Source organism: Aurantimonas litoralis, from assembly GCF_026153195.1.
In the GTDB taxonomy this organism is placed as follows: domain Bacteria; phylum Pseudomonadota; class Alphaproteobacteria; order Rhizobiales; family Rhizobiaceae; genus Aurantimonas; species Aurantimonas coralicida.
The window spans coordinates 391430-505648 of sequence record NZ_JAPFBM010000001.1; the positions used below are offsets into that span (position 1 = coordinate 391430).

A 114219-nucleotide genomic window follows, 5' to 3' on the forward strand; every position below is an offset into this window, starting at 1 on the left:
CGAACAACGAGGAGATCACCCTGACCGAGCACGACTGCATCGTCGACGTGATTGCCGCGCACGATCCCGACAAGGCGGTGGAGACCATGCGCGGCCATCTCAACCGCTCGCTCGACTTCTACAGTTTCGGCGACGGCGAGGCGCCGCCGCGCTGATCGCCCGGGCCCGGCGCCCGCGGTTCAGCCGCGCGGACCGCCGCCGTCCCTGATCCAGCCGAAGAAATCCTCCGAGCCCATCTGGCCACCCTTCAGGGCGATCTGCAGCCCGTCATGGGCGCCCTTGCCATAGGCGGTGGACAGCGACGCGCCCGGAATCGTCGGGGCGCAGGCGACCAGCGCGTCGAGACCCAGTTGCCGCATGCCGTGACCCGACGTGTCGCCACCCGAGATGACGGCGCGGCGGATCCCGGTCTCGCTGAGCGTCCGGTCGAGAATCCGGCCCAGGGCCTCGCCGATGCGCCGGTTGGCGATCTCGATGGTCAGGCCGCTCTGCGAAACCGTCGACCGGAAGGCCGCGACCGCCTTGTCCTGGTTGCCGAGCGCCGAATGGACCAGCGGGCTGGCGCCATTTGCGGCCGCCGCGCAGGCCGCCGCGACGAGCCGGTCTTCCTCCGCTGCCAGTTCCGCCGGCGAACCGCAGACGCGCGTTGCGTCGAAGGGCAGCAGCGCGAAGCCGTTGGCGCCGGCCCAGGTGAGCTGCGCGCCGGTCATCGGCGAGACCGATCCCGAGATCACGGCGATCCGGTCGACGCGCCCGGCACTGCCGGCCGGTTCGGCCGGAGCGATCAGGCCGATCTCCAGCCAGTGGCGCAGCAGCGCGAATTCGATGCCCTGGCTGCCGACCACGAAGCCGAGCCGGTCGCGGTTTTCCCACAAGAGCCGCCCTGCCGCCGTCTCGCTCGCCGGCTCCATCGAATCGATCGACAGGAGCCGCGCGCCGTCGCGCAGGACCGCCTCCAGCCGCGGCTGCGGGCCGGACCACAGCGCCTCCAGGTCGATCAGCGCCGAGGGCAGCGACGTCTGTTCGGCCAGATGCTTCAGGAGATCGGCCTCGTGCATCGGCGTGACCGGATGGTCCGACATCACCGGGTGCCGGTCGAGCCGGTAGACGCCGTCGAAGGTGCCGGCGAAGAGATGGCCGAAGGCCTGATAGCGGCGCAACTGCGGCGCGGCGGTCAGGATCGGCACCGCGTCGGCCGGACGAATGGCCAGGCCGAGATCGATCGCCTTGCCGATATTGCCGGTCTGCGGCGAGGAATCGAAAGTCGAGCAGACCTTGTAGTGTAAAAGGGGCGCGCCGAGATCGTGCAGGAACTGCAGCGGCGTCGGCATGTGCTCCGCCATCCACTCCGGGCCGTGGCTGCGCGCGGTGGACGCGATGCCGATCGCCCGGCAGGCGCTGAAGCGGGCGAGCAGTTCTGCGTCCGGCACGTCGCTGAACAGAACGGTCGGCACGCCCGCAAAGGCCAACGCTTCCATCACGGCGGCCGATCCGGTGAAGTCGTCGCCGTACCACGTCACCCAGGGCGTGACGGGCTCTGTCTCTTGCATGAAGCTACCTCGAAGGCCCGTGGCGGGCGTTGACATTTCGGTCCTATTATTATCTCATCATACCAGTTTAGGAAAGGTCCCGTCGGACCTCGGAGGAGTGTAGGCAATGACCACTGTGGCGCTGTTCGGCGCAGGCGGCAAAATGGGTGTCCGTCTTTCCCGCAATCTGGCGAAATCGGATTTTGACGTCCGCCATATCGAGGTCGACCCGAAGGGCCAGGAGCGCCTCAAGGATGCGATCGGCGTCGATTGCGTCGATCAGGAGACCGGACTGGACGGCGCCGACGTGGTGATCCTCGCCGTGCCGGACACGGTGATCGGCAAGGTCGCGTCGCTGGTGGTCCCGAAGGTCGCACCGGGCACGATCGTCGTCGTTCTCGACGCCGCGGCTCCCTTCGCCGGCCATCTGCCGGAGCGGGCCGACATCACCTATTTCGTCACCCATCCCTGCCATCCGCCGATCTTCCACAACGAAGAGACCGAGGCCGGCCGCAAGGACCATTTCGGCGGCGTCGCGGCGCAGCAGGGCGTCGTCAACGCGCTGATGCAGGGCCCGCAGGAGCATTACGAGATCGGCGACAAGGTCGCCCGCGCCATCTACGCGCCGGTGGCCCGCACCTACCAGGTGACCGTCGAGCAGATGGCCTATCTGGAGCCGGGCCTGTCGGAGACGGTCTGCGCCTCGCTGCTGGTGGTCATGCGCGAAGCCATGGACGAAGTGGTCAAGAAGGGCGTGCCGCATGATTGCGCCCGCGACTTCCTGCTCGGCCACATGAACATCCTCGGCGCGGTGATCTTCGACGAGGTCGACGGCGTGTTCTCCGACGCCTGCAACAAGGCCATCGAATTCGGTAAGCCGATGCTGATGCGCGACGACTGGAAGCGCGTCTTCGACCGCGACGAGATCGCCGCAAGCATCCAGCGCATCACCTGAAGCACGACGCTTCATCGACATGACAGGAAACGGGCGCGTCGCAGGACGCGCCCGTTTCGTTTGCGAACGACGCCGCCCGCGCTTCGTCTGCCGTCTAGCCCGGCGGCATCTCGGCAAAGCTCTTCAGGCCCGGACCGACCCGGTCCCATTGCTGGGCGCGGGCCGCATAGGTCACCATGCTCGGATGGAAGCAACTCGGGTCGTCGAGACTGCCGACATGGATCGCGATCATTTCGGGCATCGCCTCGAACGTGACGAAAACAGGCGAGCCGCAGATCGGGCAGAAGGCGTTGTGCTTGACGTTGCCGCTGTCACCGGCGACCGGCCAGGACTTCAACTCACCCTGGACGATCAGGTCCTCGCGCCGGTCAAGAACCACGTAGGACGCATGGCCGGTGCCGCTGCGCTGCTGGCATTGGCGGCACTGGCAATGAAGCGCGGCGATCGGTACGCCGGCCTTTTCGTAGCGGATCGCGCCACAGGCGCATCCGCCGGTATAGGCTTCAGACATCTTCCGTATCCTCGAAAAGCGCAGCGCTCCGCGCCGCGTCAGGCGGCCCTCGCCCTGCCGGACAGATCGAAGCCCCGGCCGGTTTCCAGATAGGATTTCAGGCTGGACAGGACGAGCGGCCAACCCTTGCTGACCCCGGCGGCCATGCCGCTGCCGACCTGCAGGTCGTCATGGCTGACGCTCAGCCGGACGCCGTGATCGTTCGGCTCGATCTGGAATGTCACCCGGCTGTAGCTGTCCGGGTCGGATGCCTGGGACGCGCCGGTCCAGGTCATGACCAGTCGGTGCGGCGGCGCGCTCTCGACCACCTTGCCGACGATCTCCACCGGCCGCTCGTCATTGTCGCGGACATGCCGCCAGGTCGAACCCGGGGTCCAGTCCGAGACATTCTCGTGCCCCCAGTAAAGCCGCGCGACGTCCGGCCGGGTGATCGCCTCGAAGACCTTTTCCGGCGTCGAAGCAATGTAGGTAATGTAGACAAAACTGGTCCTGTCCTGCGTCATTTCCGTTCTCCTTCGAGTTCGTTCTTCAGGTCGTGCAACAGGGTGAGCCGGTGCGTTTCGAACTTGCGCACCCAGCGCTCGTAGATGTCGTGCAGCGGCACCGGATTGATGAAGTGCCGTTTCTCCCGCCCGCGTTTGACGGTGCTCACGAGATTGGCCGCCTCCAGGATTCCCAGATGCTGCGTGGCCGACTGGCGAGCCATGTCGAGATTCAGGCAGAGCTGCCCGAGGGTCTGGCCATTCTCTTCGCAAAGGCGGTCCAGCAGCTTTCGGCGGGTCGGATCGCCGAGCGCCTTGAAGACCTTGTCATCGTCCATTGATCTCATTTCCATGCTGACGGCCCATGATATGCAGGTTTCTGCCTGCATGTAAAGACAGGCAGGTTGATACCTGCATATCGCGGCGCCGCGCCTTGTCGGGTGTGTCACGGAAAGGCAACGCTCGCAGCCATTCTGCGACCGGCAAGTCGCACGAGGCGGGGCGGCAACAGGTCCTGCCCGGTAGGCGTGAAGGGATTGGTGAACCGTCTTTGCCGAAATCGCCGTGCTTGTGGTACCGCTGCGCCAGATAGATCGAGGGCGCTTCACATTCGGCCCGGATCGGCAGACTGCGAGCAGCATGACCCCTCTCTGGCAATCCCTCTTCGCCAATCTGGCGCTTGTTTCGATTCTCGTGCTCGCATGGGATTTCGTCACCGAATGGACGACCCGGCTGTCGCCGAAGGTCCAGTCCCTCTTGCTCGGGCTGATTCTCGGCATCGGCGCCGTCGTCTCCATGGCCTCGGCGCAGCCGCTGATCGCCGGCTTCATCCTCGATCTGCGCGCGCCGCTGGTCGCTGCGGCTGGCTTCTTCGGCGGGCTGCCGGCGGTCATCATCGCCGGCGTCGCTGCCCTGTTCTACCGCGTGTACCTGGGCGGCGCGGGCGCCATGGCCGGCGTCGCGGACATCGTCATCACCATCGTCGTCGGACTGGCCGCCTATTGGCGGACACGCACGCGTCCGCGCACGATCAGCGTCATCCTCGTCTTCGGCCTGGCCGTCGCCTTCGGGCGGCTGGTGGCGTTCCTGGCGATCCCGGCGGATCTGCGGCTGTCGCTTCTCGCCCGCACCGGCGTACCCTTGCTGGTGCTGACCTTCATCAGCGCCGTGCTCATCGCGGTCGTCCTGCAATGGCAGGCGCGCCGGCGCGAACTGTCGGCGACCAACGCCATCTACCGCGCCATGGTGCGGGAGCTTCCGGACTGCCTCAATGTGAAGGACGTCGACGGGCGGTTCATCGCCGCAAACCCGGCCACCGCCACGATGATGCGGGTTCGCGGCGCCGCCGACCTGATCGGCAAGACCGATTTCGATTTCTACCCGCCCGAACTGGCGACGCGTTTCCGGGCCGACGAGGTCGCCATGCTGGAGAGCGGCAAGGCGATCCGGACCGACCAGATGACCGTGTTCCCGGACGATTCCGAGGGCTGGCTCAACACGCTGAAGGCGCCGTTCCGCGATCATACGGGCCGGATCGTCGGCATCATCACCTATAATCGCGACGTCACCGAGCAGAAGCGCAATGCCGCGGTGAAGAACGAGTTCATCGCCACGATCAGCCACGAACTGCGCACGCCGCTGACCTCGATCCGCGGCTCGCTCGGCCTGATCACCGCAGGTGTCACCGGCGAATTGCCGCCCAAGGCCGCCCACATGGTCGAGATCGCCCACAACAACAGCGAACGGCTGGTGCTGCTGATCAACGACATTCTCGATCTGGAGAAGCTGGAATCCGGCAAGATGCCGTTCGACCTGCAGCGCACCCGGTTGCGCCCCCTCCTGGAGCAGGCGATTGCCGCGAGTTCCAGCTACATGCCCGAGCGCCGCGTCACCATCCGGCTCGTCGACGAGGCGCCCGACATCGAGGCGAAGACCGACACCAACCGCCTGCACCAGGTCTTCGCCAATTTCCTCTCCAACGCGGTCAAGTTCTCGCCGGTCGACGGGACCGTCACCGTGACGATCGCGCGGCTCGGCGAGGACTGGGTGCGCATGTCGGTCTCCGACCAGGGCCAGGGCATCCCCGAATCCTTCCGCAAGCGCATTTTCGGCAAGTTCGAACAGGCCGACGCCACCGACAATCGACAGAAGGGCGGCACGGGGCTCGGCCTCAGCATCGCCAAGACGATCGTCGAGAAGCTGGGCGGCAAGATCGGCTTCGATACCGGCGATACCGGCACGACCTTCCATGTCGACCTGCCCGAACTGGTCGCCCGGCAGAACGATCCGGCCGGTGTTATCGATCATCGCCCCCGCGTTCTCGTCTGCGAGGACGAACGGGATATCGCCGAGATCGTGGCCGCTCATCTCGACGCGCAGGGGTTTGCCAGCGACATCGCGCCGGGCATCGCGACGGCGCGGACGCTTCTGTCTAACTTCGAATATGTTGCGGTCACGCTCGATATCCGGCTGGCCGGTGACAGCGGCATCGAGCTCTTCCACGAGATCCGCCGGTCGCCGCGCAATCCCGATCTGCCGGTTCTGGTCATCTCGGCCGTGGCCGACGAGACCCGCGAAGCGCTGAACGGATCGGCCGTCGGCATCATCGACTGGCTGGCCAAGCCGATCGACACGGCCAAGCTGCGAGCCGCGCTGGACCGCGTGGCAATCCGCTCGCCCGAGAGCCGGCCGCGCATCCTGCATGTCGAGGACAATCAGGACGTCACCGAAGTGCTTGCCGGCGGGCTGGGCGGCGATGTCTGCGTCACCTCCGCCCGCACGCTGGAGGCGGCGCGCGAACTGGTGGCGCGGCAGCCGTTCGAGCTGGTCATCCTCGACATCAACCTGCCGGACGGCTCCGGCCTCGACCTGTTGCCGGACCTGTCGTCGGATGTCGCGGTGATCATCTTCTCGGCCGACGAGGTCGATCCGAACCTGCCCCGCCGGGTCAATGCGACCCTGACCAAGACCCGCTCCTCGGAGCTCGACGTGGCGCGGCTGGTGCGCAGCTACCTGCCAAGCGGGCCGCAATCCGGCGGCGCCTGATCGCCGCGCGGCTGCGGGGCCGTACGCCCCGCCGGCTGCGTTCTAGGCCCTGAGCCTTCCCGGCTCCGGGGCTTCGCTCTCGCCGCTCGCCAAGGACAGGATCGACGCCACGATGCGGGTTTCGGTCACCCGCGACTTCACCAGGATCTCGTCGACCCGGTCGTCGTCGATGATCACGTCGGCGGCCGACAGGACGAGGGTCGGCACGCGCCCGCCGTCGGTGCGGCTGAGCTCGTCGAGAAATGCCAGTCCGTGGCCGTCGGGCAGCGTCAGGTCGAGCACCGCGAAGTCGAAATGTCGGTCCTTCAGCGCCTGCCGCGCCTCGGCGAGGCTGCCGGCGCTGACGAGTTCCACCTTGCCGCGCAGCATCGCCGACAGGATCTCGACGAAGTCGCCGTCGTCCTCCAGATGCAGGCCGACCGGCAGGCCGCGCGGCCCGTCATACGCGGCTTCCGCCTCCGACCGTCCGGGCGGCAGAGCCGCCGGCTCGGCCGCCTGGCACGGCATGTCGATCCAGAACCGCGCGCCCGCCCCCGGGACATTGGCGAAGTCGATCGTCCCGCCCATCGTCTCGATGATCTGGCGCGTGATGTGCAGGCCGAGCCCGGTGCCGCCCTTCTCGCGGGTGGCCGAGGAATCGGCCTGGGTGAAGCGGTCGAAGATGCGCGACTGGAACTCGGCGGGGATGCCGGTGCCGTGGTCCGTGACCGAGATCCGGATCGCGCCGTCGACCGGCGCGATCGCCACGTCGACAACGCCCCCTTGCGGCGAGAATTTCGCGGCGTTGGACAGGAGATTGGCCAGGACCTGCTGGAAGCGGGCCGGATCGACCGGGATCCACGCCTCCCCCTCGCCGGTCGCGGTGAACGCGACGGAGACGCCGAAGCGCTCGAAATAGGGCTGGTTGGCTTCGATCGCCTGGGTGACCGCCGCGTTCGGATCGACGAGGACGGTCTCGAAGGCCATCATCCCGGCGGTGATCTTCTCCAGGTCGAGAATGTCGTTGATCAGCGCGACCAGCCGCTCGCAATTGGCGACCGCGATGGTCAGGAGACGCGTCGCCGCCGGCGGAACGTCCTTGGCCATCACGCCCTGGATCAGGCCGAGCGAACCGCGGATCGAGGTCAGCGGCGTGCGCAGCTCGTGGCTGACCGTGGCGACGAACTCGTTCTTCAGACGGTCCATCTCCTTGCGGTCGTTGATGTCCTGGACGTGGGAGACGAGATAGGCCTGGCCGTCGTGGTCGTGCACCAGCGACACGCTGAACAGGCACCAGAGCGCGCGGCCGTCGCGATGCAGGAAGCGCTTCTCGACCTGGTAGGTCGGCAGCGTCTGGGCGATCATCTGCGCCATCTGCTCGTGGTCGATCCCGACGTCGTCGGGATGGGTCACGGCGGCCAGATCGCGCTCCAGAAGCTCGTCCTCGCTGTAGCCCAAGAAGGCGCAGAGCGCCTGGTTGACCCTGATCCAGCCGCCGTTCAGGTCGAGCATGGCCATGCCCACCGGCGCGTCGCGCAGGGCGAGACGCACCCGCTCCTCGCTGGAGCGCAGGGCCGCCTCGGCGGTTTTCAGCTCGGTGATCTCCGACTGCGTGCCGATCACCCGCATCGGCTTGCCGGCCTTGTCGCGCTCGATGACGATGGAATCCGAACGCAGCCAGATCCAGACATTGTCCTTGCGGCGGATCCGGTATTCCGCTTCTGACCGGAAGGTCCCGGTGTCGTAATAGGCGTCTTCGACCGCCTTGAGGGCCGGCAGATCCTCGGGATGGATGCGGGCCAGCCATTCGGCCCGCGGCTCGATGTCGTCGTTGGGCGAGAAGCCCAGCATCTGTTTCCAGGTGTCGGAGACGAAGGACTGCCCGCGGCGGAAGTCGATGTCGAAGACGCCGATGCCGGCTCCTTCGAGCGCATGGTTCCAGCGGCGCTCGTTCGCCTCCAGCGCTTCGACCGCCAGGCGCTGCGCGGTCACGTCCCGGATGATCAGCGTGTGGCGCAGATCGCCGGATTCGGTCGACCAGTCGTTGCGCTGCACGTCGAGATACAGGCGCTTGCCGGCCTTGCTGCGGGTCCTGATGACCACCGGCGAATCCGATGCGGGCTCGCCCTCGCCAACCGCCGTGGCGAGCGTGACGGCGGTGATGGCGTCGTAGCTGAGGATGGTCTCCACGTGCCGGTCGCGGATCTCGTCGGCGGTGTGACCGAAGATGGCCTCCACGGCGCGGTTGACCGAGAGGATATGGCCGGCGCTGTCGAGGACGATGAAGCCGACCACGGCGGTGTCGACGATCGCGCGGTTCTCGCGTTCGCGCGCGGCGATGGCGTGGGTCTTCATCTCGACGGTGTTGCGGATCGATTCCTCGCGGCGGGCGTGGGAGTACAAGAGCGCGCCGAACAGCACCGTCAGAAGCATGCCGCCGACCAGGATCAGCGTCGCCTCGTTGCTGGCGACGCTCGCCTCGAAATCGGGCGTGCTCTGCCAGGAGACCGTCCATTGCTGCCCCATGACCGGCAGCACCTTCTTCACCCGGTAGGCCGGCTCGTGCCCCCCGGACCCGGCGGCCTTGCTGGAATAGATCAGCTGTTCGGGATCGGCCGTGCCGCCGTCATAGACGCTGAGATCGACACCGACGCCCTGGCTTGCGGTGAGATTGTCCATGAACAGCGGGGCGATGAAGGGCGCATAGACCCAGCCGAGAAAGGCGCGGCGCCGTTCGGTGATGCTGCGCAGCGGTCGGCCATTGGCATAGAGCGGGCGCAGCAGCAGGAAGCCGGCGCTCTTTGTGGTGTCCTGCACCAGGAAGATCCGGCGGGTGATCACCGCTTCGCCGGTGTCGCGGGCACGCACCGCGGCCTCGTAGCGATTGGTTTCGAAGGCGATGTTGAGCCCGAGGGCCTTCAGGTTGCGATCGCGCGGTTCGATATATTTGATGACGAACCTTGCCGGTGCCGGCGTGTCGGGATGCACCTGCATCGGCCCCACCCCGTCACGGAACGCCTGGTCGAGGAAGCTCTGCAGGCCGCCCAGGCCGACCGGCTGGATGAAGCCGATGCCGTTGATGCCGGGCAGGTTCTCCTCGATGTTCAGGGCCTCGACGAAGGTCTCCCACTCCTGCGCGGTGGTCGATGCGGAGGCCAGGAACAGGCCCGAACCGCCGTCGAGGCTCTGCTTGTAGGAGGAGATGCGGTGCAACAGCGCCTGAAGGCTGTCCTCGGCCAGCACCCCGAAGGACGCCTGGTTCTTCTGTTCGGAAATCTCCGTCGTCATCTTCCAGGCGTAGAGGGTCAGGGCAAGCGGGACGATCAGCGCCAGCAGCGACGGCGCGGTGAAACGCGTGACCGGCTGCCCCGACCAGCGCAGGCTCCAGTTCCGCCAGGGCGCGACCAGCGCGAGCGGCAGGACGATCAGCACGCCGGCGACATCGCCGAACCACCAAGTGAACCAGTTGCGGGCCAGTGCCTCCGGGGCAACGAGGCCGGCGACATAAAGCGAGCCAACGCCGATCGAGGCGGCGACGAGGCACGGCAGCGGCCCGGCGCACAGCGCGAAGAGGACCAGATCGCGGCGGCTCGACAGATTGACCGGCACGCCGAAGACGCGGCGCACGAGGCCGGCCGCGACCAGCGCCTGGATGGTCGAACCGACCGCGATCGCGACCGCGACGGCGATGCCGGTCGCCGCGATCCCGTCCGGCGCGGCCGCATGACCGGCGCTCAGATTGACGATCAGCGAGCCGAGCAGCACGCCGGGCCAGAGGCCGGCTCCGTAGAGCAGCAGCGCCGCCACGGCGATACCCGAGGCGGGCCACAGAACCGTCGCGTAGCCCGGCGGCACGGCGAGGAGCAGCCCCAGCCAGCCCGCCAGGCCATAGAGAATGATCACGATCGCCAGACGGATCGGATAGAGCTGGGTAAGACGGTGCAGGCCGGTCATGACAGTATCCCCGCGCACCGGACGGCAAGTGTCGACCGGGCAATGCTAGGCGAGCATTCCGTCTTTCCTTTGAGAATAGCTTAAGCTGACGCGACGAGATTGCGCCCTGCGACAAGTCGGCAGTCCCCTACCCCGTCCGTCGGCATGATCGGCCGTGTTCCGGCAGACCGGTCAGCGGTCCAGGTAGCTGCGGGCCTCGCCGGCCAGCGCCATCGGATCGAACGGCTTGGGGATCACGCCGAGGGCGCCGAGACCCAGAAAGCGCTCGACATCGGCCGATTGCGTGCGGGCGGTCATGAAGACCACCGGCACCTCTGCGGTGCGCGCGTCTTCGCGCAGGCGTCGCAATGTCTCGGGTCCGTCCATGCCCGGCATCATCACGTCGAGCAGCACGAGATCGGGCACCCATTCGCTGGCCACCGCCAGGGCTTCGGCGCCCGAGCTCGCGCCGCGGACCTCGAAACTCGGCTCCAGTTCGAGACACATCACGGCGATTTCCCGGATGTCAGCCTCGTCGTCGACATGGAGAATGCGATGGGTCGTCATGGATATCTTCCTGTCCTGACAGTCTCCGGTACGGCGCATGCCCGGCCCCTCGCAAGGGCTGCGGGCGGCGCCCTGCCCGCAATGGCACGAAAGCGCCGCGATGTCGAAAAGCGGGTTGGCGGTGCAACGCTCTTATTCGTAACCATCTGGATTCAAAGCGCTATCAATCCATCCTTAACGCCGATCCCGGACTATCCGGCGCAACACCCACCCTTGGGCAATGTCCAAGGTGCAGGCAAATGGACGGATAGCATATGGACCGCGACATCGGCCTCGCCGTCGTAGACGACGACCCGCTCTTCCTCGACTATGTCTCCAGTCTTCTTGCCCTGCAGGGCGGGATGCGGGTCACCTGTCTGGAATCGGAAACCGCGCTGTTCGACACCCTCGGCACCGAGCCGTTCGACTGCATCCTCATGGATTACGACCTCGGTCAGAACAACGGCCTGTCCGTTGCCGAACGCGTCAATGCCATGCTGTCGGACCCGCCTCCCATCGTCATGCTGACGGGCGGCGGCAGCGAACGAACCGCGGTCAAGGCCTTCCGCAGCGGCTTCAGCGACTATGTCTCGAAGCGGGACCTGAAGGTCACCGAGCTGGTCGGCGCCGTGCGCGGCGCGGTGGACCGGCACGAGGCCGCACAAGGCGCCCGGGCCCGGACCGAAGCGCTGCAGGAACGGCTGGAATTCAACGCCACCACCGGCCTCTACGACCAGCGTTTCATGCAGGCGCGGCTGGCCGACTTCACCGCACCCGGCGCCGCCCGGCGCTTCGCGGTCATCGTCATCGACATCCGTGAACTCGCCACCGTGCGCGCCGAGCTCGGCTACATGGCCGGCCAGCGGCTGTCGAACGCCTTCGCCGCCGAACTGCGCAGCCAACTGTCCGCCGGCGATATTGCCGGCCATCTCGGCGAGGACGGCTTCGTCATCATCGTCGACCGGCCGGCGGCCTTGGCGGATGTGGACACCATGGTCCAGCGCCTGCGCCAGGCGCTGACCCGGGGCTTCACCCTCGACCGGGCGCAGGTCCACCTCGCGCCGCAGATCGGCGTCGCGCTCCACCCGGACGCCGGGACCAGGGGCGACGGCCTGATCGCCGCAGCGCGTCCTGCGCCCACCGGCGAAACCGCGACGGTGACGGCCTTTTCGGCCACAACGCCCCCCGGCGACGCAGAGACTGCCCCGGCCGCACGCGCTGAAGCCCAGTCGGGCCAGACGCCGATCACCCAGGCGACGGAGCGCCGCAAGGAGCGACGCCAGCGCGTGCTGCGACAGGCCAAGATCCTGATCAACGGCCGCAGCACCATCATCGACTGCAATGTCCGCGACCTGACCGCATCGGGCGCGCGGCTGAGGGTCGACAGCTATTTCGCCGTGCCGGCGGAATTCGACCTCGCCATCGTGGGAACCGGAATCACCCGACGGGTGACCACGCGCTGGCAGATCGGCCGCGACATCGGCGTCGAATTCGTGGCGGGCGCCGCATGAACGCACAGCCCGACACCGCCGCCATCGAGGCCCGGCTGATGCGCCTGCGCGAGCAATTCGCCGCGCGCGCCGCCACGCATGTCGCGATGCTCGACGCGCTGGCCGGACGGCTGGCCGACGAAGGCGCGCCCACCGATCGCGAGGAAGTGCGACGCATCGCCCATTCGTTGGCCGGTGCCGGCGGGACCTTCGGCTTTGCCGTCATCTCGAAGAGCGCCGCCGAGCTGGAAGACTTCATCGCCGCCGACCCCGATGACGCGGCACTTGCCGCGCGCATTCGCGGTACCGTCGCGGCCATCCGCGACAATCTTGCCGCAGACGGGCTCGCAGCCGGCGAACCGGCAGAAGGAGACGGCGCATGACCGCCCAGGCAGCCCCCCTCGCCGTTTCCGACCTCGACACCGCCATGCGCCGGCAGGAAGAAGGCCCGGCGCGCCAGATCGTCTGCGCCTTTGCCGATGACGGCCGTATCTCCGGCCTGCTGCTGGCCCTGTCCGGCCTTGGCTATGAAGCCGTGGATGGTCGCTCCGGCGTGCCCGACGGCTGCCTCGCCGCCGTCGTGTGCGGCGCTTACGATCCCGATCTGGCGCTGAGCCGTGTTCTGAAGAACCAGGTGCGGGTGGTGCTGGCCGACGCGGCGCCGTCCTTCGCCCGGCGGCTCGCCGTCGCCCGGGCCGGCATCGAGGCGATCATCGCCACACCCGTCGACACGGTCGAGCTCGGCGCCTGGCTGTCGGATTTCGAGACCAGCGGCGACCGCCAGCAACGCCTGTCGATCCTCATCGTCGACGACGACGAACTGATTGCGGAAAGCTATGCGCTGGCGCTGGAAGCGGCCGGCATGGATGCACGGGTGGTGACCGATCCCGCCGACGCGCTGCGGCACATCGCCGAGGTCACGCCCGATCTGGTGCTTCTCGACATGCACATGCCGGGCGCCAGCGGCCTCGAACTGGCGCAGATCATCCGCCAGTCGCGCCAGACCCTGCCCCTGCCGATCGTCTTCCTGTCGGCCGAGCGCGATATCGCCGCGCAGACGCAGGCCCGCCAGATCGGCGGCGACGATTTCATCCGCAAGCCGGTTGACCTCGCCCATCTCGCGGCCACCGTGCGGATGCGGGCCGAACGGGCGCTGGCGCTGCGCCAGATCATGGAGCGCGACAGCCTGACCGGCCTGTTGAACCACGCCCGGTTCAAGGAGCGGGTGACGCTGGAACTGGAGCGCTCGCGGCGCACCGGCGCGCCGCTGACCGTGGCGCTGATCGACATCGACCATTTCAAGCAGGTCAACGACACCCATGGCCACCAGACCGGCGACCGGGTAATCCAGGCCCTGTCGCAATGTCTCGTCGGCGGTTTGCGGCGCACCGACGTGGTGGCCCGCTATGGCGGCGAGGAATTCGGCCTGCTGCTGCTCGACACGCCGGTCGCGGCGGCGCAAGCCGTGCTCGACCGGATCCGCCTGCGGTTCTCGCAGATCGGCCATGCCGGCGACGACACCTTGTTCCGGGCGACCTTCAGCGGCGGCATCGCGGGCACCCGCGAGGGAACCGACAGCACGGCGATGATCGCCGCGGCGGACGCCGCGCTCTACGGCGCCAAGCGCGCCGGGCGCAACCGCATCACCGGCGCCTGACCGCGGCACTGCCGGCAAGGTTCGGCGGCGCCGACTTCCCACGGCAGGCTCCGGGGCCTGCCGCGCCGCTCCATTTGCAGCCGAAACAACCCTGACGCGCTTTCGTCATTCCCGAAGGTCATCCAGACTGATTGTTCGCCGGACTTCATGGGGGAACCGGCGCGATCCGTCTGGGAGGACATCATGAAACTGCTCGTCAATGCCGCGGCCGGGCTGATCGCCGGCCTTTTCGCCGTCACGGGACCGGCACACGCCTTTCCCGACCGGCCGATCTCGATCATCGTGCCCTGGGCGGCCGGCGGCGGCACCGACGCCGTGGTGCGCACCTTCGCCGCTGGCTTCCAGGAAGAGCTCGGCGTGCCGGTCAACGTCATCAACCGCACCGGTGGCGGCGGCATCACCGGCCACTCGGCCATCATCAATGCCGAGGCCGATGGCTACACGCTCGGCGCCGCCAGCCCGGAAATCGGCCTCTACCGCACCCTCGGGACGGCCGACATCTCGCTCGACGATCTCGACCTGTTCTCTCGCCTGGCGATCATCCCGGCCGGCGTCACCGTGGCGGCGGATTCACCCTTCGAGACGCTGGAGCAACTGATCGCGGCGGTCCGCAACGAGCCGGCCGGCACCTACTCGTCCTCGGGAACAGGCGTCGGCGGGTCCTGGCATGTGGCCGCGGGCGGGCTTCTCGCTGCTGCCGACATCGACCCGCAGAAGCTGAAATGGGTACCGAGCCAGGGCGGCGCACCGGCCCTGATGGAGGTCATGTCCGGCGGCATCACGATGTTCACCGGCTCGCCGGTCGAGGCGTTGAGCCTCCTCGAGGCTGGCCGCGTGCGCACCCTCGCGGTCATGCTGGACGAGCGTTCCGAGACCTTCCCTGATGCGCCGACCGTCAAGGAGGCGATCGGCAAGGACTGGTCCTATGCCAACTGGTTCGCGCTGGTCGCGCCCAAGGGGATCGACGCCGAGGCCCGCGACATCCTCTATCAGGCCGCCGCCCGCGCCAATGCCCGTCCCGAGGTCCAGTCGTCGCTGAAGGAACGGGGCATCACGCCGGTCTGGGATGGGCCCGGCGAGTTCGACGCCTTCGCGGCGGATTTCACCGCCAAGGCGAAATCGGTCCTCGAAGGCCTGGGGCTGGCCAAGAACTGACGCGCTGAGGCGTCACCGATCCCGGCTTGGCGACTGGCCGGGATCGCCCGGACGGCAGCCATGGGGGCGTCGGGCTGACCGGGACTGGCGGGAGGACGCCGACCAACAGCTTTGGACTGGCCGCCGATATTTGTCGGGCGGAACGAAAACACGGATGCGTCTTTTTCAGCGGCGCTCCGTAACTTCGTGTCCCGCCGCCTGACGACAGTCCTTCATGCCCTTCGATCACCTGCGCGAACTCGGCCGTATCCCGAACCCCGGGACGATGACGCCTCGCGCCATCCTCGCCTGGGGTGGCGCCGCGATGGTCGTCGGCTGGGCTCTGGCGATCCTCGTCGCCCTGTCGATGATGTGAGCCGGTCGGCGGCGGTCAGACCGCGCAGGCGGTCAGGAACAGCATGCCCGAATAGCCACTGCGGATCTCCGCCTCGACGATGCCGATCCGCTCGGTCCTTATGTCCGTCGCCAGCGGCGCGAAGACGTCGAGAATGTCTTCCTCCGAGACGTTGAGAACCGGAAACGGCCGGCCGGCCACGGCATAGCCCGACGAGCCGACGAGGAACGCCGCGATCAGGCTGCCGCCCGGCTTCACGCAGCGGGCGAAGCGGTTGCAGGCCAGATCGAACTCGCTGCGCTTCTCGGTGATGGATTCGGCGCAGAAGAACATGGTGGCCGCGTCCCATGTGCGTTCCGGCAGATCATAGACCGATCCGCGCCGGACCTCGGCGGTCGCACGCAGCATCGGCAGCGGATCGTCGGGCAAGGACAGTTCCGGCTCATAGGCGGCCTGCGCCACCTGCCAGAAATGCTGCCATTGCGGGCGCAGGGTCGTCGCCGCCAGTTCGGCCCGCAGCCAGCCGACATTGCTTTCGGCATATTCCCAGGCCGTGATCCGCTTTGCCCGCGGCGCCGCGCACATCAGCGGAAAGAGGTTCGGCCCGGTGCCGACATCGACGATGTCGAGCTTGTCGCCCAGGGGCTCGGCGCGCTTGAAGGCGGCGCAGGCGGACCGGATGACCGCCTCGTCATCGGCGTGCGGCTCGCCGTAATAATGGTTGAAATAATATTCCGGGTCGAAGTCCGACCAGCTGTAGCTGGCGTTCCCGGCCGGCCCGTCCCTGTCTGGCGTCACGCTGTTCTCCCCCGGCTCGTCGATCCTGCCATGGCAGGCGCCGGCGCTCTCGCACCGCAGGCACCGCCTTTGCCGACCAGCCCTTAGCCGAGGCTGCCGTTCGATTGAAGCAGATTGCTCGCCTCGTCGAACTGCAGCGCCACGCTGGAGGAATTGTACGAGCCGATGAAGGCGATGAGTTCTTCGGCCGGCAGCGGCCGGGAGAAGAAGTAGCCCTGCAGGTGATCGCTGCCCCAGAAGCGCATGGTGACGCTGTCCGTCACGGTTTCCACGCCCTCGGCGACCACTTCCATGCCCAGCGCATGGCCGAGGCGGATGACCGCCTGCACCACGGTCTGGGCCGACCCCGCCTGGGAGATCGCGCTGACGAAGCTGCGGTCGATCTTCAGCTTGTCGAAGCGGTATTCGACCAGATAGCTCAAGCTGGAAAAGCCGGTGCCGAAATCGTCCAGCGCGATCTGGAACCCCAGGTCCCGGATCGCCTGCAGCGTCGCCATGATGCGGGGCGAGGGTTCGAGCAGCAGCCCTTCGGTGATTTCCAGCGTGACCATCGTCGGGGAGACGCCGGTCTCGGCGATCAGCTCCTGCAGCCGGATTTCCAGATCGCTCTGGTAGAACTGGGCCGGCGAGAGGTTGATCGTGACTTCGATATCCGGCCAGAGCGCGGCCGAGGTCATGGCGCGTTTCAGCACCCAGTCGCCGAGCTTCGACATCAGGCCGATCTCTTCGGCGATCGGAATGAAGACGCTGGGGCTGATCATGCCCTTGACCGGATGCTTCCAGCGCAACAGCGCCTCGACGGCGACGATCCGGTTGGAGCGGGCCGAGATGATCGGCTGGTAGTGAAGATCGAACTGTTCGCCGTTCAGCGCATCGAGAAGATCCATCTCAATCTCGCGCTTCTGGCGCAGGCTCGCCGCCATCTGGGTCGTGAACCAGGCGGCGTGGCCGCGGCCGAGACGCTTGGCCTCGTAGAGCGCGATGTCGGCATGGCGCATCAGGTCCTCGATGGAGGTCCCGTGCTCCGGGAACTGGGCCAGGCCCAGCGACGCAGTGACGGTGATCTCGTGACCCTCGATCAGCAAGGGCTGCTGGAACGCCTCGACGACCAGCGAGGCCAGCGGCTTGGCGAAGCTGACACCCTTGCGCGACCGGAAGATCGCAAATTCGTCGCCGCCGAAGCGGGCGAGGAAATCGTGCGGCCCCAGATGCTGGCGCAGTCGCTCGCCGAACGCCTTGATCAGCCCGTCGCCGATATGATGGCCGAGCGTATCGTTGATGTCCTTGAAGCGGTCGACGTCGAGATAGCCGATGGTCATGCTGCCGCCCCGGCTCCGCTCCTGGAGCCCGTCGAGAGCCTGATTGGCGGCGAAGACGAAGGCCGGCCGGTTGGGCAGCTTGGACAGGGAATCGTGGGCGGCCTCGTAGCGGGCGGCAGCTTCGCGGGCCGACAGCTCGTTCGAGGCACGGATCAGCCGGCGCAGCATGACGGCGCACAAAAGGCTGAGGCCGATCACGGCAACGGCGACCAGCGGCAGCACGATCGTCAGGAGCGGCTGGCCCGGTCGCTTCGTGGTCCAGTTCAGATAGCCGGTGGAGCGATTGTCATCGGTGACGAAGGCCTCCGAGATGGTCGCGGCGCCGGTGCTCTCAGCCGCCGTGAAGGTGATGTCCGGGATCAGCAGGAACTGGCTGAGCTGCTGCAGGAAGTCGGCGTCGATCCAGTCCACGCTCAGGAGGACGTAAGGCGGCTGGCGCAACAGCGTCATGTCGACATTCGGGACGATCGTGATGGCGGTCACGATGGCCGGCTTCTCGTCGACGGTCAGGATCGCGCCTTGCCAGGACGCGACGCCCAGCACCTTCTTGAGCACCTCGTAATGCTTCTGGCGTTCGGAGAAGAAATCGTCGCGCTCGGCCAGCCCGGCATTGCCGCCGGTGCGCGTCGCCGTCAGCACCTGCAGCACTTCCTGCCGCCGGGCCTCGAAGGCATCGGGCTCCTGCCGCCCCTGGTCGCGATAGGCGTAGACCGGCTTGTTCTGGGAATCGACGATGTAGACCTCGTCGTGCCCGTAGGTCTCGGTCAGGAAGATGCCGAAATTGCTGTCGATGAAACCGAGATCGGGCGTATCGACGATCAATCGGACGGCATCGTCCCACCAGGCGACGCTCTTCTGCTGGTCGAGGGTCCGGGCAACGCTCTGGTTCAGCGCATTCTCGATCCTGGCCCTTTCGGCCTGAACCTCGGTGCGGTTCGCCTTGATGCCCGTATACACGATGACACAGATCAACAGGGCGCTGGCCACGGCCACGGTGCCGCCGACGACCTGCGCGAGGCGACGCAGATTGGGCCGGGGGCGAGCCTCACTTTTCTTCGGGATGTCACGCATCTCAATCTCGCTTTCCCCTTTGGCTTAGGGGCGAAGCGCTAAGAATAGTTGAAGGAATGGTGGGTTAGGCTGATTCCCATCCGGCACAGTCCTCGCCCGAGGAGCAGCAGCCGCCACCAAAGGATGGACCCGCCCATGCCGCTCGACATGGCCGCCGCGGCGTTCGGAAGCTGGGTCCCTTCACTGGTGGCCGACAGCCTCCGGCGCAGTGGCGAAACGCAACAGCCGAGCGAGGCCGTTATCGCAGCGCATCGGGGATTCCTCGCGGCCAACGAGCCCCGGGTCGCGAATCTGGAGATTCTCGCCGCCTATCTTGCGCCGGGGGCCTCGCTGCGGGAGGCGCCCGTTGCCGCCGATCAGCACGGCGTTGTGCCCTCCCTGCCGGACGCTCTCGCCGACCTCCTCGCCCTCACCCGCTCCGGCCTGGCCTCGGCCGACGAGGCGGTGCAGCTCTTCGCGATGCTGCGCCCCTTCACCATGGGCAATGGCCGCGTCGCCCGCGCCCTGTGGCTGTGGCGCACGATCCGCGAGCCCGGCATGAGTGCCGAGGCGCTCGCGGCCCTGTCGTTTCCGCAAACGCCGGCGTCAGCCGACGGAGACAGTGCCCCGGCGCTGACGGCTTACGTAGGCCATCCGCAGGGTCAGTGCGTGTAGGCCACCCAGACATTGGGTTCCGAATAGGTGCCACGCTGGCGTTCGACGTCGATGGCGACCGGCACCAGCCCGCCGGCCAGCGTATAGTCGCCCGAGGTCTCGAACCGCCGCCCCGCCCAGGTCTCCCAGAAGGCGATATGCTCGCTGACGACCATGGAGCGTTCGCAGGGGTGAACCACCCGGCCGCCTTGCGCGAGATGGCTGCGGAGCCAGGGATCGAAGCAACGGCCCCGCTCGTCCTGCCAGCCGATATAATCGGCCATGGACGCATGGGGATGCACGGTCTTGGCGGAGGGGCGCACCGGCGCAATCATCCGCTCGAAGCCATTGGCCTCGGCGATCCGGTGCAGTTCGCCGATCATCCGGAAGGCATAGCCCTTGCCGCGCTCGGCGACCGGCACCGAGATGGCCAGCGCGCCCAGCACATTGGCCTGGCTGCGGCGGCCGGTCCCGCCGGTCTCGACCAGCCAGTCCCAGCCTTCCGCCGGGAGTTCGGACAGATCTCCCGCGAACGCCACCGGCACGCAATTGGCCAGCGCGACCGGACGGCCCGTCGCCTCGTCGACGAGACAGAGCTGCAGGTCGGCATGGTCTTCCAGCAGCCTGTCGTAATGTTCGCGATGGGCCCGTGTATGGTTCAGGAAGCCCAGCGGGCCCCAGACGGCATCCTCGACCTCGACCGCCTGCCGGCGCAGCGCATCGCTGTCCGCCCGTGTCCGTACAACGAGTTCACTCAATGCCATGCCGTTTTCCGCCCGTTAACCATTCGCTCAAGTTCTAATCAAATCTTAATGATTCAGGCCAGCTTGAAATACCACGGGATCGCTCCAGCCGACTGTGCCGACGAAAGCTGATGCGAGGCCGTCCAGACCGTACGCATCGGCGGTGATGGCGAGGATGACTGCGGGATGTGAAGGGCGGTGCCACGGAGCCTTTGGAGGCCTACATCCCGCAGACGCCACCGCGGCCTTCACGGAACCCAGTTGCAAACGATTTGCACTTGCAAAAGTCGGAATTGGCAGGCAGCGTGCACCGACCGACAGAGATTGGAGACCCCATGCCGTTCGTTCGAACGACGATCCTCGCCGCCTTCGCCGCAGCGCTCCTGGCGACGGGCGCCACCGCGCAGGAGCGGCTCAAGGTCGTGACGACCTTCACGATCCTGTCCGACATCGCGCAGAACGTGGCCGGCGAACATGCGGATGTGGTGTCCATCACCAAGCCCGGCGCCGAAATCCACGGCTACCAGCCGACGCCGCAGGACATCGTGCGGGCCAGCGGCGCCGACCTGATCCTGTGGAACGGTCTCAATCTGGAGCGCTGGTTCGAGCAGTTCGTCGCCAATCTCGGCGACATGCCCTCGGCCACCCTGAGCGACGGCATCGCGCCGATCTCCATCGCCGAGGGCGATTACGAGGGCCTGGCCAATCCGCATGCCTGGATGGGGCTGGAAAACGCGATGGTCTATGTCGACAACATCAGCGACGCCCTCGCCGCAAACGACCCGGACCATGCCGACGCCTACCGGGCGAATGCCGAGCGCTACAAACAGCAGATCACGGAGACGATCGCGCCGCTGCGCGACCGGATCGCCGCCATCCCGGAAGACCGGCGCTGGCTGGTCACCTGCGAGGGCGCGTTCAGCTATCTCGCCCGCGACTTCGGCATGAAGGAGCTGTATCTGTGGCCGATCAACGCCGACCAGACCGGCACGCCGCAGCAGGTGCGCAAGGTGATCGACGCGGTGCGCGAGAACGACATTCCCGCCGTGTTCTGCGAGAGCACCGTCAGTTCCGCGCCGGCCGAACAGGTGGCGCGCGAGACCGGCTCGACCTTCGGCGGCGTCCTCTACGTGGACTCGCTGTCCGGGCCGGACGGGCCGGTGCCGACCTATCTCGACCTCCTGCGGACCGACGCCGAGACGATTGCCGACGGCCTGGCAGTGGACAGCCAGTAACCGCCTCTCCATCTACGGTGGCGAGCCGCGGCGACCTTCGCACGACGGCTTCCCCATCCGAGCAGCCAAGGGATCTGACAGGCACCCCATGACCATCACGCGCGAGACGTCTGACGTAGCGGACGACCGGCCAGCCGGCAGCACTGCGACCGGCGACGGAATCTCGGCGCACAACGTGACCGTGACCTATCGCAACGGCCATACCGCGCTGCACGACGCGACCTTCCAGATCCCGCGCGGCACGATCACCGCCCTGGTCGGCGTCAACGGCGCCGGCAAGTCCACCCTGTTCAAGGCGATCATGGGCTTCGTGCCGGCGGCGCGCGGCGAGATCACCCTGCTCGGCCGTTCGGTGAAGCAGGCGCTGCGCGAGAACCTTGTCGCCTATGTGCCCCAGTCGGAAGAGGTGGACTGGGCGTTCCCCGTCCTCGTCGAGGACGTCGTGATGATGGGCCGCTACGGCCATATGGGCTTCCTGCGCCGCCCCGCCGCGGCCGATCGCGCCGCCGTCGACCAGGCACTCTCCCGCGTCGGCATGCAGGATCTGCGGCACCGCCAGATCGGCGAGCTCTCCGGCGGCCAGCGCAAGCGGGTCTTCCTCGCGCGGGCCCTGGCGCAGGACGGCCAGGTGATCCTCCTCGACGAGCCCTTCACCGGCGTCGACGTGAAGACCGAGGAGCAGATCGTCGCCCTCTTGCGCGAGCTAAAGGCCGAAGGCCGGGTGATGCTGGTCTCCACCCACAATCTCGGCTCGGTGCCGGAATTCTGCGACCGGGTCGTGCTGGTCAAGGGCACGGTGCTGGCCTACGGGCCGACCGCGGCGATCTTCACCCGGCGCAATCTGGAGCGCGCCTTCGGCGGGGTGCTGCGCCACGTGACGCTGGCCGGTGCTGCCCTGCACGACGACGACGACCCGCGCGAATTGTCGATCATCACCGATGACGAGCGCGCCTTCGTCCATTACGGCGAGCCGCGCGCCACAGCCGCGCCGCCCAAGACGTCCGACAAGGCCCCGCAGGACGGGGAGCGGCGATGATCACCACGCTGCTCGAGCCGTTCCAGTACAGCTACATGACCAACGCCATGTGGGTCTCGGCCCTCGTCGGCGGCGTCTGCGCCTTCCTGTCGGCCTATCTGATGCTGAAGGGCTGGTCGCTGATCGGCGACGCGCTCAGCCATTCGGTCGTGCCGGGCGTTGCCGGCGCCTTCATGCTCGGCCTGCCCTTTTCCCTCGGCGCCTTCATCGCCGGCGGGCTGGCGGCCGGCGCCATGCTGTTCCTGTCGGGGCGCTCGGGCCTGAAGATCGATGTCATCATCGGCATCATCTTCACCTCCTTCTTCGGGCTCGGCCTGTTCATGGTGTCGATCAGCCCGGTCTCGGTGTCGATCCAGACCATCGTCATGGGCAACATCCTCGCCATCACGCCTGAGGACACGCTGCAGCTGGCGATCATCGGCCTCGTCTGCCTCGTCGTGCTGCTCGCCAAGTGGAAGGACCTGATGGTCACCTTCTTCGACGAGAACCATGCGCGCTCGATCGGCCTGCGGCCGGACCTCCTGAAGGTGATGTTCTTCATGCTTCTGTCGGCGGCGATCGTCGCCGCGATGGTCACCGTCGGCGCCTTCCTCGTCATCGCCATGGTGGTGACGCCCGGCGCCACCGCCTATCTCCTGTCGGACCGGTTTCCGCGGCTGATCGGTCTGTCCGTCGCCATCGGCGCCGTCACCAGCTTCGTCGGCGCCTATCTCAGCTACTTCCTCGACGGGGCGACCGGCGGGGTGATCGTCACCCTGCAGACGGTGATCTTCCTCGTCGCCTTCGTCTTCGCGCCCAAGCACGGGCTGATCGCCGCCCGGCGCAAGGCCGCCGCCGCGCTCGCCACGCCGCGGCCGGATGCCATCCGGGAGGAAGCGGCATGAGCCTCGAGCAGCTTCTCCTGCCGTTCCAGTTCCCGTTCATGCAGAACGCCTTCTGGATCGTCCTGATGGTCGGGCCGCCGACCGCCCTCCTCTCCTGCTTCCTGGTGCTCAAGGGCTGGGCGCTGATGGGCGATGCGGTCAGCCACGCCACGCTGCCGGGCGTCGTCCTCGCCTGGGTGCTCAACATCCCGCTGATCGTCGGCGCCTTCGTCGCCGGCATGACCTGCGCGCTGCTCACCGGCTATCTGTCGCACAACAGCCGGGTGAAGCAGGACACGGTGATGGGCGTGGTCTTCTCCGGCATGTTCGGGGTCGGCATCATCCTCTACACCTCGATCCACACCAACGAGCATCTCGACCACGTCCTGTTCGGCAACATGCTGGGGATCGGCGCCAAGGACCTCGTGACCTCCGGCACCATCGCGCTGGTCGTCTCGGCGCTGCTGCTGCTGAAATGGAAGGATCTGCTCCTCCATGCCTTCGACCCGGCGCAGGCGCAGGCATCGGGGCTCAACACCAGCCTTCTGCACTACGGATTGCTCGCCAGCCTGTCTCTGACCATCGTCGCGACGCTCACCTCGGTCGGCCTGATCCTCGCCGTGGCGCTCTTGGTGACGCCGGGCGCCATCGCCTTCCTCCTGGTGCGCAGCTTCGGCCGGATGCTGATCGTCTCGGTCGCGGTCTGCGTATCGGCAATGCTCATCGGCACCTATCTCAGCTTCTTCCTCGACAGCGCCCCGGCGGCGACGATCGTGCTGGTGCTGACGGCAATCTTCATCGCGGCCTTCGTCAACCGCCTGCGCACCACCCGCCGGCACTCGCGCCGCGCCCGCGAGGACGCGCCTGCCATGCTGGCACCCACCGCAGCGGAGTGACGCGGGTCGGCCTCTAGGCATCACCGGCCCGGCAATGGCGGACCGGTGACCTCTGCCATCTGTGATCAGGCCCGTCCGCGCCGCCAGAACCGGCTCAGCGCCAGATCGAGCGCCAGCATCACGATCAGCGACAGGCCGACCAGCGGAAACAGCACCCCGCCGATCGCGAGGATCGCCAGCAGGCCCGCAAAGACCCGGCGGGACGCCATGGCCGATCCTGCGATCGCTGACGGAGGAAGGAGGAGCGGCCTGGACGCGCTCCGCGCGGGGACCGCGAGACGGCGCCGTGGCGCGGCCTCGCGATCCTTCGTCAGGCGCAGTCCGCAGGCTGCGTTCGGAGAGGGTGCGGCCTAGTGCTGGTGCGGTTCGGCGCCGTCGCTCATGGCGTCGTGTCCGCCCGCATCGGCCGGCATGTCGCCGGCACCGTGCGACATCGCCGCGCCGCCATGCTGGCTGTGGTCCATGGCGGCCGGTGCCCGGGCGCCGATGCCCTCCACCGCCAGTTCCATCTCGACCGGACCGGCCTTTTCGAACCGCAGGGTCAGCGGCACGCGGCTGCCTTCGGTAAGCGGCTCCGTCAGGTTCATGAGCATGAGGTGATAGGCGCCGGGCTCCAACGCGACCGTGGTGCCGGCAGGCACCGCGACGCCATCCTCGAGCCGGCGCATCTTCATGATGTCGCCATCCATCTCCATGGTGTGGATCTGGACCTCGCCGGCGATCGGCGTCGCGCCGCCGAGCAGCCGGTCATCCGCCGTTCCGTGGTTCTCGATGACCATGTAGCCGCCGCCGACGGCGGCGTTGGGCGGCGTGGCACGGCTCCACGGATGGGCGATGGTGATGTCGCCGACCTTGTAGTCATGGGCGGAAGCGGCCGACAGCAGGCCGAGCGTGAGGGCTGCTGCGGCAGCCAGCGTGATGCGAAGGGACATGGAAGTCTCCATTTGAACAGGACAGGCAGGGCCGCGACGGATGTCGGGCCGTTTGTTCAGACGGAGAGAAGCGGTGGGCCGCGTTGCAAGGCGAGCCCCGGCGGCGGCGCGCGCGGGCCGAGGGCGGTGGCTGACGGCGTCCAGGCCACGACCGCGTCGGTGGCGCTGGCGGCGATCGCGTAGGAGGCGAGATCGGCCATCGCCGGCAGGGCCGGGCTCTGGCCGGATCCGGCCGCGGACGGGCAATCGACGCAGCAATCGTGTTCGGATGGGTCACCCGCCGGAACCGACCGCGTCTCGAAGCCGTCGCCGACGCAGATGACGGTCACGCCGGCCGCGGCGGACGCGTCCATCCTGGCGCAGGCAAAACCCGATGCCGCCGCCTGACCCAACAGAAGCTGGGTCAGGATCAGCATGGCCGCGAGGGCCGCGGATCGGTCCGCAAGGAAGCGCCGGAGCGTCGTCATGCCCGGCAGATATCACGCGATCCGCGGCAGGGGTAGCTGCCGGACCCGGCTTTCGTCGATGCAGACCGGGTGCGGATGCCGGTGCTCAATCGTCGAATTCCTCGTGGCTGTCCTTGGTGCCGAGCTTCCAGTAGCCGCTGGATTTCAGCCATTGCTTGGGATGGCCCCAGACGTCGGTCACATGGGCGCGGACGGCCTTGGCGACGCGGCTTTCCGCCGCGATCCAGACGAAGCCCTCGCCCTCCGGCAGCGACAAATCGGCCAGCGCCGCGAGAACCGGCGCGGGATCGGAGGCGGCGGCAAGGGGCCGGTGCACCCAGAGCGGCCGATGTGCGGCCCGGGTCGCAAGCGCCTGCTCTTCCGCCGGCCCTTCGACCGCGACCAGCGTGGTGACCGGCGTGCCGGGCGCGAACTCTTCCAGCCGCCGGCCGATCGCCGGCAGCGCGGTCTCGTCACCGACCATCAGCCACCAGTCGAAATCATGCGGCACGATGGACGATCCGCGCGGCCCCCCGATCTGCAGGCGATCCCCCTCCTTCGCCGAGCGCGCCCAGAGCGTGGCCGGGCCGCCGTCATGCAGCGCGAAATCGAGGACCAGCGACTGCGTCTGCGCATCGTAGCGGCGCGGGGTGTAGTCGCGCATCGCCGGCTCGCCGTCGGGCTGCGGAATGAACAGCTTCACATGGTCGTCGGCGGACGGGCTGTGAAACCCCTCCAGCTCCTCACCGGTCAGGGTCATGCGGAGCATGCCCGGCGTCGGATATTCGACCCGGCTGACCTCAAGGTCCCGTCGCCGCAATTCATGGCGAACGCGAATGATCTCGTGCTTCATGCGGCACTGCTTCCCTGTCTGTCATTGCGGCGGCGGGCCTCGTCGCCCCAGCCCGCCCGGCCGGCACGGCGCCATGGCCACCGCCCGATCTTCCGGGCCGCCATAGCCCGGACTAAACATGATTTCAATTCTCAGGTTATGTGGAAGTGTTGCGGAAACTTGCCGGCCCGCGCCCGGCTCCCGAGGCGCCACTAATCTTGACAATGATTTTCATATTATCCACTCAGCCCTGTCGGCCCGCCGTCCGGCAGACTCGCAAAGGATCAGACATGTCCGCATTCCAGCCCGTTTCGGCCCGCTCTGGGGCGCCATCGTCTCGCCGCCCCCGCCTCTTGTCGTACCTGGTGGCGGCCTGGTGCGCCCTGGCGCTGTCCATGGCGCCGGCGCTCGCCCAGGAGCCGGCATCCGGCGAGATGACGGTCTCGACCTATCGCGGCGACGTCGTCATTCCGGCCGAGCCGAAGACGGTCGTCGTCTTCGACATGGCGTCTATCGATACGCTCGACGCGCTGGACGTTCCCATGGCCGGCCTGCCGGCCGCGCCGTTCCCGGACTATCTCGCCGATTATGCCGGCGACGCCACGCCGAAGGTCGGCTCGATCTTCGAGCCCGATTTCGAGGCGGTCGCCGCCCTCGCCCCCGACCTGATCATCGCCGGCGGGCGCTCCAGCGAACAGACCGAGGCGCTGGCACGGATCGCGCCGACCATCGACATGACCGTCGATGCCGGCAATCTCCTCGCCAGTGCCTTCGAGCGGATCACCACGCTCGGCGCCATCTTCGGCAAGGCCGACCTGGCGGAGCAGCGGATCGCGGATCTGCAGGGCCGGATCGCGGCGCTGAAGGAGACGTCGGCCGGCGTCGGCACCGGCCTCATCGTCATGACCACCGGCAACCGCATCAGCGCCTTCGGCGCCGGCTCGCGTTTCGGGCTGTTGCACGCCGAGTTCGGCGTCACGCCGGCGGACCCGGGCCTCGAGGCCGCCAATCACGGCGAAGCGGTCTCCTTCGAATATATCGCCGATACCGATCCGGACTGGCTGTTCGTGATCGACCGCGACGCCGCCATCGGCCAGGGCGCCGCGGCGGCGCTTCTGCAGAACGAACTGGTCGAGAACACCAAGGCGTGGCGTTCTGACCATGTCGTCTATCTGAACCCGGCCACCTGGTATCTCACCGCCCCGGGCCTGACCGCGCTCGAGACCAATGTCGAGCAACTGACGGCGCGCTTCGACAAGGGCTCCTGACGCGAAGGGGCCCCGCCCCGACGCACGCTCCTTTTGCGCCCTGCCCCGTCCCGCGTCGGCAGCAACCACGACCGCCATGTCCCATTCCCGCATCATCGCTGGCCTGATCGCCACGATCGTCCTCCTGGCTCTCGCCAGCGTCTTTGTCGGCGCCGGCGCATTGTCGGCAGGCACGCTCGTGGCCGGAGGACTGGACGCGGATGGCCTGCGGCTGCTGCTGGTCAGCCGGATTCCCCGCACGCTCGCGGCGCTGCTCGCCGGGGCCGGCCTCGCCGTCGCCGGCCTGATCATGCAGATGCTGTCGTCGAACCGCTTCGTCGAACCGTCGACCGTCGGCACGACGGAATCGGCGAGCCTCGGCCTCCTCGCGGTGACGATCCTCGCCCCCGGCCTCCCGGTCTTCGGCAAGATGCTGATCGCCGCCGGATTCGCGCTGGCCGGCACGGCGCTGTTCATGGCGATCATCGCCCGGCTGCGGCTGCGCTCCGGCATGCTGGTGCCGCTGGTCGGGCTGATCCTGTCGGGCATCATCGGGGCCGGGGCGAGTTTCCTCGCCTATCGCGTCGATCTGCTGCAGTCGCTCGGCGCCTGGGTGAGCGGCGATTTCTCGATGGTGCTGCGCGGCCGCTACGAACTCCTCTGGATCGCCTTCGGCCTGACGATCCTGGCGGTCTTCGCCGCCGACCGCTTCACCCTCGCCGGCCTCGGCCGCGACGTGGCTACCAATCTCGGCCTCTCCTACGAGCGCGTCCTGGCGCTCGGCCTCGTCGTCGTCTCGCTCGTCGCCGCCGTCACCATCGTGTCGGTGGGCAGCATCCCCTTTGTCGGCCTCGTCGTGCCGAACCTCGTCTCCATGCTCGTCGGCGACAATGGCCGGCGCACGGTGCCCTATGTCGCCCTGTCGGGCGCGGCGCTGGTGCTGGCCTGCGATCTCGTCGGGCGGCTGGTGCGGGCGCCCTATGAAATCCCGGCCGGCACGATCATGGGTGTTCTCGGCGCCTGCGTGTTCCTGGCGATCATCTTCCGCCGGAGGCCGAGCCTTGGTTGACCTCGGCGCCACCCACGGCCGCACAGGGACCGCCGGCGCGACGACGCCGCCCCGGCGGAGCGACCGGCCCGAACATGTCACGCTCCTCGTTCTGGCGGCGCTGGCGATCCTCGCCTGCGTCCTCTTCCTGACGCTCGGGGCGCGCGGCAACTGGTCGTTCGTGCTGCCGTTCCGCGGCGCCAAGCTGGCGGCGATGCTGCTGGTCGCCCACGCCATCGCGACGTCCACCGTGGTGTTCCAGACGATCGCCGGCAACCGCATCCTGACGCCGTCGATCATGGGCTTCGACGCCCTCTACCGGCTGATCCAGACGCTGCTCGTGTTCCTGACCGGTGCCGCCACCACGGCGGCGATCGCTCCCGCCGCGCTATTCACCGGCGAACTCCTGGTCATGGTGCTGTTCGCCTGCGGCCTCTACGGCACGCTGATCGGCGCCGGCACGCGCGACATCCACCGGCTGCTCCTGGTCGGCGTCGTGCTGGGCATCCTGTTCCATTCCGCCGCCGGTCTCATGCAGCGGCTGATCGACCCGAACGACTTCGTCGTCCTACAGGACCGGCTCTTCGCCAGCTTCAACACCATCGAGACCGATCTTCTGGGCATCGCCGCCGTGCTGATCGGCGGCGCCAGCCTTGCCCTGTGGCGCATGACCGCGACGCTCGACGTCCTGTCGCTCGGCCGCGACCGCGCCATCTCGCTGGGCATCGCCCATCGCCGCGCCGTCATGCTGGTGCTGGCCACGGTCGCGGTGCTGGTGTCGGTCTCCACGGCGCTGGTCGGCCCGGTCACCTTCTTCGGCCTGCTCGTCGCCAGCCTGGCGGTCAGCCTCGTCGGCGCACGCAGTCACCGCCTGACCATGACCGCGGCCTCGCTGATTGCTGTCATCTGCCTCGTCGGCGGCCAGACGCTGCTCGAACACGTCCTGCATTTCGACACGGCGCTGGGGATCGTCGTCGAGTTCGCCGGCGGCCTCGTCTTCCTCGCCCTCATCCTGAAGAAAGGCATCGCATGATCGAGGCCGAGCACCTGACCAAGCGCTACGATCGCGCCCTGGTGGTCGACGGCGTCAGCCTGTCGCTGCCGGCGGGCGGTGTGACGGCGATCATCGGACCGAACGGCGCCGGCAAGTCGACGCTCCTGTCGATGATCGCGCGGCTCCTGCCGATGGATGGCGGCCGCGTTCTCGTGGACGGCCTCGACGTCACCCGTACCAAGGGCGACGAACTCGCCAAGCGGCTGGCCATCCTGCGGCAGGAGAACGGGCTGTCGGTGCGGCTGACCGTGCGCGATCTCGTCGGTTTCGGCCGCTTTCCCCATTCGAAGGGCCGGATGAGAGCGGCCGACCACGCCAAGGTGGCCGAGGCGATTACCTATCTCGATTTGTCGGATCTGGCCGAGCGCTATCTCGACGAACTCAGCGGCGGCCAGCGCCAGCGGGCCTTCGTCGCCATGGTGCTGGCGCAGGACACCGGCACCATCCTCCTCGACGAGCCGCTGAACAATCTCGACATCCGCCATGCGGTGGCGATGATGCGGCTGATCCGCCGCGCCGCGGACGAACTGGGCAAGACGATCGTCGTCGTCCTGCACGACATCAATTTCGCCAGTGCCTATGCCGACCGCATCGTTGCCATGTGCGACGGAAAGATCGCCCATGAAGGCCCCGTCGCGGCGGTGATCACCGAGGCGGTGGTCGAGGCGGTGTTCGGCCTGCCGGTGATGATCCGCGAGATCGAGGGCCAGCGCACCTGCCTGTTCCGACGCTGAAATGACGACGGCCGAAACGACGACGGCCCGTCATCCCGAGGGATGGCAGGCCGCGCGTTCGGCGACGGGACAGGCTTGTCCCGGCGTGCTCGCTGACCGACGCTCAGGCGCCCTTCTGCCAGGCGAATTTCTGGAACGGCTTGTCGACCGGGGTCTGCGCCAGATGGTTGGTGTAGTTCGACATCACCTTCTGCGAATAGCCGAGCACCACTTCGAGAATGTTGCGCTTGGTGAAGCCGGCATCGAGGAACGCCTGCACCTTCGCGTCATCGACATTGCCGCGATCGCGCACCACGCTGAAGGTGAAGTCGCGCAGCGCCTCGAGCCGGGCGTTGGGCAGCGGGGTCTCGTTGCGCAGCGCCTCGGTGATGGCGTCGTCGACGCCCATCGCCTTGGCGATGCCGGTATGGGCCGGGACGCAGTAATGGCAGTTGTTCTCGACGTTGACCGTCTGCCAGACAACGGTGATCTCGTCCTTGTCGAAGCTGGAGTTCAGGAACAGTTCGTGGACCTGCTGATAGGCGTCCAGCAGACCCGGCGCCTCGGCCATCACCGCATGCAGGCCCGGGATCATCCCGAAGGCCTTCTGGGACTTGGCGAGCAGCGGCTTGCTGTCGTCCGGCGCGGTGGTTTCGTCGTGCAGGGTGAAGTCGGCCATGATCGCTTCCTGATGTCGATGCCGGACGGCTGTCCGGAATGTCTGCGGGTCCGAGGGGGCGGTCCGCGTTCCGGCCGCCGTACGATGAGCCGGAAGCTAATCATCTTGAGCGATCGCTCAAGTGGCGAATTGAGCAATCACTCAAACTTGAAGAGGGCGCGGTCTAGCGGTACAGACAGGCTGCCTTGCGCGACCTACATTGGACGACATGAAACGCAGCCGCCCCAATGCCCGGCCCTACGACCGCGACGCCGCCCTCGATGCCGCCCTCAGGCTGTTCTGGGCGAAGGGTTATCACGCGACGTCGCTGAAGGATCTGGAAGCCGCGCTGACGATGAAGCCTGGCAGCATCTATGCCGCCTTCCGGAACAAGGAGGCGTTGTTCCTGGCGGCGCTGGAGCGCTATTTCCTGCGCAACCGCGCCGGCCTCGCCGCGCGGCTGGCGACGGCGCCGACGCCGATCGCCGGCCTGACCGACTATCTGCGCGCGCTGGGGCGCGGCGAACTCGGCGAGGACCCGGTCCATGCCTGCATGCTGGTCAAGACGCTGCTCGACGCGACGCCCAACGATCCGGTGATCGCCAATACGGCGCGGCACTATCTCGACCTGATGCGGGCCGAGATCGCCGCCGCCTTCGAACGCGCCAGGACGGCTGGCGAGATCCCGGACGATGCCGATGCCGAGCGGCTGGCGACGCGCTTCCAGTCCGACGTCACCGCCCTGCGCATCGAGGCGCATCGCGGCACCGACCGGGCGGCGCTGGCGCAGCTGGCCGACGGCATGGCGGCGGATATCGCCCGCCAATGCCAGCCGGCCTGACCGGCAGGCGCCGCGACACCCCTTTCAAACCCGACCCGCAACGACAGATTGGCAATCGACATGACAGACGGTCTGCAGGCGATCTATTTCGCCGACCCCATGTGCTCCTGGTGCTGGGGCTTCGCACCGACCATCGAGACGATCCGTAAGACCTATGGCGACGCCTTGCCGGTCCGGGTGGTGATGGGCGGCCTGAGGCCGGGCACGGAAGAGCCGATGACGGCGCAGTCCAAGGCGGAAATCCGCAATCACTGGCAGCATGTGCATGAGCGCTCGGGCCAGGCCTTCGACTTCGATTTCTTCGAGCGGGACGGCTTCGTCTACGACACCGATCCGGCCGCACGGGCCGTGGTAGCGGTCCGGGCCGAGAACCCCGAGCTGGAACTGCCGTTCCTCGAGCGCGTCCAGCGCGCCTTCTACGCCGAGAACCGCGACGTCACGCAGGCGGAGACCCTGGCCGATCTCGCCGAGGAGATGGGTCTGGAGCGCGAGCCGTTTCTGATGCGGCTCGAGTCCGAGGCGGTGCGCGATGCAACGCGCCTCGATTATGCCACCTCGCGCAATGCCGGGGTGCAGGGCTTCCCGACGCTGGTCGTCGGACCGAATGCCGAGGGCACCTACACGATGCTGACCCACGGCTATCGCGGGGCGGACGAGCTGATGCCCCTGGTCGCGAAGGTGCTGGAAGCGCACGGCGCCAGCTAACTCTTCTTTTGCAGGAAACCCGGCGGCCATACAGAGCCGCCGGGTGTGCATCGGTGTTCCGCGCTATTTCGCGGCGGGCGCGATCTTGTCCTGCGTCTTCGTGTCGAAGTCGGACGCGTCATGGCGCTCGTGGAGCTGGCTCGACGGCTCGCCCATCACGCGGTTGACCATGCGGCCGCGCTTGACCGCCGGGCGGGCATAGACCGCCTCGGTCCAGCGCTGCACGTTCTTGTAGTCCTGCACCTGCAGGAACTCGCCCGCATCGTAGAGCAGACCCTTAGCGAGCGCCCCGTACCAGGGCCAGATCGCCATGTCGGCGATGGTATATTCGGGCCCGGCGACGAACTCGTTGTCGGCCAGCCGGCGATCGAGCACGTCGAGCTGGCGCTTCACCTCCATGGCGTAGCGATTGATCGGGTATTCGTACTTGACCGGCGCATAGGCGTAGAAATGGCCGAAGCCGCCGCCCAGGAACGGCGCCGAGCCCATCTGCCACTGCAGCCAGGACAGGCACTCGGCCCGCGCGGCCGGGCTGGTCGGCAGGAAGGCGCCGAACTTCTCGGCCAGATAGATGAGGATCGCGCCGGATTCGAACACGCGGATCGGCTCCGGTCCGCTGCGGTCGTTGAGCGCCGGGATCTTGGAGTTCGGGTTGATCTCGACGAAGCCGCTGGAGAACTGGTCGCCCTCGCCGATCTGGATCAGCCAGGCGTCGTATTCGGCGCCGCTGTGGCCGGCGGCCAGAAGCTCCTCCAGCATCACCGTCACCTTCACGCCGTTCGGCGTCGCCAGGGAATAGAGCTGCAGCGGATGCTTGCCGACCGGCAGCTCCTTGACATGGGTCGGGCCGGCGATAGGGCGGTTGATGCTGGCGAACTTGCCGCCGCTTTCCTTGTCCCAGGTCCAGACGGCGGGCGGCGTATAGTCGGCATTGTCGGTCATCGACATCTCCATTTTCGAATTTTTGCGGGTGAAGGGCGACCGGGTCCGGTGGCTGGCGGCGGTCGGTCGCGCCGACCTGCCGTTTTCAGGAAGACCGCGACGGATCCCGGGAACGGGTCCTTGCGCCTTGCAGCTCACTATAGGTGCGCGGCCGCGCGTCTCAAGCGAACGATGCGGCGCGAACGGCAACGGAGCGTCACCGTCGGGCAGACGGCGGCACCGCTCGCCCGCGGGTACGAACGCCGCCGCGATGGCGTCCGGCTAACGCAGAAAGGGCCGGGAAGTCTCCTCCCCGGCCCCTGTCCATGATGGGATCTTTCGGTGCGGCGAGCCCTTCGCCCGCCGCCCCGTTGATCAGAACTCGATGCGGGCCGAGACGCCGAAGGAGCGGCCGGGGCTGCGCAGCGGCACGACGGTGGAGAATTCCTGGCCGTAGGTGGCGCGGTCGGAATAGGTCTCGTTGAAGATGTTGTCGACCTTGGCGCGCAGCGTGACATTGCTGAGCTGGGGCGGGACGTATTCGACGAAGGCGTTGACGACGGCGTAGCTTTCCAGCGGCTGCACGCCAGCCGGGTCGGCACCGTTCTTGGCCGGAGCCTCTTCCTCGAGCGCGAACTCGGCATCGGCGCCGAAGGTCAGGCCGTATTCGTCGACCCGCTGGACCAGGGCGAGGGTGAAGATCTCGCCCATCGGCACGGTGAAGTAGTTACCGACATAGGAGTCGACACCGCTGCCGTCCATTTCGGTGGTCACGCTGGTGAAGCCACCGCGCACATTGCCGGTGCCCCAGTCATAGCCAGCCGTCAGGTCGAAACCGGTGCTGGTGAAGTCGTGGGTCAGCGACGGGCCGCCGCGATAATCGGGCGTGCGGCCATTCTCGATGTCGGTGCGGAACAGCTGACCGTCGAGCATGAAGCCGGCATAGCGGAATTCGAAGCCCGCGAAGCCGTTGTCGCCGCGCACCGGATCGATGTCGGTGTAGATCCAGGCCGGGTTCTGGATGAAGGTCTCGGCCAGGACGATGCCGCCGAAGACGCTGGAGACGCCGGCCTTCAGGGCGAAATGGTCGGTCAGGGCATATTTCGCCGAAGCGTTGCCGCTGGCGCCGGTGTTGCGCTGGTCCCCGCCGTTGGTGCCGGTGAAGACCTGGTGGTCGATACGGCCACCGAAGGAGAGCGACAGCTTGTCCGTCGGGTCGAGACGGGCCTGCGCGAAGGCGCCGATATTGTCGGCCTTCTCACCGGTCGAATAGGTCGCGTCGTAGAAATCCGCGGTCTCGCGATAGACGTCCACACCGGCGTTCACCGACCCCATCTCGAGATGGAATTCATTGGCGAAGGTGGCGTTGAAGCTCTCGGCCTTGGCCTCGTAGCGGGCCTTGTTGCCGCTGGGCACGCCGCCGAGCAGGATGTCTTCCTCGGTTTCCAGATCGGTCGTGCTGTAGGCGAGCGTCACCTTCGGGTCGAACCAGCCGGTCGCCTGCGTGTTCTCGTAGGAGAAGACGACGTTCTGGCGGTCGAGATCGTAGATGCGCGTATCGGGAACCGGACGGCCGCCGATGATCGAGCCGATATTGGCGCGATAGGGGCGCACGCCGTCGTCGGTCACGCGTTCGTAGCTGAACTCGAAGCGATCGCCCGACAGGCCCTCATAGGCCACCTTGCCGAGACCGCTGACGAGGCCGGCGCCGGTGCCGGTCACGGTGCGGCCGTCGCCATCCTCGTAATCGTCGCCGTCGACGCGGTTCAGGAAGCCGAGCACCTCGAAGCCGTTGGAGCGGGCATAGCCGGCGCCGAGCGTGCTGAAGGTGTCGCCATTGGTCTGGAAGCCGCCTTCGACATAGCCGCCCCAGTTGCGTCCGTCGCGCAGCAGGTCGTCGACATCGACGGTCTCGTAGGCGATCGCGCCGGCCAGTGCGCCCGGACCGGCGTCCGCTGCGGCCACGCCGGCATCGACGCGGGCCGCCTTCAGCAGCCGCGGATCGATGACGTTGGTGGCGTTGTGGTGGAACAGCTTGTTGTTCTGGCGCGCCCCGTCGATCGACACGGCGAGGTTGGTCTCCTCGATGCCGTGGACATAAACCTTCTGGTTGGTCGCGATCGTGCCGCCGACCGACACAGCGGGCTCGCGGCGGAAGAGGTCCTGCACCGTCTGCGGGCGGAAGGTCTCGATCTCGGTGTAGTCGACGACGGCGACGGTGTTGCCGTCCGCGATGGACTCCTCGCTGCCGCCGGAACCTGCCACGACAACTTCGCCGAGCATGACCGTTCCGGTCTCACCGGTGGCGGCGGTGGCCTGCGTATAATCGCGAGCCGGCGATTGCGCGAAAGCCGTGCCGGCCGCGAAGACACAGATGACGGGACTGACCGTCAGGAGAAGCATGCGGCGCAGCGAGGTCGTCGCCCGGTCGTCGGTCATCGATCATTTTCCTTTACTCGAACCATGGAAACACGCGCTCGGCACCGTGGCGGACAAGTTGCGTGTGAGAAGATGCGTTACGAAACATGACTCGTAGAATCAACTTTGTATATCGCCGTTGCGACCGCGACACGCCGACTGTGGCAAAACTGCACGGACTCTGGAATCGTTTTAGGAAAGGCCTTTGAGCCGTCAGATGACGGGTCGCCGGGCGTCCCGCGACAACGTCACGGCGTATTCCCGCCCTGCAATCGCCACACTGCCTTCCCGGCAAGGTTGCGACCCAAAGTTCCCGCTCCGCTTCCTCCGCAGCCTGCCTCTACCAAACATGATTCTTTTGATCATGTTTATTGTCACGGGGCGGGAAGCCGGTTAGGCAACGCCACGCAATCGGGCGGCACGCGGGTGCGGCCCGGACGCTTGCCCGGAGAGGATCAATGGCTCAGCGCGACAGAATGGTCGGTGACGGAACGGATTCGGACCCCCGTCCGCAATCCGGGCCCGCGCCTTTGATCGTCGCGCGTGCACCGGATGATGCCTCCCGTCCGATCGGCGCCGAATCGGCATGGCGGCGCCCCGCGGCCTATGGTCCGAGGCTCGCCCCGACCCTCGAGCCGAGCTGGACCGTGGCCGAACGCGCCGCGTTCCGCGCCTTCGCCAATTGCTATCTGCGCGAGATCGATGCCGGCCGCTTCGTCGCGCGCGACGGACCGGCGCCCTCCTCTATCGAATGGCAACTGACCGGTCAGCGCCGGCGCCTGCGTGCCGCCCTCGCCTATCGCTCGCTCTGCGGGGCGCATGAATTCGGCCTCGTGCAGGCCGCCGATCTCGGGGACGGACGCTTCCGCTCGATCAGCTGGCTGACCGGCATCCAGCTGATGATCGCCGAGGCGAGCGAGCGCAATGGCGGCGCTCTGGCGGGCAGCGCCAACAGCGCCGCGCTTCTCTCCCGGGTGATCCAGAGCATCCGCGCAACCGACGCCAATCTGACGCGCGCCCGGACCACCGTCCCCGGCCACGATTTTCTCGCGACGGAGCAGTCGCTGGTCTATGGCCACTGGCTGCATCCGACGCCGAAGAGCATGGAGGGCATCACGCCCTGGCAGCGGCAGATCTACGCCCCCGAAGCCGGCGGCCGCTTCCAGCTCGTCGCCTTCGCCGTCGACCGCCACCATGTGCGCGAGGACCATGCCTATGGTCCCAGGCCGACCGAGATCGCCGCCAGGCTGGCCGGCGACGACCTAGCCAGATGCGGACTGGGCGATAGGGAGGCCGTCCTCCTCATGCACCCGCTGCAGGCGGAATATCTGCAGCTCTCCCCCCATGTCGCGGCGGCGCGCCGGGACGGCATCCTGCGGCCGCTGGGGCCCGTGGGGCCCGACTTCTTCGCCACCTCCTCGATGCGGACGGTCTGCTCGGCCGATGCCGGCTATCAGCTCAAATTCTCACTGCCGGTGCAGATCACCAATTCGGTGCGGCGCAACGGCCTTGAGGAGATGAAGGCGGGCGTCGCCATGGCGCGCTGGCTGAAACGGCAGGGCGCCGATGCCGAAGCCGGCAGCCTGTCGTTCCTCCCCGACCCGGCCTGGGTGACGGTGGAGCTGCCCGGCCAGACCGACACCGGTTTCGAGACCATCTACCGCGAGACCGTCGCGCCGGATGCGGAACCGCCGGTGATGGTCGCGGCGCTGACGGCCGCGCCGGTCCGGCCGCGCCCGTCGATGCTGAAAGGCCTGATCGCGCGGCTCGCCGCACGCGACGGCGCGACGCCGCAGGCCACCGCGGCCCGCTGGTTCGACACCTATCTGAAAGCCAGCGTGGAGCCGGTCGTCGGCTTCTTCGACCGCACAGGCATCGCGCTGGAGGCGCATCAGCAGAACTGCCTCTTGCGCCTCGCCGACGGCTGGCCGGTTGGCCTCGTCTATCGCGACAATCAGGGCTTCTACCTGTCGGAGGCCGAACGGCCGGCGATCTCCGCCGGCTTCCCGGAGGCGATGGGGATCGACGGGCTGTTCTTCCGCGAGGAGGAGATCGTCGGGCGCCTCACCTACTACCTTCTGGCCAATCAGGTCTTCTCGGTCATCGCCCGGCTCGGCGAGGACGGGCTTCTGCCGGAAGACGCCGCCCTCGGACAGTTGCGCCTGACCCTGCAGACACTGGCTGGCCGCACATCGCGCGGCGGCCGCCGCTTCTGCGACACCGCGCTTGCGGCGCCCGATCTGGTGCTCAAGGCCAATCTCGGCCTGCGGCTGGCCGATACCGACGAACTCGCGAGCCCCACCGGCGCCGGTGTCTACACGCGCTGGCCCAATCCCCTCATTGCGCCGGGCTCGACCCGGCCGCAACGGCTGGCCTCATGACACTCGTGCTCGATCTTCCCGGCCCTGACGGCGCCGCGCCCCGCGTCCTGGCGCAGCTCGTGTCGGCAGCCCTCTACGAGGGTTTGCTGACGGTCGAAGCCGAGGGCGCCCCGGCTCGCGACGGCCGCAGGACCGTACGCCTCGGCGCCGCCGGTCTCGTCATCGACGCGGAGCTCTATACCGGCGCCTTCGGCCGGCCGCGCGTCGTGCCGGGCACCGTGCGGCTGAACGGCCTGCCGGCGCCCGCCGATGCCGCGGCATCGATCATCGCCGCGCTCGTGCCCGAGCCGGCGCGCCGCACGCGCCTCCAGGACGAGTTCGCCCGCACGGCCAGCGGCCTCGCCCACGCCATTCGTGTCGCCCCCGCCAATCGCCGCGACCTGGACTTCGCCCGGCTCGATTCGGCGATCTACGAAGGCCATCCCTACCACCCTGCCTTCCGGGGCCGGCTGGGCTTCAACGACGCCGACGACATGCGGTTCGGGCCGGAAGCCAAGGCCGGATTCCAGCTTCGCTGGCTGCTGGTCCGCGACGACCGGCTGCATCGCAGCGGACCGGATCTGCGCGGGCCGGACGGCTGGGCCCAGTTGGCCGGGCCGGTGGTGGCCGCGATGGCGCTGGACCGCGTCGGCGCGGAGGCGGCGCCGCAATGGCAGCTTCTGCCGGTCCATCCCTGGCAATGGCGCGCGAAAACCGCCGCCATCGTTGCCCCGGCGATCGCGCTCGGCGAGGTTCACGACCTCGGCGTGGCCGGCGAGAGCTACCGCGCCACCCAGTCGCTGCGCACACTGGTCAATCTCGACCGTCCCGACGCGCCGCACCTCAAGCTGCCGCTGGCGGTGGTGAACACCTCCGTCGCGCGCACGCTCGACCCGCACTGGGCGCTGGCCGGTCCCGCCATCTCCGACTGGCTGGCGACGCTGGTGGCGAACGACCGCTGGCTGAGCGATGGCGACTGCCTGGCCGTATTAAAGGAAACTCGGGCGGTCGTCTTCGACCGGAACGGCACCGAAGCCGAACACACCGGCGCGATCTGGCGCGACAACCCCGCCGCCAGGCTGGCGCCGGGCGAAGAGGCGGTCCCGCTCAACGCCCTCTTCGCCATCGAGGCCGATGGCGACCCGTTCGTGGCGCCCTGGATTCGCCGCTACAGCTGCGCCGGCTTCGTCACGCAGCTCATCGAGGTGGTCGTACGACCGCTGGTTCACCTGCTTCTGGCCTACGGCCTGGCATCCGAGGCGCATGGACAGAACCTGGTGCTGATCCATCGCGACGGATGGCCGGTGCGGATCGCCCTGCGCGACTTCTCCGACAATCTGGAATGGGTGCCGGACTTCCTGCGCGGCGCACCACCGCTGCCCGATTTCACGGCGATCGACCCGCTGTTCGCCGACCGCACGCCCAACCGCTTTTACTGGATGCAGGACGTGGAGGAGCTGCGCTGGCTGTTCACCGACGCCGTGCTGATCTTCTCGCTCGCCGACTTCGCCTTCCTGGTGGAGCGACGCTACGGCCACACCCAGAAGGCCTTCTTCGACCAGATCCTGTGCCTCGTCACCAACCACGCCAAGGCCCTGAAGCTGGAGCAACGGGCCGACCGGCTCGGGCTGCACGCGCCGACCGTGGTCACCGACCGGCTGCTTTCCGCCAAGCTCGGACACGCCGCCGAAAGCCCGCTCGTCGTTCCCAATTCCCTTGCCCGCAAGCCCTGGGAGGCCCTGGCATGATCCGTTTCGATGATCGCGACTACGATTTCGCCGCGCTGCTGGCCCTCGCCGCCCAGATGCAGCAGGGCGGCCGGCTGGGCAGCACGCTGCACGGCACCCATGCCGTCTGCCTGACCGATCCGGCCGAACTGATGGCGGCATTCCTGCTGATCCGGCAGGAGGGCGGCAGCGTCATGCCGCTGCACCCGGCGACGCCGGCAACGGCGGCCCGGCGCATCGCGCTCAGCGCCTGTTGCGACACGCTGACCTTCGGCCGTGCGCCGGTCGAGGCGCTGGAGCCCGACGCCCGCCAGGTCGAATTCGGTCATCGCCTGATCCAGACCAGTTCCGGCACGACGGGCGAGGCGAAGATCATCGCCCGGACCTTCGAGGACATCGAGGCCGAGATCGAATCCTATGTCGGCTTCTTCGAGGGCGCCCATGACAAGGTGCCGGTGGTGGCCTGCCCGATCAGCCATTCCTACGGCCTGATCTGCGGCCTTTTGGCCGGTGTCGCCCGCGGCGTGACCCCGCTGGTGCTGTCGCCGGACAATCCGAAATACGTCCTCTCCCGCATGGCCGAGATGGAGCGCCCCCTCCTCTACGCGGCGCCGGCCTTCCTCAACGTGGCGGCCCGCTTCCTGAAGCCGGGCGAGACCATGCATGCGGCGATGACCTCCGGCACGCTGCTGCCGGCGCCGTGGTTCGAGGCGATCCGCGCGAAAACCGGCACGCTGTTCCAGCAATATGGCTGCTCGGAAGCCGGCGTCGTCGCCGTCAGCGAGGATCTCGTCGCAGCGAACGAGATGGGCCGGCCGCTGCCCCATCACCGGGTGCAGGCCGGCACCGCCGCGGAACCGGCGGAGATCATCGTCGACACGCCGTGGGGCACGGTCGGCACCCGCGATCTCGGCCATCTGCGCGACGATGGCGTTCTCGTCTTCGACGCGCGTCTCGACGACACGATCATCGTCTCCGGCCTCAACGTCTATCCGCGCGAGGTCGAGGACGTGGTCATGGCCATGCCGGGCATCGACGACGCCGTGGTGTTCGGCCTGGACGACGCCTTTGCCGGCGGGCGCGTCGCGCTCGTCTACACCGGCGCCGACGACGTCACCGAGGCGGCCATTGCGCAATGGTGCGGCACGCAGCTCGCCGGTCACCAGCGCCCGCGCGAGATGCGCCGCGCCGCCGCGATCCCGCGCGGCGGCACCGGCAAGATCAGCCGCCGCGAGATCCGCAGCCTCTACACCGAAGACCGACTCTAGAGATCATCATGGACCAGCCCGCAGCACCCTCCCTTCTCGACACCGTCCGCATGGTCCTCGCCGAGGAGATCCGGCATCCCGGCATGGAACGCTTCGCCCTCGCCGCCCGGCTGCGCGAGGATCTGGGGATCGATTCCGTCATCCTGATGGAGCTTCTGGTCCGGCTGGAAACCGGCCACGGCTTCGAGGTGCCGAAGACCGCGCTGGACAGCGCCCGGCTGATCACCATCGGCGATCTCCTCGCCCAGTTCGGCCCCGACCAGGCCGGCACGGATCTCGCCCCGCGGCCGCGGCCGGCGATCGATCCGGCGGCCGGGCGCGCCGAGGCCCGGGCGGCGGCCGGCGTGCATGGCGAAATGCCCATGGACATCAAGGTCCATTGCTATGTGAGCTGTCTCTGCGACGGCTTGAAGCGCCGCGACGGGATCGACCACCGCCCCTTCTACGCGGCCATCCCGGATTCGCCCTTCGCCCTCGATGACCGGATGCGGATCCGCTACCACGCGGCCGGCATGACCCATGGCGATTTCCGCGACTGGTTCGCATCGCTCTACGGCGCCACGATCACGCCGGTCGCGGATGCCGACACGCTGCTCACCGCCGCGGCGTACCCGGTCAATGGCATCGACACGATGGTGATGGTCGACCTCCACCGCCTGCCGGAGCGCGAGAACCCGTTCGACCGCGATCCCTTCCCCCATTACGCGCTGCTGGCGCCCCATGACGAGCCGGGCAAGCTGCTCATGCGGGATGTCGATTTCCGCTGGGAAGGGCCGATCGCGGCGGACCGGCTCGCCGCCGCCATGGCCAGCCCGCATGTCTCGGGCGGCTTCCTGATCGACCATCGCGATAGCCGTCCACCGGAGCCGGCGGCGCTGGCCGCCTTCTTCCGGTCGGTGATCCGGCTCGACGTGAACCCCTTCGCGACCGGGCTCAGACGCGTGCTCGCCGCCCATGCCGGCGCCCGCGCGACGCGGCCGCTGGCGGATCTGCCGGAGGCCGTCGCCGAGCTGCCGATCCTGGTGATCCGCAAATATGCCTATGAGCATGTCATCGCCTATTTCTGGCGCACGCTCGGGCGGGATACGGCGAGCTTCGATTTCTGGGCCGACGAGATCGAGCGTCTGGTGCAGGGCTATCGCAGCGCGCATTTCGAATGCGCCAAGCTGGCGGCCGGCCAGGCGCCCGTCGACACGACCCAGCTGGAACGGCTGATCACCGGCCTGGAAGCGCTGGAAGGGGCGATCAAGGCGGAGATCCTGCGCTGCACGAGCGAGCTCGAACAGGCGGCCTGAGTTCCTCCCGCGGGGCCCCCGCCGCGACAAGCCATTGACAGAACGGGCCGGCTCCGGCCGTCTGTCTCCGACGTCAGACCGCCAGCCTCACCGCTCCGGTCCGGCGTCGGGGACGGCATGGGGAGGTCGGCGCGATGACGAGAGATTGCCAGGCACGGCCGCCCGGGCCGGCGCGCCGGCCCGCATAGGCGCGGGCATGTTCGACCTTCCGAGCCTCACGCTCACCTATCTTCTGTGCGAATGGGCCGTCCGCCTGGTGATGATTGTGGTCATTCCGCTGCGCCGGCCGCCGGAGTCGGCGCGCAGCTGGCTCTTGCTGGTGCTGTTCCTGCCGATCCCGGCCCTGATCCTCTACCGCCTGATCGGCCGGGCCAGTTTTCCGGCCTGGCGGACCGCGCGCTTTGCCGCGACGGCGCCGGAACGCGCCCAGGTGGCGCGCGACCTGCCCGTTCCCGCCCACGCCCCGGACCGGCTGTCGCGGCTGGCCGAGGCGCTCGGCGGCTTTCCGGCCTGCGAGGGCAACCGGGTCGACCTCTTCACCGATTACGACGCGACGATCGACGCCATGGTGGCGGCCATCGACGGCGCCCGCACGCAGGTCCACCTCCTCACCTATATCTTCGCCGACGACCGGGCCGGCACCAAGATCGCCGATGCGCTGGGCCGGGCCGTCGCCCGCGGCGTGGCCGTCCGGGTGCTGATCGACGCGCTCGGGTCGCGGCCCTGGGCTGCACGCAGCCTGCCGATGCTGACAGCGCGCGGCGTCGACGCCCGGCTGGCGCTGCCGGTTCGCTTCGCGGCCCTGCGGCGCACCCGCAGCGACCTTCGCAATCACCGCAAGCTCTGCCTGATCGACGGCGAGATCGCCTTTGTCGGCTCCCAGAACATCGTCGACCGCGACTTCAAGCCGGGCATCCGCAACGACGAACTGGTCGGCCGGGTAGAAGGCCCCGCCACCGCCGCGCTGGAGGCGGTCTTCTCCGGCGACTGGTATCTGGAGACCGAGACGCGGCTCGCGCCCCTGCCTGTCGCGTCCGCCGCCGGCGATGCCGTTCTCCAGGCGATGCCGAGCGGACCGGATTTCGGCGTTCCGGGCTATGAAAGGCTGCTGATCGAACTCGTTCACGGCGCCGAACGCCGGGTCGCGATCGTGTCGCCCTACCTCATTCCCGACGAAGCGCTGCTGACCGCCCTGAAGAACGGCGTCACCCGCGGCGTGGAGATCAACCTGATCGTCTCGCAGGTCGTCGACCAGCGGCTCGTCAGCCTCGCCCAGCGATCCTATTACGACGAGCTTCTGGCGGCCGGCGTTCGCCTCTACCGCTATCGCGACCATCTGCTGCACGCCAAGAACGTCTCGATCGACGGGCGGGTGGGCGTCATCGGCTCCAGCAACACCGACGTGCGGTCCTTCATGCTGAATGCCGAGATCAGCCTGATCCTGCATGGCGAGGAGGCCAGCAATCGCCTCGACGCCGCCCAACGCCACTACATCGCGCATAGCGACCCGCTGACGCTGGACGACTGGCGGGCGCGCCCGCGCGGCACACGGCTTCTGGAAAACCTCGCCCGGCTGGTCAGCCCGCTCCTGTAGCGCCGTTGGCCGAGGCGGCGCTCCGGCCCGTGCGGCGCCCGCCGCTATGCGGTGGCCGCGACATCCTCTTCGGCGACGGCGTCGCCCCAGGGCGAGACGATCTCGGTCGCGCCCCAGTTGGTCGCCTCCTGCCGCGCCACGCCGGAGGGACAGGCGAAGGCATAGGGAAAGACCGTCCGCGGTACGGTCTCGACCCGGTGGGTTCGCCGCAGGGCCGCAAGGTCGGCGCCCGGGATCGCCTCGTCGGCGATCACCATGTCGCCGCCCGACACGTCGATGCGCGGCGCGTGGAAGGCGGCGTCGAGGTCGCGTCCCGCCAGCATGTGGTGGGCAAGCTGGAACACGGCCGGCAGGATCTTGCGTCCGCCCGAGGCGCCGAGGGCAAACCGCGTGTCTCCGCTTTCGCCGAGGATCGGGCAGACATTCATCAGGCAGCGCTTGCCGCCGGCGATCGCGTTCGGCCCGCCCTGTTCGGGATCGAACCACATGATGCCGTTGTTCAGAAGCAGTCCGGTCGAGGGCGAAACCACCCGCGACCCGAAGACCGACAGCAGCGTCTGGGTCATCGCGACCATGTTGCCGTGCCGGTCGACGATGGAAAAATGCGTCGTCGAGCCGGGCGCGGCCGGGCTGTCGTGGTCGCCCATCCGGGCCAGGCGATCCGCATAGGCCCCGGACAGCGCATCCGCCGTCGCCGCCAGTTCGTCGCCGGGCCCGGCGAAGGATCCCGCCGCCGCGTAGCGCGCAAAGGCATCGGCCAGCGTCGGCCCCGCCGTCAGTTCCGGCGTCACGTGCAGCCGGCCACCTGGCGCTGCGAAGGACAACGGCGTCTGGATCTCGGCACGATAGGCCGCCAGATCCGCATAGGTCAGCGATCCGCCCTTGTCGGCGACGTCGCGGGCGAGTTCGCGGGCGACGTCGCCCTCGTGCATCTCGCGCGGCCCGTTGCGGGCGATCGCATCCAGCGTGTCGGCCATCCGGCCCATGGCCAGGCGGATATCGGTCAGCGCCGTCCAGCCGCCGACCGGCGGCCAGACCCCGTCCTCCAGGAACAGCGAAGCCGCGTCCGGATCGCGCGCCAGCGACCGCGCCGCCGAGGCGATCATCAGCCCGGCGTACCAATCGATCTTCAGCCCCTCGCGGGCCATCGCCGCCGCCGGCTGGACGAGGTCGTGCCAGGACATGCGCCCCCAGCGGGCATGGGCGATGCCGATGCCGTCGACGACGCCGGGCACCGCCACCGCCGTCGCGCCCTCGATATTGCGGTCGCCGACCACCCGCTTCCAGGGAAAGAGGTCACCCGCACGGCCTTCCCCGGCCAGCGGAAACGCCGCCGGGTCGAGCCCGGCGGGCGCGCGCATGCCGTAATAGACCGCATAGGGTTTCGCCTCGTCGGCGCGCCAGACCATCATCGCGCCGCCGCCGGCCGGGCCGCTCATCCACGGCTCCAACACGCCCATGCCGAAGGAGACGGCGGTCGCCGCGTCGAGGGCGTCGCCGCCGGCCGCCAGGACTTGTGCGCCGAGTTCCGCGACCCGGCGATGCTGGGCCGCCACGATACCGGTCTGCGACATGCGGGCCGGCTTGGTGACGATCTGGGAGCGGGAGAAATTGGTCATGGACGTCCCCGGATACGTGTGAGTGGATGCATGGGCAGGACGGGTCGGGCGCGGTGTTGCGACCGCGACCGTTCGGCATAGGCGGCCGGCCGGTCAGCCGACGCCGTTGGCGGCATCGAGCAAGGGCGGGATGATCTCGGCCTCCAGCCGTTCGCGGGTCCAGGCGGTGCCGCTGACCGAGCAATGGATCGCCCCGCCGGTCTGCGGATCGCGGCCGACGGCCACGGCGACGCCGAGCTCGTTCATCTGCACCTCGTTCTCGGCAATGGAATAGCCGGTTTCCGCCGCCGCCTCGACGAGGGCGCCGACGGCACCACGGTCCATCACCGTTGCAGGCGTGAACCGCCGCATCGGCCATTCCTCGACGCAGCGGCGGCGTGTCTCGGCGCCAAGGCGCGACAGCATCACCCGGCCGCTCGACGTGTTCAGGGCCGGCACCCGGCGCCCGACGATGGAGGCGCCGAAGCTCGTGCGGGCGCTGGGCAGGCGGACGATGTAGACGATGTCGGGCCCGTCGATGCGCGAGAAATTGATGGTTTCGCCCAGCGACTGGTGCAGGTCGATCAGCTTGGGCATCGCCGTATGGACCAGCTCCTGCGACCAGAAATAGGCGTTGGCGAGCTCGGTCATCCGGATCGACGGACTATAGCGCCGGGTGGTCGGGTCCTTGTCGAGATAGCCCAGACGGGTGAAGGTGGTGACCAGACGCTGAACGCTGCTGCGGTCGAGACCGGTCGCCTCGGACAATTCGGTCAGGCCCATGCGCGAGCGCTCGGGTGCGAAGGCCTCCAGAAGGGTCATCGCCTTGCCGAGCGAGGCAACGAAGTGGCCGTCCTTCTGAACTTCCCGGTCTGCCGCCATGCTGCGCTGCACACTATTTGATCAATTCGCAGTGTTGACTGAATCGTAGCCGTGTTCCTACGATACCACAATCCGCAAACGGTTATCGGCATGCGATAACGGGCGGAGATGTCCCGGCCCCCGAGCCCTACCCTTCGGAGACGCATTGATGTCCTTCTTCTCTGCCGCTTCCACCTTCCGACCAACCCGGGCGATCCGATCCGCCCTGCTCGCCTCCGTCGTCGCCATGACGGGCCTCGCCGGCGGCCCCGCCGCCGCCCAGGAAATTCGCGCCGTGATGCATTCGGGCATCCGCGTCCTCGATCCCGTGATCACCACCGCGCACATCACGCGCAACCACGGCTACATGATCTACGACACGCTTCTGGGCATGGACGAGAGCCTGAAGCCGCAGCCGCAGATGGCCAGCTGGGAGATTTCCGACGACAAGCTCACCTACACCTTCACCCTGCGCGACGGCCTGAAATGGCATGACGGGGAACCGGTGACGGCGGCCGACGTCGTCGCCTCGCTGAAGCGCTGGGGCGAGCGCGACGGCGGCGCCCAGATGATGTTCAAATATGTCGAGAGCCTCGAGGCCAAGGACGACAAGACCGCCGTCCTGACCCTGTCCGAGCCGTTCTCCTACGTTCTCGAACTGATCGCCAAGCCGTCGGGCCTGCCGTCCTTCATCATGCCGGAACGCGTCGCTAAGACGCCCTCCGGCGAGGCGATCACCGACTATACCGGTTCGGGCCCGTTCACCTTCGTCGAAGCCGAGTTCGAACCCGGCGTGCGCGCCGTCTACGACAAGAACCCCGACTATGTGCCCCGTGACGAGGCGCCGAGCTGGACCGCCGGCGGCAAGGTGGTGAATGTCGATCGCGTGACCTGGGTGGTCATGCCGGACGCCCAGACCGCGGTGAACGCCATCAATGGCGGCGAGATCGACTATATCGAGCAGACGCCGACCGATCTCCTGCCGCTGCTGCAGGGCAATCCCGAGCTGACGGTGATGACCCTCGCCGATTACGGCTACCAGACCATGGGCCGGCTCAACTGGCTCTACCCGCCCTTCGACAATGTCGAGATCCGGCGTGCCGCCATGGCGGCGCTCGGCCAGGAGCCGATCCTTGCCGCGCTGGTCGGCAATCCGGAATACCAGGACACCTGCGGCTCGATGTATGGCTGCAACACGCCCTTCGCGACCGAAGCCGGCGACGAGCTGATCATGAAGGGCCCGCAGCCCGAGGTCGCCAAGAAGATGCTCGACGAGGCCGGCTATGACGGCACGCCGGTCGTCCTGATGCAGCCGACCGATGTCGGCTCCGTCGGCCCGCAGCCGGTGGTCGCCGCCCAGCTCCTGCGCCAGGCCGGCTTCACCGTCGACATGCAGCCGATGGACTGGCAGACCCTCGTGACCCGTCGCGCCAGCCAGGCCGCGCCCGCGGACGGCGGCTGGAACATGTTCTTCACCAACTGGATCATCCCGGAGGTGTGGAGCCCGCTCAACAACCCGATGCTGAACGGCGGCGGCAAGGAAGCGGCCTGGTTCGGCTGGCCGGACGATCCGAAGCTGGAGGAACTGCGCGTCGCCTTCGCCAAGGCCGGCGACGAGGCCGAACGCAAGAAGATCGCCGAGGACATCCAGGCCCACGCCTATGACGTCGTCAACTACATCCCGGTCGGCGAGTACCGGATCCCGACGACGATCTCCAACAAGCTGACCGAAATCATGAAGATGCCGGTTCCGGTGTTCTGGAACGTCCAGAAGACCGACTGACGCCATGCCCGTGACGCCGCGTCGCTGACGGCGCGGCGTCACCCGTTCCCTTCTGCAGCGTCCTGCGCCGCGAGGCTCGACCCATGCTCGCCTACATCTTCCGCCGCGTCCTGGCCTCCGTGCCGGTGCTGATCGTCGTGGCGCTGTTCGTCTTCCTCTTGTTGCGGCTGACGCCGGGCGACCCGGCCGCGATCATCGCCGGCGACATGGCGACCCCCGAACAGCTCGCCCAGATCCGCCAGAGCCTCGGCCTCAACGAGCCGCTGGTGACCCAGTTCATCACCTGGAGCGGCCAGCTGCTGAGCGGCGATTTCGGCCGGTCGCTGATCTCGCGCACGCCGGTCCTGACCCTGATCGGCCAGCGGCTGGAGCCGACCCTCAGCCTCGCCCTCGTGACCATGGCGATCACGCTTCTCCTGTCGATCCCGATGGGTGTCCTCGCCGCCTGGCGCCACGGCACGCTCACCGACAACGTCATCATGGCGATCTCGGTGCTGGGCTTCTCGATCCCGGTCTTCGTCACCGGCTACATCTTCATCCAGATCTTCGCCATCGACCTCAAGCTGCTGCCGGTCCAGGGCTTCAAGAGCATCTTCGACGGCGTCGGGCCGTTCCTGGCGCGCATCATCCTGCCGGCCTTCACCCTGGCGACGATCTACATCGCGCTGATCGCCCGCATGACCCGCGCCGCGATGCTGGACGTCCTCGACGAGGACTATGTGCGCACCGCGCGGGCCAAGGGCCTGTCGGAGCGGATCGTCCTGTTCCGCCATGCGCTGCGCAACGCCGCCGTGCCGATCCTCACCGTCGTCGGCACCGGTTTCGCGCTGATGATCTCCGGCGTCGTCGTCACCGAGAGCGTCTTCAACATTCCCGGCCTGGGCCGGCTCACCGTCGATGCCATCCTGGCCCGCGACTACCCGGTGATCCAGGCGCTGATCCTCCTGACCAGCGGCATCTACGTGGTGATCAACCTCCTGATCGACATCTCCTACGCGTTCATGGACCCGAGGATCCGATACTGATGGCGAGGAGAGACACCCTGCCCCCGATTGCCGAGCCGGTCATCAAGCGCCGCTTCCTGCCGCGGATCGAACTGGCGGATCTGCGCTTCGCGCCGACCCTCGCCGCGATCTGCCTGGCGGTCATCGTCATCGGCGCGCTTTTGGCGCCGGTCATCGCGCCCTTCGACCCGATCGCCATGAACCCGATGGAGCGGCTGGCGGGCGCCAGCGCCACCCATCCCTTCGGCACCGACGCCTATGGCCGCGACGTCTTCTCGCGCACGCTCTACGGCGCCCGCGTCTCGCTGATCGTCGGCATCGGCGCGGCCCTCGTGGCGGTGCTGATCGGCCTGCCGCTCGGCCTGATCTCGGGCTTCTTCCGCTGGCTCGACGCCATCCTGATGCGGATCATGGACGGCCTGATGGCGATCCCCAGCGTGCTCCTCGCCATCGCCATCGTGTCGCTGGCCGGCTCCAGCCTCTGGACCGTGCTCATAGCCATCACCATTCCGGAAATCCCGCGGGTCGTACGGCTGGTGCGCTCGGTCGTCCTATCGGCGCGCGAGGAGCCCTATGTCGAGGCCGCCATCGCGGTCGGCTCCAGCCTGCCGAAAATCATGTGGCGGCACCTGACGCCCAACACCATCGCGCCGCTGATTGTGCAGGGCACCTATGTCTGCGCCTCGGCGATCCTGACCGAGGCGATCCTGTCGTTTCTGGGCGCCGGCATCGGCACCGAGACGCCGTCCTGGGGCAACATCATGTCGGAGGGCCGGCTTTACTTCCAGCTCAAGCCGTCGCTGATCTTCTGGCCGGGCCTGTTCCTGTCGCTGGCCATCCTGTCGATCAACATTCTCGGCGACACCGCCCGCGACGTCATGGACCCGCGCCTCGGCAAGAAGAGGGAGGCCTGATGAGCGACCACGCCCACCCCGCCGCCGCGAGCACCGGCGACGTCCTCGTCGTCGAGGATCTCGTCGTCACCACACGCGGCCGCGCCCCCGCCCCGATCCTCGACGGCATCTCGCTGCGCGTCGGCGCCGGCGAGACCGTCTGTCTCGTCGGCGAAAGCGGCTCCGGCAAGTCGGTGACGTCGCTGGCCACGATGGGGCTGTTGCCGAAGGGGGCGCTCACCGCCCGCTCGGGCCGCATCCTCGTCGAGGGCGAGGATGTCCTGACCGCCAGCCCGGCGCGGCTGCGCCAGCTGCGCGCCACCCGCATGTCGATGATCTTCCAGGAGCCGATGACGGCGCTCAACCCGGTGATGACCGTCGAGAGCCAGCTCGAGGAAGTGCTGAGCGCCCATGCCAGCATGAGCACCGCCGACCGCCGCACCCGCATCCGCGACATTCTCTCGCTCGTTCATCTGCCGGATGTGGAGCGCATGTGCCGCTCCTATCCGCACCAGCTCTCGGGCGGCCAGCGTCAGCGGGTGATGATCGCCATGGCGCTGGTTCTCGAACCCAGGCTGCTGATCGCCGACGAGCCGACCACCGCCCTCGACGTGACCACCCAGAAGCAGATCCTGAAGCTGATCCGCGAGATCCAGGAACGCCTCGGCACTTCGGTGCTGTTCATCACACATGACATGGGCGTGGTCGCCGACATCGCCGACCGGGTCTACGTCATGCGGGCCGGCGAGATCGTCGAATCCGGGCCGATCGAGGCGATCCTCACCGCCCCGACCAAGCCCTATACCCGCAACCTCCTAACCGCCGTGCCGGCGCTGCGGCCGCGCGACGCCCGACCCGCGGCCTCCCGCGAGATCGTGCTGGAGACCAGCGAACTCGGCATGACCTACAGCCAGGGCTCGCTGTTCCGCAAACGCGAGGGCACTGTCGCGGCGAAGGACGTCAACCTGATCCTCGGGCGTGGCCGCACCCTCGGCATCGTCGGCGAGAGCGGCTCGGGCAAGTCCACCGTGGCGCGCTGCGTCATGCGGCTGATCGAACCCACTTCCGGCAGCATCCGCCTGCGCGGCTCCGACATTTCGGGCCTGTCGCGACGGGCGCTGCGGCCGTGGCGCAAGCGCATCCAGATGATCTTCCAAGACCCCAACCGCTCGCTCAATCCGCGGCTGACGGTGGGCGACAGTATCACCGAGGGCCCGATCAACTACGGCACCCCGCCCCGCGAGGCGCGCGAGCAGGCCAAGACGCTGCTGGAACTCGTCGGCCTGCCCAAGGACGCCATCGACCGCCATCCGCACCAGTTTTCCGGCGGCCAGCGCCAGCGCATCGCCATCGCCCGGGCGCTCGCCATGGAGCCGGACGTCCTCGTCGCCGACGAGGCGGTGTCGGCCCTCGACGTCTCGGTACAGGCGCAGGTCCTCGACCTTCTCGACGACATCCAGGCGCGGCTCGGTGTCGCCCTCCTGTTCATCACCCACGACCTGCGCGTCGCCGCGCAGATTTGCGACGAGGTGGTGGTGATGCAGCGCGGCCTGGTGGTGGAATACGGCCCGACCGCCGAGGTGCTGGGCAATCCGCGCGAGGCCTATACGCGCGAACTGATCGACGCGGCCCCCGGCCGCTACTGGGACTTTCCGAATTTCCGCCCGCTGCCCGGCGCCGCAGGCTTCAGGGACACGACCGTACCGGCATGACAGACGACAGCACAAGAACGCCCGCTCCGCGCATCGCGGTCGGCGGGTTCATGCACGAGACCAATACGTTCGCGCCGACCAGAGCGGACTACGCCGCCTTCGAGCATGGTGGTGGCTGGCCGGCGCTGGCGGAGGGCCCGGCGATGATCGCGGCGACGCGCGACGTCAACATGGGCATCTGCGGCTTCGTCACCGAAGCCGAGCGACGCGGCTGGCACCTCGTGCCGACGCTGTGGTGCGCAGCGGTGCCCTCCGCCCATGTCACCGAAGACGCCTATGAGGCGATCGCCGCCCGCATCGTCGCGGCGATCGAGGCCGCACTGCCGCTCGACGCGGTCTATCTTGATCTCCACGGTGCCATGGTCTGCACCCATCTCGACGATGGCGAAGGCGAGCTTCTGGCGCGGGTGCGCCGGGTCATCGGCCCCGACGTGCCGCTGGTCGCCAGCCTCGACCTCCACGGCAACGTCACGCCCCAGATGGTGGCCGAGGCCGATCTCCTCGTCGCCTACCGCACCTATCCCCATGTCGACATGGCCGAGACCGGACGCCGCACCGCCGAACAGCTGGTCCCACTGCTGGCCGGCCAGCGCCACGCCAGAGCCTTCCGGCAGATTCCCTTCCTGATCCCCATCGCCTGGCAATCGACCACCATGGAGCCGAATGCCACGCTTTATGGCGGCCTGCCGGAGATGGAGACCGGCGGCGTTGCCAGCGTCTCCTATCTCTGCGGCTTTCCGGCCGCCGACTTTGCCGATTGCGGCCCGTCCGTTCTCGCCTATGGCGCCGATCAGGCGGCGGCCGATGTCGCCGCGGACGCCCTGGCAGACAGGGTCCTCGCGGCCCGTTCCGCCTATGCCGGCAAGGCGTTTGCGCCGCTGGACGGGGTGCGCGAGGCGATGCGGATCGCGACAGGCGCCACGCGCCCGGTCGTCATTGCCGACACCCAGGACAATCCCGGCGCCGGCGGCGATTCCAACACCACAGGCATGCTGAAGGCGCTGATCGAAGCCGACGCGCAGCGCGCCGCGATCGGCGTGATCTTCGATCCGAAGGCGGCGGCTGCGGCCCATGCGGCGGGTGTCGGAGCGACGACCGAAATCACCCTCAGCGGCGCCGATGGCGTTGCCGGCGACACGCCCTTTACCGGCACCTTCGAGGTCACGGCCCTCTCTGACGGCGACCTGATCGCCTCCGGCGCGTTCTATGGCGGCGCGCGCATGCGGCTCGGCCCGTCCGCCTGCCTGAAAATCGGCGGCGTGCGCGTCGTCGTCGCCTCGGCCAAGGCGCAGATGGCCGACCGCGAGATGTATCGCTTCGTCGGCATCGAGCCGGAGGGTGAAGCGATCCTCGTCAACAAGAGCTCGGTGCATTTCCGCGCCGATTTCGCGCCCATCGCCGAGACCATCCTGACCTGCACGGCACCGGGCCCCATGCCCCTGTCGCCGGCCGACCTGCCCTTCCGCCGGCTGCGGCCCGGCATCGACCTGTCGCCCACCGGCCCGGTGTTCGATCCCGCCGAATCCCATCCGTCGTAATGCCTGCGGCCGCCTTGCCCCGGCCGCGAAACGAGGAAACCCGACCATGACCATCATTCCCGAGATCAAGAGTTTCGCTGAAGACCTGACGGCGATCCGCCACGATTTGCACGCCCATCCGGAGATCGGCTTCGAGGAGAGGCGCACCGCCGCCATCGTCGCTGCGGCGCTGAAGAGCTACGGCGTCGACGAGATCCACGAGGGAATCGGCGGTACCGGCGTCGTCGGCCTGCTGAGGGGCGCCGGCGGCGACGGCCGGACCATCGGCCTGCGCGCCGACATGGACGCCCTGCCGATGGAGGAGTTCACCAACCTTCCCTACCGCTCGACCAATCCCGGCCGCTTCCATGGCTGCGGTCATGACGGCCACACCACCATGCTGCTCGGCGCGGCGCGCTATCTGGCGGCAAATCGCGGCTTCAAGGGCACCGCGATGTTCGTCTTCCAGCCCGCCGAGGAAGGGCTGGGCGGCGCCCGCGCGATGATCGCCGACCGCCTGTTCGAGCGCTTCCCCTGCGACGAGATCTACGGCCTGCACAACATGCCCGATCTGGAACTGGGCGAGGTCGCGGTCTTCCCGGGCAAGGCGATGGCCGGCGCCAAGTTCTTCGACATCCAGATCAAGGCGCGCGGCAGCCATGCGGCCATGCCGCACAATTCCAAGGACCCGATCGTCATCGCCATGGCGCTCGGCCAGAGCCTGCAGTCGATCGTCAGCCGCAACGTCAACCCGCTGAAGCCGGCGGTGCTGTCGATCACCAAGTTCACGGCGGGTTCGGCCTACAACGTCATTCCCGAAGAGGCCGATCTCGGCGGCACGATCCGCTACTTCCACGACGATGTCGGCGAGCTCGTCGCCACCCGCATCCGCGAGATCGCCGCCGGTTTCGCGGCGAGCTACGACTGCGAGATCGCGGTCGACATCCGCGACGTCTTCTCGGTGCTGGAAAACCACGAGGCCGAGACCGAGGCGCTGCGCGAAGTCGCCGTCGAGATCGTCGGCGAAGACAAGGTCTTCACCGATCCCCGCCCGACCATGGGCAGCGAGGATTTCGCCGACATGCTGCACGCGGTCCCCGGCTCCTATTGCTGGGTCGGCCATGGCGGCACCATGCCACTGCACAATCCCGGCTTCATCCTCGACGACGGCATCCTGCCGATCGGCTCCAGCCTTCTGGCGCGCATCGTCGAGAAGCGGCTGGCGGCCTGACCGGCCGGTTCGAGACCTCAGGAAAGCGAGAGTGACGATGGACGTGACCAAGATCCCGCTGGATGCGGAACAGATGCTGAGCGGCCTGAGACGCTGGGTCGAATGCGAGAGCCCGACCTATGACAAGCCGTCGGTCGACCGGATGATGGCGCTGGCCGCCGAAGACATGCAGGCCATGGGCTTCGAGGTGGAGACCATTCCCGGCCCCGAGGGGCTTGGCAATTGCGTGCGCGGCGCGTTTCCGCACCCCAGGGCCGGCGAGCCCGGCATCCTGATCATCGGCCATCTCGACACGGTGCATCCGCTCGGCACGCTGGAGAAGTTGCCGTTCCGGCGCGAGGGCGACATCTGCTGGGGCCCCGGCATCTGCGACATGAAGGGCGGCAACTACATCGCCATCAGCGCCGTCAAGGCGCTGGCCGACATGGGCGTCGAGACGCCGCTGCCGGTGCATGTCCTGCTGACCTCCGACGAGGAGATCGGCACGCCGGGCACCCGTGCCCTGATCGAGGCCGAGGCCGCCAAGCACCGCTACATCCTGGTGCCGGAGCCCGCATGGGCCCGCAACACGGTGGTCACCGGCCGCTACGCCATCGCCCGCTACCACCTGACCGCCATGGGACGCCCGAGCCATGCCGGCGCGGCGCTGAAGGCCGGCCAGTCGGCAGTGAAAATGATGGCCCGGCAGCTCATCGCCATCGAGGACATGACCGACGAGGACTGCACCTTCTCGGTCTCGGTCATGCATGGCGGCCAGTGGGTCAATTGCGTGCCGACCATCGCGCGGGCCGAGTGCCTGTCCATGGCCAAGCGCCAGGAAGACCTCGACCGGGGCACTGAGAACATCCTCGCCTTCGACAGGCGCGAGGCCGACGGCACCGGCTTCTTCGTCGAGAAGAGCGTCGTGCGCCCGGTCTGGGAAGCCAGCGAAGGCACGATGGAGCTCTACGAACGCGTCCGGCGGATCGGCAACGAACTGGGCTTCGACCTTGCCCATGCCAGCGAGGGCGGCGGCTCGGACGGCAATTTCACCGGCGCCATGGGCCTGCCGACGCTGGACGGCCTCGGCGTGGTCGGCGCCGACGTCCATACGCTGAACGAGCATATCGAGGTGTCGAGCCTGGTGTCGCGCGGCCGGCTTCTGGGCGGCCTTCTGGCCGAACTCGGCGCCTGATGCGGCGGCCCGAAGGAGGCCTGCGCCGGTGACATCCGACGGGGCACATCAACAGGCGGACGGCGAGACGCTCTCGCCGTTCGACCGGCCGGGCCATCTGCGCGCGCCGGACGCGATCTCCGGGATCTGCGCCATGGACGCGACGGCGTTGATGGCGGAAATGCGTGCCGGCCGCCTGTCCTCGGTGGAGATCGTCGCCGCCTTCCTCGACCGGATCGACGCGCTCAACCCGACCTACAACGCCATCATCTCCCGGCGCCCGCGGGAGGTGGTGCTCGCCGAGGCCGCGGCCGCCGACAAGGCGCTGGCCAGCGGCGCGGACACCGGTCCGCTGCACGGCCTGCCCATCGCCATCAAGGATCTGTCGCCGACAAAGGGGCTGACCACCACCTTCGGCTCGCCGATCTATCGCGACCACCTGCCCGATTGCGACGGCCTCTCGACGGCGCGCATCCGGGCGGCCGGGGCGATCATCGTCGGCAAGACCAACACGCCGGAATTCGGCCTCGGCTCCCACACCTTCAACGAAGTGTTCGGCGCGACCGGCAACGCCTTTGCGCCGGAGCGCAGCGCCGGCGGCTCCAGCGGCGGTGCGGCCGTCGCCATCGCGACGCGCATGCTGCCGCTGGCCGACGGTTCGGACATGGGCGGCTCGCTGCGCAATCCCGCCGCCTTCAACAATGTCTACGGCCTGCGCCCCTCCTTCGGCCGGGTGCCGAGCCTGCCTGCCGGCAATGTCTTCGAGGCGGCGCTGGCCACCGACGGACCGATGGCGCGCACCGCCGACGATCTCGCTTTGCTGCTCGGCGTGCAGGCGGGCGCCGATCCGCGCCAGCCGCTGTCGGCCGGGCTGCCAGGCCTCGATGCTTCGACGCGCGACGAGGACGGGCCCCTCCGGATCGGCTGGCTCGGCGATTTCGACGGCCATCTCGCCATGGAACCCGGCATCCTCGACACCAATCGCGCGGCGCTTGAGCGCATTCCGGGCGCCGCGGTCGAGGCGGCGGCTTTGGGCTTCGACGCCGAGCGGCTATGGCAGAGCTTCGTGATCCAGCGCCATGTCGCGGTCGCGGCCCGCTACGGCCCGCTCCATGCCGATCCGGCGACGCGCGCCCTGTTGAAACCGGAAATGGCCTGGGAGATCGAGAACGGCCTGCGTCTGTCGGCGCTGGCCGTCGAGGCCGCCCGCGAGCTGCGGACCGCCTGGCATCTGCGGCTCGTCGAGCTCTTCGCCCGCTTCGACCTTTTGGCCCTTCCGGCCGCGCAGGTCTGGCCGTTCCCGATCGGCGAGCGCTGGCCGCAGGCCATCGATGGCCGGGCGATGGACAGCTATCACCGCTGGATGGAATGCGTGGCGCCCGCCACCCTCTCCGGCTGCCCCGTCCTCGCGCTGCCGGCCGGCTTTCGCGGCGGCCTGTCGACAGGAGTCCAGATCATCGCGCCGCTGGGCCGCGAAGCCGATCTCCTGGCCTTGGCACGACGGGTCGAGCGCACGGGCTGAGCCCCGCAATGCTGCCACTTCCCGCTTCCTTCGCCGTCGCCGGCGGGCGGTTCATTCCGCGTCGCGCTGGGCGATCCAGTCGTGGTCGGGATGGTTCTCGAACCGCCACTGGCGGCGGGGGCCCGCCATGACGTTGAGATAGTACATCTTGTAGCCATGCGGCGCGCCGCAGGGATGGTGCCCCTTCGGCACGAGGACGACGTCGCCGTCATGGACGGTCATGGTCTCGTCGAGGCTGCCATCGTCGGTGAAGACCCGCTGGAAGCCGAAGCCCTGCGGCGGATCGAGCCGGTGGTAATAGGTCTCCTCCAGATAGGTCATGCGCGGAAAATCGTCCTCGTCATGCCGGTGCGGCGGATAGGACGACCAGTTGCCCGCCGGCGTGTAGACCTCGGTCACCAGCAGACTGTCGGCGACGTCGCGTTCTTCCATGGCGATGGCGTGCACCTTGCGGGTGTTGGCCCCCTTGCCCTTGACGATGGTCGGGATGTCCTGCGGGCCGATCACCCGCGCGGCGTGGCCACCCTTGCCCGGCGCGCGGCAGACCGCCAGCGTCAGCGGCGTCGTCGCCGTGACCTGCCAGCGCGAGCCGTTCGGCACATAGACCGCGTGGGGCGGGACAAGCTCGAAGACCGACATGCGCGCGCCGAGTTCGCCGAACTCCTCGTCGCCGGCGCTAACCTCGCCCTTGCCCTCCAGGAGAACGAGGATGGCTTCCTCGTCGCCGGTCTCCGCCGATGCCATCTCGCCGGCCTCCAGCCTGTGCAGCGCGAAGCCGACATAGGACCAGCCGGCATCGGCCGGGGTGATGTCGTGAACCAGGCCATGCCGGCCGTTCGGGCGACGAAGAAGGTCGGGCATCGTGATCCTCCGCAATGCTGTTGATTGTCCGCAAGGCGCGCCCTGCGAACCGGGTCCGCCTGGTCAGTCCGCGACGAGGCCGGTTTCGGCGGCCAGCGTCTTCAGGGTCTTCAGGCCGAGGCTCTGATACTCGACCGGATCGCGGACCTCGGGGTCCTGCTCGGCCTCGATGACGATCCAGCCGTCGTAGCCATGCTTCGCCAGAACCCCAAGACAGGGGCCGAATTCGACGCCACCTTCCGCGTCGCCCGGCACGGTGAAGACACCGCGGCGCACGCCCTCCAGAAACGACAGGCCTTCGCGGCGCACATCCGCCATCACCGCCGGCCGCACGTTCTTGGCGTGGAAATGCGCCACGCGATCGACATGCCGGGCGAGATAGGGCGCCGGATCGACCCCGTTGCCGCCGAAATAGAAATGCCCGGCATCGAACAGAAGCTTGGTCGCCGGTCCGGTATGGGCCATGAACAGGTCGAGTTCGGCCGGCGTTTCGACGACCGTGCCCATGTGGTGATGATAGACCAGCGGCACGCCCTCGGCGGCGCAATGGGCCGCAACCTTCTCCACCCGGGCGCCGAACTCTTCCCATTGATCCGCATTCAGTACCGGCGAGGCCGCCAGCCCGACAGCGTCGTTGCCATGGATCGCGTTGGAGGTCTCGCAGGCGATGCAGACGGTGCAGCCCATCGCCTTCAGCCGGTCGAGATGCGGCTGGATCAGCGCGATCTCCTGCTCGGCCGAATGGACGAGGAGATTGAGCGAATACCAGGCCGAGACGAAGGCAAGGCCGTGCGGCTGCAGGACCGCCCGCAATTCGGCCGGGTCCCAGGGAAACTTGTGGCCGTTCTCGATGCCGTCGAAGCCGATCGCGGCGGCCTCACCGAGGCATCGGTCGAGCGGGATATGGGCACCGAGGCTCTGGTCGTCGTCGTTCGACCAGGCGATGGGGTTCGTGCCGAAGCGGATCATGGGCAGTTTTCCGGTCAGGAGATCGAGGGCGGACGGGGCGGCGACCGGTCAGCCGCCGGCGCGCATCCGCAATTGCGCTTCATAGGCCTTGCGGGCGGCTTCCACCGCCGGACGGGCCGAGACCTCCGGCACCGCGACGTCCCACCAATGGCCGCCCGGCCCGGTGCTGGGATAGGGATCGGTGTCGATCACCAGTACCACCGGACCGTCCGCCTCGCCCGCCGCCGCCAGTGCGACTTCCAACTCGGCGATGGAGGTGACATGGGATGCGGTGGCGCCCATCGAGGCGGCGTGGGCGGCGAAGTCGATCCGCGACGGGTTCACGTGATGGGCGTGTTCGAGGAGATTGTTGAACTCGGCCCCGCCGGTGCTCATCTGCAGCCGGTTGATACAACCATAGCCACGATTGTCGGTGACGACGACGGTGAACTTGATCCCCAGCATCGCTGCCGTGGCGAGCTCGGAATTGGCCATCATGTAGCTGCCGTCGCCGATCATGCAGACCACGTCGCGATCGGGCTCGGCCATCTTGATGCCCATCGCGCCGGCAATCTCGTAGCCCATGCAGGAGAAGCCGTATTCCATGTGGTAGGCCCCCGGCCGCGGCGCCTTCCACAGGGTATGGAGTTCGCCCGGCATGGTGCCGGCGGCGCACATGACGACGGTATCGACGCCGCTGGCCCGCTGCACCGCGCCGATCACCTGCTGGTCGGTCGGCAGGGCATTGCTGTCGTTCGGCGCCGCGGTCAGCGGATCGACGGCAGCGAACCAGTCGCGTTTCAGGGCCGCATCGGGCGCGGCGAATGCATGGTCGCCCAACGCTGCGCCGAGCGCTTCCAGCCCGACCAGCGCGTCGCAGCACAGCGGTTCGGCGCCGTGCTTCATGGCGTCATAGGCCGCAACGTTCAGGCTGACGAGCCGGCGCCCCGGATTGCGGAAGAGGTTCCACGAGCCGGTGGTGAAGTCCTGGAAGCGCGTGCCGACGCCGAGGACGAGATCGGCCTCGGCGCAGATCGCGTTGGCCGACGCCGCCCCGGTCACGCCGACCGGGCCGAAATTGAGATCGTGATCCCAGGCGAGCGCTGACTTGCCGGCCTGGCTCTCGACCACCGGAATCCGGTGATGGCGCGCAAAGGCTTCCAGCGCGTCGCAGGCACCGGCGTAATGCACGCCGCCGCCGGCGACGATCACCGGCTTTTCGGCGCGGCGCAAGAGCTCCGCGACACGCTCCAGCTCGACCGGGTCGGGATGCGGCCGGCGGGTCCGCCAGACCCGCGGCTCGAAGAAGGTGGCCGGATAGTCGTAGGCCTCGGCCTGCACGTCCTGGCAGAAGGCGAGGCACACTGGCCCGCATTCGGCCGGGTCGGTCATCACCCGGAAGGCGCGCGGCAAGGCGGTCAGAAGCTGTTCGGGCCGCATGATGCGGTCGAAATAGCGGGTCACCGGACGGAAGCAGTCATTCACCGTCACGGTGCCGTCGCCGAAATCCTCGACCTGCTGCAGCACCGGATCGGGACCGCGATTGGCGAAGACGTCGCCGGGCAGGAGCAGCAGCGGCAGCCGGTTCACATGGGCGAGCGCGGCGGCGGTCACCATGTTGGTCGCGCCGGGCCCGATGGAGGACGTCACCGCCATGGTCCGCCGGCGCTGCAGCTGCTTGGCATAGGCGATGGCCGCATGGCACATCGTCTGCTCGTTATGGCCGCGCAGCGTCCGGATCTGGTCCTTTTCGGCATGCAGCGCCTCGCCGAGCCCGGCGACGTTGCCATGGCCGAAGATCGCCCAGACCCCGGCGATGAACGGCTCGCCGTCCTCGGTCATCTGGGCGGTGAGATATTTCACCAGAGCCTGCGCCGCTGTCAGACGGATCGTCGTCATGCCGCTTTCTCCCCTGCCCGGCGTGCGTCGTCCCACAGGGCGCACAGCCTGCTGTATCGTTCCGCCATCTGGCGCACCGCCGCCTCGGGCGTGATGTCGCCGGTCATGTAGGCTTTCGCCGCGTCGGCGAAGATCGTCCGGCCGACGGCAAAGCCCTTCACCAGATCGAAGCGGGCGGCGACGGAGAAGCTCTCGATGAGCGCCGCCTCGGAGGCTTCGAGCCCCAGGACGACGATGCCGCGCACATTGGGATCGTTGTCCCGGATCGCCGCGCAGGCCTTCTGCCAGCCGGTCTCGCTGGTCATCGGCTCCAGCTTCCACCAGTCGGGATAGACGCCGAGGTCGTAGAACCGCCGGATCACCGTCGCCGCGGTGTCGTCGTCCACCGGCCCGACCTTGGAGGGAATGATCTCGAGCAGGAACTCCAGCCGGTTGCGCCGGCAGGTGTTGTAGAGGCGCAGGATGGTCTCCTCCTGGGCGCGCCACAGATGGGGGGCGTCGTTGGGATGGCAGAAGCACAGGCATTTCACCACGTGCTCGCTCGGCCATTCCGATAGGCCGCCGAAATCCGAGCCGATCTCCGGCTCCAGCGACAAGGGCCGCGATCCCGGCCATTCGACCGGCCGGCCGATCCACAGGCCGCGACCGGCGGCTCGGTAGAGCGCCTGCCGCCCCAGCCGGCCGTCGCACAGAATGCCGTGGCCCGGCGCACCGTCCTGGACCCGCAGCGCCGCGTCGAGACAGAGCTGCTTGAAGGCGCCGATCCGGTCGGGTGTCGCCCCTTCCAGTTCCTCGAACTGCATGCGGTGGTCGAAGGCGAAGACGCGCATGGTGGACCAGTCGGTCTTGCGGGTCGTCGACCAGTGGATCTGCTCCAGCTCCGCGTCCTTGCGCAGCGCTTCCTTCTCCTTCAGGACGCCGCGCTTCAGGAAGAACTGCAGTTCCTGCCAGCTCGGATAGGCCGGGGTGCAGCCATGGCGCGACACGGCGAAGGCGCCGCAGGCATTGGCGTAGGTCAGCGCCGTCGGCCAGGACTCGCCGTTGAGCCAGCCTTTCAGGAGGCCGGAGATGAAGCCGTCGCCGGCGCCCAGCACGTTGAACACCTCGATCGGGAATCCGGGCCCGGCCTGGCCCTCGTCGAGACTGTTGCGGATCGGGCCCTCGAAGGCGACCGCGCCGGCCGCGCCACGCTTGCAGACCAGCGTCGCGCCGGTGACGACGCGAACCGCCCGCAGCGCCGCGATGGTGTCGGTGGTGCCGCCGGCAATGTGAAACTCTTCCTCCGTGCCGACGATCAGGTCAAAGAGATGCAGGGTGGATTGCAGCTTCGCCGTGACCGCCGCGGAGGCGATGAAGCGTTCTTCGCCGGCGCCGTGGCCGGCAAGGCCCCACAGATTGGGGCGGTAGTCGATGTCGAGCGCGGTGCGGGCACCATTGGCGCGGGCAAGCTCCAGCGCCTTCAGCACCGCCGCCTCGGTGCGCGGATTGCTGAGATGGGTGCCGGTGACGACGACGGCCCGCGCCCTGGCGATGAGCGCCTCGTCGATGTCGTCCTCGCACAGCGCCATGTCGGCGCAGTTCTCGCGATAGAAGATCAGCGGAAACTGCTCGTCGTCGCGAATGCCAAGAATGACCAGCGCCGTCAGCCGGTCGGGGTCGGTGACGACGCCCGTCGTGTCGACGCCCTCGCGCTGCAGTTCCTCGCGCAGGAACCGGCCCATATGCTCGTCGCCGACGCGGGTGATCAGCGCCGAGCGCAAGCCCAGGCGTGCCGTGCCGGTGGCCATGTTGGTGGGCGAGCCACCAACATATTTCTCGAAGCTTCGCATGTCCTCGAGGCGGCCGCCGACCTGTGCGCCATAGAGGTCGACGGAAGACCGGCCGATGGTGATGAGATCGAGATCCTTCGCCGCCATCACACGGTTCCTCCGAGCGAGCCCTGCAGGGTCGCCAGTTCCTGGCCGCCGGCCATCAGGTCCTGCAGTTCGTTGGCGGTGATCTCGCCGCGCGGCGCGGTGCCCAGCGTGCGGCCGCGATTGAGGACGGTGAAGCGGTCGCCCACCGCCATGGCGTGGCGCACATTGTGGGTGATGAAGACGACGCCGATGCCCTGGTCGCGGACCTTCTCGATGGTCGCCAGGACGTTGGATGTCTGGCGCACGCCGAGCGCCGAGGTCGGCTCGTCGAGGATCAGCACCTTGGCGCCGAAATACACCGCGCGGGAGATCGCCACCGTCTGGCGCTCGCCGCCCGACAGGGTGCCGACCGCCTGATCGGGACCGCGCAGTGCGATGCCCATCTTGCGCATCTCCTCGATGGTCACCGCGTTGGCCGTCTCGATGTCCATGCGCTTGAACAGCCAGCTTCCCTTGGTGGGCTCGCGGCCCATGAAGAAGTTGCGGGTCACCGACATCAGCGGGATCATGGCGAGATCCTGGAAGACCGTCGCAATGCCGGCCTCCATGGCGTCGCGCGGGCTGTCGAAGGACATCGGCTGGCCTTCGAAGTAGATCTCGCCCTTGGTCGGCTTGTGGACACCGGACATGGTCTTGATGAAGGTCGACTTGCCGGCGCCGTTGTCACCGAGAAGGCAGTGGCACTCGCCGGGCAGGACGTCGAAGCTGACGCCGGCCAGGGCGATGATGTTGCCGAAATGCTTCTCGATGTTTTCCATGTGAACGATGGGCTTGGTCATGTCAGCGCTCCCCGGTCACTTGCTTGCGGATGTAGTTGTTGAAGAGCACCGCCACGAGCAGCATGCCGCCCAGGAAGATCTGGAACCAGTCCTGGTCGAAGCTCGTGTAGGTCAGGCCGATGGTGACCATGCCGAAGATGATGGCGCCGAAGAAGGCGCCGATCGCCGAGCCGTAGCCGCCGGTCAGGAGACAGCCGCCGATGACCGCCGCGATGATCGCCTCGAACTCCTTCATGAAGCCGCGGCGGGCGTCGGTGGAGCCCGCGTCCATCACCGTGATGATGGCGACAAGCGCCCCGCAGCAGGCAGCGAACATGAACAGCGAGATCTTCACCTTGCGCACCGGAACGCCGGAATTGGAGGCCGCGACCTTGTCGCCGCCGGCGGCAAAGATCCAGTTGCCCTGCGGCGTGCGGGTGAGGACATAGGTCGCCAGCAGCGCCAGGCCGACGAACCAGAGGATCTCGACCGGAATGCCCGGCACCTTGGGCGTGCCGTTGTTGAAGGTGTCGATGATCCCGGTCTCGGCCATCCAGGCGAACAGGCCGGTGAAGGCGTCGCCGGAAAAGATCGGCATCAGCCAGTCGCTTTCCACCGAGTCGCGGACGCCGCGCAGCTGCGTCGAGCCGCCGGTGGCGATCTTCAGGCCGACCAGCGAGGCGCCGCGCAGGATGAACAGGAAGGCCAGGGTCACGATGAAGGAGGGCAGCCCGGTCTTCAGGACGATGGTGCCGTTGACCGAGCCGATCGCGGCCGCGACCATGAAGGTGATCGGGATCGCCAGGATCAGCGGCAGGCCGAGCGTCACCGTGCAGGCCGCGAAGATCAGGCCGGCGAAGGCGACCATGGAGCCGATCGACAGGTCGAACTCGCCGCCGATCATCAGCATCGCCGCGCCGATGGCCAGGATGCCGAGCTGGGCGGCCGGGGTCATGAAATTCATGATCCCCGACAGGGTGAACATGGAGCTGTCGGCGGTGACCATGAAGAACACCGTGACCACGACCAGACCGGCGATGGCGCCGAGCTCCGGCCGCTTCATCAGCCGGGCCCCGAAACTCTCCCGCTTGAGGCGCTCGTCGGCGACCACCTGGGGTGTGTCAGACATCGTTTCTCCTCCTTCTGGACAAGGCTTCGCCGTGGCCGCGGGGCCGGCATGCCGGGTCGAAGATGCTTCGGGTCGTCGTTCCGCCGGATGCGGGCTGCCGTGCGGACGGACCGCCGGGCGTGGCGCGGCGTGCGTGCAGCCACCTTGGACGGCGGATCGGCCGGCAAGGTCGGGAAGCGGTCCGAAGACCCCTTCCCTCACCGGGGCTGCGGACGCACCGCAGTCCCGGCGTCGTGATCGGGCCCTGAGGCCTAGCGGATGCCCTGCGCCGACAGCTCGACGACCTGGCCGGCCTTGTCCTGCGTGACGAGGTTCGGACCCGACGGCACGTTGCCGCCCGGCACCAGACCGTATTTCGCGTTGAGCGCCAGGAAGGTCACCGGCAGGTAGCCCTGCAGGAACTGCTGCTGGTCGATGGCGAAGGTGGCCTTGCCCTCAGCGACAGCCTCGAGGAAGGTCGCCGACAGATCGAAGGTCGCGATCTTGACGTCGCCGCTCCGGCCCACGGCCTCGACGGCCTTCAGGGCCGGCTCGCCGACGAGCGAGGCGCCCAGCCCGAGCACGGTGTCGATATCCGGGTTCGACGTCAGCGCCGCCTGGATCTTCGACTGGACTTCGGCCGGATCGTTCTGGGTCGGCACGACCTCGACCTGACCGCCGAAGCCCTCGGCAAAGCCCTCGCAGCGCTGGTCGAGGGAGACGTTGCCGACTTCCTGGTTGACGCAGATCGCGACCTTGCCGCCATCCTTGGCGAGCTGCTCGCCGGCCGCCTTGCCGGCGGTGAACTCGTCCTGCCCGACATGCAGCAGCGCGCCGAGCCCCTTGGAGGCGTCGGAGCCCGAATTCATGGAGATGACCGGGATGCCGGCCTGCACGGCCCGCTCGATCGAGGGTCCGAGCGCGTCGGCGTCGGGGATCGACACCACGAGCCCGTCCGGCTCCTGATTGACCGCGGCGTCGATGAGCTGGCTCATCTGCACCATGTCGAAGGTCTCGGGCGCCCGGTAGTCGACCTCGGCGCCGCTATCCTTGGCGGCCTGGTCGACGCCGTTCTTGACCACGGACCAGAACGGGTCGTTGGCCTGGCCGTGCGAGACCACGATGATCTGCTGGGCGAAGGCCGGGCCGGTGAAGGCGATGGCCGCGGCGGCGATGGTCGATTTCAGGAACGTGTTCATGGATCCTCCCGTTGAGCACATGCGGGTTCTCCCGCATTTGGAACCGGCCGAAGCCGGGTTCAGGTCGTTCCAGATCGCCCTCACTCCCGAGCATTTTGGAACAATTATTCCATAAACGCCCTCTCGACGCCTCGTGTCAACCCTTTTCCTTACGTAATCCGCCAATGGCCACGGCCAGCGCCGTGACGAGCGCCAGCCCGGCATTGGGCGCACGGAAACCGCCGACCTCCACCTCCCGTGCGATCAGCAGGTTTTCCGCGACGTCGGCGAGCGGACAGGTCGTGGTGTCGCTCATCGCCAGAACCGGAATACCGCGCTCCGAGACGCGCGTGGCGAGCGTCAGGGTCTCCTGTGAAAACGGCGCGAAGGTCACCGCGAACAGCGCGTCGTCCGCTCCGATGGCATGGTCGCTCTCGATCTGCCCGGTGGTGTGGTGCAGCATCGAGGCCACGCCCATCTTGTCGAGGAGATAGGCGAGATAGACCACCACCGCGAAGGCCCGCCGCAGACCCACCAGATGGATCGTGCGGGCCCCGGCCAACCGCTCCGCCACCGCCTGCAATTGCTGGGCATCCAGCTCTTTCGACATGTCCATCAGGGATTTGATGCCGGCCTCGGCGAAATCGGCCGCCAGGCGCCCGGCGCCCGATGCGCCCTCCGCCCGCAGCCGGGTCAGGCGCTCGGTGTAGTCCGGTCGCATCTGGGCGTATTCGGCCCGAAACAGCGCCTGCATCTCCGAATAGCCGGACAGGCCGAGGGTCTGGCAGAAGCGCATGAAGGCCGAGGGCGGGACCTCGGCCAGCTGCGCCATGTCGGCAACCGTGGAGACGGCGACGCGATCGAGATTGGCGCGCAGGCAGATGGCGCATTGCTTCAGCCGCTTGGGCAGCGTGCCGTCGATCCTGTCGAGGCTGGCGAGCAATTCGGCGACACTGGCCGGCGCCCGGGGTACCCCCTCGGCAGAACTGTTCATCTCGCTCTCCTGACTTGACTCCCGCCCGCTGCGAGCGCATCCCTTTATGGAATTTATATTCCAATCGGCGGGAGGAGTCGATGGTGGTGGGTCTTGGTCTCATCGGGACCGGCTTCATGGGGAAGGCCCATGCGCTGGCCTATGGGGCGGCACGCGCGGTGTTCGGCGACGTGCCGGTGGTCCGCATGGCATGCCTGTGCGACGCCGAGCCCGCACGTGCAAGGGCGTTCGCCGATCAGTTCGGCTTCGCGGCCGCGACGTCGGACTGGCGGGCCGTCATTGCCGACCCGGCGGTCGATCTCGTCTCGATCACCACGCCCAACGCCCTGCATCGCGACATGGCCCTCGCGGCGATCGCGGCGGGCAAGGCCGTCCATTGCGAAAAGCCGCTGGCGCTGACGCTGGCCGACGCACAGGCCATGGCGAAGGCGGCCGAGGCTGCCGGGGTCGCCACGCTCGTCGGCTACAATTACGTCCACAACCCCGCCTTCACCCATGCCTGCCGGCTGATCGCCGAGGGCGTCATCGGCAAGCCGGTCCATTTCCGCGGCTGGGTGGACGAGGATTACCAGGCCGACGGCGATCTCGCCTGGACATGGCGCGCCCGGCGGGCCGATGCCGGCCTCGGCGCACTGGGCGATCTCGGCTGCCACCTCGTCTCCATGGCGGTCGCGCTGATGGGGCCGATCGCGAGCCTGATCGCCGACACCCAGATCGTCCATGCGACGCGGCCCATGCCCGACGGCTCCGGCGACGCCGCCGTCGAGAACGAGGACACGGCCTCGGCCATCGTCCGCTTCGCCAGCGGGGCGCAGGGGACATTGTGCACCTCGCGCGCCGCCTGGGGCCGCAAGAACCGCCTCGACTGGGAGGTGCACGGCACGCGCGGCACGCTCCTCTTCAGCCAGGAGCGGCTGAACGAATTGCAGCTCTACGTGAACGAGGGCCCGGCCGCTCGCCAGGGCTTCCGCACCATCCTCACCGGTCCCGCCCACGCGCCCTACGGCGCCTTCTGCCCGGCGCCCGGACACCAGCTCGGCTTTGGCGACCTCAAGACCATCGAGGCGGCCAGCATGCTGCGCGCGCTTGCCGGCGGACCGCCGGCCCGGCCGAACTTCACCGACGCCCTCGCCTACGAGGCCGTCATCCACGCCATCGACGACGCCAGCCGGACCGGTCAGCGCGTCACGCTCCAGACCTCCTGAGGACATTGCCATGAAAGTCGCACTCTTCGGCGCCGGCCGCATCGGCAAGGTGCATGCCGCCTCGATCCGCATGGACCGGCGCAGCGAACTCGTCGCCGTCACCGACGTGATGAGCGATGCCGCCGACGCGCTGGCGGCCGAGCACGGCATCGCCGCGCGGCAGGCCGACGACATCCTCGCCGACGCCAGCATCGACGCCATCCTCGTCGCCTCCTCCACCAACACGCATGCCGACCTGATCGAGAGGGGCATCGCTGCGGGGAAAGCGGTGTTCTGCGAAAAGCCGATCGACCTCGACCTGCAACGCGCGCTCCGGGTCAAGAAGGCCGTCGCCGCAGCGGGCCGGCCGGTGATGATGGGCTTCAACCGGCGGTTCGATCCGAACTTCTCGGCCCTGCGCGACGCCTTCGTCGCCGGCGAGATCGGCAAGGGCGAGCTGCTGGCGGTCACCTCCTACGATCCGGCGCCGCCGCCCGTCTCCTACATCAAGGTCTCCGGCGGCCTCTTCCGGGATATGATGATCCACGATTTCGACATGTGCGCCTGGCTGTTCGGCATGCCCGAGACGGTGACGGCGACGGGCTCCTGCCTCGTCGACAAGGAGATCGGCGCGGCCGGCGACATCGACACGGCGGCCGTGGTGCTCGGCTATGCGGACGGGCGCATCGCGACGATCCGCAATTCGCGCCGGGCCGTCTATGGCTACGACCAGCGGGTGGAAATGCTCGGCTCGGACGGCATGCTCGAGGCGCAGAACGTCGCCGAGAACACCGTCGCAAAATCCACCACGGCCGGCGTGGTCTCGGCCAAGCCGGTCTATTTCTTCCTCGAACGCTACATGCGCGCCTATGCGATCGAATGGTCGCGCTTCGTCGACAGCGTCGTCGGCGGCGGGCTGCTGGCGGCCACCGTCGACGACGGCGTCAATGCCCTCGCCCTGGCCGAAGCCGCCAACATCTCCTTTGCCGAAAACCGCCGCGTCGCCATCACCGCGGCGATGACCGGCCATTGACCGCGACGCGGCAGGACAGGATCGCGACATGACCCGTGGACCGTTTCAACTGGCCGCCTGCGCCGAGATGATCTGGCGGGACCGGCCGATGGAATGGCGGCTGCAGCGCCTCACCGAACGCGGCCTCGCCGTCGGCCTTTGGAACTGGCCGGACCATGATCTGGCCATGCTGGAGCGATCCGGCGCGTCCTTCTCGATCATGAACGGCTATCTGCGCGGCCGCCTTGCCGACGACGAGGGCGCGGCCGAACTCCTCGCCACCGCCCGCGAGACCGCCCATGTCGGCAAGCGGCTCGGCGTCGCGCGACTCAACCTACACGGCACGGGGCTCGGCGATGGCGGCCTGCCGGTGGTGCCCAGCGAGACGATGACCGGGGCCATGTGGCTGAAAGCCCGCGACACGCTGGCGAGGATCGCCGACCTCGCCGACGAGATGGACGTCGTTTTCACGCTGGAAAATCTCAACCTGCCGGTCGACCACCCCGGCGTTCCCTTCGCCCGGGCGCAGGACACGCTGGCGCTGGTCGCGGCCATCGACCGGCCGGGCCTGCGGCTGAACCTCGACCTCTATCATGCCCAGATCGGCGAGGGGAATCTGATCGAACTCTGCCGCAGCGCCCTGCCCTATATCGGTGAAATCCAGGTGGCCGACGTGCCCGGCCGCATGGAGCCCGGCACCGGCGAGATCGCCTATGACCGCATCGCCCACGCTCTCGCTGCCATGGGCTATCGCGGCCCGGTGACGATGGAGGCCTTTGCCAGCGGCGACCCCGACGCCGCCCTCGACGCCTTCGAGGGCGCCTTCACCCTCTGATCAGGCGAAGCGCCGGGCGCCGGCGACGCACGCGACCACCAGGACCGAGGCCCCGATCATCGTCCAGGCCACCGGCTCGCCCAGGAGCAGGCCGGCCAGCGCAAGGCCGAAGAACGGCTGCAGCAGCTGCAATTGCCCGACGCCGGCGACCCCGCCCAGCGCCAGGCCGCGATACCAGAAGACGAAGCCGACCAGCATCGAGAAGACCGACACATAGGCAAGGCCCGCCCAGGCCGGCGCGGCGACATCCGCGAAACTCGCGGGCCAAGAGACAGCAGCGATCGCCGCCATCACCGGAAGGGCGAAGACGAGAGCCCAGGAGATCACCTGCCAGCCGCCGAGGCGGCGGGACAGCGCGGCGCCCTCGGCATAGCCGAGCCCGCACAGGACGATCGCCGCGATCATCAGGAGATCTCCCGCCAGCGAGGCCGCACCGTCCTGTGCGAGGGCAAAGCCCGCCACCACCGCAGCCCCGGCCACCGAGAACAGCCAGAAGGCCGGGCGCGGCCGCTCGCCGCCGCGCAGCACCGCGAAGATCGCGGTCATCAGCGGCAGCAGGCCGATGAAGACGATCGAATGGGCCGCCGTCACATGCTGGAGCGCCAACGCCGTCAGCAGCGGAAAGCCGACCACCACGCCCGCCGCGACGATGACCAGCGGCGCGACATCGCCGATGGCCGGCCGTTTCTGGCGGAGCAGGAGCAGCAACAGCGTGGCGAGGATCGCGGCGATGACCGCCCGGATCGAAGTCAGGAACAAGGGCGTGAAACCGCCGACGGCAACGCGCGTCGCCGGCAGCGAGCCGCTGAAGATGATGACGCCGAGGAGACCGCTGCCCCAGCCCGCTGTCGTTCGTTCCATGGAAATGCTCCGCCCCGTCGCATCCCTCCTTCTAGGTCCATCGGGTCTGGCGCCGGTAGCGACAATCCCCTACAATTTTGCCGAACTGTATGGGTTACGGAGGCCGCACACTTGGGCGTTTCCAGACACGCGACCCGGCCGGGAACGACCCGCACCGCGGCGCTGATGGACGAGATCCGGCGGCGTCTGGCGGCCCGCAGCCTGGTGGCCGGCGAGAAGCTGCCATCGGTGCGCGCCTTTGCCCGCACCATGGGCGTTTCGCCCTCGACCGTCGTCGAAGCCTATGACCGGCTGGCCGCCGAGGGGCTGATCCGGTCGCGACCGGGCTCCGGCTTCTATGCGGCGGCCGGCACGGCGCCGCCGCTGGTCCTGGCCGAAATCGCGCCGCGGGCCGAACGCGACATCGACCCGCTATGGGTGTCGCGCCAGTCGCTGGACGCCCATCCCGACACGTTGCGCCCCGGCTGCGGCTGGCTGCCGGCGGACTGGATGCCGAACGAAGCGGTACGCCGCGCCCTGCGCAGGCTCGCCCGGGCCGACGCCGCCGTCTTGTCGGACTATGGCGGCACCCGCGGTTCGCTGCCGCTGCGCCAGCATCTGGCCCGGCAGTTCGCTGCGGAGGGCATTGCGGCCGGGGCCGAGCAGATCCTGCTCACCGGATCGGGCACCCAGGCCCTCGACCTTCTGTGCCGGTTCTTCCTGCAGCCGGGCGATACCGTGCTTCTCGACGATCCCTGCTACTTCAATTTCCAGGCGCTGCTGCGCGCCCATCGCGTGCAAATCGTCAGCGTGCCGCAGACGCCGAGCGGGCCGGACCCGGTGGCCTTCGCGGCCGTGGTCGCGGTCCATCGCCCAAGGCTCTATGTCACCAATTCGGCGATCCACAACCCGACCGGCGCGACGCTCTCGCCGCAGACCGCCCACCGGATCCTGACCCTTGCGGCGGCTGAAGACATGATCATCGTCGAGGACGACATCTTCGCCGATTTCGAACCCGAGCCCTCGCCGCGTCTCGCCGCGCTGGACGGGCTCGACCGGGTGGTCCGGATCGGCAGCTTCTCCAAGACCCTCTCGGCCTCGGTGCGATGCGGCTATATCGCGGCGCGGCCCGACTGGATCGACGGGCTGGTGGACCTGCAGGTCGCCACGCATTTCGGCAGCGCCAGTCCGGTCGCTGCCGGGATCGTCCATGCTGCCCTCGGCGATGGCAGCTATCGCAAGCATATGAGCGCTCTGCGGACGCGCCTTGCCCGGCGGCAGAAGCAGACCATCGCGGCGCTCGGCGCCCTCGGTATCACACCCTGGACTCTCCCCCGCGGCGGCTTTGCGCTGTGGTGCCGGTTGCCGGACGGGGCGGACGCCACCGAACTCGCGCGGCACGCCCTGCGGGACGGCGTGCTGCTGGCCCCCGGCAATGTCTTCAGCGTCGCCCGAACCGCCCCCGACATGATGCGCATCAACGTCGCCCAGATGGAAGACAAGGTGATCGCGGTGCTCAAGGCCTCGCTCGCAAGCCGGCGGTGAGAAGGATGCCGTAGGAGCTCCCGGCCTCGCGGTGATGCGGCTGCCGGCCTCTCGTCCGTGGCCCCTGTGCATCTTCCCGTCTGGCGCTGTCCGGACGCCCAGAATCGTCTACGGTCGAGCCATAAGACGCCAACGACGGACGCTTTCCGATGATCTTTGAAGAACGCGACGACCATATCCGGCCGGGCAAGCCCGGCGCCTTCGCCGCCTGCTGCCTCGTCGAGCGCCGGAACACGCGGATCCTCGTCCCCACGGACGTCTCGCCGCTGCAATGAGCGACTTTTCCGTTTCCACCGCCGATGGCGCCGTCCTCAAGGCCAGCCGCGAGGGCGCCGGCGCGCCGCTCGTCCTGGTCAGCGGGCTCGGCGGGACAGCCGGGTTCTGGGCGCCGGTCGTGGCGGGCCTGCGCGACCGGTTCGAGGTGCTCACCTTCGACCAGCGCGGCATCGGCGCCTCGACGCGGGGCACGGCCGGAACGGACATCGCGCAACTGGCCGATGACGTTCAGGCGGTGCTCGACGCCGCCGGGATCGAGGCGGCGACCATCGTCGGCCACTCGACCGGCGGCTGCATCGCGCAGGATCTGGCCGCACGGGCACCGGAGCGGGTGAGCGGCCTGGCCCTCAGCGCCACATGGCTGCGGCCCAGCCGCTACATGACGGCGCTGTTCCGGACCCGCCTCGACCTGTTGCGCAAAGATCCCGTCGCCTACACCGCCACGGCGACGCTGATTTCCTATGCGCCGGAATGGCTGGAGGCCAACTGGTCGACCTATGAGCGGGCGGTGGCGAAGGCCCCCACAAGTGAGACGGCCCGGCAGGTCGTCGCCGAGCGGATCGAGGCGTTGCTCGCCTTCGACGGCCGCGCGGCGGTGTCGCGACTGACGATGCCCGCGATGATCATCGGCGCCGCCGACGACATGATCGTGCCCGCCTTCCTGCAGCGCGAACTGGCAAGGGCGCTGCCCACAGCGCCCCTGACCCTTCTGCCCGAAGGCGGCCACTTCTTCCCGGCCTCCCGGACCGACGCCTTCGTCGCCGCCGTCGCGGACTGGGCCGCCGGCCTTCGATGACCCGGCGCTGCTCCGCATCCCACCCGGCTATCGCACGCGGCATCGTTTTCTTGCGTACAGAATGGCAGAACGTGAGGACAATGGCCCCGCCGCGTGACGGTGCAGGGCATCCGGCTCGCACGACCAGACACACGAAGGCAGGAATGTCATGCTGATCAAAGACCACAATGACGGCGTCCTCGAGAAATGGCGCGACGGCGTCATGACCCAGATGCGGGTGTCCGCCGTGACCGGCGCCCACCAGATCTGCGTCTTCGAGCAATGGTGCGAAAAGGGCCTCGGCGCGCCGACGCATCATCATGCGGTCGAGGAGATCCTCGAGGTCATGGGCGGCACCGCGGAAATCCATGTCGGCGGCGAGACCGTGGTCGTGACGGCCAACCAGTCGGTGCTGATTCCGGCCGGGGCCCAGCATGGCTTCCGCAATGTCGGCGACGACATCCTGCATGTGCGCGCCACCATCGCCTCGCCGATCTTCGAGGGGCGCTACGAGGACGAGAGCGAGCAGACGCGCCGCTGGGTTCCCGAATTCTGAACGCCTGCGGCGCCGTTGGGCGCCGCCATTCCCTGCCCTGTGCGATGCGCGCGCCGCATCGCGACGATGATCGGACGTCACCATGAGCATTGAAAAAGTCGCCATCGCCGGTGCCGGCATCATCGGCGCATCCTGGGCGATCGTCTATGCGCGCAGCGGCCTGCAGGTCGCGATCTACGACCACAGCGCCGAGGGCCGGGCGGCCCTGCCCGGCCGGCTGGCCGAGGCGATCGCCATTTCCGACGCACTGCTGCGGCCCGGCGAGACGGTTGCCCAGGTGAGCGCCCGCATATCGATCCACGACAATCTCGCCGACGCGGTGGCCGATGCCGATTTCGTCCACGAATGCATCGTCGAGAAGCTCGACGCCAAGGTGGCGATCTTCGCCGAGCTCGACCGCCTGGCCGGCACCGACGCGATCCTCGCCACCACCACGTCGAGCTTCCCGGTGTCGAAATTCGCCTCGGATCTTGCCTGCCGCGACCGCTGCATCGTCGTCCACCCGGCGACCCCGCCGCATCTCCTGCCGGTGACCGAAATCTGCCCGGCGCCTTTCACCAGGACGGACGTGACCGACGCGACCTTCCGCTTCATGGAGGCCTGCGGCCAGACGCCGGTGCACATCAAGCGCGAGATCCCGAGCTTCGTTCTCAACCGCATGCAGGCGGCGCTGGTCGTCGAGATGTTCCGCTGCCTCAACGAGGATCTGATCTCGGCCGAGGATATCGACAAGATCATCAGCCAGGGCTTTGGCCTGCGCTGGGCGTTTCTCGGCCCCTTCGAGGGCGTCGACCTGAACGCCAAGGGCGGCATTCGCCAGTATCTGGAGAATTTCGGCTTCCTGTTCAACGAGATGGCCAGCGAGCTGGGCTTTGCCGACGTGGTGACGGACAAATCCATCGACGCGCTCGAAGCCTATGCCCGCAACAAGATCCCGCTGGACAAGCTGCAGGAGAAGGTCGCCTGGCGCGACCGGTCGATCATCGCGCTGCGCGGGCTGAAGGATGCCCGCGGCACGGTCGACAGGAGTTGAGGATGGCAGCCGTCCCGACCTCGGGCATGCGGCGCATCGGCCTTATCGGCTACGGCGCCGCCGGCCGTTCCTGTGCGGCGCTGCTCGCCGCCGACGCGGATTGCCGGGTCATGGTCCTGACCCGCAGGCCACCGGTGGACGCCCTCGCGGAGCGCGTGGCCTTCGCGGCCGATCTCGACGCGCTGATCGCCTGGAAGCCCGACGCGATCATCGAAGCCGCCTCGGCGGAGGCCTTCGCCGAGATGGTCCCGCACTGCCTCGACAGCGGCATCGACGTCGTCCCCGCCTCGGTCGGCGCCCTGCAGTCGCCGGAGATGGCCGCACGCATCCATGCGATCTGCGTGCGCAGCGGGGCCCGGCTGATCGTCCCCGCCGGCGCCGTTGGCGGACTCGACTACATCGCCGCCGCCGCTCTGACCGGCGACATCGCCGTGACCTACACCTCCCGCAAGCCGCCCGCCGCCTGGGCCGGCGAACTCACGGCGCTGGGCCTCGCCGACACTGCCCGCACCGAGCCGGTGACGCTGTTCGAGGGCAGTGCGCCGGAAGCGGCGAAGCTCTATCCCAAAAACCTCAATGCAGGGCTGACGATCGCGCTGGCCGCCGGCTTCGAGCGCACGCGGGTTCGGGTCGTCGCCGACCCCGGGGTCACCCGCAACACCCACGAGATCGCGATCACCGGCGCGGCCGGCGACGCCGTCCTGCGGTTCGAGAACCGCGCCTCGCCGGACAATCCCAAGACCTCCGCGATCACCGCCCTCAGCCTCGTCGCCACAACCCTCCGCCGCTAAGCGCCCGTCGGCACCTGACGACCAGTGGCATCCCGGCCCGGTCGCCGGCTGCTATGCAATCAGGAGATGCGCCTTATTTGACGTTACGTAAGATGAGAGTAGACTGACGCTGACAGGATATTCAGCGAGTTTGCCATGAAAACGGTGTTCCAGTCGCAGCTCGAAGACAGGGAAGCCCTTGAGGGGGTTCTCAGTCTGCACAACCCCACCGGATCGCAGGAGATGCCGGCGGCGTCTCCCGGCTTCGAAGAGGCGGCGATGCGGCTGAAGGCGGGCAAGACGAATCTCGAAGCACCGATCGCGGCCGAGGCGATCGTCATGCTCCACGGCTACCCGTCCCTGCTCATCCAGAATGGCGATTACCTTGAACCGGAAAGCCAGACCTGGCGGACGCGCCTCTCTCCCTATCGCGACAAGATCCGCCACGTCATCGCCAACACCGGACGCGTCGACCTGGTCAACCATCCGGACTACAAATGGGTCGGCACCGCATGGCGGGTTGATACCGACGTCTTCATCACCAATCGACACGTCGCCAGCATCTTTGCGCAGGCCCGCAACGGGGGCTTCGAGATCAAACGCGGGATCGAGGCGAAGGTCGATCTCGCCGAAGAGCATCTCTCCACCGCGCAGATGGAGCTGTTCGTCAACGCGATCCTACACATCGAAGATGTGGGCGACAGCGCGATCGACATGGCGGTGCTGCGCGTCGACGCCGCGGCGATCGCCGGAATGGGCGACCCGCTGCAACTGTCTGCGGGCGGCGCCGACGAGGGTTTCATCGGAGTCGTCGGCTATCCCGCACGCGACCCACGCAATCCTGGAGACGCGATGGCGCGCATCTTTGGGGACATTTACAACGTCAAGCGTCTGGCCCCCGGTCGGATCATGGATTTCGGGCAGTCGGCGAATGTCTTCACCCACAATTGCACGACGCTCGGCGGAAACTCCGGCTCGGTCGTCTTCGACATCGAGAGCGGCCTTGCCATCGGCCTGCACTTTGCCGGAAGCGCCCTGACCGCCAATTACGCGGCCAAGGCCGACGCCATTCATCGCGTGCTGCGCAAGACCAGCGTGGCAGTGCCGGCCTTCCAGACGAGGGCCGATCCCACCGGTCGACGCGGTGTCTCCGAAGCCGAGGCCGAAACCGGGACCTTCGAGGGCCGCGACGGCTACCGTCCGGACTTCCTGGGAACCGGGCCGCTGGCCGTGCCGCTGCCGCAGCTCAACCCGTTGCAGCAGCAGAAGGTCGCCAAGACCGAAAGCGGCGAAACTGTCCTTGCCTATCGACACTTCTCGGTCGTGATGAACCGCAAGCGTCGGTTGGCCTTCTTCGCCGCCGCCAATATCGATGGCGATACGCTCCGCCGGCCCCGCCGCGTCTCGAAGTTCCACCTCGACCCGCGGCTTGCCGAGACCGATCAGGCCGGCGAGGAACTCTACGCGTCGAACCCCTTCGACCGGGGGCATCTGATCCGGCGGCTCGACCCGACCTGGGGCGACAAGGCTGAAGCCGAGGAAGCCAATCGCGACTCGATGTTCTTTCCCAACATCGCGCCCCAGCACAAGAATCTGAACCAGAAGATCTGGCTGGCGCTGGAGGAGCACATTCTCGACGAGACGGACGCGCGCGACGCCAAGGTCTCGGTCTTCGTCGGCTGCGTCTTCGGCGGCTGCGATCCGGTGCACAAGCCGTCCGGCATCAAGGTGCCCATGGCGTTCTGGAAGCTCGTCGTGTCCCGCGGCAGGGTGCGGCGCGGACGCGGCAGCGAGACATGTCTGCAGGCGCAGGCCTTCATGCTGTTTCAGGATCATCTCGTCAGCGAGAGCGACCTGGAAATCGTCTTCGGATCCGGCTTCGAAACCCATCAGGTGACGGTCTGCGCGCTCGAACGGATCACCGGCCTCGACTTCCATGTCCTGCGCGATGCCGACACCTTCGCCATGCCGCCGCAGGAGCGAACGCGCCGCCTCGACGAAGCCGTCTCGGCCACCTCACCGCTCGCCATCGTGGCCGACGAGATGAAGCCGCTCGGGTCGCTGCAGGACATCGTGGCCGGTTGAACACCATGGGCGCCGGCATCCCCGGATCGGGCACGATCGATATTTCGGGCACCGCGCGCATCCTCGACGTGCGGGTGGATGTGGGCGACCGTCGCGACTTCCTCTACAGCCCGCCGCTCATCCCGCTGCGGCCGAGCGTGCAGCCGGGCGACCACGGCTGGTGGCGACCGACGCGGGTGCGCGACCAGGGAATGGACCCTTCCTGCACGGGACATGCGCTGGCCTCGATCGTCGACCATCTGCGGGCGCGTGACCTCGACACCGATGGCGCACAGGGCGACGCCTCCCTCGACCACCCCTGGGCGAGCGCCCGGATGCTCTATAGCGTGGCGCGCTATCACGACGATTTCGACGGCGAGAATTACCGGGGATCGTCCGTCCGCGGCGTTCTGAAAGGGTTCTTCTACAACGGCGTGTGCTCGATCGATGTCGAGCGCGGGGTCGAAAGCGTCGACGGAAGCTACGACTGGCACATGACGCGCGCGATCCTCGAGAGTGCGCGCAAGATGCAGCTCGGGTCGTATTTCCGGGTGCGCCCCCGGCTGTCCGACCTCCATGTCGCACTCAACGATGTCGGTCTCGTCCTTGCCTCCGCCGATATCCATGATGGCTGGGCCGCACCGGGCGGAGAGATCCCCTACCGCGCGCGCCAGGGCATCGCGAAGAAGGGGCGGCACGCCTTCGTCCTCGTCGGCTACGACCAGAACGGCTTCATCCTGCAGAATTCCTGGGGCTCGAGCTGGGGCGACAATGGCCTCGCCCACTGGAGCTACGAGGACTGGGCCGAGAACATCGTCGATCTGTGGGTCCTGCGGCTCGGTGCGCCGCTGTCGCCAGCCGGTGGCTCGCACGATCGGCCGAGCGTCGCCCGTAACGCGCTTGCGCTGATGGGGCGAACCGGGTTCGAGCGCGCGCCGACCTCGGCCGATGCCGCGCCTTCGCGGCTCGAACTCATCGGCCATGTGGTGCCGCTGGCCAAGGGACGACTGGACCGTTTCGGCAGCTACCACACCGACAGGCAGACGCTGCTCGAGACGGTCCGCATCATCCGCGACGGCAAGCGCCGCTACCGGCATGTGCTGATCCACGCCATGGAACTGCAGGCCGGTGAGATCGCCGCGGCGACCCTGATCCGCGACATGTCCGCGTCGCTGAAGGAGCGCGGCTGCTACCCGATCTTCATCCTGCTCGAAAACGTCCTGTCGGCGGAAATCTATGCGTCCTGCGCGCGGATCGTCCAAAGGCTCAACGAGCGGGCCGGTCTGGCGACGACGCCGGAAAAGGACCACGAGATCGAAGGCCAGGCCTCGCTCGTCCCCTACCGCCTGATCGAGGAGATCCAGGAGAGCACCGCGCAGTCGATCCGCGGCTTCGATGCCGAAGATGGCGGTTGGCGCCTTGGCGAAACGGGTGAACTTCTGCGCCACATGTTCGCGTTCCAGCGCGAGCGGCACGAAGCCGGCGACATCTCCTATCACCTCTCCGGCCACGGCTTCGGCGCGCTCTTCATTGCCGCGATCCTCGGACACCGCGACATCTTCGAAACCGCCCCGGTCATCTCCAGTGCCAATTTCCTCGCTCCGATGCTGACGATCGAACAGTTTCGCAAGGCGATCCTGCCGACCATCTCGCATCCGAAGGACCTGCCTGTCCGGCGTCATTCCCGGCGCCCGGAACTGGTGGTGGAGACGGCGCGGATCTTCACCCTTAACGACGACATGATGACCGCCGATCGCTGCCTCGACGGCTACGGCGCGTCTTGGCCACAGCTCTGGTCGCGGGCCAGCCGGATTGCCGCCGAACGCAGCCACCCGGACACCGCCCGACAAACACGGGCATCAGAGCCGTTTCTCGTCTTCCGTTCCGCCGCCACGCAGCTTGCGACCCGCGAGAGAGACCTGCGGATCGAGGATGTTCCCGTCTCGCCCGGTGCGGAGGAATCGCGGCCGCTCCGCCACCTGCTTCTCGACCGGCGCCTCGACTATTTCCGAACGATCGTCCCCTCCGATGGATGATCCGCCGTTCCACTGTGCAGATCCGGCCTCCTGCGGACGGGCGCCCCGCAGGCGTCGGGCACGTCCGGCATGGATGCGCGGCTGCCGTCGCTCCCCGCAGGACGGATCAGCCGGCGCCGGCCGGCACGCTTTTCGGTGAGGAAACGCAGAAGGGGAGAATGGTGATGACGCAGATCCGGACGCTTCTCGGCAAATGGCGCGAACGCGGCGCACCCGCCGATGACGAAATGGCGGAGTTTTCCATCGTCGCGCAATCGGGTGCGGTGGACGGCCTCGACGCCGCGCTGCAAGCGGCCTTCGGCGATGTCGCCTTCACGCTGCGGCCGGCCTTCTCCGGCGTCGTCGGCGAAGAGACTGGGCACCGGTTCTTCATCCTGACCTTTCCCGATCTCTCCGTCCGCGGCAACGAGGCGATCGCCTTCGAAACGGCGCGCGCCCTGACGGAGCTGCCGGAGGTCGCGTCGGCTCGCCCCGTACTGATCGACTCGCTCGTCGGCGAAGCGATGGTGGCGCGCGAGATCGCCACGGAATCGATCTTCAGCTTCTGTTCCACCGACGATCAAGGCCCCGCGGAACATGGCTGGGCTCCCTACAGCCTCGGCGTGCTCGCGGCGTGGAAGAAGACGCGCGGCGACGGCGTCACGGTGGCGTCGATCGACACCGGCTACAGCGCCCATAACGAACTTGCGGATGTGATCACCACCACCAAGCCGCATCTTAACCTGGTGGAAGGGGGCGCCGATGCGCGCGACCGCTTCTCGACCAGCGGCCTGATGTCCAATCCCGGCCACGGCACCCTCGTCGCCAGCGTCGTGTCTAGTCGCGGCACGATCAATCCCGACGCGACCACGAACGGCCCGAACAGCGTCACCGGGGCCGCACCCGACGCCAAGATCCTGCCCATCCGGGCGATCCGCTCGGTCATCGACATCCGACAGTCTCGTATTCCGGCGGCGATCGAGCACGCGATCGCCACCGATTGCGACGTCATCATCATGGCGCTCGGCAGCCCGTTCCCGATCGAATCCGTCGAGGTGGCGCTGCGGGCCGCGGTGCGCCGCGGCATGGTGGTCGTCTGCGCCGCCGGCAATTGCGTCGGCGCGGTCATCTTCCCGGCCCGCTTCGCGCCGCAGGGTCTGACCACGGCGGTCGCGGCGGTCGATTACCAGTACATGCCGTGGGAGAAGACCTCGTCCGGCGATACCGTCACGGTCAGCGCCTTCGGCGAAGCGGTGTGGGGCGCTCGGAAGAGCCGGGCCGACGGCGCGAACAACCTCGTTGAACCGGCGCAGGGCACGACCCTCGCAAGTTCGCTGACGGCCGGCGTCGCGGCGCTCTGGATCGCCGCCAATGGCGGCCGGGCCGCGCTCAAGGCCAAGGCGGACGCCGCCGGTGTCACGGTCCAGAAGCTCTTCAACGATGCGCTCGTCGCCACTGCCTACCGGCCGGCCGGCTGGGCCCGCGGCATGGGGGCTGGCCTCGTCAATGCCGGCGCCATGGTCAGCCATGCCATTCCGGCGGGGCTGGAGCTGGTCGCCGATGTGCCGCTGGCGGTCGACCACGTGACGCCGCTGCGGCGGTTCCTCTCGCCGACGATCGGCGAGACGGAATCGATCGCTGGCTTGGAAGCCGCCACCATGCCCGAGGAACTGGCAGCGGAAGTGCTGTGGCGCTTCCATCATGCCAATGCGCGCCGGCGCTTCACCGCGACGGCGCCGCACCAGGAATCGCTCGCGCTGGAGGCGGTCCCGCCGCCGTCGCGGGAAACCCCGGCGCTTCTGGCCCGGCTGGCGGAGAAGCCGTCCCTGCGCGCATTGCTGAGATAGCGGCGGACGCAAATCCCCGGCGCCGGATCGGCGATCGCCGCGACCCGTTCATCTCGGGTCGCGGTCTGGCACGGGCTTTGCAGGGGAAAGCGGAGCGCCGGGCCGTTCCGCGGCGCGGCCCGACCGGCGGGATCTGTTGCACTCACCCTGCAACGGCCTCACCGTTGCGTCTCGTCCCCTCCTCAACCCGCTTTGCAGGTGTTTCCTTGTCCTCAACCCTCAGCTTCGAACGCGTCGGCCACGGCCCGCTGTCGATCACCATCCGCCAGGCCGTCATCGCCGGCTGGACCGGCCGCGACCGCGCGGCGGTCGATCACCACATCGCCGAACTCGCGGCGATCGGCGTCCCGCCCCCGTCCGAAGTCCCGCTGTTCTACCGGATCGGCGCGCAGCTCCTCACCAGCGAGACGGTGATCCAGGTGGTCGATGCCACCTCGTCGGGCGAGGTCGAACCGCTGCTGATCGACGACGGCGAAGCCCTGTATCTGGGTCTCGGCTCCGATCACACAGACCGCGAACTGGAAAGCCATTCGGTCGCCCTGTCCAAGCAGGTCTGCGCCAAGCCCGTGGCGACCACGCTCTGGGACTATGGCGACGTTCGCGACCATCTCGACGACATCCTCCTGCGGTCCTTCGTGCGCGACGATCCGGCGGCGGAGTGGACGGCGTATCAGGATGGCGGCGTGGCGAAGATCCGGCCACTGGACCAGTTGATCGCGGCGTGTCCCTTCGCGGCTGGCGACGGGCGGCTGGAACCGGGCACGGCGATGATGTGCGGCACGCTGGGCGTCCTGTCGGGCGGGGTGCGTCCGGCCCGGTTCTTCCGGATGGAGATGCACGATCCGGTCCTCGTTCGCACGCTCGTCCATGAATACGAGACCGCCAGTCTGCCCGCAGTGAAATAGGCGCGGGGCTGGCCGCTCCGTATGGGGCGCCAGCCCTCCGTCCGCCGCCGCGTGCCGCAGCCTCCACAGCGCGCAGCCAAGCCTGTCGCCCAAGGGCCGCTTGGGTGCCTCCTGCGTTGCCGGGGCCCCGTATGGCGGCGATGATTCTGTCTCGCCCGGCAGACCACGCGCGGCATCGCCCGCATCCCGCTGCGTCAGGCTCCGCAGCCAAGGCACGCCTCCAGACGGCGGCGCTATGGCCTTCACGACCGCTTCTCAATTGGGCAGCCTGCAAGAATTTGCGCCAGTGATTGGCGTATATTTCAGCGATGACAGGGGTTTACACTGAATTCAATTAACAATTGAATGCTGCTGATCGAAAGACGTTGCGGCGAGGGTGAACCCAGTTGACGCAGGCAGGGGCCGAAAGGCCAGACAGTCGGAAGGCAGGCGCGCCGCTTCGCATCGGGATGCTGACGCCGTCTTCCAACACCGTTCTCGAACCCTATACGGCCGAGATCCTGCGCCCCTTCGGCGCCGAGGCGAGCGTGCATTTCGGCCGTTTCAGGGTCACCGAGATCTCCATGTCGCAGGGCTCGCAGGCCCAGTTCGATCTCGCCCCGGTCCTCGATGCGGCGCGCCTCCTGGCCGACGCCCGCGTCGACGTCATCGCCTGGAACGGCACCTCCTCGGCCTGGCTCGGACTGGAGCGCGACGTCGAGCTGTGCCGCGAGATCGAAGCGGCGACGGGCATCGCCGCCACGACGACCATGCTGGCCTATGACCGGCTGTTCCGGGCGGCGGGCGTCGCGCGCATCGCGCTGGTAACGCCGTATCTCGGCGAGGTCCAGGAGCGGATCGTCGCCAATTACGCGCGCCAGGGCATCGCGGTGGTGGCCGAACGGCACCTGGAAGACCGCGGCAATTTCTCGTTCTGCGAATACACGCCCGAGGCCATCGCCGACTGCGTGCGCGGCGTGGCGGCGGCCAGGCCGCAGATGATCGCCATCGTCTGCACGAATTTCCGCGGCGCGCCGGTCGTCGCCGCGCTCGAGCGCGAATGCGGCATCCCGGTCATCGACTCGGTCGCCATCACCGCCTTTGCGACGGCCCGTCTCGTCGGGCTCGACACCGCGCGGATCACCGGCTGGGGCCGGCTGTTCCCGGAGTTTTCCCAGATGACAGACCTGCGGCCAACGCAGGCTTTCGCGACAGGCGTCCCGTCCGCTTCGGGCCCTGACACATCCCCTGCCGGACAGCCGGCATCAACGGAGAGTGCAACATGAAGATCAAAGCCCTGCTTCTTGCCGCCGCCTGCACGGCAGCCCTTGCGGCGCCCGCCCTGTCGCAGACCATCAGCCTGAAGGTGATGGGCCAGCCCTCGTCCACCGGCCTCATCCAGAAGAACTACGAAGCCCCCTTCTTCGAGAACATGGCGGAGAAGACCGGCCTCGACGTCAGCGCCACCTACACGCCGGTCGACGTCACCGGCGTCAAGGACACCGAGCAGCTGCGGCTGCTCAAGAGCGGCCTGTTCGACATCATCTCCCTGCGCATGTCCCAGGTCTCGCGCGACGAGCCGACCATTCTCGGCCTCGACCTCGTCGGCCAGAACCCGGACTATGCCACCGCCAAGAAGGCCGTCGACGCCTTCAGCCCGGTCGTCGACAAGCAGCTGCAGGAGAAGTTCAACACCAAGCTCCTCGGCGTCTGGCCGTTCGGACCGCAGGTGCTGTTCTGCCAGCCCGACATCGCCAAGCTGTCCGACCTCAGCGGCAACAAGGTCCGCGTCTACGACCAGAGCCTGGCCAATTTCGTGTCCTCGGTCGGCGGAACGCCGGTGCCGCTCGGCTTCTCGGAAGTGCAGCAGTCGCTCGCCCGCGGCGTGATCGACTGCGCGATCACCGGCCCGAGCTCGGCCAACACCGCCGGCTGGCCCGAGGAAACCAGCAACATGCTACCGATCGCCTTCCAGATCGCGGTGCAGGGCTACGGCATCAACCTCGACACCTGGAACAAGTTCTCCCCGGAAGACCAGGAGAAGCTGCAGGCGGCCTTCGACGGTCTCGTCTCGGAAATCTGGGCCTATTCGGAAGAGATCTTCGAGGACGCCGTGAACTGCAATGTCGGTGAAGAGCCCTGCGAGACGGTGAAGTCCTACGATCTCAAGCTGATCCCGGTCTCCGAGGAAGACAAGGCGACGATGCAGAGCGCACTGCGCGACATCTCGTTCCCCGGCTGGAAGGAGATCTGCGACAAGGTCAACCCGACCTGCTCGGAAGACTGGCAGAAGACCGTGGGCAAGGCGCTCGGCTTCTAGTCTCCCCTCGCCAACAGACCGGGCGGCCCTTCGGCCGCCCGGTACCCTGCGGCGATCTCCACGCGCTGCGCTCACGAACGGGGACGGCTCCATGCATCACTTCGCCAGATTCGCCAGCTGGGTCTTCGGCCTGTCGCTTGTCGCGCTGTCCTTCTTCGTGGCGGCCGAGACCGTCGCCCGAAAACTGTTCAACTTCTCCTTCGAAGGCGCCGACGAACTGGGCGGCTATGTCCTTGCCATCGGATCGTCGCTGGCCTTCACCGTGGCCCTGGTCGACCGGGCGCATGTGCGCATCGATTTCCTGCATCGCCGGCTGCCGGCAACGATCCGCTCCATCCTCGACTGGCTGTCGATCGTCTCGCTCGCCCTGTTCGGCCTCTTCCTCGTCTATGTCGGCCGCTTCGTCATCGCCGACACCATCGCCTATGGCAGCGTCGCGCCGACGCCCTGGGCGACGCCGATGATCTATCCGCAGGCCGGCTGGTTCGCCGGCTACGTGCTCTTCGCCTTCGTCGCCGTCGGCCTCGCCCTCTACGCCACCTACCTCCTCCTGCGGGGCCGTCTCGACGCTCTGTCGGAGGCCTTCGATCCGAAGGGGGTGGAGGACGAGATCAAGGAGGAGATGGACAATGTCCATGCGCGCTGACCGCCTGCCCCGTCCTTCCCTGACCGTTCCGGATTCCCGCCCATGACCGTCTCCGCCGTCCTCATCGGGTTCGTCGCCATGCTGGCGCTGCTCTTGGCCAGCGTGCCCGTGGCCGTCATCATGGTCGTCACAGGCGTCGTCGGCGGCACGCTGCTGTTCGGCTGGCCGCTGGTGCAGTCCATGGGGCCGGTCGCCTGGGGCGTGCAGAACGAGAACGTCCTGACCGCCATCCCGCTGTTCATCCTGCTCGGCGAACTGCTCCTGCGCGGCGGCCTCGCCGACCGGATGTACACCGCCCTCGCCGTCTGGTTCGTCCGGCTGCCCGGAGGGCTGCTGCACACCAATATCGGCTCCTGCGCCCTGTTCGCCGCCACCTCAGGCTCGTCCGTCGCCACCGCCGCGACCATCGGCACGGTGTCGCTGCCCAATCTCGACAAGCGCGGCTACAAGCCCAGCCGGTCACTGGGCTCGCTGGCCGCCGGCGGCACGCTGGGCATCCTCATCCCGCCCAGCGTCAACCTGCTGGTCTACGGCTCGCTCGCCGAAACCTCGATCGGCCAGCTGTTCATCGCCGGCATCGTGCCCGGCGTTCTCCTGACCCTCAGCTTCATGATCTTCATCGCCGTCCAGAGCCTGATCGAGGAACACGGCTCCACCGTCGAGCGGGAGCCGCTGCTGCCCCTGCGCGAACGCCTCGCCCTCGCCCGCCATCTGATCCCGCCGCTGATCATCTTCCTGGTCGTCATGGGCTCGATCTATGCCGGCATCGCCACGCCGACGGAATCGGCGGCGCTGGCCGTCGTCGTGGCCATCGGCTTCATCTGGCGCGAGGGCCAGCTGAACTGGCAGGTGATCGACATCTGCTTCCGCCAGTCGGCCAAGACCACCGGCATGATCCTCCTGATCATCACCGCGGCCTTCATGCTCAACGTCACGCTGGCGCTTGGCGGCGCGGCCCAGGCGATGACCCAGTGGGTCGCCTCCTTCGGGCTGTCGGCGACCGGGCTCCTGCTCATCCTGATCGTCTTCTACCTCTTCCTCGGCATGTTCATGGACGTCCTGTCGATGCAGGTCCTCACCATCCCGATCGCCCTGCCGGTGGTCACAGCCGTCGGCGTCGACCCGATCTGGTTCGGCATCTTCGTCGTTCTGATGTGCGAGCTCGGCATGATTACTCCGCCGGTGGGCATGAACCTTTATGTCGTGCAGGGCGTGCGCAAGGACGGCGGTCCCTTCACGGACGTGGTCTATGGCGCGTTCCCCTACGCGCTGATCATGATCGCCTTCACCATCCTTCTCATCTTCGCGCCGGACATCGTGCTCTGGCTGCCGCGCAACATGGCGGGCTGAGCGCAATGACCATCTCCGCATCCACGGCCTGGCGCCTCGACGCGTCGGCGCTGGTCGAAGCGTACCGGCAAGGCGCGAGCGATCCGGTGACGATCGTCGATCTCTGCCTTGCCCGGATCGCCCGCATCGATCCGGCGCTGAACGCTTTCGTCTGCCTGTCGCCGACGGCGCGGGAGGAGGCCGCCGCCTCGGCCGCGCGCTGGCGGAGCGGCGCGCCCATCGGCCCCCTCGACGGCGTGCCGGTCGCCGTCAAGGACAATCTCGTGGTGAAGGGCATGCCCGCCACCTTCGGCAGCCGGCTCTATGCCGGCACCATCGCGCCGCGGGACGAACTGCCGATCCGGCGTCTTCGCGAGGCCGGTGCGATCGTCATCGGCAAGACGAACACGCCGGAATTCGCCGTCGAGGGCTACACCTCCAACGACCTTTTCGGTGTCACCCGCAATCCGTGGGCGCCGGCGCTGACGCCGGGCGGCTCCAGCGGCGGATCGGTGGCGGCCGTCGCCGCCGGGCTCGTGCCGGTGGCGATCGGCACCGATGGCGGCGGATCCACCCGGCGTCCGGCCGCCTATACGGGTCTCGTCGGCCTCAAACCCGGCATCGGCCACGTGCCCCGCGCCGACGGGCTGCCGCAGGTGCTCCTGGATTTCGAGGTGGTCGGCACCTTCACCCGTTCGGCGCGCGACGCGGCGCTGCTCGACAGCGTCCTCGCCGGACCCGACCGCGCCGACCCGGCCTCGCGCTGTCCGCCAGACGCGCCGGCCGCCGATCGACCGCTCCGCATCCTTTGGGTCGAACGGATCGACGCCAATCCCTGCGACCCGGAGATCGTCACCGCCCTGCACTCCGCGGCGGACGCATTCGCCGCACTGGGCCACCAGGTCACGCGCAGCGAGCTGCCCTTCGACAGCTCCGGGCTCGCAGCGATCTGGTCGTCGATCGCCGAGATCGGCCTGGGGCGCCTTCTGGCCGTCGCGCCCGACTTTGCCGACAAGGTGAACCCCAAATATGTCGCCATGGCCCGGCGCGGCGCGGAACGGTCGGCAAGCGACCTCCTGGCCATCCTCGAAACGGTCGCGGCCCTGCGCCGGCAGGTCTCTGAAGGCTTTGCGGATTTCGACCTGATCCTGATGCCGTCCTGCGCCGCCATGCCCTGGGCGGCCGATACGCCCTTCCCGGACAGGATCGACGGCCACACCGTCGGGCCGCGCGGCCATGCCGTCTATACTGGCTGGGTCAATGCCGCCGGGCTTCCGGCCATCGCCCTGCCCTGCCCGGTCCCGCCCGGCACCCTGCCGATCGGCGTCCAGCTGATCGGCGATCGCGGTGCGGAACCGACGCTTCTGGCGCTCGCCGCCGCCTATGAGGAACGCTGTCCATGGGACGATCGCTGGCCGGACATCGCCGCATCCTGACCGTCGCCGGCAGCGGCTTCGACGAAGGCCGTGCGCACGGGGCCGAGGCCGGAAATCCAGCCTTCGATCACCGTGCTGGGCGCAACGAAGGGCAGGCCGGACAGGGTCCCGGTGGTTACGATCTGCCCCAGCTGCAGGCCGCCGCAATGATCTCCGACCATCCGGGCAAAGGCCAGGAAGACGGAGAAGGCGTCGCCGCCCGGCACCTTCTGCCGGCCGGTCACCACGTCCCGGCCGTCGAAGGTCAGGCGCACCTCCGGCTCGGTGAGATCGAGCGCCGCGTCGTCGGACTCAGTCCCGAAGACGAGGCCGCCATTGCTCTGGTTGTCGGCCAGCTTGGCCAGCGGCGCGGCGTCCATGAACCCGTCGATGCGGCCGTCGACGATCTCGATCACCGCCAGCGGCGTCACGCAGTCCCGGGCCAGGGTCTCGAAATCGGCGGCATTGAAGGGCGGCAGGGGACGATCGAGACGAAAGCCGATTTCCAGCTCGACGCCGCAGGCGCCGAGTTCAGCGGTCGAGAAGCTGGCACCGGAGGCGCGCAGACCGCCCTTGAGCACCGGCGCTGCGATCACCGGATCGGCGACGCGCTTGCGCCCGGTCTTCCAGGCGGCGACCGGACCGAAGGCCTCGCAGACCAGCCGCTGGACGGCATAGGCACCGTCGGGGCCGATCATGCCGGCCAGACGGTCGGCCTCACCGCTCGGCATCGGGGCATGCGAACGCCGGGCCGCGATCAGCGCCGTCGCCAGCGTCTCGACGGGCGTCGCGTCATCGGCCATCAGCGTGCGACTCCCGGCCCGACGGGCCGCATCGGGCGGAATGATGGGCTGGCTGACAGCATGCGCAGTTCTCCGAAAGAGCGATGCGCCTACATAGAACCGATCATGCCGGTCGAGAAAGTCCCCCGTTGAGCCCGAACCCCAGCGCCGCCGCCAGTCCTGCCCGCGCCCTCGGCGACAAGCCCCGCAAGGCGCGCATCCGCCGCCATTCGCTGCACCAGGAAGTCGCCGAGACCCTTCGCCAGATGATCATCCATGGCGAGTTGATGCCAGGCGAGAAGGTCCCGGTGGCAAGCCTGTCGGACAGCCTCGGCGTGTCGCCGACCCCCTTGCGGGAAGCTTTGAAGGTGCTGGCCGAGGAACGGCTGGTGGTGATCGAGGTGAACCGGGGGGCCAGGGTCGCCTCCTATACGGCCGAGGAGGCGATCAAGCTGTTCGAGGTCATCGCGGCCGTCGAAAGCCTCGCCGCCGAGCTCGCGACGCGGCGGATGAGCGAGGCGGAGATCGCCGAGATCGAGGCCGTGCACGCCGCCATGACCGCGGCCTTCCATGCCGACGACAAGGACGTCTATTTCGACCTGAACTCGACGATCCACCAGATGCTGGTGACCGCAAGCGGCAACGAGGAACTGCAATTCGTCCACGAGCGGCTGATGCTGCGGGCCCAGCGCGGCCGCTACATGGCCATTCTCGACGCCGACCGATGGCTGCAGGCCTTCGAGGAGCACGAGGCCCTGATGGCGGCCCTCCGCATCCGCGACAGCGCCGGGGCCGCCGCGATCTGGCGCGTCCATCTCCTCAACACCGGCAAGACCCTCGGCGACGTCCTGCGCCAGTAGCGCGGCGCCCTGCCCGCTCGACGGGCCGCCACCGCGCGCCGCATCGGGCGCCCGCCTTCACGATCCCGTCGATATCGCCGCGGCTCAGGCCGCGACGAGATGCCCATCGCCGCAATCCTGCAGCATCAGGCGCAACGGCTCGTCGCCGACACGACGCACCGGGCTCGGGATATCGTGGTCCAGCCGCGGAAAGGCATGGCGCCGCATGGCCGGATCCGGCACCGGGACCGCCTCGATCAACCGCTGCGTATAGGGGTGCTGCGGGTTGCCGAACACCTGCTCCCGCGTGCCGATCTCGACGATCTGGCCGAGATACATCACCGCCACGCGATCGGAGATGTTCTCCACCACGGCCATGTCGTGCGAGATGAACAGATAGGCGATGCCGAACTCGTCCTGCAGTTCCCGCAGCAATTCCAGCACCCGCGCCTGCACCGACACGTCGAGCGCCGAAACGCTTTCGTCGGCGACGATCAGTTTCGGCCGCAGCGCCAGGGCGCGGGCGATACAGACGCGCTGGCGCTGGCCACCGGAAAATTCGTGCGGATAGCGGCGCATGTCCGACGCGGACAGCCCCACCCGCTCGAACAGGCCGGCGGTGCGATCATGCCGCTCGGGGCCCTCGGCGATATTGTGGATGAGCATCGGCTCGGCGACGAGGTCGCCAACCGTCATGCGGGGATCGAGCGAGGCGAACGGGTCCTGGAAGATCATCTGGACATCGCGGCGCAGGGCCTTGGTCTCGCGGCGCGTCAGCCCGGCCATATTGCGACCGCCGACGACGATGTCGCCGGAATACGGCACCAGCCCCGCCAGCGCCTTTGCGGTCGTCGACTTGCCGCAGCCCGATTCCCCGACGAGGGACAAGGTCTCGCGATCCCCTACGGAGAAGCTGATCCCTTCCACCGCATGGACGCGCCGGTCGACCCGGCCGAAGAACCCGCCATGGATGTCGAAGCGCACGGAGAGATCGCGGACATCGACCAGCGGGGCCGGAACCGCGGACGGTTCGGCGACGGGCGGCGCGACGCGGGCGGCCGCGCGGTCGCGGCCCTGGCCCATGCGCGGCACGGCGGCCAGGAGTTCGCGCGTATAGGCCGCCTGCGGATCGGCGAAGATCGTTGCCGCGGCCCCCGTCTCGACCATGCGGCCGTGGCGCATGATGACGACACGGTCGGCCATCTCGGCGACAACGCCCATGTCGTGTGTGATCAGGATGATCGCCGTGCCGAGATCGCGCTGCAGATCGCGCAGCAACTCCAGCACCTCCCCCTGCACGGTGACGTCGAGCGCCGTCGTCGGCTCGTCGGCGATCAGCACGTCGGGGCGCAGCGCCAGCGCCATCGCGATCATCACGCGCTGGCGCATGCCGCCGGACAGTTCGTGCGGATGCTGGGCAAGGCGGCTGGCGGCCTCGGGAATGCGAACGGCATCGAGGGCCGCGATGGCACGGCGCCGCGCCTCGCTTCGACCGACGCTCTCATGGGCCTCGATCGCCTCGATCAACTGCCGGCCAATGGTCAGCACCGGGTTGAGCGAGGTCATCGGCTCCTGGAAGATCATCGCGACGCGCTTGCCGCGCACCCGGCGCATCTCGCCCTCGCCCAGTTGTGCCAGGTCGGTGTCGCCCAGCCGGATCCGGCCGGAAGCGATCCGCGCGCCGGGCTTGGGCAGCAGCCCCATGATCGCCAGCGACGTCATCGACTTGCCGGACCCGGATTCGCCGGCAATGCAGAGCGTCTCGCCGCGGGCGAGTTCGAAGGAAAAGTCCGAGACCACGGGCCTCGGCCCGGTCTCGCCGCCGACCTCGACGGTCAGTTCCTCGACCCGCAGGATGGCACCGTCCCGCGGCGGCATCGCGCCGCCGCGGGTGTTCTCGACAGGCTGCCTCATTCGAAGACGCAGCGCGGAAAGTAGAAGGAGACGACCCAGTTCGGCATGTCGACGATCTCCGAAATCCGCAGATCCCCGCAGGTCGAGACCAGCATGTAGGCGTCGACCGGATCCATCTGGTAGCGGGCCGAGAGGAGATCGACCATCTGCGCGACGGCCATCTTCGCCCCGGCCATGAGGTCCGGCCCGATCCCGGTCGTCACCTCGTAGCCTTTACCATCGAGATGCCGCGTCACCGGTCCTGCGGTGGTGAAGCGCGGCATCTGCAGCCGCGCATCCTTGACCAGATCGAGCGTCAGCACCGTGTTCATCGGGCTTTCGATCGCCGTGCCGCAGACTTCGCCGTCACCCTGCGCCGCATGGGTGTCGCCGACCGAGAACAGCGCCCCGGCCACCTCGACCGGCAGGTAGAGCACCGTGCCGGCCGACAGATCCCGGATGTCGAGATTGCCGCCCATGCGCCGGGGCGGGACGACCGAGTGGAGCCCCGGCTCGGCCGGCGCGCAGCCGATCGTTCCGGCGAAGGGCTTCAGCGGCACCTTCCCCTCCTTGCCGAACAGAGCCGGCTCGAGGGTCCCCGGATCGTATTTCCAGATGGTGAGCGCCGGATCCTTGAAGTCGTCCGCCAGGAGGCCGAAGCCCGGAATGTTGGCGGTCCAGCCGAAGCCCGAGGGCTTGAAGGACTCGATGGTGATCTTCAGGGCATCGCCCGGCTCGGCGCCCTCGACGAAGATCGGCCCGGTCACCGGGTTGATCTTGCCGAAATCCAGCGTCTCGACATCGGCGACGGTGGATCCGGCGGTCAACTGACCGCCGGAGGAATCGAGGCATTCGAATTCGATCGTCGAGCCGGGGGCCACCGTCTGGGCCGGCTGGAACGTGTTGTCCCAGCCGAAATGATGGTGGCGACTGTGGATCGTGTAGTCGCAGTTACTGCACATCGTTCACATACACGTAGTCGTAGTTGATCGGGATATGGACCGGGTCGACATAGAGATTGTCGGCCCCGCCCATGCGCGGCGACTTCATGGTGAAGCGCTGTTCGTTGAAGACCGGCACCCACGGCGCGTCGGCCATGATGTCGGTGTAGATCTTCGACCACATCTGCGACCGCTCTTCCTGGCGCGCCGGATCGACGATCGAGTCGGCCTCGGTCGCCCGTTTGTCGAGCTCCTCGTTGCAGTACCACGACCAGTTCCAGCCGCCCGGCACGGCGCCGGCGCAGCCCAGGATCGGGCCGTAGAAGTTGGACGGATCCGGGAAGTCGGCGATCCAGGCCATGCCGCCCGACCAGATCATCGGCGCGGCGTCCTTCTCGCCACCGGCGGCGATGACATTCGCCTGGGCCAGCGACTGGATCTCGGCACGAATGCCGATCTGCGACAGGTCCTGCTGGATCGCCTGGGCGATGCGCGGATTCGGGTCGGTGTTCATCACGAAGAGCTCGGTGTCGAACCCGTCCGGGAAGCCGGCCTCGGCGAGCTTGGCCTTTGCCGCGTCCACGTCGTAGGCGTAGCCCTCGTAGCTCTCGTCATAGCCGGGCATCGACGGCGGCAGCGGCTGGTTGGCCGGCAGCGCCCGGTTGTTGATCATCTGGACGACGCGGTCCTTGTTGATCGCCATGTTGACCGCTTCGCGCACGCCCTTCTGGTCGAAGGGCGGGATCTCGACGTTCATCGTGATGTAGCCGGTCTGCAGCTGGCCACCCTCGACGACGCGGGCCTTCTGCTCGGGATCGGCCATGACTTCCTGGAACTTCGCCGGCGGGATGCCGTCGCCGGGAATGTCGACCTCGCCGCTCTGCAGACGCAGCAGCGCGACGATCGGCTCCTGGCCGATCTCGAAGGTGATCTGGTCGAGATACGGCAGGCCGTCGCGCCAGTAATCCTCGTTCCGGGTGAACACGACGCGCTGCCCGAGCGCCCATTCGCCGAGCTTGAAGGCGCCGGTGCCCACGGGGTTCTTGCCGAAATCGGCGCCGTGCTCGGCCACCGCTTCCTCGGGAACGACCGAGGCGAAGTTCAGCGCCATCACGTGCAGGAAGGTGGCATCGGGCCGCGACAGCTTGATCTCGACCGTCGTCGGATCGACCACCGTGACGCCGGACAGGCTGTCGGCCTCGCCGGCGGCCACGGCCTCGTAGCCGTCGATCATGCCGAAGAAGCCGGCGCCGGGGCTCTGCGTCGCGGGAGCGGTCACGCGGTCGAGCGAGAACTTGACGTCCTCGGCGGTCATCTCGCGACCATTGTGGAACTTTACGCCCGAGCGGAGCTTGAAGGTGAAGGTCTGCCCGTCCTCGGAAATCTCGTAGCTTTCGGCAAGGCCCGGCCGCAGCTCGGTGGTGCCCGGCACGTAATCCATGAGCCCGTCGAACAGGCTCTTGATCATCGACCAGTTCTGCCAGTCATAGCCGATCGCCGGATCGAGCGTGGCGACGTCGTCCTTGTAGGTGATGACGATGTTGCCGCCCTGCTTGGCGTCAGGGTCCGGCGTGGTGGCATCGGCGGCGGGCGCCGTCGCGGCGTCCTGCGCCATGGCCGGCGCTGCCGCCAGCATGAATCCGAGCGCCGATGCGGCGACGGTCGTGGTGAGCCAGGCTTTCATGCGGTCTTCCTTTCCTTCAGGGGTCACTGGAGCTTGATCCGGGGATCGATGAACGGAGAGACGAGATCGGCGAGCAGATTGCCGAGCACGATGGCGCAGGCCGAGACCAGCGTGACGCCCATGATGATCGGGATGTCGACGCGCTGGATCGCCTGCCAGGCGAGCTGGCCGATCCCGGGCCAGCCGAAGACGCTTTCCACGACGACGATGCCGCTCATGAACAGGCCGATGTCGATGCCGATCATCGCGATCACGGGCAGGATGGCATTGGGCAAGGCATGCCGGAACAGCACGGTGTAGCGGGCGAGGCCCTTGGCCCGCGCGGTGCGGATGTAATCCTGGCGCAGGACGTCTATCATCGAGGACCGCATCATCCGCGAGTACCAGCCGGCCCCCAGGATACCGAGCGTGACCGAGGGCAGGACGAGATGCGAGAAGGTGCCGTAGCCGCCGATCGGAAACCAGTCGAGGCGCACCGCGAAGACGTAGAGAAGCAGGAGGCCGACGACGAACTGTGGCGCCGAGACGCCGACGAAGGAGCCGACCATCAGCGTCTGGTCGGTCGCCGAGCCGCGCTTCAGCGCCGCCACCAGTCCCATGGTCAGGCCCAGCACCAGTTCGCAGACGATGGCGCCGAGCATCAGCAGGAGCGTTGCCGGCAGCCGTGCCGCGATCAGCTCCGAAACCTCCGAGCGCTGCAGATAGGAGCGGCCGAAATCCAGCTGCACGAGGCCGAGCAGATAGCGGCCGTACTGGACGAGGAAGGGCTGGTCGAGGCCGAGTTCGCGGCGGATGTTCTCGACGGTCTGGGCCGTCGCGCTGCGGCCGGCGATCTGGCGCACCGGGTCGGCCGGCAGCAGATAGAGCAGCGCGAAGGTGATCAGCGACACGCCGAGCAGGATCAGCGCCGACTGGATCAGCCGACGGGCGAGATAGGCAATCATGACAGCCGCCCCCGCTGGGTGGGATCGAGGATGTCGCGCATCGCGTCGCCGACGAGGTTGAAGGCCAGCGCCAGCGCCAGGATGGCCGCGCCGGGGAAGAACACCAGCCACGGCGCCGCCTGGAAATAGGTCTGGTTCTCGAAGATGATGTTGCCCCAGGACGGGGTCGGCGGCTGCACGCCGACCCCGAGATAGGACAGGGTCGCCTCCAGGAGGACCGTGGTCGAGATCCCGAGCGTGCCCCAGACGATGATCGTCGGCAGCAGATGCGGCAGGATGTGGCGGAACAGGATGCGCGGCGTCGAGGCGCCGATGGAGCGCTCGGCGTCGATGAACTCGCGCTCGGCGAGGGAGCTGGTCTCGGCGAAGACGATGCGCGCCGTTTGCACCCAGTTGACCAGCGCGATCACCATCGCGACGATCCACAGGCTCGGCGACAGCACGGCGGCGAGGCAGATCGCCAGGAGCAGCGCCGGAAACGCCATCATCAGATCGGTGAAACGCATCAGGACCGCCCCGATCCAGCCGCGGAAGAAGCCGGCGGTCACGCCGACCAGAGTGCCGATGATCAGTGCGACGCCATTGGCGACGATGCCGATGATCAGGGATGTGCGGGCGCCGTAGAGCATGCGCGTCAGGAGATCGCGGCCGAGCAGATCGGTGCCGAGGACGAAGGCGCCGCCCGGCGCCATCGGCGCGCCCTGCAGCGTCAGCCCGTCGAAGAGCTGGTCGTTCGGATCGTAGGAGGTCAGCCACGGCGCGGCGATCGCGCCGACGACCGTTACGACGATCAGAACGAGGCCGATCACCGCCAGGGGCCGGCGCAGCAACTGCGCCAGGACGCCGGTCGGCTTTGCGACCACCACGGGCGCCGACGGCTCAGAGACGAGTTCTGCGCTCATCGCGACCTCCCTCTTCGAGTGCCAGGACGCGGCGTGCCGCTTCTTCCATCGTCGTTTGCCAGCTCATGGCGAGCGCCCGCAGCTGGGCATAGGCCCGCTCCTCGCCGACACCGCCGGCGCTGAGCGCCACGGCGGCGCGCACGATGGTCTGGCGTTCGGCAACCCGCCCCTTGAGGCCGCGAACCTCGTCGGCCAGGCTCCGGCGCGCCTCGAATCCCTGCCGGGCGATCAGCAGCGCCGAATAGATGCCGGAATTGGCCACCGGCTTGACGAGGTGCGAGTGCGCGCCGTGCGACAACGCCCATTCGATGCGTCCGGGCGCCTCGGAGCCGATCAGCGCGATCATCGGCATCGGGGCCTCGCCCGGCGTCCACGGAAACTGCGCGTCATAGCCGAGATCGGCGTCGAAGAAGATGAAGTCGGCCGCCAGCGCGTCGGCCGGCAGATCCGGCCAGCATTCGACGGGATCGAGCCCGATCGCCGCCAGCTGGCGAACCAGCGCGGCAGTGGTCGCGTGCGGCGGGTGCAGCACGAAGGCCCTGGCCCCGCCGAGATTGGGGATACGGCTGCGGCGGGTCACGAGACGGCTCGCAGGGAAGGACGCGGGAAGATCCGCGCCGGGTCGTAGCGCGAGAGATAGGGGTCGGGATCGACCCGCTGCGCGCTCTCCTCCACCACGTCGAACCCGCCGTCCCGCACACGACCGATGCGGATCGGCAGGCTGGCATGCTGGGTCTGCGGGTCGATCGCGATTTCGCCGAAGGGCGTGGCGAACCGCCGGCCGGCGAAGTCGGGAATGCGGCGCGCCGCCCCCGCATCGGCAGCAAGGCGGTCGGCAAGGACGAGAACGGCGCTGTAGGCGGCAGCGAAGAAGGACGAGGGCCGGGACGTGAAGGCCGGCTCCGTCGCCGGGCTCGGCCAGGACTTCGCCCTGTCGTGGAAATACGGACCGACGGCCATATGGCCCTCTGCCGCGGCGCCGATCGCCGGCAGCTCGATCTCGGTCAGATTGCAGGAGAGGATCGGGCAGGATGCGGCGGCGAAATGCGGATCTTCCCGCGCCAACTCGTCATAGGCCGCGAAGAAGGCATAGGAGGACGGGCCGATCAGGTGGTTGAGGATGAAATTCGGCCGTGTCGCCCGGATCTCGTCGATCAGCCGGGACACGTCGGTATCGCCGAGCGGCAGATAGCGTTCGCCCAGGATGCGTCCGCCGGCATCGCCGACCAGATCGCGCGCGACGCGATTGGTCTCCCAGCCCCAGATGTAGTTCGAGCCGACCAGGAAGGCGTCGGCGCCGAAGCGCGGCACGACATGACCGAGCAGCGGCACCAGATGCTGGTTCGGGCAGGCATTCATGTAAACGACGTGGTCGTTCGTTTCGAAGCCCTCGTAGGGGCAGGCATACCAGAGTGTCCCGCCGGTCTTCTCCAGCACCGGGATGACCTCCTTGCGGCTCCAGGAGGTGATGCAGCCGATGACATGGCGCGCGCCGCTGTCGCGCAGGATCTCCTCGCAGAGCGGCGCATAGCGATCGACCTGCCCCTCCGGATCGCGCTCGACGGGCACGAATTCGATGCCGAGCGCCGGGTCGCGATTGACCGCCGCGATGGCGCTCAGGGCGCCGGCGCGGCAGGCGTCGGACAGCAACTGGTAGTTGCCGGAGCGCGAGTAGAGAATGCCGATGTCTATGCGTTGCGTCACGTCGATCCCACAAAAAAGCCCCGCCGCCCGTCGACAGGAATCGACGGGCGGGCGGGGCTCGAATGCCGTCCGGCGAACAAGGCCGGTATGTCAGGTCAGCGTAGCAGGGAGCGAGGCCGAGTCAAGCACTTCTGCCTCGCACCGGGCACGCCTATTTTTTGAGCGTGGAGCAACCGTGACGCTGCGAACGGACCGTACAGTCCAGACGGTTCAGCCTTCGACCTCGGGTTCCTCGTAATTGACGATGTCGCCTTCGGGCGCGTTCGAGGCTTCGGATCCGTAGAAGCCGATCACCCCGACTATGATGAAGAGCACGACGCCGATGGCGACGATGATGCCGGTTTTCCCTGCCATGCCGATCTCCCTGGCTTGCGTTTTGCGCAGCAATGCCCCTCCCGGCGGGTGGGTTCCCGGACGCTTAGCCACCGAAGGATAAGGTTCGGCCGGCCGGAGGATGTATCCGTGCGCAACCAGAGGGTTACTGGCGCTTGCGCTTGGTGAAGACGCGTTCGACATGGTGGGTTTCGACGAAGGCGGCGAGACGTTCGGCGATCTCCGGCGGCATCGGCGCGATCTCGACCATCAGATCGCCGATCTCGGTCAGCGACTCCCCCTCGGCCGGATCGGCGGTCACCGAGATGAGCCGGATTCCGGGCTCTTCGTCGGTCAGGGCCAGGGTCACCCAGAGGCCGGGGCTGCCCGAGGTCAGATTGTCGCGGTAATTGCCGGTCTCGACCCGGTGGAATTCCACCGACCGCGTGCCGGCATAGAGCAGCACCGCGTCGCCGTCGTGGCCGAGCACATGGCCGGGCTCGGTGCCGATCGCCTCGGGAATGATCGCCACGATGCGCCAGGCATGGTCGACCCAGGGGCTCTTGGACGGCCGCCGCTCGACCACCACCCCGACGCGAAAGGTCGGCGCGTCCATGCTCACGCCACCTCCGCCGGCGAGCGCAGCGGCAGGCCGACAATGAGGTTCTGCGGCTTCAGCCGCACCACGCCGTCCTTCGGCCTGGCGAGGAACAGCCAGACCGGCCGCGCGCCGATGGCCGGCAGCGCCTCGGCCGGATCGGCGAAGGTCAGGGCGAAGATGCCGATGATCTTCTCCAGATCGGCGGGGGCCACCGTATCTCCACGCCAGACCTGGTTGCCGATCCGGCTGGCCTCGGCATCGAGCCCGACGAACCAGGCCCAGTCGTCGTCATCCACCCGCGCGACCGGCTCGACCTTCACCCGCACCCCGAGGAGATGCGCGATCCAGCGCTCGATCGCCTCGGCAAGGCCGGCCCGCGCCGCCGGACCGGAAGCGAAACTGAGCACCAGCTCGAAGGCTTCGTCGCGGTGGAAATAGGAGGCGGCGTTCTCGGCATCGAGGACGTCGAGTTCACTCACCGCCGGTTCGGCGAACATCGCCAGGAGCGGCGAGGCATGGCGATCCTGCTCCTGCATCTCGACGATCTCGGCATCGGCGAGAAGCAGGGCGCCGTCATGGACGCTTGCCCGCTGCGGCCGAAAAAACAGCTCGGCGGAGCGCAGGACGAACGGGTCCGTGCAGCCATCCAGCGCATTGCGCAGGACGACCTGGGCCAGCTGGTTCACGAACAGATGCGGCGTGCCGGACATGTCGCCGCGCACCAGCGTCAGATAGGCCGCCTCCAGCGTCGGCGCGGCCATGAGCCGGTCGCGGAAGGCGAGCATCACCTGCCAGTTCTCGCGCGCATCCGCATCGTCGAGCCCGGTGATCTCCGCCTCGCTCACCGGACGGCGCGGATCGGCCAAGAGGCTGGCATGCAGCGCCAGCTCGGCGGCGCAGGCCTCGGGCGGCGGCACCAGTTCGGGCCGGGCGAAATAGGCCTTCAGGAATTCGTCGGTCAGCAGCAGATGGCCCGACGCATTGCGGTCGAGAAGCTGATGGCCGCAGGATACCCAGAACTCGCTCATCTCGTCTCTCCAGCGTCCGGGTTCATGGCTGCGTCTTGCCGAGGGTGCGGATGTCGACATGCTCGGCATAGGCGTCGTCGTCCTCGTCGATCTCGACGAAGCCGAAGGCGCGGGAATGGTCGACGGCGCCCTCGCGCCGATGCAGGGTGCGGAAGCGCTCGCGAATGTCGCCATTCTCGACGCTGCGTTGCACCGCCAGCATGGTGTTCACCGGGTGGTCGCAGAGCGAGGCGGCGAAGGCCACCTCTTCCTGCGCCGCCGGCCGGGCGGTGGCGACATCCGGCGCGCCGAGATGGGTCACAAGATGGCGCGCCAGTTCCTCCACCACCGCGTCGCGCTCGGCCTCGCTCGCCTCGCTGACGATCGCCAGGGTCGACCAGCCGAAGCTCGCAACGCCCAGAAGCCCCGAGCGAAATGCCTGGCGCTCCTTGCCCTCGAGCGCCGCGACGTCGCGGTTCCAGAAGCGGAAGGTGCCGCTGACGGCCCATTCGCCGGGTTCGGCCGCGTCCGTGAAGACGAAGGCGTCGGACGGGTCCATGCGGATCGTGCGCGGCAGTTTCAAAGCCATGGGGCCCCCATTGCGGGCGCGCGCCGTAACGGCGGCGTCAAGGCCGCAGCGAGCGGCCGGCGCTTCCCATCGCGCATCGGCCCATCGCTGTCCAGCCGCGCCCGGTCATGCCGATCCGCCGGACGGGAACGCCCTGACGCGGGAAAACGCCGCAGGCGGACCGGCGCATCGGGACCGATGCGGGAGACGCAAAGGCGGTGGCCGCCCGCCTTGCGGGTTCCAGATGGTGACACAAGGCAGCGAAACGAGCCGTGATCGGGCCCGAGGGTCGATGGCGACGACATGAAAAAACCACGTGATACTATTGACTTGCGCCAGTTTAAAATCGTTCTACGCCAACGGTGGACGGTGAGACAACCGGCTGCCTGAAATGCCGTACACGCCCGAAGGATTGCGTCCATCGTGACCGATACGCCAGCCCATACCGGCCCCCGCGACACAGCCGAGGCGGCGCTTGCCGCCCTGCCCCCGGCGCAGCCGCCGATCTTGTCCCTCGTCAGCGACGGCACGATCCTGATCTGCGGCGACGGCGCGGCCGCGATCGATGCGGGCCTGCGGCTGGCGGCGTCCCTCGACGTGACGGTTCTTCTGGACGATGGCGGCCTGACGCGGGTGCCGGACGGCTTGCCGTTTCCGGTGGCGCGCGGCCGCATCGCCAGCGCCAGCGGGCATTTCGGTGCCTATCAGGCGGTGGTGGACGGCTACATGCCGCCGGACGGCATGGCGCTGCCGCGCGACGGCGCGGTGTCGCGCTGCGACGTGATCCTCGATCTCGCGGCTCGGCCGCCGCTGTTTCCCGCCCATGAGGCGCGCGACGGCTATCTGCGGGCCGATGTCGCCGATCCGGCCGCCCTCGACGCGGCGATCGCCGAAGCGTCCGAACTCGTCGGTGAGTTCGAGAAGCCGCAATATATCGCCTTCCGCAAGGAGCTCTGCGCCCATTCGCGTTCGTCGATCACCGGCTGCACCCGTTGTCTCGACGCCTGTGCAATGGAGGCGATCGCGCCGGCCGGCGAGCATGTGACGATCGACGCCTATGTCTGCGCCGGCTGCGGCAATTGCGCCGCGGTGTGCCCGACGGGCGCGGCATCCTACACGCTGCCGACAGTGGACATGCAGCTCGACCGCCTGCGCACGCTCCTGACCAGCTACCGGGCGGCGGGCGGCCGTGACCCGGTCGTCCTCTTCCATGATGGTTATGTCGGTCAGCCGCTCATCGACGCCGCCGGTCCGACGCTGCCGGCCCATGTGCTGCCGATGGCCGTCAACGAGATCAAGCAGATCGGGCTGGAAAGCCTCGCCGCGGCGTTCGCCTACGGGGCGGCCGGCATCGGCATCCTGGCGCGGCGCGCGCCGCGGAACGGCATTGCCACCCTGGCGGGGACCGTCGATCTGGCCGGCGCCTTTGCGGCCGCGCTCGGCTATGGCGAGGATTCCTGCCGGATCCTCCATGCCGATACGCCGGACGAGATGCTCGCCGAACTGGCGGCCCTGCCGCTCGGCCGCGCCGCACCGGCGCCCGCCAGCTTCGCCCCGGCCGGCAGCAAGCGCGAGCTTCTGGAGCTGAGCCTGCGGATGCTGCACCGGGTCGCGCCGGCGCCGGTCGAGCAGGTGGCCCTGCCGCAAGGCGCGCCCTTCGGCAAGGTCCATGTGCAGACCGACGGCTGCACGCTGTGCCATGCCTGCGTGACCGCCTGCCCCACCGGCGCGCTGTCGGCCAGCGAGGACCGGCCGCTGCTGAGTTTCTCCCATGGCGCCTGCGTCCAGTGCGGCCTGTGCGAAGCGACCTGCCCGGAACAGGTCATCACCCTAGAGCCGACGCTCGATTTCGCCGCCTGGAACGCACCGCGGCAGATCCTCAAGGAGGAAGAGCCCTTCTGCTGCATTCGCTGCGCCAAGCCCTTCGGCACGAAGAGCACGATCGAGCGGATCATCGCCAAGCTGGAAGGCAAGCACTGGATGTTCGCCGGCGAGAATGCCCGCCGTCTCGACGCGATCCGCATGTGCGAGGACTGCCGGGTGGAGGCGGTGCTGAACGAGGGGATCGATCCCTATGCCGGCACGGCCCGGCCGAAGCCGCGCCTTGCCGAGGATCATCGGGCGCCGACAGACTTTGACGGCCACCGACATTGATGCGGCCCACACCCTCGACCCGCTCGGATCGCAGGCTAGTTTTCCCTGCGGCAGATCAGGAAGCACGAACAGGACGGCAAGGACGACCGGTTTGAGCAATGATTTCCTCTCCCGCTGGTCCCAGCGCAAGCGCGAGGTCGCCGACGCGGACCGCACGGCCGCCGCCGGAACGGATGCGGGCCCTGACGCCGAGGCCGTCGGCGTATCGCTTGAGCACGCTGCGCCGGACGACGCGCCGCAGCCTGCGGTCGATGCGCCGATCACCGCCGAGGAGTTGGCGGCGCTGCCCGCCCCCGAGGATCTGACCGCCGCGTCGGACATGACGGCGTTTCTGCGCAAGGGGGTCCCGGCCTCCCTGCGCAATCGCGCCATGCGGCGGCTCTGGTCGCTCGATCCCGCCATCCGCGACTATGTCGGTGACGCCAGGGACTATGCCTGGGACTGGAACGTGCCGGGCGGCGTGCCGGTCTCCGGGCCCTTGTCGGCGACGACCGACGTCAAGCAGATGGTCAAGGACATCTTCGGCCGCGAGAAGGCTGCGCCCGTCGAGGCCGAGGCCGAGGCCGCGGAGCCGACTGTTGTGGCGGATCGAAGCGACGCCGCCGAATCGCCGTCCCCCATGACCATGGCGGACGGCACGCAGGCGGGGCCGAACGAGACGGTTTCCGCGGCGCCCGGCCCGCAGGATTCGGCCCTACCGGAAACGCCGGACGCCATGTCCGAAACCGCTGCGGAAACAGCGCAGCAAGCTCCGCGAAACCGGCCGCTGCGACATGGCAGCGCGCTGCCGATTTGAATAGCCGTCAACGAAACTGGAATGGTTCAAAAGAGGCTTGCACAAACCCCGGAACCATCTAGGTTCTCGTTCCAGATCAACGGGTAACCGGACACCCATGAAAGCGCCACGATGACCGACGGGCCTTCCGAACCGAGCGCTCACGACGTTGCCGCAACGGCGACGGCGCCCTTGCGCGCGGCGCTCGATCCGGTCGACCAGTTCCGGGTCCAGCATTACGGCCTTCTCGCCGTTCTCATGGCCCGCGAGCCGAGCGCCGAGACGCTGGCGCTGGTCGCCGGCCTCAGCGGCGACGCGACCCCCCTCGGGCGCAGTCACGCGGCGCTGGCCGAGGCCGCCCGCCGGGCCGATCCGGCGCGTCTGGAGCGCGAGTATTTCGACCTTTTCATCGGCGTCGGCCGCGGCGAACTGGTGCCCTACGGCTCCTATTACCTGACCGGCTTCCTGCGCGAAAAGCCGCTGGCCCGCCTGCGGCAGGATCTCGCGCGGCTGGGCATCGAGCGGTCCCGCTCCCTCGTCGAGCTCGAGGACCATGTCGGCGTCCTCTGCGAGACCATGGCCGGGCTGATCGACGGGCGCTTCGATGCTCCCGAGGGCGCCGCCCGCGACTTCTTCGCCCGCCATATGCAGCCGTGGATGGGCCGCTTCTTCGCGGATCTGGAAACGGCCCGGTCGGCGGATTTCTACCGCTGTGTCGGCCGTGTCGGCCGCAGCTTCATGACAATCGAGACCGAGTCGCAGGCGCTGGTCGCATGACAATGCCGCGAAACGACCGCACGGCCCGCGCGCCGGCAGGGAAATGGGAGACGACCATGGCGACGGACAAGCCTGATCTCAATCGACGCGCCTTCCTTCGCAAAGCCACGGGTGCGGCTGGCGCGGCGACCGCCGTGGCCGTGACGGCGCCGGCCTTCGTCGACGAGGCCGAGGCCTACGATCCGGGGACCGACGAGACCCAACCGAAATATCAGCCCGACAGCCCGGACGTTCAGGCGTTCTACCGGACCAACGGCTACGAAACGCTGCAGGACAAGTGAGGCGGACATGCTCACCAAACGCAAGGCCGGACAGCCCGGCCAATTCTGTTCTTCCGTCTCGTCGACCCGTCCTGCCGGACTCGATCGCCGCGCCTTTCTGAAGCAGTCGGGCCTCGCCGTCGGCGGCCTCGCCGCCTTCGGCACCATGATGCCCGGCGCCGTGCAGAAGGCCGAGGCGGTCAGCGCGCCGATGCCCGGCGTGCCGATCGAGATCAAGAAGAACATCTGCACCCATTGCTCGGTGGGCTGCACGGTGACCGCCGAGGTGCAGAACGGCGTCTGGACCGGTCAGGAGCCGAGCTGGTCGAGCCCGATCAACCGCGGAACCCACTGCGCCAAGGGCGCCGCGATCCGCGAGATCGTGCATGGCGACCGGCGGCTGAAATACCCGCTGAAGCTGGTCGACGGCCAGTGGCAGCGGCTGTCCTGGGAGCAGGCGATCGACGAGATCGGCGACAAGATGCTGGAGATCCGCGAGGATTCCGGCGCCGACGCCATGTATCTCCTCGGCTCGGCCAAGTTCACCAATGAGGGCGCCTATCTGTTCCGCAAGTTCGGCGCTTTCTGGGGCACCAACTCGGTCGACCACCAGGCCCGCATCTGCCACTCCACCACTGTGGCCGGCGTCGCCAACACCTGGGGCTACGGCGCCCAGACCAATTCCTACAACGACATCCGCAACGCCAAGACCATGATCATCATGGGCGGCAATCCGGCGGAAGCGCATCCGGTCGCGATGCAGCACGTCCTGGCCGGCAAGGAGCTGAACCGCGCCAATCTGATCGTCATCGATCCGCGCTTTACCCGCACTGCGGCCCATGGCACCGAATATCTGCGCCTTCGCGCCGGCACCGACATCCCGGTCATCTGGGGCATTCTCTGGCACGTCTTCGAGAATGGCTGGGAGGACAAGGAGTTCATCCGCACCCGCGTCTACGGCATGGACGAGGTCCGCAAGGAAGTCGCCAAGTGGACGCCGGAAGAGGTCGAGCGCGTCTCGGGCGTGTCCGGCGAGCAGCTGAAGCACGTCGCCTATCTGTTCTCGCAGGAACGGCCGTCGACGCTGATCTGGTGCATGGGCGCCACCCAGCACACGGTCGGCACCGCCAATGTGCGCGCCTACTGCACCCTGTGCCTGGCCACCGGCAATGTCGGCAAGCCCGGCACCGGCGCCAACATCTTCCGCGGCCACACCAACGTGCAGGGCGCCACCGATCTCGGCCTCGATGTCACCTCGCTGCCGCTCTATTACGGCCTGACCGAGGGCGGCTGGAAGCATTGGTCGCGGGTCTGGGAAGTCGAATATGAGTGGCTGCAGAGCCGCTTCGACGAGGTCCCGGCCAAGGGCGGGCGCGAGCCGCGCACCCGCAAGGAAAACATGGAGACGCCGGGCATCACCTCGACCCGGTGGTTCGACGCGGTCAGCATGCCGCCGGAGGAGATCGACCAGCGCTCGCCGCTGCGCGGCATGTTCATCATGGGCCATGGCGGCAACACCGTCACCCGCATGCCCGAGATGCTGCAGGCGCTGGAGAAGCTGGAACTGCTGGTGGTCGCCGACCCCCATGCCACCACCTTCGGCGCCATCAAGGGCCGCCGCAACGGCACCTATCTCCTGCCCATCGCCACCTCGCTGGAGACCGACGGCTCGCGCACCGCGTCGAACCGGTCGCTGCAATGGGGCGAACAGATCGTCGAGCCGGCCTTCGAGTCCCGCGACGACTACGCGGTGATCCACGACTTCGCGGTCAAGCTCGGCTTCGCCGACCGGATGTTCAAGAACATCGCCGTGGAAAACAGCAAGGTCTCGGCCGAGGACATCCTGCGCGAGATCAATCGCGGCGGCTTCTCCACCGGCTATTGCGGCCAGTCGCCGGAACGGCTGAAGGCGCATATGCGCAACCAGGACAAGTTCGACCTGGTCAGCCTGCGCGCGCCGGCCGACACGCCGGAAGTCGGCGGCGAATATTACGGCCTGCCCTGGCCGTGCTGGGGCACGCCGGAGATGAAGCATCCCGGCTCGCCGATCCTCTACCGTACCGACGTACCCATCTGGGAAGGCGGCGGCACCTTCCGCGCGCGCTTCGGCGTCGAGCGGAACGGCGAGACGCTGCTGGCCGAGGACTCCTATTCGGAGGGCTCGCAGCTCACCGACGGCTATCCCGAGTTCAATTACGGCATCCTGCGCAAGCTCGGCTGGGATGCCGATCTGCGGCCGGAGGAACTGGCGACGATCCAGCGGGTCGGCGGCGACAAGGTCGACGCGGTGAGCTGGGCGACGGATTTGTCGGGCGGCATCCAGCGCGTCTGCATGGATCACGGCGTCATGCATTACGGCAATGGCAAGGCCCGGGTGGTCGCCTGGAACCTGCCCGATCCGGTCCCGGTACACCGCGAGCCGATCTACACGCCGCGGCCGGACCTCGTCGAGAAATACCCGACCCGGCCCGACGAGCGGCAGTTCCGCATCCCGAATATCGGCTATTCCGTGCAGCAGGCCGCGATCGAGCGGAACGTCGCCGGAAACTTCCCGATCCTGCTCACGTCGGGCCGGCTCGTGGAATATGAGGGCGGCGGCGAAGAGACCCGCTCCAACCGCTGGCTGGCGGAGCTGCAGCAGGAGATGTTCGTCGAGATCAATCCGGCCGACGCCACCGCCCGCGGTGTCGAGGACGGGCAATATGTCTGGGTCTACGGCACGGAGAACGACGCGAAGACGCGGGTGAAGGCGCTGGTAACCGAGCGCGTGGCGCCCGGCGTCGCCTTCATGCCCTTCCACTTCTCCGGACATTACCAGGGCGAGGACTGGCGCGAGCACTATCCGGCGGGCACCGACCCGATCGTGCTCGGCGAATCCGTCAACACCATCACGACTTACGGTTTCGACCCGGTCACCGGCATGCAGGAGACCAAGGTCGTGCTGTGCCAGATCGCGGCGGCATAAGGGGAGCGACAGACAATGGCGCGGCTTAAATTTCTCTGCGACTCCGATCGCTGCATCGAGTGCAATGCCTGCGTGACGGCATGCAAGAACGAGCACGACGTGCCCTGGGGCATCAACCGGCGTCGCGTGGTGACGCTGAACGACGGCAAGCCGGGCGAGCGCTCGGTGTCGATGGCCTGCATGCACTGCACCGACGCGCCCTGCGCGGCGGTGTGCCCGGTGGACTGCTTCTTCACCACCGAGGACGGCGTGGTGCTGCATTCCAAGGATCTGTGCATCGGCTGCGGCTACTGCTTCTACGCCTGCCCGTTCGGCGCCCCGCAATATCCGCGGGTCGGCAATTTCGGCTCGCGCGGCAAGATGGACAAGTGCACCTATTGCGCCGGCGGCCCCGAGGCCGACAGCTCCGAGGCGGAATACGCCAAATACGGCAAGAACCGCATCGCCGAGGGCAAGCTGCCCATGTGCGCCGAGATGTGCTCGACCAAGGCGCTTCTGGCCGGCGACAGCGACATCATCGCGACGATCTACAAGGAGCGGGTCGCCAAGCGCGGCTACGGCACCGGGGCCTGGGGCTGGCAGACGGCCTATCGCGAAACGATCGAGGCCTGAGATGGCGACGATGACCACGCTTCGCACCATCCTCACCGCCGGCGGCCTGGCGCTCGCCCTTCTGGCGACGCCCGTTGCCGCCCAGCAGGGCGACGACAATCTCGCGCCCCAGAGCGACGTCGCGCAGACCGACGGCGCGCAGACCGATCCCAGCGGCCAGAACCCCACTGCCGAGGCGCCGACCGAACAGCAGCTCCTCAACGCGCTGCAGGGCGGCCAGATCAGCGGCCGGGTCAGCATCCCGGACAGCAAGGCCGCGGTGCTCGAGCAGCCCGAGGGGCGCGATTACCAGAGCTTCCATGAAGGCTGGCTGCCGTGGATCGGCGCCATCGCCATCATCGGCATGGTCCTTGCGCTTGCCGCCTTCTACTTCTCGCGCGGCCGGATCATGATCGAGGACAGCCCGGAGGTCGGCCGCAAGCTGCTACGCTTCAGCTTTTTCGAACGGCTGAACCACTGGATGACCGCCACCGCCTTCATCCTCCTGGCGATCACCGGCCTCAACTACGTCTTCGGCAAGCGGCTGCTGTTCCCGCTGATCGGGCCGGACGCCTTCTCGACCTGGAGCTACTGGGCGAAATACGTCCACAATTTCGTCTCCTGGGCGTTCATGGTCGGCCTCGTCTTCATGATCGTCGTGTGGATCAAGGACAATCTGCCGAGCCGCACCGACATTCGCTGGATCCGCGAATTCGGCGGCTTCGTCGGCGACAAGCATCCCCCGGCGCACCGCTTCAATGCCGGGCAGAAGATGATCTTCTGGTCGGTGACGCTGGGCGGCCTCGCCCTGTCGATTAGCGGCCTCCTGATGCTCTTCCCCTTCTCGGTGCTGAACATCGAGGGCATGCAGATCGCGCAATATGTCCATGCCACGGTCGGCATGGTGCTGATCGCCATCATCATCGCCCATATCTATATCGGCTCGCTCGGCATGGAGGGCGCCTACGACGCCATGGGCAACGGCAAGGTCGACCTCGCCTGGGCCCGCGCCCATCACAGCCTCTGGGTCGAGGAAGAACAGGCCAAGACCGCCAAGGGACCGCAGCCGATCCCGCAAACCCACCCGGCGGAGTGAGCACCATGCGCCACAGTCTCATCCTACTCTTCGCCACCACGGCGCTGGCCACGGCGGCCGTCGCTCAGACGGCACCGGAGGCCACCACCCAGGCGCCGGCGGCCACCGAGGCTCCGGCCGCGAACACCCAGCAGGCGCCCGCGCCTGACGGCGCGCAGCCGGCGGAGCAGAATCCGGCCGCCGAGGCTTCACCGGCAGAGCCCGCGGCGAATGCCGGCACCGCGACACCGGCGCCCGGCGCGACCGGCACGGACACGGCCTCGTCCGGCCCCGCCAATATCTGCACCGAACTGGTGGCGTTCCTGACCCCGGCTCCGGCCGAGGACGCAGCCGCCGCGCCCGGCCAGCCGGCAGCCGCTCAGGCGAGCGCTGACCAGGCTCCTGCGGCGCAGGCCGGCGAGACCCAGGCCGGTCAGGCATCGGCGACGCAGACGTCGGCCGAAAGCGGCACGGACCAGGAGCCCGCCGGTGGCGCGGCCTCGGACCAGCCGCAGCAGCAGGCGACAAGCAACGGCGAAGCGGCGGCCGAGAACGAGCAGCAGGCCGCGGGCGTGCCCGACGGCAACCAGTCGGGCTCGGCCCAGGAAGCCTCCAACCAGGCCGGCGCCGCGGTCGAGGCGCCCAGCGACGCCAATGCGCCGGCTCCGAAGGCTGGCAATGCCGACAACGCGCCGCAGACCTCGGGTCTCAGCGCGCCGATCCCCGAGACGCCCGAAGCCACCAAGAAGCAGCCGGACATGACCCTCGCCGAGGGCCAGGCGCTGGCCGACGCCAAAGATATCGCCGGGTGCCATGGCGCGACCCGCGAGATGCGGCGCGCGGGCGTCGACCTGCCCCCGGCGCTGATCGCGCTGGCGGCGCTCGACCTGCAATATCAGCAGAACGCGGCGCCCGCAGCGCCGACGACGGGAGACGCGCGTTGAAGGCCATTCTCATCGGCATCGCGATCGCCGCCGTGATCGGTGTGGTCGCCGGGCTCGTCCTTCCCATGGCGCAGGTCCCGGCCTTCCAGGCCTACGCCACCGACAGCGTCCGGGTCGGCAATCCCGGCGAGAACCTCATCGGCCCCGAATGGGACGAGGCGGCCGAGGACCAGGAACGCCATTGATCCGACGCCCGGTCGCCGTCGCGGCCGGGCGCGGGACACATGCGGCGCATGCGTCGCCTGCCCTGTGGCGCTGCCAACGGTGACCTCCGGGCGGTGAGCTCAGGCAAATCAGCCTAAGACGCGCCCCGCCGTCGAACCGGCCTCCCCTTTTAGCCCCGCAGACGCGGTTGCCTCTCACCTAGGCTAAGCACGACCGGCCGGATCTTGCGCCAGAATACTGTGTGCGAGCGCGGCGATCAGATCGGTGCGGGTGACGACGCCGACGATCCGCTCGTCCTCGATCACCGGCACGGCATCGGTCTGGCTTTCGGCCATCAGATGGAAGAAGGCGGCCACCGGGGTCGTGGGCGCCGCGCGCGGGCATGCCGTATCCATGATGTCTTCCGCCCGCAGGCGCCGCTTCCCTTTGCCGAGCAGCTCCCTCGTATCGCTTCCTCTCAAGACGATCAGGTGGATCTGCAGGATCACGCCGAGGAACCGGCCATCCGCAGTCTGGACGGGGAGCGAGGTGAAGCGGTGTTGCGCGAACAGCGCCGTGATGTCTGCAAGCGAGGCTTCCGGCCCCACCGTGACGAGGTCGCGCGACATGAAGTCGGCAGCGACGGTCGGATCGATCCTGTGGGTCGCGGCCTGCATCTGCGCTGCGCCGATCAATCGCGCCAGATCCTCGACCCCCAGATTGAACGATTGCCGGTATCGCTCCAGGATGTTCGTCAGCTCCGCGCTCGACAGCCCGAGCCGCTCGAACGGTTGGCGATCCACCGTTCCATGCGGGTTCGGGTCGTCGAACTGGCGGAATGGATAGCGCCTGCCGGTCGCCCGCGCGTAGAGGATGGCGATCAGAACCAGGAGCGCCGTGCCGATCGCGACCGGCGTGAGGGCGAACCAGAACCCCAGTTCGGCGATGGCCTCCGGATTCATCGCCGCCGTCATCGCGACCGCGCCTGCCGGTGGATGGACGGCGCGGCACAGGATCATCGCCGTGATGGCCAGGCCGACGGCGAGCGCGATGCGCAGGGCCGGATCGGCGACGAGAAGGCAGACCGCGACACCCACCAGCGCGGCGATCGTATTCCCGCCAATCGCCGACCACGGCTGCGCCAGCGGGCTGTTCGGAACCGCGAAGAGGAGGACCGAACTCGCACCGAACGGAGCGATCAGGTACAGACCGAGTTGCAGATCGACAGTCGGCACCAGCACCAGCAGGGCGCACAATCCGAGCCCGATGAAGGCCCCGGTTCCGGCCCGAACGGCTTCCATGGGTGTCGTCTTCGGCACGGCCGGGCCGAAGGATTTCAGGAATGACGGCATCACGGTCCTTCATGGGTTGAAGCGACCGGGATCGCAGGCGCCGTCCGCCCCGGCAAGGGATGGAATTTCGCCCGATGCGCCAAGTGTGCAACGCCATGCTTTCGACGGCGCCCCGAGCGCTCCCCACTGCGTCAGCTCTCTTGAGCCGTCTCACGACGCGGTCGGCCTGCCGCGGCAAGGGCGGTGCAAAACCGGGCCGCGACCGCGGTTTCCGGAACCAGTGAGATCACCGAAACCCGGTGCTTATGGGAGTCCCCCGGCTGACTGCGAGGGAGCGCATTCAAGGGACCGCCGGCGGCGAACCACCGTGAATGCCCGAAGACCTCATTTTTCGTCAGAACAGGTGCCTTCGCGACGATCGCAGCCATCGGCGCACCGCATGGTCGGCCGCTGGCGGCGTTCGCTGTCACGCCAGCGCATCCAGCCCTGCCCGCACGGCATCCGGGTCGGGGACCGCAGCTTCCACAGCCGCCTGGGTCTCGTGCCAGATCGGCACCGCCTCCGCGAGGACGGCCCTCCCCTCCTGCGTCAGCGAGAGCAGCCTCGCCCGTCGGTCGGCGGGATCCGGGGTCACCGTCAGAAGGCCGCGTTTCTCGAGGGGCTTGATGTTCGCCGTCAGGGTGGTGCGATCCATCGCCAGAAGCTCGGCGACGGAACCGAGCGTCGGCGGCTTGGGGCGATTGAGCGACATCAGCAGGGAGAACTGGCCGCTGGTGATCCCAATGGAGCGGAACGCCTCGTCGAAACGCCGCGCCATGGCGCGCGCCGCGCGCTGCGCCCGCAGGCAAAGACAATGATCCCGGACCAGAAGCGTGGTCTCGTAGGGTACGGGTGTCGGCGAATCGCTGAACGTTGACATAACCTCTATATGTTGATATCAACGTTTTAGTCAAGCAGATAAGCGGCGGCGCCGGCTTGGATCCGGTCTGTGGATCAACGGGAAGCGCCGTGCCGATACCAACCGTCAGGTCAACACGACGCCGGGTCGTGCACGACCCGGCAAGGCTTGAGGACGCGACCATGCAGAATTCCACCATCGGCGTGACGGCCTATGACTGGGTGCCGTCCTTCGCCCAGGGACTGGTCCGCGATCTGCGCGTTCGCTGGGCGCTGGAAGAAGCCGGGCTGGCATACAGGCCGATCATTCTCGAACAGGGGTCGCAGCGCGGCGCGGACAATATTGCCCGTCAGCCCTTCGGCCAGGTTCCGGCGATGGAGATCGACGGGCAGGCCATGTTCGAATCCGGGGCCATCGTCTGGCGGATCGCCGAGGCGAGCGACAGGCTGCTGCCGTCCGATCGGCACCAGCGCGATCTCGCCCTCTCCTGGATCTTCGCCAGCCTGAATACGATCGAGCCGCCGATTGCAGCGCTTGTCGATCTCGACTTCTTCGCCGGCGACGCCGATGCGGCAGCGAAGCTGCGCGCCGGCGCCATCAAGTCCGTCGACAAGCGTCTTGGGCAGCTTCAGGCAGCGCTCAGCGATCGCGACGGCCTCCTCGGCGAGTTCTCGGTGGCCGATTTGATGATGACGGCGGTCCTGCGCATTCCGCGCCACACCGACATTCTCCAGAATTTTCCAGCGCTCGACGCCTATGTCGCGCGCCACACGGCGCGTCCGGCCTTCCAGAAGGCCCTCGCCGATCAGCTCGCCCCGTTCCGGGAGAATGCGGCGCGCTACGAGCGCGCGGCCTGAGCTTGAGGATTTCGGACAGGGGACGCCCTGCATCGCGTGCGGTTTCAAGACGGGAGAGAAAGAGGGTCGAGATGCGCCAGATCACGGCAGGCCTGTTCCAGTCGATGGACGGCGTCGTCCAGGCACCGGGTGGCCCCGACGAGGACCGCAGCGACGGTTTCTCGCTCGGCGGCTGGATCGTGCCCCATGCCGGCGAGACGGTCGGGGGCTTCATCGACACGATCTTCGACGGGGAGTTCGACCTGCTGCTCGGCCGAAGGACCTACGACATCTTCGCCGCTCACTGGCCCCGCGTCACCGGTGACGCCTTTGCCGACAAGTTCAATCGCGCCGCGAAATACGTCCTCACCTCGTCGCGCGAGCCGCTTGCCTGGGCCAACTCCCATGCGCTGCCGGACATCGATGCGGTGGCGGCCCTCAAGCGCACCGATGGCCCGAAGCTGATCGTCCAGGGCTCCGCCACGCTGTACCCGGCGCTGCTGTCGGCCGGCCTCGTCGACCGGCTCTATCTGATCACCTTCCCGCTGATCCTCGGCCGCGGCAAACGGGCCCTGCCGGGCGCAGCCCCCGGCGCTTGGCGCCTTCTGGAACACAGCGTCTCGGAAGGCGGCGCGATCATCGCCGTCTATGCCCCGGCCGGTGCCGTGGCGACGGGCTCCTTCGCGCTCGACGATTGAGGCCGCCCGTGCTGACGCTCTTTTTCCACCCGTTCTCGTCCTACTGCCAGAAGGTGCTGATCGCCCTCTACGAGAATGCCAC

At 68.1% G+C, this 114219-nt stretch carries 104 protein-coding genes (2 of these 104 only partly in view); 63 read left to right on the forward strand and 41 right to left on the reverse strand.

The annotated features are described in order from the left end of the window. Nucleotides 1-155, forward strand: the 3' portion of a protein-coding gene (gene nanR / locus N7I30_RS01920) for a transcriptional regulator NanR (protein ID WP_187390774.1). The gene continues 592 nt to the left of window position 1, outside the view; 155 of the gene's 747 nt are visible here — the last part of the coding sequence; its start codon lies beyond the left edge, outside the window; it ends in the stop codon at nt 153-155. 24 nt (nt 156-179) lie between these two features. Here nanR and N7I30_RS01925 read toward each other — a convergent pair whose 3' ends face one another. Continuing rightward, nucleotides 180-1550: a four-carbon acid sugar kinase family protein gene (locus N7I30_RS01925; RefSeq protein WP_498636312.1), complete on the reverse strand. Its 1371-nt coding sequence runs from the start codon at nt 1548-1550 to the stop codon at nt 180-182. A 106-nt stretch (nt 1551-1656) separates the two neighbouring features. On the opposite strand from N7I30_RS01925, the gene N7I30_RS01930 reads away from it, so the two are divergent. Then, nucleotides 1657-2484, forward strand: coding sequence for a phosphogluconate dehydrogenase C-terminal domain-containing protein (locus N7I30_RS01930; RefSeq protein WP_024350205.1), 828 nt, complete (start codon nt 1657-1659; stop codon nt 2482-2484). Between the two features lie 94 nt (nt 2485-2578). Here the strand turns inward: N7I30_RS01930 and N7I30_RS01935 are convergent, their stop codons facing one another. The 3 genes from N7I30_RS01935 to N7I30_RS01945 are packed head-to-tail and all read right to left on the reverse strand — an operon-like array spanning nt 2579 to nt 3815. Further along, entirely contained in the window at nt 2579-2995 is a 417-nt protein-coding gene (locus tag N7I30_RS01935) for a GFA family protein (RefSeq protein ID WP_498636314.1), read from the reverse strand. Nucleotides 2996-3033: 38 nt separating this feature from the next. Continuing rightward, nucleotides 3034-3498, reverse strand: a complete 465-nt coding sequence (locus N7I30_RS01940; RefSeq protein WP_370192375.1) for an SRPBCC family protein — start codon at nt 3496-3498, stop codon at nt 3034-3036. Next, the gene (locus N7I30_RS01945) at nt 3495-3815 is read right to left on the reverse strand and encodes a metalloregulator ArsR/SmtB family transcription factor (protein WP_210310115.1); all 321 of its coding nucleotides are present in this window, start codon (nt 3813-3815) and stop codon (nt 3495-3497) included. Before N7I30_RS01945 ends, N7I30_RS01940 begins: the two co-directional genes overlap by 4 nt. 301 nt (nt 3816-4116) lie before the next feature. On the opposite strand from N7I30_RS01945, the gene N7I30_RS01950 reads away from it, so the two are divergent. Then, nucleotides 4117-6522, forward strand: coding sequence for an ATP-binding protein (locus tag N7I30_RS01950; protein WP_498636317.1), 2406 nt, complete (start codon nt 4117-4119; stop codon nt 6520-6522). Nucleotides 6523-6564: 42 nt separating this feature from the next. On the opposite strand, the gene N7I30_RS01955 is transcribed toward N7I30_RS01950, so the two are convergent. Further along, complete coding sequence (locus N7I30_RS01955; protein WP_498636318.1) at nt 6565-10455, reverse strand: PAS domain S-box protein; 3891 nt, start codon at nt 10453-10455, stop codon at nt 6565-6567. 171 nt (nt 10456-10626) lie between these two features. After that, nucleotides 10627-11001, reverse strand: a complete 375-nt coding sequence (locus N7I30_RS01960; protein ID WP_187390770.1) for a response regulator — start codon at nt 10999-11001, stop codon at nt 10627-10629. 254 nt (nt 11002-11255) lie between these two features. Between N7I30_RS01960 and N7I30_RS01965 the strand changes: the two genes are divergently transcribed. The 5 genes from N7I30_RS01965 (at nt 11256) to N7I30_RS01985 (ending at nt 15637) form a co-directional block, all read left to right on the forward strand. Next, nucleotides 11256-12491: a GGDEF domain-containing response regulator gene (locus tag N7I30_RS01965; protein WP_498636321.1), complete on the forward strand. Its 1236-nt coding sequence runs from the start codon at nt 11256-11258 to the stop codon at nt 12489-12491. Beyond that, nucleotides 12488-12853, forward strand: a complete 366-nt coding sequence (locus tag N7I30_RS01970) for an Hpt domain-containing protein (protein WP_498636323.1) — start codon at nt 12488-12490, stop codon at nt 12851-12853. The genes N7I30_RS01965 and N7I30_RS01970 overlap by 4 nt, the downstream gene beginning before the upstream one ends. After that, a complete protein-coding gene (locus tag N7I30_RS01975; RefSeq protein WP_498636325.1) occupies nt 12850-14127 on the forward strand; it encodes a GGDEF domain-containing protein in 1278 nt (425 codons plus the stop codon). Before N7I30_RS01970 ends, N7I30_RS01975 begins: the two co-directional genes overlap by 4 nt. Before the next feature lie 183 nt (nt 14128-14310). Further along, nucleotides 14311-15282, forward strand: a complete 972-nt coding sequence (locus N7I30_RS01980) for a tripartite tricarboxylate transporter substrate binding protein (RefSeq protein ID WP_498636327.1) — start codon at nt 14311-14313, stop codon at nt 15280-15282. Nucleotides 15283-15496: 214 nt separating this feature from the next. Then, nucleotides 15497-15637 (forward strand): hypothetical protein, encoded by a 141-nt coding sequence (locus N7I30_RS01985; protein ID WP_187390765.1) that lies wholly within the window; start codon nt 15497-15499, stop codon nt 15635-15637. A 15-nt stretch (nt 15638-15652) separates the two neighbouring features. Here N7I30_RS01985 and N7I30_RS01990 read toward each other — a convergent pair whose 3' ends face one another. Continuing rightward, nucleotides 15653-16414 (reverse strand): class I SAM-dependent methyltransferase, encoded by a 762-nt coding sequence (locus tag N7I30_RS01990; protein WP_498636329.1) that lies wholly within the window; start codon nt 16412-16414, stop codon nt 15653-15655. Nucleotides 16415-16497: 83 nt separating this feature from the next. Continuing rightward, nucleotides 16498-18804, reverse strand: a complete 2307-nt coding sequence (locus N7I30_RS01995) for a bifunctional diguanylate cyclase/phosphodiesterase (RefSeq protein ID WP_498636331.1) — start codon at nt 18802-18804, stop codon at nt 16498-16500. A 135-nt stretch (nt 18805-18939) separates the two neighbouring features. Between N7I30_RS01995 and N7I30_RS02000 the strand changes: the two genes are divergently transcribed. Beyond that, on the forward strand, nt 18940-19458 hold the full coding sequence (locus N7I30_RS02000) for a hypothetical protein (protein ID WP_498636333.1): 519 nt from the start codon (nt 18940-18942) through the stop codon (nt 19456-19458). On the opposite strand, the gene N7I30_RS02005 is transcribed toward N7I30_RS02000, so the two are convergent. Further along, entirely contained in the window at nt 19446-20201 is a 756-nt protein-coding gene (locus N7I30_RS02005; protein ID WP_475361534.1) for a transferase, read from the reverse strand. The two genes, N7I30_RS02000 and N7I30_RS02005, sit on opposite strands and share 13 nt — an antisense overlap. Before the next feature lie 314 nt (nt 20202-20515). On the opposite strand from N7I30_RS02005, the gene N7I30_RS02010 reads away from it, so the two are divergent. The 4 genes from N7I30_RS02010 to N7I30_RS02025 all read left to right on the forward strand — a co-directional run bounded on the left by N7I30_RS02010 (nt 20516) and on the right by N7I30_RS02025 (nt 24210). Then, entirely contained in the window at nt 20516-21415 is a 900-nt protein-coding gene (locus N7I30_RS02010; RefSeq protein WP_498636335.1) for a metal ABC transporter substrate-binding protein, read from the forward strand. A gap of 88 nt (nt 21416-21503) precedes the next feature. Beyond that, on the forward strand, nt 21504-22451 hold the full coding sequence (locus N7I30_RS02015; protein WP_498636337.1) for a manganese/iron ABC transporter ATP-binding protein: 948 nt from the start codon (nt 21504-21506) through the stop codon (nt 22449-22451). Continuing rightward, nucleotides 22448-23335 (forward strand): metal ABC transporter permease, encoded by an 888-nt coding sequence (locus N7I30_RS02020; protein WP_024350188.1) that lies wholly within the window; start codon nt 22448-22450, stop codon nt 23333-23335. The genes N7I30_RS02015 and N7I30_RS02020 overlap by 4 nt, the downstream gene beginning before the upstream one ends. After that, nucleotides 23332-24210, forward strand: coding sequence for a metal ABC transporter permease (locus N7I30_RS02025; RefSeq protein WP_498636340.1), 879 nt, complete (start codon nt 23332-23334; stop codon nt 24208-24210). The genes N7I30_RS02020 and N7I30_RS02025 overlap by 4 nt, the downstream gene beginning before the upstream one ends. A gap of 65 nt (nt 24211-24275) precedes the next feature. On the opposite strand, the gene N7I30_RS02030 is transcribed toward N7I30_RS02025, so the two are convergent. The 4 genes from N7I30_RS02030 to N7I30_RS02045 all read right to left on the reverse strand — a co-directional run bounded on the left by N7I30_RS02030 (nt 24276) and on the right by N7I30_RS02045 (nt 26441). Beyond that, on the reverse strand, nt 24276-24419 hold the full coding sequence (locus tag N7I30_RS02030; RefSeq protein ID WP_498636342.1) for a hypothetical protein: 144 nt from the start codon (nt 24417-24419) through the stop codon (nt 24276-24278). A gap of 141 nt (nt 24420-24560) precedes the next feature. Further along, nucleotides 24561-25142 (reverse strand): copper chaperone PCu(A)C, encoded by a 582-nt coding sequence (locus N7I30_RS02035; RefSeq protein ID WP_498636344.1) that lies wholly within the window; start codon nt 25140-25142, stop codon nt 24561-24563. 56 nt (nt 25143-25198) lie between these two features. Further along, a complete protein-coding gene (locus N7I30_RS02040; protein ID WP_498636345.1) occupies nt 25199-25609 on the reverse strand; it encodes a hypothetical protein in 411 nt (136 codons plus the stop codon). An 85-nt stretch (nt 25610-25694) separates the two neighbouring features. Continuing rightward, nucleotides 25695-26441, reverse strand: a complete 747-nt coding sequence (locus N7I30_RS02045; protein WP_498636347.1) for a siderophore-interacting protein — start codon at nt 26439-26441, stop codon at nt 25695-25697. A gap of 374 nt (nt 26442-26815) precedes the next feature. On the opposite strand from N7I30_RS02045, the gene N7I30_RS02050 reads away from it, so the two are divergent. The 4 genes from N7I30_RS02050 (at nt 26816) to N7I30_RS02065 (ending at nt 30503) form a co-directional block, all read left to right on the forward strand. Continuing rightward, nucleotides 26816-27688 (forward strand): siderophore ABC transporter substrate-binding protein, encoded by an 873-nt coding sequence (locus N7I30_RS02050; protein ID WP_370192385.1) that lies wholly within the window; start codon nt 26816-26818, stop codon nt 27686-27688. 76 nt (nt 27689-27764) lie between these two features. Beyond that, entirely contained in the window at nt 27765-28736 is a 972-nt protein-coding gene (locus N7I30_RS02055) for an ABC transporter permease (protein ID WP_498636349.1), read from the forward strand. A gap of 91 nt (nt 28737-28827) precedes the next feature. After that, nucleotides 28828-29748: an iron chelate uptake ABC transporter family permease subunit gene (locus N7I30_RS02060; RefSeq protein WP_498637097.1), complete on the forward strand. Its 921-nt coding sequence runs from the start codon at nt 28828-28830 to the stop codon at nt 29746-29748. Then, a complete protein-coding gene (locus N7I30_RS02065; RefSeq protein ID WP_498636351.1) occupies nt 29745-30503 on the forward strand; it encodes an iron ABC transporter ATP-binding protein in 759 nt (252 codons plus the stop codon). Before N7I30_RS02060 ends, N7I30_RS02065 begins: the two co-directional genes overlap by 4 nt. Nucleotides 30504-30606: 103 nt before the next feature. Here N7I30_RS02065 and N7I30_RS02070 read toward each other — a convergent pair whose 3' ends face one another. After that, the gene (locus N7I30_RS02070; protein ID WP_498636353.1) at nt 30607-31161 is read right to left on the reverse strand and encodes a carboxymuconolactone decarboxylase family protein; all 555 of its coding nucleotides are present in this window, start codon (nt 31159-31161) and stop codon (nt 30607-30609) included. 208 nt (nt 31162-31369) lie between these two features. Here N7I30_RS02070 and N7I30_RS02075 point away from each other — a divergent pair, with 208 nt between their 5' ends. Then, the gene (locus N7I30_RS02075; protein ID WP_498636354.1) at nt 31370-31981 is read left to right on the forward strand and encodes a TetR/AcrR family transcriptional regulator; all 612 of its coding nucleotides are present in this window, start codon (nt 31370-31372) and stop codon (nt 31979-31981) included. A 60-nt stretch (nt 31982-32041) separates the two neighbouring features. After that, the gene (locus tag N7I30_RS02080) at nt 32042-32686 is read left to right on the forward strand and encodes a DsbA family protein (protein WP_491373742.1); all 645 of its coding nucleotides are present in this window, start codon (nt 32042-32044) and stop codon (nt 32684-32686) included. Nucleotides 32687-32749: 63 nt separating this feature from the next. Here the strand turns inward: N7I30_RS02080 and yghU are convergent, their stop codons facing one another. Continuing rightward, entirely contained in the window at nt 32750-33628 is an 879-nt protein-coding gene (gene yghU, locus N7I30_RS02085; protein WP_498636356.1) for a glutathione-dependent disulfide-bond oxidoreductase, read from the reverse strand. A 354-nt stretch (nt 33629-33982) separates the two neighbouring features. Beyond that, nucleotides 33983-36046 (reverse strand): TonB-dependent receptor domain-containing protein, encoded by a 2064-nt coding sequence (locus N7I30_RS02090; RefSeq protein ID WP_498636358.1) that lies wholly within the window; start codon nt 36044-36046, stop codon nt 33983-33985. Between the two features lie 626 nt (nt 36047-36672). Here N7I30_RS02090 and N7I30_RS02095 point away from each other — a divergent pair. The 5 genes from N7I30_RS02095 to cls all read left to right on the forward strand — a co-directional run bounded on the left by N7I30_RS02095 (nt 36673) and on the right by cls (nt 44269). After that, the gene (locus tag N7I30_RS02095) at nt 36673-38406 is read left to right on the forward strand and encodes an IucA/IucC family protein (RefSeq protein WP_498636360.1); all 1734 of its coding nucleotides are present in this window, start codon (nt 36673-36675) and stop codon (nt 38404-38406) included. After that, the gene (locus tag N7I30_RS02100; protein WP_498636361.1) at nt 38403-40133 is read left to right on the forward strand and encodes an IucA/IucC family protein; all 1731 of its coding nucleotides are present in this window, start codon (nt 38403-38405) and stop codon (nt 40131-40133) included. The genes N7I30_RS02095 and N7I30_RS02100 overlap by 4 nt, the downstream gene beginning before the upstream one ends. Beyond that, the gene (locus tag N7I30_RS02105) at nt 40130-41380 is read left to right on the forward strand and encodes an AMP-binding protein (protein ID WP_498636363.1); all 1251 of its coding nucleotides are present in this window, start codon (nt 40130-40132) and stop codon (nt 41378-41380) included. The genes N7I30_RS02100 and N7I30_RS02105 overlap by 4 nt, the downstream gene beginning before the upstream one ends. An 8-nt stretch (nt 41381-41388) precedes the next feature. Further along, entirely contained in the window at nt 41389-42675 is a 1287-nt protein-coding gene (locus N7I30_RS02110; protein WP_498636365.1) for a DUF6005 family protein, read from the forward strand. Between the two features lie 196 nt (nt 42676-42871). Beyond that, nucleotides 42872-44269 carry a cardiolipin synthase gene (gene cls / locus N7I30_RS02115; RefSeq protein ID WP_498636367.1) on the forward strand — a complete coding sequence of 466 codons (1398 nt, stop codon included), beginning with the start codon at nt 42872-42874 and terminating at the stop codon, nt 44267-44269. Nucleotides 44270-44313: 44 nt separating this feature from the next. Here the strand turns inward: cls and N7I30_RS02120 are convergent, their stop codons facing one another. Beyond that, entirely contained in the window at nt 44314-45888 is a 1575-nt protein-coding gene (locus tag N7I30_RS02120; protein ID WP_498636368.1) for a gamma-glutamyltransferase, read from the reverse strand. Nucleotides 45889-45981: 93 nt separating this feature from the next. Continuing rightward, nucleotides 45982-46749 carry an IclR family transcriptional regulator gene (locus N7I30_RS02125; protein ID WP_210310117.1) on the reverse strand — a complete coding sequence of 256 codons (768 nt, stop codon included), beginning with the start codon at nt 46747-46749 and terminating at the stop codon, nt 45982-45984. Between the two features lie 148 nt (nt 46750-46897). On the opposite strand from N7I30_RS02125, the gene N7I30_RS02130 reads away from it, so the two are divergent. The 8 genes from N7I30_RS02130 to N7I30_RS02165 all read left to right on the forward strand — a co-directional run bounded on the left by N7I30_RS02130 (nt 46898) and on the right by N7I30_RS02165 (nt 57543). Continuing rightward, entirely contained in the window at nt 46898-48511 is a 1614-nt protein-coding gene (locus N7I30_RS02130) for an ABC transporter substrate-binding protein (RefSeq protein ID WP_498636371.1), read from the forward strand. Nucleotides 48512-48594: 83 nt separating this feature from the next. Continuing rightward, the gene (locus N7I30_RS02135; RefSeq protein WP_009210491.1) at nt 48595-49536 is read left to right on the forward strand and encodes an ABC transporter permease; all 942 of its coding nucleotides are present in this window, start codon (nt 48595-48597) and stop codon (nt 49534-49536) included. Next, on the forward strand, nt 49536-50429 hold the full coding sequence (locus N7I30_RS02140; protein WP_024350166.1) for an ABC transporter permease: 894 nt from the start codon (nt 49536-49538) through the stop codon (nt 50427-50429). The genes N7I30_RS02135 and N7I30_RS02140 overlap by 1 nt, the downstream gene beginning before the upstream one ends. After that, nucleotides 50429-52120 (forward strand): ABC transporter ATP-binding protein, encoded by a 1692-nt coding sequence (locus N7I30_RS02145; protein ID WP_498636374.1) that lies wholly within the window; start codon nt 50429-50431, stop codon nt 52118-52120. Before N7I30_RS02140 ends, N7I30_RS02145 begins: the two co-directional genes overlap by 1 nt. Then, the gene (locus N7I30_RS02150) at nt 52117-53658 is read left to right on the forward strand and encodes a M81 family metallopeptidase (RefSeq protein WP_498636376.1); all 1542 of its coding nucleotides are present in this window, start codon (nt 52117-52119) and stop codon (nt 53656-53658) included. Before N7I30_RS02145 ends, N7I30_RS02150 begins: the two co-directional genes overlap by 4 nt. A gap of 46 nt (nt 53659-53704) precedes the next feature. After that, complete coding sequence (locus N7I30_RS02155) at nt 53705-54868, forward strand: M20 aminoacylase family protein (protein WP_498636378.1); 1164 nt, start codon at nt 53705-53707, stop codon at nt 54866-54868. Nucleotides 54869-54905: 37 nt separating this feature from the next. Beyond that, nucleotides 54906-56042 carry a M20/M25/M40 family metallo-hydrolase gene (locus N7I30_RS02160; protein ID WP_491389761.1) on the forward strand — a complete coding sequence of 379 codons (1137 nt, stop codon included), beginning with the start codon at nt 54906-54908 and terminating at the stop codon, nt 56040-56042. A 28-nt stretch (nt 56043-56070) separates the two neighbouring features. After that, on the forward strand, nt 56071-57543 hold the full coding sequence (locus N7I30_RS02165) for an amidase (protein WP_498636380.1): 1473 nt from the start codon (nt 56071-56073) through the stop codon (nt 57541-57543). A 51-nt stretch (nt 57544-57594) separates the two neighbouring features. Here the strand turns inward: N7I30_RS02165 and iolB are convergent, their stop codons facing one another. The 8 genes from iolB to N7I30_RS02205 all read right to left on the reverse strand — a co-directional run bounded on the left by iolB (nt 57595) and on the right by N7I30_RS02205 (nt 67205). Beyond that, nucleotides 57595-58404, reverse strand: coding sequence for a 5-deoxy-glucuronate isomerase (gene iolB / locus N7I30_RS02170; RefSeq protein ID WP_498636382.1), 810 nt, complete (start codon nt 58402-58404; stop codon nt 57595-57597). 63 nt (nt 58405-58467) lie between these two features. Continuing rightward, complete coding sequence (iolE, locus tag N7I30_RS02175; protein ID WP_498636384.1) at nt 58468-59373, reverse strand: myo-inosose-2 dehydratase; 906 nt, start codon at nt 59371-59373, stop codon at nt 58468-58470. A 48-nt stretch (nt 59374-59421) separates the two neighbouring features. Further along, entirely contained in the window at nt 59422-61251 is a 1830-nt protein-coding gene (gene iolD, locus N7I30_RS02180) for a 3D-(3,5/4)-trihydroxycyclohexane-1,2-dione acylhydrolase (decyclizing) (protein WP_498636386.1), read from the reverse strand. Then, entirely contained in the window at nt 61248-63167 is a 1920-nt protein-coding gene (locus N7I30_RS02185; protein WP_498636388.1) for a bifunctional 5-dehydro-2-deoxygluconokinase/5-dehydro-2-deoxyphosphogluconate aldolase, read from the reverse strand. Before N7I30_RS02185 ends, iolD begins: the two co-directional genes overlap by 4 nt. Continuing rightward, on the reverse strand, nt 63167-63946 hold the full coding sequence (locus N7I30_RS02190; protein WP_228239607.1) for an ATP-binding cassette domain-containing protein: 780 nt from the start codon (nt 63944-63946) through the stop codon (nt 63167-63169). Before N7I30_RS02190 ends, N7I30_RS02185 begins: the two co-directional genes overlap by 1 nt. 1 nt (nt 63947) lies before the next feature. Continuing rightward, nucleotides 63948-65054, reverse strand: a complete 1107-nt coding sequence (locus N7I30_RS02195) for an ABC transporter permease (RefSeq protein WP_024350156.1) — start codon at nt 65052-65054, stop codon at nt 63948-63950. Between the two features lie 251 nt (nt 65055-65305). After that, nucleotides 65306-66232 carry a sugar ABC transporter substrate-binding protein gene (locus N7I30_RS02200; RefSeq protein WP_498636391.1) on the reverse strand — a complete coding sequence of 309 codons (927 nt, stop codon included), beginning with the start codon at nt 66230-66232 and terminating at the stop codon, nt 65306-65308. Between the two features lie 136 nt (nt 66233-66368). Further along, nucleotides 66369-67205 carry a MurR/RpiR family transcriptional regulator gene (locus N7I30_RS02205; RefSeq protein ID WP_498636393.1) on the reverse strand — a complete coding sequence of 279 codons (837 nt, stop codon included), beginning with the start codon at nt 67203-67205 and terminating at the stop codon, nt 66369-66371. An 80-nt stretch (nt 67206-67285) separates the two neighbouring features. On the opposite strand from N7I30_RS02205, the gene N7I30_RS02210 reads away from it, so the two are divergent. The 3 genes from N7I30_RS02210 to N7I30_RS02220 are packed head-to-tail and all read left to right on the forward strand — an operon-like array spanning nt 67286 to nt 70236. Then, nucleotides 67286-68410 carry a Gfo/Idh/MocA family protein gene (locus N7I30_RS02210; RefSeq protein WP_498636395.1) on the forward strand — a complete coding sequence of 375 codons (1125 nt, stop codon included), beginning with the start codon at nt 67286-67288 and terminating at the stop codon, nt 68408-68410. A 10-nt stretch (nt 68411-68420) separates the two neighbouring features. Beyond that, nucleotides 68421-69422: an inositol 2-dehydrogenase gene (gene iolG, locus N7I30_RS02215; protein WP_498636397.1), complete on the forward strand. Its 1002-nt coding sequence runs from the start codon at nt 68421-68423 to the stop codon at nt 69420-69422. 28 nt (nt 69423-69450) lie between these two features. Continuing rightward, entirely contained in the window at nt 69451-70236 is a 786-nt protein-coding gene (locus N7I30_RS02220) for a TIM barrel protein (protein WP_498636399.1), read from the forward strand. Here N7I30_RS02220 and N7I30_RS02225 read toward each other — a convergent pair whose 3' ends face one another. Beyond that, nucleotides 70237-71097, reverse strand: a complete 861-nt coding sequence (locus N7I30_RS02225; protein ID WP_498636400.1) for a DMT family transporter — start codon at nt 71095-71097, stop codon at nt 70237-70239. It abuts the gene before it with no gap. Nucleotides 71098-71262: 165 nt separating this feature from the next. Between N7I30_RS02225 and N7I30_RS02230 the strand changes: the two genes are divergently transcribed. The 15 genes from N7I30_RS02230 (at nt 71263) to N7I30_RS02300 (ending at nt 88572) form a co-directional block, all read left to right on the forward strand. Then, a complete protein-coding gene (locus tag N7I30_RS02230) occupies nt 71263-72621 on the forward strand; it encodes an aminotransferase-like domain-containing protein (RefSeq protein ID WP_498637100.1) in 1359 nt (452 codons plus the stop codon). A 149-nt stretch (nt 72622-72770) separates the two neighbouring features. Further along, nucleotides 72771-72896 (forward strand): hypothetical protein, encoded by a 126-nt coding sequence (locus N7I30_RS02235; protein ID WP_498636401.1) that lies wholly within the window; start codon nt 72771-72773, stop codon nt 72894-72896. Further along, nucleotides 72893-73693, forward strand: a complete 801-nt coding sequence (locus N7I30_RS02240) for an alpha/beta fold hydrolase (RefSeq protein ID WP_498636402.1) — start codon at nt 72893-72895, stop codon at nt 73691-73693. The genes N7I30_RS02235 and N7I30_RS02240 overlap by 4 nt, the downstream gene beginning before the upstream one ends. Before the next feature lie 148 nt (nt 73694-73841). Further along, the gene (locus N7I30_RS02245; protein WP_498636404.1) at nt 73842-74228 is read left to right on the forward strand and encodes a cupin domain-containing protein; all 387 of its coding nucleotides are present in this window, start codon (nt 73842-73844) and stop codon (nt 74226-74228) included. 82 nt (nt 74229-74310) lie between these two features. Next, on the forward strand, nt 74311-75261 hold the full coding sequence (locus tag N7I30_RS02250) for a 3-hydroxyacyl-CoA dehydrogenase (RefSeq protein WP_498636406.1): 951 nt from the start codon (nt 74311-74313) through the stop codon (nt 75259-75261). Nucleotides 75262-75263: 2 nt separating this feature from the next. Continuing rightward, on the forward strand, nt 75264-76052 hold the full coding sequence (locus tag N7I30_RS02255; protein ID WP_498636408.1) for an aspartate dehydrogenase: 789 nt from the start codon (nt 75264-75266) through the stop codon (nt 76050-76052). Nucleotides 76053-76187: 135 nt separating this feature from the next. Continuing rightward, nucleotides 76188-78116 (forward strand): DNA/RNA non-specific endonuclease, encoded by a 1929-nt coding sequence (locus N7I30_RS02260; RefSeq protein WP_498636410.1) that lies wholly within the window; start codon nt 76188-76190, stop codon nt 78114-78116. Next, nucleotides 78113-80131, forward strand: a complete 2019-nt coding sequence (locus N7I30_RS02265) for a C1 family peptidase (RefSeq protein ID WP_498636412.1) — start codon at nt 78113-78115, stop codon at nt 80129-80131. The genes N7I30_RS02260 and N7I30_RS02265 overlap by 4 nt, the downstream gene beginning before the upstream one ends. A 164-nt stretch (nt 80132-80295) precedes the next feature. Then, nucleotides 80296-81957, forward strand: coding sequence for a S8 family peptidase (locus N7I30_RS02270; protein ID WP_498636414.1), 1662 nt, complete (start codon nt 80296-80298; stop codon nt 81955-81957). Nucleotides 81958-82163: 206 nt separating this feature from the next. After that, nucleotides 82164-82862 carry a DUF2848 domain-containing protein gene (locus N7I30_RS02275; protein ID WP_498636416.1) on the forward strand — a complete coding sequence of 233 codons (699 nt, stop codon included), beginning with the start codon at nt 82164-82166 and terminating at the stop codon, nt 82860-82862. A gap of 449 nt (nt 82863-83311) precedes the next feature. Next, complete coding sequence (locus tag N7I30_RS02280) at nt 83312-84127, forward strand: maleate cis-trans isomerase family protein (protein WP_498636418.1); 816 nt, start codon at nt 83312-83314, stop codon at nt 84125-84127. Further along, nucleotides 84124-85161, forward strand: coding sequence for a TRAP transporter substrate-binding protein (locus tag N7I30_RS02285; protein WP_024350134.1), 1038 nt, complete (start codon nt 84124-84126; stop codon nt 85159-85161). Before N7I30_RS02280 ends, N7I30_RS02285 begins: the two co-directional genes overlap by 4 nt. A 91-nt stretch (nt 85162-85252) precedes the next feature. Further along, the gene (locus tag N7I30_RS02290; RefSeq protein WP_498636420.1) at nt 85253-85807 is read left to right on the forward strand and encodes a TRAP transporter small permease subunit; all 555 of its coding nucleotides are present in this window, start codon (nt 85253-85255) and stop codon (nt 85805-85807) included. Nucleotides 85808-85849: 42 nt separating this feature from the next. Beyond that, complete coding sequence (locus N7I30_RS02295) at nt 85850-87157, forward strand: TRAP transporter large permease (RefSeq protein ID WP_024350132.1); 1308 nt, start codon at nt 85850-85852, stop codon at nt 87155-87157. A 5-nt stretch (nt 87158-87162) separates the two neighbouring features. Next, complete coding sequence (locus N7I30_RS02300) at nt 87163-88572, forward strand: amidase (protein ID WP_498636422.1); 1410 nt, start codon at nt 87163-87165, stop codon at nt 88570-88572. On the opposite strand, the gene N7I30_RS02305 is transcribed toward N7I30_RS02300, so the two are convergent. Beyond that, nucleotides 88518-89354 carry a hypothetical protein gene (locus tag N7I30_RS02305; protein WP_498636424.1) on the reverse strand — a complete coding sequence of 279 codons (837 nt, stop codon included), beginning with the start codon at nt 89352-89354 and terminating at the stop codon, nt 88518-88520. The genes N7I30_RS02300 and N7I30_RS02305 overlap by 55 nt on opposite strands. 128 nt (nt 89355-89482) lie before the next feature. Between N7I30_RS02305 and N7I30_RS02310 the strand changes: the two genes are divergently transcribed. Further along, entirely contained in the window at nt 89483-90193 is a 711-nt protein-coding gene (locus N7I30_RS02310) for a GntR family transcriptional regulator (protein ID WP_024350129.1), read from the forward strand. Between the two features lie 84 nt (nt 90194-90277). On the opposite strand, the gene N7I30_RS02315 is transcribed toward N7I30_RS02310, so the two are convergent. The 11 genes from N7I30_RS02315 to N7I30_RS02365 all read right to left on the reverse strand — a co-directional run bounded on the left by N7I30_RS02315 (nt 90278) and on the right by N7I30_RS02365 (nt 100749). Then, entirely contained in the window at nt 90278-92050 is a 1773-nt protein-coding gene (locus N7I30_RS02315; RefSeq protein ID WP_498637102.1) for an ABC transporter ATP-binding protein, read from the reverse strand. A 32-nt stretch (nt 92051-92082) separates the two neighbouring features. After that, on the reverse strand, nt 92083-93027 hold the full coding sequence (locus N7I30_RS02320; RefSeq protein WP_498636426.1) for an acetamidase/formamidase family protein: 945 nt from the start codon (nt 93025-93027) through the stop codon (nt 92083-92085). After that, nucleotides 93017-94690 (reverse strand): ABC transporter substrate-binding protein, encoded by a 1674-nt coding sequence (locus N7I30_RS02325; protein WP_370197562.1) that lies wholly within the window; start codon nt 94688-94690, stop codon nt 93017-93019. The genes N7I30_RS02320 and N7I30_RS02325 overlap by 11 nt, the downstream gene beginning before the upstream one ends. Nucleotides 94691-94713: 23 nt before the next feature. Then, complete coding sequence (locus tag N7I30_RS02330; protein ID WP_024350125.1) at nt 94714-95634, reverse strand: ABC transporter permease; 921 nt, start codon at nt 95632-95634, stop codon at nt 94714-94716. Further along, the gene (locus N7I30_RS02335; RefSeq protein WP_498636429.1) at nt 95631-96536 is read right to left on the reverse strand and encodes an ABC transporter permease; all 906 of its coding nucleotides are present in this window, start codon (nt 96534-96536) and stop codon (nt 95631-95633) included. The genes N7I30_RS02330 and N7I30_RS02335 overlap by 4 nt, the downstream gene beginning before the upstream one ends. After that, complete coding sequence (locus N7I30_RS02340) at nt 96514-97116, reverse strand: ANTAR domain-containing response regulator (RefSeq protein ID WP_187390711.1); 603 nt, start codon at nt 97114-97116, stop codon at nt 96514-96516. The genes N7I30_RS02335 and N7I30_RS02340 overlap by 23 nt, the downstream gene beginning before the upstream one ends. Next, nucleotides 97113-98240 (reverse strand): transporter substrate-binding protein, encoded by a 1128-nt coding sequence (locus N7I30_RS02345; RefSeq protein ID WP_498636431.1) that lies wholly within the window; start codon nt 98238-98240, stop codon nt 97113-97115. The genes N7I30_RS02340 and N7I30_RS02345 overlap by 4 nt, the downstream gene beginning before the upstream one ends. Before the next feature lie 210 nt (nt 98241-98450). Further along, entirely contained in the window at nt 98451-98594 is a 144-nt protein-coding gene (locus N7I30_RS02350; RefSeq protein ID WP_155898440.1) for a hypothetical protein, read from the reverse strand. A 124-nt stretch (nt 98595-98718) separates the two neighbouring features. Further along, the gene (locus N7I30_RS02355; RefSeq protein WP_498636433.1) at nt 98719-99168 is read right to left on the reverse strand and encodes a DUF3305 domain-containing protein; all 450 of its coding nucleotides are present in this window, start codon (nt 99166-99168) and stop codon (nt 98719-98721) included. 2 nt (nt 99169-99170) lie between these two features. Beyond that, a complete protein-coding gene (locus tag N7I30_RS02360) occupies nt 99171-100181 on the reverse strand; it encodes a DUF6352 family protein (protein ID WP_498636435.1) in 1011 nt (336 codons plus the stop codon). A 22-nt stretch (nt 100182-100203) separates the two neighbouring features. Further along, the gene (locus N7I30_RS02365) at nt 100204-100749 is read right to left on the reverse strand and encodes a DUF6505 family protein (RefSeq protein ID WP_277024996.1); all 546 of its coding nucleotides are present in this window, start codon (nt 100747-100749) and stop codon (nt 100204-100206) included. 402 nt (nt 100750-101151) lie between these two features. Here N7I30_RS02365 and N7I30_RS02370 point away from each other — a divergent pair, with 402 nt between their 5' ends. The 9 genes from N7I30_RS02370 to N7I30_RS02410 all read left to right on the forward strand — a co-directional run bounded on the left by N7I30_RS02370 (nt 101152) and on the right by N7I30_RS02410 (nt 110454). Then, a complete protein-coding gene (locus tag N7I30_RS02370) occupies nt 101152-102882 on the forward strand; it encodes a 4Fe-4S dicluster domain-containing protein (protein ID WP_498636437.1) in 1731 nt (576 codons plus the stop codon). Then, entirely contained in the window at nt 102863-103678 is an 816-nt protein-coding gene (locus tag N7I30_RS02375; protein ID WP_498636439.1) for a DUF3306 domain-containing protein, read from the forward strand. The genes N7I30_RS02370 and N7I30_RS02375 overlap by 20 nt, the downstream gene beginning before the upstream one ends. A 111-nt stretch (nt 103679-103789) precedes the next feature. Continuing rightward, nucleotides 103790-104434: a TorD/DmsD family molecular chaperone gene (locus N7I30_RS02380; protein WP_498636441.1), complete on the forward strand. Its 645-nt coding sequence runs from the start codon at nt 103790-103792 to the stop codon at nt 104432-104434. A 56-nt stretch (nt 104435-104490) separates the two neighbouring features. Then, a complete protein-coding gene (locus N7I30_RS02385) occupies nt 104491-104715 on the forward strand; it encodes a twin-arginine translocation signal domain-containing protein (protein ID WP_024350115.1) in 225 nt (74 codons plus the stop codon). Nucleotides 104716-104722: 7 nt separating this feature from the next. Then, nucleotides 104723-107659, forward strand: a complete 2937-nt coding sequence (locus tag N7I30_RS02390; protein WP_024350114.1) for a formate dehydrogenase subunit alpha — start codon at nt 104723-104725, stop codon at nt 107657-107659. Between the two features lie 15 nt (nt 107660-107674). After that, complete coding sequence (gene fdh3B, locus N7I30_RS02395; RefSeq protein ID WP_009210530.1) at nt 107675-108271, forward strand: formate dehydrogenase FDH3 subunit beta; 597 nt, start codon at nt 107675-107677, stop codon at nt 108269-108271. A gap of 10 nt (nt 108272-108281) precedes the next feature. Further along, complete coding sequence (locus N7I30_RS02400) at nt 108282-109346, forward strand: formate dehydrogenase subunit gamma (RefSeq protein ID WP_498636444.1); 1065 nt, start codon at nt 108282-108284, stop codon at nt 109344-109346. 5 nt (nt 109347-109351) lie between these two features. Beyond that, nucleotides 109352-110269, forward strand: coding sequence for a hypothetical protein (locus N7I30_RS02405; RefSeq protein ID WP_498636446.1), 918 nt, complete (start codon nt 109352-109354; stop codon nt 110267-110269). Beyond that, entirely contained in the window at nt 110266-110454 is a 189-nt protein-coding gene (locus N7I30_RS02410; protein ID WP_024350111.1) for a hypothetical protein, read from the forward strand. The genes N7I30_RS02405 and N7I30_RS02410 overlap by 4 nt, the downstream gene beginning before the upstream one ends. Nucleotides 110455-110637: 183 nt before the next feature. Here N7I30_RS02410 and N7I30_RS02415 read toward each other — a convergent pair whose 3' ends face one another. Beyond that, nucleotides 110638-111714 (reverse strand): HPP family protein, encoded by a 1077-nt coding sequence (locus N7I30_RS02415; RefSeq protein ID WP_498636448.1) that lies wholly within the window; start codon nt 111712-111714, stop codon nt 110638-110640. A 457-nt stretch (nt 111715-112171) separates the two neighbouring features. After that, the gene (locus N7I30_RS02420; protein ID WP_498636450.1) at nt 112172-112624 is read right to left on the reverse strand and encodes a MarR family winged helix-turn-helix transcriptional regulator; all 453 of its coding nucleotides are present in this window, start codon (nt 112622-112624) and stop codon (nt 112172-112174) included. 161 nt (nt 112625-112785) lie between these two features. On the opposite strand from N7I30_RS02420, the gene N7I30_RS02425 reads away from it, so the two are divergent. From N7I30_RS02425 to N7I30_RS02435, 3 genes are all read left to right on the forward strand, one after another. Then, nucleotides 112786-113460, forward strand: a complete 675-nt coding sequence (locus N7I30_RS02425) for a glutathione S-transferase family protein (RefSeq protein WP_498636452.1) — start codon at nt 112786-112788, stop codon at nt 113458-113460. 71 nt (nt 113461-113531) lie between these two features. Then, nucleotides 113532-114137 (forward strand): dihydrofolate reductase family protein, encoded by a 606-nt coding sequence (locus N7I30_RS02430; protein WP_498636454.1) that lies wholly within the window; start codon nt 113532-113534, stop codon nt 114135-114137. Between the two features lie 8 nt (nt 114138-114145). After that, nucleotides 114146-114219 carry the start of a glutathione S-transferase family protein gene (locus tag N7I30_RS02435; protein ID WP_498636456.1) on the forward strand. The gene runs 583 nt beyond the window's last position, so 74 of the gene's 657 nt are visible here — the first part of the coding sequence; it begins with the start codon at nt 114146-114148; its stop codon lies off the right edge, out of view.

Excerpts from the sequence above, each read along its gene's own strand:
- N7I30_RS02050 (WP_370192385.1), top strand. The coding sequence starts at position 26,816 with ATGGCGCCGGCGCTCGCCCAGGAGCCGGCATCCGGCGAGATGACGGTC.
- N7I30_RS02120 (WP_498636368.1), bottom strand. The coding sequence starts at position 45,888 with ATGACCAATTTCTCCCGCTCCCAGATCGTCACCAAGCCGGCCCGCATG.
- N7I30_RS01935 (WP_498636314.1), bottom strand. The coding sequence starts at position 2,995 with ATGTCTGAAGCCTATACCGGCGGATGCGCCTGTGGCGCGATCCGCTAC.
- N7I30_RS02295 (WP_024350132.1), top strand. The coding sequence starts at position 85,850 with ATGACCGTCTCCGCCGTCCTCATCGGGTTCGTCGCCATGCTGGCGCTG.
- N7I30_RS02430 (WP_498636454.1), top strand. The coding sequence starts at position 113,532 with ATGCGCCAGATCACGGCAGGCCTGTTCCAGTCGATGGACGGCGTCGTC.
- N7I30_RS02040 (WP_498636345.1), bottom strand. The coding sequence starts at position 25,609 with ATGACGACGCTCCGGCGCTTCCTTGCGGACCGATCCGCGGCCCTCGCG.
- N7I30_RS01940 (WP_370192375.1), bottom strand. The coding sequence starts at position 3,498 with ATGACGCAGGACAGGACCAGTTTTGTCTACATTACCTACATTGCTTCG.
- N7I30_RS02135 (WP_009210491.1), top strand. The coding sequence starts at position 48,595 with ATGCTCGCCTACATCTTCCGCCGCGTCCTGGCCTCCGTGCCGGTGCTG.
- N7I30_RS02250 (WP_498636406.1), top strand. The coding sequence starts at position 74,311 with ATGAGCATTGAAAAAGTCGCCATCGCCGGTGCCGGCATCATCGGCGCA.
- N7I30_RS02220 (WP_498636399.1), top strand. The coding sequence starts at position 69,451 with ATGACCCGTGGACCGTTTCAACTGGCCGCCTGCGCCGAGATGATCTGG.
- N7I30_RS02105 (WP_498636363.1), top strand. The coding sequence starts at position 40,130 with ATGATCCGTTTCGATGATCGCGACTACGATTTCGCCGCGCTGCTGGCC.
- iolE (WP_498636384.1), bottom strand. The coding sequence starts at position 59,373 with ATGATCCGCTTCGGCACGAACCCCATCGCCTGGTCGAACGACGACGAC.
- N7I30_RS02055 (WP_498636349.1), top strand. The coding sequence starts at position 27,765 with ATGTCCCATTCCCGCATCATCGCTGGCCTGATCGCCACGATCGTCCTC.
- N7I30_RS02130 (WP_498636371.1), top strand. The coding sequence starts at position 46,898 with ATGTCCTTCTTCTCTGCCGCTTCCACCTTCCGACCAACCCGGGCGATC.
- N7I30_RS02390 (WP_024350114.1), top strand. The coding sequence starts at position 104,723 with ATGCTCACCAAACGCAAGGCCGGACAGCCCGGCCAATTCTGTTCTTCC.
- N7I30_RS01945 (WP_210310115.1), bottom strand. The coding sequence starts at position 3,815 with ATGGACGATGACAAGGTCTTCAAGGCGCTCGGCGATCCGACCCGCCGA.
- N7I30_RS02020 (WP_024350188.1), top strand. The coding sequence starts at position 22,448 with ATGATCACCACGCTGCTCGAGCCGTTCCAGTACAGCTACATGACCAAC.
- N7I30_RS02045 (WP_498636347.1), bottom strand. The coding sequence starts at position 26,441 with ATGAAGCACGAGATCATTCGCGTTCGCCATGAATTGCGGCGACGGGAC.
- N7I30_RS02350 (WP_155898440.1), bottom strand. The coding sequence starts at position 98,594 with ATGGCAGGGAAAACCGGCATCATCGTCGCCATCGGCGTCGTGCTCTTC.
- N7I30_RS02425 (WP_498636452.1), top strand. The coding sequence starts at position 112,786 with ATGCAGAATTCCACCATCGGCGTGACGGCCTATGACTGGGTGCCGTCC.
- N7I30_RS02305 (WP_498636424.1), bottom strand. The coding sequence starts at position 89,354 with ATGGCCGATGACGCGACGCCCGTCGAGACGCTGGCGACGGCGCTGATC.
- N7I30_RS02335 (WP_498636429.1), bottom strand. The coding sequence starts at position 96,536 with ATGAGCGCAGAACTCGTCTCTGAGCCGTCGGCGCCCGTGGTGGTCGCA.
- N7I30_RS02100 (WP_498636361.1), top strand. The coding sequence starts at position 38,403 with ATGACACTCGTGCTCGATCTTCCCGGCCCTGACGGCGCCGCGCCCCGC.
- N7I30_RS02125 (WP_210310117.1), bottom strand. The coding sequence starts at position 46,749 with ATGGCGGCAGACCGGGAAGTTCAGAAGGACGGCCACTTCGTTGCCTCG.
- N7I30_RS01985 (WP_187390765.1), top strand. The coding sequence starts at position 15,497 with ATGCCCTTCGATCACCTGCGCGAACTCGGCCGTATCCCGAACCCCGGG.
- N7I30_RS01970 (WP_498636323.1), top strand. The coding sequence starts at position 12,488 with ATGAACGCACAGCCCGACACCGCCGCCATCGAGGCCCGGCTGATGCGC.
- N7I30_RS02025 (WP_498636340.1), top strand. The coding sequence starts at position 23,332 with ATGAGCCTCGAGCAGCTTCTCCTGCCGTTCCAGTTCCCGTTCATGCAG.
- N7I30_RS02245 (WP_498636404.1), top strand. The coding sequence starts at position 73,842 with ATGCTGATCAAAGACCACAATGACGGCGTCCTCGAGAAATGGCGCGAC.
- iolB (WP_498636382.1), bottom strand. The coding sequence starts at position 58,404 with ATGCCCGACCTTCTTCGTCGCCCGAACGGCCGGCATGGCCTGGTTCAC.
- N7I30_RS02240 (WP_498636402.1), top strand. The coding sequence starts at position 72,893 with ATGAGCGACTTTTCCGTTTCCACCGCCGATGGCGCCGTCCTCAAGGCC.
- N7I30_RS01955 (WP_498636318.1), bottom strand. The coding sequence starts at position 10,455 with ATGACCGGCCTGCACCGTCTTACCCAGCTCTATCCGATCCGTCTGGCG.
- N7I30_RS02155 (WP_498636378.1), top strand. The coding sequence starts at position 53,705 with ATGACCATCATTCCCGAGATCAAGAGTTTCGCTGAAGACCTGACGGCG.
- N7I30_RS02065 (WP_498636351.1), top strand. The coding sequence starts at position 29,745 with ATGATCGAGGCCGAGCACCTGACCAAGCGCTACGATCGCGCCCTGGTG.
- N7I30_RS02145 (WP_498636374.1), top strand. The coding sequence starts at position 50,429 with ATGAGCGACCACGCCCACCCCGCCGCCGCGAGCACCGGCGACGTCCTC.
- N7I30_RS02365 (WP_277024996.1), bottom strand. The coding sequence starts at position 100,749 with ATGGCTTTGAAACTGCCGCGCACGATCCGCATGGACCCGTCCGACGCC.
- N7I30_RS02380 (WP_498636441.1), top strand. The coding sequence starts at position 103,790 with ATGACCGACGGGCCTTCCGAACCGAGCGCTCACGACGTTGCCGCAACG.
- N7I30_RS02420 (WP_498636450.1), bottom strand. The coding sequence starts at position 112,624 with ATGTCAACGTTCAGCGATTCGCCGACACCCGTACCCTACGAGACCACG.
- N7I30_RS01960 (WP_187390770.1), bottom strand. The coding sequence starts at position 11,001 with ATGACGACCCATCGCATTCTCCATGTCGACGACGAGGCTGACATCCGG.
- N7I30_RS02185 (WP_498636388.1), bottom strand. The coding sequence starts at position 63,167 with ATGGCGGCGAAGGATCTCGATCTCATCACCATCGGCCGGTCTTCCGTC.
- N7I30_RS02090 (WP_498636358.1), bottom strand. The coding sequence starts at position 36,046 with ATGACCGACGACCGGGCGACGACCTCGCTGCGCCGCATGCTTCTCCTG.
- N7I30_RS01925 (WP_498636312.1), bottom strand. The coding sequence starts at position 1,550 with ATGCAAGAGACAGAGCCCGTCACGCCCTGGGTGACGTGGTACGGCGAC.
- N7I30_RS02405 (WP_498636446.1), top strand. The coding sequence starts at position 109,352 with ATGCGCCACAGTCTCATCCTACTCTTCGCCACCACGGCGCTGGCCACG.
- N7I30_RS02140 (WP_024350166.1), top strand. The coding sequence starts at position 49,536 with ATGGCGAGGAGAGACACCCTGCCCCCGATTGCCGAGCCGGTCATCAAG.
- N7I30_RS02035 (WP_498636344.1), bottom strand. The coding sequence starts at position 25,142 with ATGTCCCTTCGCATCACGCTGGCTGCCGCAGCAGCCCTCACGCTCGGC.
- N7I30_RS02255 (WP_498636408.1), top strand. The coding sequence starts at position 75,264 with ATGGCAGCCGTCCCGACCTCGGGCATGCGGCGCATCGGCCTTATCGGC.
- N7I30_RS02260 (WP_498636410.1), top strand. The coding sequence starts at position 76,188 with ATGAAAACGGTGTTCCAGTCGCAGCTCGAAGACAGGGAAGCCCTTGAG.
- fdh3B (WP_009210530.1), top strand. The coding sequence starts at position 107,675 with ATGGCGCGGCTTAAATTTCTCTGCGACTCCGATCGCTGCATCGAGTGC.
- cls (WP_498636367.1), top strand. The coding sequence starts at position 42,872 with ATGTTCGACCTTCCGAGCCTCACGCTCACCTATCTTCTGTGCGAATGG.
- N7I30_RS02000 (WP_498636333.1), top strand. The coding sequence starts at position 18,940 with ATGCCGCTCGACATGGCCGCCGCGGCGTTCGGAAGCTGGGTCCCTTCA.
- N7I30_RS02285 (WP_024350134.1), top strand. The coding sequence starts at position 84,124 with ATGAAGATCAAAGCCCTGCTTCTTGCCGCCGCCTGCACGGCAGCCCTT.
- N7I30_RS02325 (WP_370197562.1), bottom strand. The coding sequence starts at position 94,690 with ATGAAAGCCTGGCTCACCACGACCGTCGCCGCATCGGCGCTCGGATTC.
- N7I30_RS02280 (WP_498636418.1), top strand. The coding sequence starts at position 83,312 with ATGCTGACGCCGTCTTCCAACACCGTTCTCGAACCCTATACGGCCGAG.
- N7I30_RS01965 (WP_498636321.1), top strand. The coding sequence starts at position 11,256 with ATGGACCGCGACATCGGCCTCGCCGTCGTAGACGACGACCCGCTCTTC.
- N7I30_RS02355 (WP_498636433.1), bottom strand. The coding sequence starts at position 99,168 with ATGGACGCGCCGACCTTTCGCGTCGGGGTGGTGGTCGAGCGGCGGCCG.
- N7I30_RS02150 (WP_498636376.1), top strand. The coding sequence starts at position 52,117 with ATGACAGACGACAGCACAAGAACGCCCGCTCCGCGCATCGCGGTCGGC.
- N7I30_RS02070 (WP_498636353.1), bottom strand. The coding sequence starts at position 31,161 with ATGGCCGACTTCACCCTGCACGACGAAACCACCGCGCCGGACGACAGC.
- N7I30_RS02290 (WP_498636420.1), top strand. The coding sequence starts at position 85,253 with ATGCATCACTTCGCCAGATTCGCCAGCTGGGTCTTCGGCCTGTCGCTT.
- yghU (WP_498636356.1), bottom strand. The coding sequence starts at position 33,628 with ATGACCGACAATGCCGACTATACGCCGCCCGCCGTCTGGACCTGGGAC.
- N7I30_RS02030 (WP_498636342.1), bottom strand. The coding sequence starts at position 24,419 with ATGGCGTCCCGCCGGGTCTTTGCGGGCCTGCTGGCGATCCTCGCGATC.
- N7I30_RS02235 (WP_498636401.1), top strand. The coding sequence starts at position 72,771 with ATGATCTTTGAAGAACGCGACGACCATATCCGGCCGGGCAAGCCCGGC.
- N7I30_RS02315 (WP_498637102.1), bottom strand. The coding sequence starts at position 92,050 with ATGCCGCCGCGGGACGGTGCCATCCTGCGGGTCGAGGAACTGACCGTC.
- N7I30_RS02330 (WP_024350125.1), bottom strand. The coding sequence starts at position 95,634 with ATGATTGCCTATCTCGCCCGTCGGCTGATCCAGTCGGCGCTGATCCTG.
- N7I30_RS02015 (WP_498636337.1), top strand. The coding sequence starts at position 21,504 with ATGACCATCACGCGCGAGACGTCTGACGTAGCGGACGACCGGCCAGCC.
- N7I30_RS02010 (WP_498636335.1), top strand. The coding sequence starts at position 20,516 with ATGCCGTTCGTTCGAACGACGATCCTCGCCGCCTTCGCCGCAGCGCTC.
- N7I30_RS01950 (WP_498636317.1), top strand. The coding sequence starts at position 4,117 with ATGACCCCTCTCTGGCAATCCCTCTTCGCCAATCTGGCGCTTGTTTCG.
- N7I30_RS01995 (WP_498636331.1), bottom strand. The coding sequence starts at position 18,804 with ATGCGTGACATCCCGAAGAAAAGTGAGGCTCGCCCCCGGCCCAATCTG.
- N7I30_RS02230 (WP_498637100.1), top strand. The coding sequence starts at position 71,263 with ATGGACGAGATCCGGCGGCGTCTGGCGGCCCGCAGCCTGGTGGCCGGC.
- N7I30_RS02075 (WP_498636354.1), top strand. The coding sequence starts at position 31,370 with ATGAAACGCAGCCGCCCCAATGCCCGGCCCTACGACCGCGACGCCGCC.
- N7I30_RS02205 (WP_498636393.1), bottom strand. The coding sequence starts at position 67,205 with ATGAACAGTTCTGCCGAGGGGGTACCCCGGGCGCCGGCCAGTGTCGCC.
- N7I30_RS02270 (WP_498636414.1), top strand. The coding sequence starts at position 80,296 with ATGACGCAGATCCGGACGCTTCTCGGCAAATGGCGCGAACGCGGCGCA.
- N7I30_RS02400 (WP_498636444.1), top strand. The coding sequence starts at position 108,282 with ATGACCACGCTTCGCACCATCCTCACCGCCGGCGGCCTGGCGCTCGCC.
- N7I30_RS02080 (WP_491373742.1), top strand. The coding sequence starts at position 32,042 with ATGACAGACGGTCTGCAGGCGATCTATTTCGCCGACCCCATGTGCTCC.
- N7I30_RS02300 (WP_498636422.1), top strand. The coding sequence starts at position 87,163 with ATGACCATCTCCGCATCCACGGCCTGGCGCCTCGACGCGTCGGCGCTG.
- iolD (WP_498636386.1), bottom strand. The coding sequence starts at position 61,251 with ATGACGACGATCCGTCTGACAGCGGCGCAGGCTCTGGTGAAATATCTC.
- N7I30_RS02110 (WP_498636365.1), top strand. The coding sequence starts at position 41,389 with ATGGACCAGCCCGCAGCACCCTCCCTTCTCGACACCGTCCGCATGGTC.
- N7I30_RS01980 (WP_498636327.1), top strand. The coding sequence starts at position 14,311 with ATGAAACTGCTCGTCAATGCCGCGGCCGGGCTGATCGCCGGCCTTTTC.
- N7I30_RS02225 (WP_498636400.1), bottom strand. The coding sequence starts at position 71,097 with ATGGAACGAACGACAGCGGGCTGGGGCAGCGGTCTCCTCGGCGTCATC.
- N7I30_RS02210 (WP_498636395.1), top strand. The coding sequence starts at position 67,286 with ATGGTGGTGGGTCTTGGTCTCATCGGGACCGGCTTCATGGGGAAGGCC.
- N7I30_RS02200 (WP_498636391.1), bottom strand. The coding sequence starts at position 66,232 with ATGAACACGTTCCTGAAATCGACCATCGCCGCCGCGGCCATCGCCTTC.
- N7I30_RS02190 (WP_228239607.1), bottom strand. The coding sequence starts at position 63,946 with ATGACCAAGCCCATCGTTCACATGGAAAACATCGAGAAGCATTTCGGC.
- N7I30_RS01975 (WP_498636325.1), top strand. The coding sequence starts at position 12,850 with ATGACCGCCCAGGCAGCCCCCCTCGCCGTTTCCGACCTCGACACCGCC.
- N7I30_RS02320 (WP_498636426.1), bottom strand. The coding sequence starts at position 93,027 with ATGTGCAGTAACTGCGACTACACGATCCACAGTCGCCACCATCATTTC.
- N7I30_RS01930 (WP_024350205.1), top strand. The coding sequence starts at position 1,657 with ATGACCACTGTGGCGCTGTTCGGCGCAGGCGGCAAAATGGGTGTCCGT.
- iolG (WP_498636397.1), top strand. The coding sequence starts at position 68,421 with ATGAAAGTCGCACTCTTCGGCGCCGGCCGCATCGGCAAGGTGCATGCC.
- N7I30_RS02005 (WP_475361534.1), bottom strand. The coding sequence starts at position 20,201 with ATGGCATTGAGTGAACTCGTTGTACGGACACGGGCGGACAGCGATGCG.
- N7I30_RS02195 (WP_024350156.1), bottom strand. The coding sequence starts at position 65,054 with ATGTCTGACACACCCCAGGTGGTCGCCGACGAGCGCCTCAAGCGGGAG.
- N7I30_RS02160 (WP_491389761.1), top strand. The coding sequence starts at position 54,906 with ATGGACGTGACCAAGATCCCGCTGGATGCGGAACAGATGCTGAGCGGC.
- N7I30_RS02385 (WP_024350115.1), top strand. The coding sequence starts at position 104,491 with ATGGCGACGGACAAGCCTGATCTCAATCGACGCGCCTTCCTTCGCAAA.
- N7I30_RS02360 (WP_498636435.1), bottom strand. The coding sequence starts at position 100,181 with ATGAGCGAGTTCTGGGTATCCTGCGGCCATCAGCTTCTCGACCGCAAT.
- N7I30_RS02415 (WP_498636448.1), bottom strand. The coding sequence starts at position 111,714 with ATGGAAGCCGTTCGGGCCGGAACCGGGGCCTTCATCGGGCTCGGATTG.